A 90335-nucleotide genomic window follows, 5' to 3' on the forward strand; every position below is an offset into this window, starting at 1 on the left:
TCCAACAAGGAAATGTGATTATCACTGGCGAAGAATTTGAAGCAGCCCCTAATGGTATATATGTAAAAACCTATCTTTTAGATACCCTATCTCCTGCCCATTGGTGTTGGGTAAAAGCACAAGCAGTAGAGGACTCAGGGATAATACGATGGATTCATACTTCCTTTTGGTGTCAGAGAAATCCACAAGGAGAGCCTATTTGGCCCTATTATAGTAATGAGGGACGATTTGCTGCCTATGATAGAAGAATTTTCGTTCCTTATGGTTATGAGTATTATATTTATGCTTTTCGTTGGCTACCGGCAGACGAGAGTCATGCTTACTATGTAGAACTTCCGGTTGATGAACCCTGGAAACCTGATTGGGCAGAAGGTTATCAATTTTCGCCTGTTTATAAGACCGATCGATATCACGAGCGTATACAAATACATGTAAATTGCTTTTTAACCCAGACAGTAATGTGGTAGAAATAAGGAGGGGAGCCAAGTTGTTCTGCTTGGCTCCCTTGATAACTTTTAAAATTTATTTATAATTTTAATATGAGTTTAATTATTGTTTTACTTTTGTTTTATGATACTTCTAATGTTTGGAATGTTCGACTTTTAGGGAAATGGGGATTTGGATTACCTTATTTTCCGGGAGAGGTAATTTCTGAAAGTATAACCTATGTAGGTTCAGGCAGTGGTTTTTATATATTTGATATTAGCAATCCCCGTTCCATTCAAAAAATCGGTGAATTTCAAACATTAGGGATATGCCTTAACTCTTTTTCGGTATATGAAACTCTTTTATGTATTCCTGAAAATCGTTGGGGTATTGGTTTATATAACATTTCTAATTTAAGAAATCCGATTTTTATAAGTAGATACACTAATTATAGACTTTTAGGAAGGGCACATTCTGTTCGGTTTAATGGAAGATATGCCTATGTTGCGTGTGAAAGAGGGTTAGTAATAATTGATTTTTCAGATATTCATAATCCAAGAGAAATCGGACATTATTATACTCCCGATGATGTCGCGCATTCTCTTTTTGTTTCAGGGAATTATGCTTATTTAGCAAATGGGTGGGGTGGCTTAAGGATAATAAATATAGAAAATCCTTCCCAACCTTATGAAGTGGGAAGATATATTCTTCCTACTACTTGTGAAGATGTTTATGTAAGAGATACATTAGCCTTTACTTCTTTTCAAGAAGTTTTAGCAGGCGGTGGTTTTTTGGTTCTAAATATTTCTAATCCTTCTAATCCTACTTTGGTAAGTCGTATTGATGTGGGAAGTAATGCTCTTACGATGGCAGTAAATAACAATTACGCCTATCTTTTAACTGTTTATCCCACAGCAGTAAATATTATTGATATCTCAAGACCAGAGAGTTTGAAGTTATTGGGAAGATATCTTCCTCCTTCACAAATCGATCCTGCTTTTTGGGGAATTGGAGCGAAAGGAAATCTTTGTTTTACTTGTATGATCCATGATTTTGGAAGTAAGTTTATTATTTTAGATGTAAGTAATCCAAGTACTCCGGTAGTGTTAGATAGTTTTGGAGATTTCCCTTTGTCTACTTGGGAAATTTCAGGTTGTGGAAATTTTATCTATACATCACACCTTCCTGCAGACGGGATCAGTATCTTTGATATTTCTGAGCCTTCCCAAATTAGATTGACTGGCACTTGGCAAGAAGATACCGTTCATTATTTACAGTTTAAAGTGGATGGTAATTTTTTATATACCGCAGGTCGGAGTTACACTAATAAAAAAAGGATTTTTCAAATTTTTGATATTACTGATCCTGAAAATCCAAGATTAATTGGTTATTTTGAAACCACTGGAATGGGGAAAGGAGTGGATAAAAAAGGAAATTATGTTTATTTTGTTTATAGTAATTATATGAGAAGGAAATATAATTTATGGGTATTTGATATTAGCGAGCCTTCTCGCCCAAGAATAGTTGCTACTTGTTCTCTTCCTTATCCTGGAAAGATTTCAATTTCAGATAAGTATTGTGCTATCGCTGGTTGGAGCGAAGGAGTTATTTTAGTAGATATTTCTAACCCGACAAATCCTGTTTTAGTAAGTAGAATTAGAACCCCTGATATCGCGGTATATAGTTTAAAATTTAGATTTCCCTATGTCTATTTCGTGGAAGTTACTGGATTTGGAGTAGTTGACTTTTCTGAACCAACAAATCCTGTTTTAGTGTTTTATGATACTCTTATTAACCAATTTTACGAGGTTAGGGCGTGGGGAATAGATATATCGGAAGACCTTGCCTTTATAAGTGCTGGACCAAAAGGAGTTTTGGTTTACGATATAACTGACCCCAAAAGACCAAAATTGTGCGGTTTCCATAGAACTTTTGAATGGGCACAAATGGTTTTTTATAATGAAGGAAAAATTTGTATTGCCGATGCTGGTGGTATCGCTATTTTTGAATATACAGGTTCTCATATAAATCAAAAAAAATCTTTTTTATCAAAGAAGATAAAAATAAAAAATAATTTATTAATTTTAGGAGACGAGTTCGAAAAAGTTCAAAATGTAAATATTTCAATATTTAATTCCTTAGGACAGATTTTAAAGATAATTAAAAATAAAAGGGAAATTCCATTATTTAAAATTAAAAAAGGTATATATTTTATTCTTATTGAAACCGATAAGAAAAAGATTAAGGAAAAGGTAGTATTAACCTATTAAACTTACTTCTTTTTCTAACCAATCAATATACTATCGCCTCTTTTAATTTCCCGTTGTAAAAGGCAATTAGTTTCGTAGGAGTGCAAGTCTTTTATTATTTTTATTTTTTTATTCCTTTAAAAATTTGTACTTGGTTACCAACTATAAAGTGACAATAATCAAAAATTAGCAAAATATCCAAACAGCTATGTTAATGTTTTTATTATTTTTGTCAGCAGATTTTCTTCACCACTTACTTTTTTATTTTATTGACTTTTTTTTTGTGATTATAATTATAAGGAGTTATAAGTAATTTATGCTAAAATATGTTAAAAATTATTGAAATCAAAGGAAAAATTTTCAAAATAAAAAGGAGGAGAAATGAAGAGAATGATTAAAAATTTATTTTTTAATTTTGGGTTTATTTTTTCTTTGTCTTTGAGTGCCCAACAGCAAACACTGCCACAAGATACTATTTTTTATTTTATTAAAGAATTTCCTAACGAGGAATACGAAAGTGGTTTGATAACCAACGTTGTGGCAATAATTGAGGTAATTACATCTTCTCAGGATACTTCATTTTTAGAAATTCCTGCGGGTTTTAGATATGTAACATTAGAGGAATTACATAATATGGGTATTTTATCGCCGTCCGAATCACAGGATACAACTTCTTTAGGAGAATTAGATTTTTATGTAGAAGATAGAAGGCAATACCAAGGCGACAAATGGGCTGTCTCTTGGATACGAGGTACATATGTCTCACAAACTCCTTTAAAATGTATATATTGTGGTTCTGAAACCTATGGAGAATGGTGGCCGGGTAGATTATGGTTAAGAGGATATACTTCTAGGAACGGATGGTTGGTTTATGATTCTGGTCCAATTAGAAAATGGGGATGGAGTATTAAATGCGTATATCGTGCTACATATCCACAAAGTACTGTTTTTCATTGGGGCCAAGAAGGTTTTCATAGGTGGAACGGCCCTTATAATTCTCCTCTTAGAACATTAGTAGGTGCAGAGTGGTAATATTTTTATTATTAATTTTTTCTTTCGCTAATGAAAAAATTGAATTTGGAGTAAAATCTACTTATTATATTGGTCTTCATTGGTATGAAGTTCATTGGCCTGGTGATACTAACGCTTATAATTATACTGTGTTTTATGAGGATTATTTTAGTTTAAGCGGAGAATTGCGCTATGAGCTTTTAAAAAATTTATACCTTCGGCTTGAGCTATGGGAATTAAGATTTTATACCTATTCCGAATTAGGAAAAGGTAAAAGTTTTCATCTTTTTTCTCATTTAGATTGCGATTTTATTTACCTCTTACCAATTAGTCGTAAATTATCACCGTTAATTTACTGCGGTTTAAATTATGAAAAATATTGGGGAAAAGATTACCAGGATATAAGAATTTTTCATCCTGCTTTTGAATTTCGTCTCGGTATGGGTTTAATCTATCGTTTCAAAAAAAATAGAAAAATTTTTTTGGAAGTTCAAACATATGAAAAATATCAAATTTATGAAAGGGATATCATTTGGGCAAGTTTACTAAATAGCTGGCTGGTGGAGACAATTGGTGTACAAAGAATTAATTTGGGACTTTGTTTTTCATTATGAAAATTTTTATTTCTATTATTCTCTTTTTCTCTTTTCTTTTTGCTAAATTACAATTACAAGGGGGGTTAAAATTTTCTCGTTTTTCCATTACTGATTGGTATTCATCTGATACCGGTCTCTTTAACTACACCGTTTTTTACGAACCCTATTTAGGAATTAGTGGCGAAGTACTTTTAAGTTTTAAAAATCTCTCTTTTAGAAGCGAAATTTTTGAATTAAGATTTTATACCAAATTTAGCAAAAGAAGAAGTTTTCATTTCTTTTCCAATCTTGATTGTGATTTCCTTTATACTATTGCTATCACAAAAATTCTTTCTTTTTTCCCTTACCTTGGATTTAATTATGAGCAATATTTTAATAAACCAAAAAAAGATATAAGAAGTTGTGGACCTATTTATGAAGCAAGATTCGGTTTAGGAATGAATTATTCATTAAAAAGGCGAATAAAGATTTTTTTAGAAAGTCAAATTATAACAAAATATCAAATTTATGAAAGAAAAATTGGTAATCCTTACGAGATTTATAAAACAACAAAATTGCTCTTGGGTGTTAAAAGGATTAATCTTGGATTTCGTTATCTTTTATAAAACCTTTGTCTGCCAAGCAACTTTTTAATCGTTTATGTTGATTAATAGTTTTTAATATCTCTTTGTCTTCTGAGATCAGCAAAATTTAAATATTTTTCAATTTACTGGTTTCTAATAGTTTTTTTACTAAAAATTAATCTAAATTTCTTATTCTATATTCTTTGTAATTGATTAAGACATCGTTACCAACCATAAGGTGACAATAATCAGGAGAATAATAATCTAAAATAACAACCGGAAAATTAGCAAAATTCTCATCTAAATGAGTTAATCCTAAAGAGGTAAGTTTTCTAAAGAAGTTTAAATTATTCATACTATAATCAAGTTGCTATTTTTGTGCTTCTTTTAGAAAAGGAGACAATTTATGGGAAATTATCTCCGCCTATTCTCTTAACAATCTTTCTAATAAGATACTTCTTTATCTATTTCTCCAGCATCTTAACCACATTATTAATCCCACAATAAAACAACCATTTTTCTGATTTAAATTATAACTAAATGTTCCATTGGTATTTGGGCAGTTTAAGAAGAGAAAATATCCTTACTATTTACTTGGACGTAAGTAGAAGGCTTTTTTAATAACTCCAAGATGTCGGAATAAAACCCTTTTTCTTTTCTTTATTCCACTCTGCCTGAATACATTTCTTACCGTCCATTTGTTTAAATTAAATCCCAAAACAATCCTTTTTCTTACCCAATTAATTTTCTTATATAATTCCAGTATTTTCTCTTTGGATTTCTTTAAAAGTTCTGTAATGTGGAATTATGCGATTTTCTTAGAAGTTCTCTAAGTCTGGTTTCTCTTTTTTAATTTCTTTATTTTCTTATTATTTTAAGAAATTATTAAATAATTCCGATAATTTCCTTAACTTAATATTATTCCCTTGACATTTTAAAATTTTTGACTATATTTGTATTAGTTATGTTTATAGAATGTTATAAATTCTTAATAGAAATATATTAAAAAATGGGAAAAAATTTGCACAGAAGAAGAAAAAACCTAATGGAGGGGGTAATAGGGGGTAGGTGTATCATACGGGAATATTTTTAACTCTATTAGTGTTAATAATGATACTTTTATTAATGGTAATAACAATAACTTTATTAAGGCGAATAACAATAATCTTATTAATGGCCTTATAAATAAGCGGATTTTTAAGAATTTCATAGTGCTTAAATAACCCCTGGATGTTGGACTATGTAGACAGAACTCCCTCATTAGATAGAAAGAAAAGTAAAGTCAAATATAATAAATAAGGCTGTAAGATGAGAATAGTCAAGAGAACGATAACCTAACATAATAAAATGTTACTTTTATTCAGGATATTTTAGGTATTCTTTGAGTATAAGTAAAAGATTTTTTTGTCTTAAGGGAATTCTTTTAAATAACTTCAAGGTATTTTTATCTTAATACTCTTATTAAGTTGGTAATTATCTCTTAGCACATTTACTTTTTTTCCTTGATTTTTAAAATTATTTCTTTAAAATATTTATTTTTGGGAAAATGGTTGAGGATTATATTTATTGGGCTTGTGAAGTCCGCATAAGCGGAGCACCAGATTTTCTGGTGTCAGGGAAGGCGGTGAAAATCCGCCACGGTCCTGCCCACTGTGAGCAACCGAAAAACCTATCCCAAATGCCACTGTCGGTTTTATGCCGATGGGAAGGCGGGATAGGAATGGTTGCAAGTCAGGAGACCTGTCACAAGCCCGAGAAACTATTTCCCTCCTGGCAGGGAAAGGAGGTGAAAGATGAAAAAAAGCCTTTATTTTCTTTTAATTTTTATTAATTTTTCTTTCATTTTCTCCCAGGTTTATCAAACAGAAACCGTTTATGTGTATGCGAAGAGGATAAAAGAAAATCTTTTTACCCTTTCTTTACCGATTACCGTTATTGACGAGCCAACATTAAAAATTTTCCCAACAGTTGAAAAGAAAAATATTCTTAACTACTTTTCCGGAGTTAGTCTTAATTCCTATTCTTTCTTTAAAGGATTAACCGGAATTTCTTTGCAAGGAAATCCTAACTCTTCCCATACTTTAATTCTCTTTGATAATCTACCTTTAAATCAACCTTCTTCCCAAACTGCTGATTTAGGACTTCTGCCTTCTGGTTTGATTAGAAAGATAGAAATCTATAAAGGTCCTATTTCTAATATTTATGGTACAAATGCTTTAAATGGTGCTATTAATTTCCTTCCGATGATTGAAGAAAAACCGCTAACAGCAGAAATTTCTTACGGTAATTTTAAAACCTATCAATTATTAATGAAAACCGGTTGGCGAATAAAAGATTTTCTATTTTCTTTAAACGGAGAGCAATTTAAGACTAACGGGATAAGAACAAATGATGACCAAAAATTTTATAATCTTACTTTTCTTGCAAAGATATCAGAAATATTTAAATTAAGCAGCGGTTTTACCTTAAGAGAAATTGGCGTTCCTGGACCAAAGCCTAATCCCAATTATATTCCTCCTCTTGGTGATTCCTTATCTTACTCAAAAATTGACCGACAACGAGATACTTTTTACTTTTTTAACTTGAATTTTTCACCCAAATTAGAAGATATTATTTCTTTTAACTATCAAATTTATAGCACCTATCAAAAAACAAATTTTGCCTCTTATGAAACCACCTCGCTAAAAAATACTGTTTACGGCACTAATTTAATAATTTCTTATCCTTTTGGTAAGGAGAATAATTTTAATTTTGGTTTAGATATTAAATGGGAAAATGTAAAATACAAAAGCCGCTCTCCTTTTGAAGTTTTCCGAACTCCCTTCTCCTTATTTTCTAATTTAAAACATCAAGTTTTCGAAAAGTTATTTATTGAGTTGGGCATTAGATTAGATGATTACGAATTTGGTAGACCTTTAAGTTATAGTTTTGGAATTCTTTATCCCCATAAGAATCAATTGTTAAAATTATATTTTGGAAACTCCTTTAAAGCACCAGCAATTAATGACCTATATTGGCCGAAAACCGAAATTTTTCCCAATTTTTATCTATCCGGCAACTCAGATTTAAAGAAAGAGATTGCTAATGTTTTAGAAGTGAATTACCAAATCTTACAAGAGAAATATAATATTTCGGTGACTCCTTTTGTTAAAAAAATAAAAGACCTTATCCGCTGGTCTCTCGATCAGACAATGACCAAATATACTCCTTTCAATTTAGATAGAAGTTTTATTTACGGAACGGAAATCACCTTCAAAATAAACATTGCCAATTTAGTAATTGGATCAAACATAACTCTTCTTAATGGCAACGAAGAGATAAAAAAAGATACCCTTTTCCAAAAACGCGAACTTACTTATGTTCCTAAGTTCACCAATTCCTTTTATTTTAATTATTCAGTATTAAAAAATCTTAATCTTTCTCTCTTTACTTATTACCGAACAAAAAAGATAAACTATTATGGAGAAGAAATCAAATCTCTTCCTTCCTATTTTACCTTTGACTTAAAAATAAGTTACCAATTAACAAAGTTTTTAAATTTAGAAGCAGCGATTTTAAATCTATTTAATAAGGAGTATGCTGAGATGTTTGGTTATACTCTTGATGATTTAGACTACCCAATTGGAAAAAGAAAAATCTTTTTATCCCTTATTTTTCAACCTTTTTAAGTTAATTAAATAATAATAATAATCCTCAACCATTTTCCCAATTTTTTCCCAAGAATAATTTTGAGCGGTTAAATAGGCATTTTGTTCAATCTCTTTTTTTAATTCTTTATTTTCTAATATCAATAAAATCTTTTGAGCCAAATCTTCAAAAGAATTCGCTTTAAATAGTAATCCATTTTCTTTATCTTTAATTACTGTTTTATATCCTTCAATATCAGAAGCAATCACTAACTTTTTTGTTGCCATTGCTTCTAATAAAATTATTCCTTGGGCTTCACCACCCAAGGCGGGAGCAACAAAAATATCACAACTGGCATAATATCTTGGTAAATCCTCTCTTTTTACATAGCCTAAAAAATCACAAAGATTTTCAATATTTAACTCTCTAACCAAATCTTTCAACATTTTTTCTTCTGGTCCTTTACCAATAATTAAAAGTTTGGGATTAGTGAAAAAAGAATAGATTTTGCTAAAAGCTCTTATTGCTATTTCTGCTCCCTTTCTTTTATCTAAACGACCAACAAAAAGAATTACTGGAAAATATTTCTTATATTCTAAAAAAGGTCTATTATCCGGATTAAACCTTTTTAAATCTACTCCATTAGGAATAATTCGAAAATTATTAGGCAAAAATTCTTCAATCCATTTTTTTGCTATTTCCGAGACAGCAATTTTGCCATCTATTTTATTATTATATTTTTTATACAAAGGAGTAAAAATCTTTAAAAAATTTAATTTTTTAAAGCCGACAGTATGAAAGGTTACACAATTAACACTTTTTGAAAAATGTAATGCCCAAAAACCAATTTCCGGTGGAAAACAACCATGCATATGAATGATATCAAAATTTTCTTTTCTTAAATAATTTTTAACCAAAGTTGGCATCTTCAGACTGAAAGGAAGAGTAGCAAAAGACTTATTAAGGGGTAAAAAAATTACTTTACCAAACCGAATAACTTCTACATCAAATATCGGTTTATCCTCCCATAATTTAGGATAATTTGTTGTCAAAATTTTTACATTGTGACCCAGGTTTTTCAATTCACAGGCTAAATGATAAACATGCTCCGAAATCCCCGAAGGATAAGGATAAAAAGCCGAAGAAACTAAAAGAACTTCCATTTATTTTCCCGTATGACCAAACCCACCTTTATCTCTTTTACTTTTTTTTAATTCTTTTACTTCTACCCACTCAATTTTCACTACTGGCGAAAAAACTAATTGGGCAATTCTTTCTCCTTTTTTAATTTTAAAATCTCTGTTACTAAAATTAAATAAAATTACCATAACTTCTCCTCGATAATCAGCATCAATTGTTCCGGGACTATTTAAAATTCCAATTCCATAGTTTTTTGCCAAACCACTTCTCGGTCTTACTTGAGCTTCGTAACCATCAGGAATCTCAATGGCTATTCCCGTTCTCACAATATCAAAGGATTTTTTTTTAATTATTTTATCTTCTGCTGAATATAAATCTACACCGGAAGCACCGGGTGTTTGATATTGAGGTAACGGCAAATCTGTGATTCTTTTTATTTTTACTTTAATCTTCTTCATTTATAAAATCACTTTGAAAAACAAACCATTGGGTAGGATATTTTATTATTGCTTTTTCTATTTTTTGAGCGATAATTCTTGTTAATCTTTCGACTTCCTTTTCAAAATCTTCATTCTCGCTATATTCCGTTTTTATTTTTTCATCCATCATTAAATATTTTTTATCTTTTTCTTTTAAAACAAAATAACCAAAATATAAAGGAATTTTATATTTTTGTGCTAAATAAGCAGAACCCTTAGGAAAAATTCTTTTCCCTTTACCTAAAGGCAACAATAAACCTTGCCGATTTAATGAACGATCGGAAAGAATTGCTAAATTATAACCGTTCTTTAAAGAGTTAATTATTTCTTTTGTTGAATTATAGGGAATTGGCTTTAAATAATTTTTTTTTCTTAACCAATTAAAAACATTGCTCATACCAAAAGGCAAAACTTCAATTAAACAAGAAAAATTTAATCCCATTCTTGATAAAGTAATACCGCCCAGTTCCCAGTTACCTAAATGTAAAGTAGCCAAAATTAGTTTTTTTGTTTTGGCGTCCCGAAAAAAATCAGCCGATACTCGATTTTCTATTAAAGAGAAAAAATGGCGGTCTTTATAACTTGGTGATTTTAAAAAATCGGCAATACAGATTGCTAAATTTATAAAAAGTTTCTTAGTAAGTTCTCTTGCTTTTCTCTCTCCAATTTCTTTTCCAAAAATATGAAAATAGTTATTCATCATTCTCCTTCTTTGATTTTTCATTAGCCGAAAACAACTGTAACCAATAATTTTTGCCAAGATCAAACAAAACCAACGAGGCAAAAAAGTTCCCATTAATATTCCTAAATACATTAAATATTTTTTGAAAAGTTGTGTTAAGGGCATTTATTCAATAACTACTAATATCCGACCGCAATAATCGCAGTAATGAATTTTTTCATTCTTTCTTATTTCAATAATTATTTGAGGAGGAATTGGATTAAAACAAATACTACAAGTTTCATTTTCTATTTTAGCAACAGCAATTCCATTCCTTCGCTGTTTAATTTTCTCGTAAATTGAATAATAATTTGTCGGTAAAGCCATTATTAATTCTTTCCTTCTTTCTTCCCTTTTTCTGATTTCTTCTTTTATTTTTTCTTCTTCTCCTTTAAGCTCTTCAATTTTTTTCTGAGTATCTTTTTTTATAATTTCGATCTCTTTTTCTTTTTGTTTAATATCCTCTTCGTTACTTTCAATTTTTTCTAAAAGTTCAATCATTCGATCTTCAATCTCGCTTTTTAACTTTTTCTGGCTCTCAATTTCTTTTAGAAATGCTTTGTATTGCTCATTAGTTTTGGCGCTATACAACTGAATCTGATATTGGGCAATTTTTTCCTCGCAAGTTTTCAGATCAACCTCAGCAAGTTTATATTCCTTTTTATAATTAATAACATCTGCCTTTTTCTGCTCCAAATCTTTTACTTTCTGTTCCAAATAAAGATTTAAACCTTTAATTTTTTCAGGAATCTGATTTGCTTTTTTAGAGAGATAATCTATTTCATTGTCGACTTGTTGAAGCTCCCATAATAATTTAATTATTTCGGAAACCATCTATTTAAAAAATTAAAAGAAAAAATGGGCGATACCCGATTTGAACGGGTGACCTCTTGCATGTCAAGCAAGCGCTCTAACCAACGCTGAGCTAATCGCCCATTTTTTCTCATTATAATATATTAATAAAAACTCTCAAAAAGTCAAATTAAACTTTTTGATTTTCCAAATCTGATTATTTTTAAAGTAAACTCTTGGTACTCTTGGGCTTAAACGAGTGATAACTTCGTAGGGAATAGTATTAGCCCATAAAGCAACATCATTCACAGTAATTTCCTCCTTTCCCTCTTTACCAATCAGAGTAACTACCTCTTCGATTTTCACATCTGAAAAATTATTTAGGTTAATCATTGTTAAATCCATACACACACTACCAACAATATTTACTCTTCTACCTTTTACTAACACTTCTCCACGATTAGAAAGTTGATAAGGATAACCATCGCCATAACCACAGGAAATAACACCAATTAATGTCGGTTTAGAAGTAAAATAAGTGCGGCCGTAACTAATACTCATTTTTTCGTTAAAATATTTGAGACTTACGATCCGTGACTTTAAGGAAATTACCGGCTTGATCAATTTTTTTATTTTCTCATTTTTAACGCCATTAGAAAGAATTCCATACACCACTAAACCAGGTCGTACCATATCTAAATGAGATTGGGGGATATTTAATACACCGCAGGAATTTGCAATATGAAGAATCTTTTTTTGTAGATTTAATTTTTTTATTAATTTTAAAAACTCTTCTAATTGTTTTTCACTAAATAGAATATCGCTATCAGCCACCGGGAAATGGGAAAAAATTCCCTCTATTTCTAAAAAATTTTGTTCTTTAATTAATTCGTATATTTTTTCGAATTCTTTTACAAAAAAACCTGTTCTCCCCATTCCAGTATCAATTTCAATATGGATTTTTAATTTTTTATTATTATTTTGCGCATATTTGATTAATTCTTTTAAAAATCCAGTATCGCTGACGTTAGGAATTAAATCATATTCAAATAAGTAAGGAATTGTTTTATAAGGTATTGGGCTTAAAATCAGAATTGGTGTTTTAATTTTTGCTTTTTCCCTTAAAATTACTCCTTCATCAACACTTGCCACTCCTAACATATCTATTTTATTTTCCAAAAATTGGGCGATCTCACATGCCCCTAATCCATAAGCATCTGCTTTAATTGCTAAAAGAATTTTTTTATTTTTTACTATTTTTTTTATAACTAAAAGATTAGATAAAAGATTATCTAAGTTAACTTCTACCCAGACTCTTTCTTTTTCCATTTTTAGATTATATCAAAAAGAAATATTTCGTCAAATTGCAAATAAGTAAAATTTAACTATCATTTAATTATGTGGGGAAAAAAAGAGATTGAAAAAATATTTAAGAAAATTGAAGAATATAAAGAAGAAATGATCGAATTACAAAAAGGACTGACTGAAATACCAGCAATTGGTCCGGAAAATAGTGGAGAAGGTGAATACGAAAAAGCAAAATTTTTGAAAGAAAAATTATTAAAATGGGGATTTTCAGTAGAAGAGTATAATGCTGTCGATGAACGGGTAAAAAGTAAAATAAGACCCAATCTCCTTACTTTTTATCAGGGCAGAAAATCGGACAAAAAAATTTGGATTATTACCCATTTAGATGTTGTACCAGCGGGTAATGAAAACTTATGGAAAACGCCTCCTTTTAAAGCAATAGTAAAAGATGGAAAGATCTACGGAAGAGGAACGGAGGATAATCAGCAGGAAATGGTCTCCTCCATCTTTGCCCTAAAAGTAATAAAAGATTTAGATTTAATTCCTAGTTATTCAGTCAATTTACTTTTCGTGAGCGACGAAGAAACAGGAAGTAATTTTGGAATAAAATATCTTTTAGAGAATTTTAATTTCTTTAATACTGAAGATATAATTATCATTCCTGACGCGGGCAGTGAAAAGGGAGATGCTATTGAAATTGCTGAAAAGGGAATAATATGGTTAAAATTTGAAATCATTGGTTTACAAACTCATGCTTCTACCCCACATAAAGGAATAAATGCTCATAAAATTGGTGCTCTTTTAATCAGTTATTTAGTAGAAAACTTTGAGAAAAAATTTGGTAAAAAAGACTCTTTATTCGAACCACCAATAACAACTTTTGAACCCACAAAAAAAGAAAAAAATATCTCCAACATTAACACCATTCCCGGAGAAGATGTTTTTTATTTTGATTGTCGTTATCTTCCTGATTATAATTTTTCAGAAATAATTAATTATTTAAAAGAAGTAATAAATTTATGGCAAGAAAAATACAAGGTGAAAATAAATTTAAAAATTATTCACCACGAAGAAGTAGCTCCTAAAACTAACAAAGAAGCACCAACTGTAAAATTTCTTAAAAAAGCGATTAAAGATGTCTTAAACCAAAATCCTCGATTAATTGGTATTGGTGGTGGAACAGTAGCAGCGATCTTTCGGAAAAAAGGATTCCAACCTGTCGTTTGGGGAAAAATTGCTGGTGTCGCCCATCAACCAAACGAATATTCGGTTATCGAAAATATGATTGATTCTACTAAGATATATGCTTATCTTTTTGGTCTTGACTTTAATGATTTTTAAGTTAATAATATATTATGGATTTAAGAAATTATTTTGATTTAAAAAAAACTCGATTAGATGACATTAGAGAGTACGGAGGCGAAGTAATTCTTCTTTTTTTAAAAGAAGGAATATCCCTTAATGAAGCGATAGAGGTATTAAGTTGGGAAATTGCTAAATTTTTGCAGAACGAAACAGGTAAAGGATATTCTCCTTCAAAAGAACCAGGTATGGGAATAGAATGGATTGTACGGGAACCAGGACACGAAACTTATGGATTGAAAATTGTCGGTGAAGGAAACCGAGTAATTATTAAAAGGGTAGCAATTTTAGAAGACGAAACCTTTATGAATCGATATGCTCGGTATCTCAAACAATTAGCAGAAAAAGAAGATTAAATTAAAATAAGAATTGCCTCTATCACAAAGATTAAAAGAGCCAAAAATAAAAAAAGATAGGTTAATTCATATTCTAATTTTACCTCTCCCTTTATTATTTTTAAATTATTATTTTCTTTTAAATTTATTTTTTTTAAATTACCCTCTTCTCCTCGAACATTCACTGAAATTTTTTTATCTTCAAATTGATATATTCCCGGTATTTCTGTTTCAGAAAATTTTATAATCTTCATCCCCTTTTCTACTTCCGTATTTCTTAAAAAATTTCCTAAAGGAGTAATAATTTTTATCTGGGAGGAATTAAAATTTAATATTATTGTTTCACCAACAAAAAAGTTATTTTTCTTTTTAATCTTACAATATTCTATTGTTCGAAATATTAATGGTAAAAATAATATTTTCATTGGCATATCAGTGTAACCGTCCGAAAAATTGCTGGTAAAAATCATCAAGTTATTCAAAGTGTCTTCTAAAAGAAAAGGAAAATTATTATTGAAATACGCTAATATTTTTAAATTTTCTCCTTTTAAAGGAATCATTCGATAAAACTTTGGCTCTTTGATCGTCTTTTCTGGGAGGTTTTGAAAAATAAAATGCTCTTTTTCCCATTTATCAATCACCAAAAATTCTTTTCTTTCCCAAATTTCGGAAGTTTCAAAAATTTCATTTAATCTATTTTCTTTTAAGTTTTGACCTAAAATCAAAATAACTTTTCCATTATTTTTTAAATAATTTAACAGTTGCCATTTTAAAAATTGATCAATTTTAGAAGGGTTAACTAAAAGAATCAAAGAATAAGAAGAAAAGGAAACCTTCTTTATTTCTCCTAAAGATACATAATCTACTTGATAATCTTTACTAGATAAAAATAGTTTTTTTAAATAAAAGAGATCGCCCTCTTTTTCATAAATAACTAAGATAGGAAAATGTTCTGTTTTATCATAAACAAAGTAATAAACATTATCACTTTTTAGATTTTCTTCTTCAATTTCAACTTTGCCAGTGATTATTCCTTGAGCGGATTTTTGAGGAATCTCTAAATTAAATTCTTTTATACCAGGGGGAAGAGTTAAAAAATTTTTGAAATTAAAATCTTCTATCGAAAGGATAAAGGGAACCTCTACAGGAGAAGAAGAATAATTAATTAATTTTATTTGTAGATTAATCTTATCTTCTCTTGAAGGCAAGAAACGAAGCCCAATAATTCCACAATTTTTAAAATTATCTTTTCCCAAATCAATAATTTTTAACTGAAAATTACCTTTAAAATTTTTCAGAAAAGAATAAGAATATTCTTGCAAATCAGTAATTAAAAAAATTTCACCCTCTAAATTTTTTAATTCCTCCAAAATTTCTTGGGCATAAGAAATATCATAAGAAATTTTCAAATCTTCAATTACCCTATCAGAAATATTTGTCACTTTTTCATTTTCTATAATCTTTTTCCTACTGGTTAATAAAATTGTAACTCTTGAATTTTGAGAAAGATTTTTAATAATTTCTTTTAGAATCTTTTTCCCTTTTTCAAAATTATCTTCGTATTCCATACTGTAGGAATCATCTAAAATAAGAATAATCTTTTCTGCCTTTTGAGGCAAAATTTTTAAAATAGAGGACCCTTTTCTAATAAAGTATGGTCGACTTAGATTCAAGATCAAAAAAGTAATAAAGAAAGTCCTTAAAAAGAGCAATAAAATGTCTCTTAACCGATAAAAATTAAATTTTTCCTTTTTAAAATCAATCAAAAAAAACAAAGAAGAGAAATCAATCTTTTTAAGTTGAAAGCGAAAAATGAAATGTAAAAGTAATGGCAAAGAGGCCAATGGTAAAAGATAAAGAAAAAAAGGAATAAAAAAATTCATCTAATTCTTGCTCTTTTTTCTAGATAGTTAAAGAAAACGAAATCAAAAGGCATATTGGTAAGAATAAGATTATAATCGATATAATGAGCAGCGCACTCTTTCTTATAATGAAGAAATAAATTTTTCAAATTTTCTTGATATTCTTTTTTTATTCCCCTTGGGTCTAAAGTGATTTCTCTTTTTGTTTCTAAATCCTTAAAAATTAATGGTTCGTTATAATCTAAATTTATCTCGTTTGGATCAAGAATATGAAAAACTAAAACTTCATTTTTCTTATGACGCAAATTTTTCAATGCTTTTAGTACATTCTCTTGGTTATCAAAGAGGTCAGAAAAAACAATAATTAATCCTCTTTTTTTTATTTTCTTCCCAATTTCAGTTAAACTTTTTAAAATATCTGTTTCTCCTTCTGGTTTTACCTCTTCAATTATCTTCAATATTTTTGATAAATGAAATTTAGAACACTGTGGAGGAAAATATTGATAATCTTTTTTATTAAAAATGGCTATTCCTACGCTGTCATGTTGCTTAAATAATAAGTAGGCAAAACAAGCAGTTAAAAAAGAAGCATATTCAAATTTGCTTATTTCCCAACTTTTATAAGCCATTGAACCTGAATTATCTAAAAGGAGATAGGCTCGTAAATTGGTTTCTTCTTCATACTCTCTAACCCAAAATCTATCAGTTTTCGCAAATATTTTCCAATCAATTTTTTTAAGCTCATCACCAGGTAAATAAGGACGATAATCAGCAAACTCTATTGACTGGCCTTTATAGGGACTCTTATGAAAACCAGAAAGAAAACCTTCCACAACTAATTTTGCTTTTAAATCCAATCTTTTTATCTTATGAATTATTTCCGGTAAAAGATATTTCATTTTATTAAAAAAGTTAATGTTTCAATTAAATTATCTATTTCCTCTTTGGTATTATAAAAATGAGGAGAGATTCTTAAATAATTTTCTCTTAAAGAAATTTTAAAACCTTTTTCTAAAATCTTATGATAAAAAATTTTGCTTTCTTTATCTTTTCTTTTACAAGCAACAATGCCACTTCCTTTATTTCTTTCTAAGATATTAAAATTTAAATCTTTTAATCGCTCGATTAAATAATTAGTTAAAAATAAAAGATAGTTTTGTATATTTTTAATTCCAATTTCATTCAAAAATTTTATATTTTCTTTTAAACCAATAATCCCTAAATAATTTTTTGTTCCCTCTTCTAATTTATCAGCACTTTTTTTCAATCTTTTTTTGGCAAATATTTTATTAAATTCTTTCCATTCGTATCCTAACCAGCCAATAAGCTCTATTTTTAATTTTTTTAAAGTTTCCTTTTTAATATGTAATACGCCAATGCCTTGTGGCAGAAAAATCCATTTACCGCCGCCAAAGACAAGAAAATCAATATCTATCTCTTTTAAATCAATTTCTAATGCTCCAACTCCTTGAATTCCATCAATCAATAAAAAACAATCATAATTTTTACAAAAATTACTTATTTCTTTTAAAGGAATTTGATAACCAGAAAGAAAATGTATCCAATCCAAAGCAATCAATTTTGTTTTCCTATTAAATACTTTTTTAATTTGTTTCAGAATGTCGCCTTGTAAGATTGAAATATATCTCTTTTCTACTTTATCAAAATTTTGATAAGGCAAAAAATTTGCAGGGAAATTATCTTTCGCAATAATTATATTATCATTTTTATTAAACCTAATAAGACTTAGAACCGTTAAAATTCCTTCGCTGGTGTTTCTTTTAAAACAAATCTCTTCTTTATTAGCATTTAAAAACTTAGCAACGATTTCTCTTGTCTCTTCTGATAATCTCTCGCATTCTTCCCATTCAATATTTCCTTCATAAACATACTTATCAAGCCACTTCTCTATTGCCTTTTTGGTTCGTAGAGGCATTGGGCCACAAGCAGCGTTATTCAGATAAATATACTTCTCTAAAATCGGAAATTCCTTTCGATAAAGAGAAAAATTAATCATAATAAATAATTATAATTAATTAATTCTTAAAAATCAAAAATACTTAGAAAAAAACTTGAAAAAAATATTTATTTATTTAAAATTTACTAATTGGGGGATCGTCTAACTGGCAGGACATCTGACTCTGGATCAGATGGTCGGGGTTCGAATCCCTGTCCCCCAGTTAAAATTTTTTAAGTACTTCTTTAAGTTCATTTATCTCTTCTTTTTTTCCTAATTTTTCTAAAAAATAAATATTGGCATTAACCATTTTTTTATAATAATCAATAACCAAATTTTCTCGTTCATCTAAAATCTTCTTTGGTTTTCGGTAATATAAATTTTTAAAATCATAATATTGGCATTCCAAAGTGTCTTTAATTTGGAAAGTTAAAAAATAAGGAATAACTTTTTTATTTGTGAGAAAAGCTTTTAAATCGGGGTCGTTTAAATTTAAATACACAAGGTAAGCATTCTCCTTTTTGGTTTCAATAAAACTTATAAGTAAATTTATGTAAGCATTTTGAATTCCCCAAGGCTCTTTTAATTTGTTATATTCAAACTGATAAAGATATTTTTCATATTCTTCCAATTCCCTTTTTATTTTACTTATAAAATCAGGATAGGTTTTCCTTAAATACTCTAAATAAAAAGTCCTTCTCAAAAGTTCCTTATCAATAATAATTAAATCTTTACGAAAATTTTTAAGATAACGAAAGTATAATGAGGATGAGTAAAAATCCCACCAATCAGTTAATATTAAAGAATTTTTCGGCAAAGAATTTAAAACATTATAAGTAAAATCATAAGCCAAATAAAAATCTCTCTTATTATTTTTGGGATAATTAAAAACCAATAATATCAAAAGGGTGATAAAAAGAATCAAAAATCTTATAATTTTTTGAGAAAAAATTTTAATATGGGAAAATCCATAAGAAGAGAAGATAATCAACGGAATAAAAGCAGGTAAATAATAGGGTTGAATATCAGGGATGCTATAATTTATGGAATTCAAAATACCAATAATTATTGTAATAATTAAAATTATGGCTAATTCCCGATTCTTTTGAAAAAGAAAATAAATTCCAATGATTGCGAAAAGAAAATAAATATAAATCATTTCTTTAATTAGGAAACTTATTTCGTTAACAAAATTTTTTATAACTTCATTAATAGGCAAAGAAAAAGACCAAACCCGATATTGTCTACCACTAATATGCCAGAAAAGTCGTAAAAAATCTTTGGGATTTCCCCAATTAAATATTGGGTCTGAATTTGCTCTGATTAGCAAATAAAAATAAAGAGAAAAACCAATAAGAAAGGAAATAATAAATAAGAAAAGTTTTTTCTTTTCTTTTAAAATAAAATAGAGTATCATTGGCAAAACTATTGAAAGTAACATTAAATGATGGGTTAAAGATATTCCTAAAACATAAGCAATAAAGAGAAAAATATTTTTCTCTTCTTTTTTTAAAAACAGATATATTAATAACACCAGAAAAAAAGCAGTTAGAGAATAGACTTCTATTTCGTTAACTATTGACCAAAAAAGATTATTGAAAGAAAAAAGAGTAACATAAATTAAAGAAACAATATTATCTTGGGTAATTTTTTTAATTAAAAAATATAAAAGTATTATCGTAAAAAAACCAAACAAAAAAGAAAAGAGATTTCCTTTGAAAGCTGGTTCTAAAAAAGGTAAAAAAGAAAATATTCTACCTAATAAAGTAAATAATGGGTAACCAGTAGGATGTAAGATATTTAAATAGTGAATACCAAAAATGATTTCTCCACAATCAATTAAACCAACAGTGGGTGAAAGGGTAGAAAATAAAATAAGAAAAATAATTAGGAAATAAAGATAAACCAATTAATTAGATGAAAAATCTTCTTTTTTGCCCAAATTATATACCACTGCTTTTTCTTCTGTTTTTTTAACAAGACTGGTTAAAACCTTTCCCGGACCAAGTTCGTAAAAAGTCTCGCAACCATAATTAATCGCTGTCTCTACGCTTTTTTTCCACAAAACTGGCGAAATAATTTGGATTTCTAAATTTCTTTTAATTGTATTAACATCATTACAAAGTTCGCCAGTAGCATTCATAATTATTGGTATTTGAGGAGCATTAAAATTAAATTGGAAAAGATATTCTTTGAACTCTAAATAAGCCGGCTCCATTAATGGCGAATGAAAAGCACCTGAAACCGGTAGCATTATAACTTTTGCTTTTTCCTTTGTTAATATCTCATAGGCTTCTTTTACAGCCGAAACATCGCCAGCAATTACTATTTGGGAAGGGCTATTAAAATTTGCCGGTACACAAATACCTGAAACTTTTTTACACACTTCTTTTATTTTATCTTCTGACAAACCAATAACCGCAGCCATTGTTCCTGGTCTTTCCTTTCCTGCCTTTTCCATTAATTCTCCCCTTTTTTTAACCAATTTTAATACTGTGAAAAAATCAAAAACACCACTGGCATATAAAGCAGTGTATTCTCCTAAACTATGTCCCATTACTAAATCAAATTTTTCATTTTTAAAAGTTTTGAATAATTCTAAACAAACAATTGAATGGAGAAGAACCGCTGGTTGGGTAATAGAAGTTCTTTTTAAATCTTCTTCATTTCCTTCGAAGGATATTTTCTTAATATCAAATCCTAAAATTTCACAAGCCTCATCATAGATTTTTTTGGCTATCGGAAAATTATCATATAAGTCTCTTCCCATTCCCACATATTGAGAACCCTGCCCAGGAAAAAGAGCACAAATCTTTTTTTTCATTTTACATTGTTCCAAAGGGTTTTGGTGGAAACGTTAACAACAAAATTATTAAAGCCAAAGTTGCTAATAATATGTCTTTCTTTGTTAACGGCGTAATCTCATCTTGAACCGGTGGATGTTTTAAACTAAGTAAAGAGACAATAATTACCCAAAATAACCAACCAAGCCAATATCTACTAAGATAGATAAGAATTCCCAAAACAACAATTATAAATACTTTAAAACGACCAAAGAGAGCATAGGCAATATGACCACCGTCCAATTGTCCTAAAGGAATAAGGTTTAAAGCCGTTACAAAAAATCCTAACCAACCAGCAAAAGCCATTGGATGTAAAAGAATATCAAATCCTTGGGGAATATCTTTAAAAACAATTTTTGTTAATGCGGAAAAGATAATCGAATTTCCTAAAGATAGACCGTATCTTATCTCTTCTAATTTTATTATTTTAGAAAGTTTTAGACCAAAATAGGTTATTGGTAAAGCAACTAAAAAGCCGGTTAAAGGCCCAGCAATACCCACTCTAATTAAAGATTTCTTGGAAGGTATAATTGAGCGCATTTTAATAAAGGCACCCATTGTGCCAATCAAGGGATGAGGAACAGGTAAAAAATAAGGCAAACTTACCGAAACCTTTTCTCTTTTTGCTATAAAATAATGTCCCAATTCATGGGAACCTAAAATTGCTAAGAGAGAAAAAGAAAAAGGAATTCCCAAAAAAATATCAGTAATTCTTAAAAAGGGATTACCACCTTGATGAAAAGAACCAACCAATAAAGTAGTTAAAAGGGTTAAAAGAAACAAAATTAAATTTATCCAATAATTCTCTTTTTTTTCTTCTTTATAAATTTTTTCTGCCAAAGTTAATATGTGAAAATTTTTCCTTTTGGAAAAGAAAGGAATATAACCATAAGGCTCTAAAGCCATCTTTAAATTTCTTAAATTAATCTCCCAAGGCTCCCGTAATTTACCGACAAAAGTTTTTTCGCTAACTTGATAAATTTCAAAATAATTATTTATTAAAAACAATAAATTTTCTTTAGAATAATCAAAAGCCATTTTTAAAAATTTTTATCAATTCTCTTTTTACTTCCTCCACTGTAATATCTTTTTTTATCTCTTCCTTTATTGAGGTCATTTTTAATCCCTTTATTCCGCAGGGGTTAATTAGTTGGAAATAACCTAAATCGTTATTCACATTTAAAGCAAATCCGTGGAAAGTAACATTTTTATCAATTGCCATTCCAATGGAACAAATTTTTCTATCTTCCACAAAAACTCCAATAAATTTTTCTTTTTTTTCGGCATTAATGTTAAAATACTTTAAAACTTGGATAATCAAACACTCAATTTTATTTATAAATTTCTTCATATCCCAAAAACCATTTTTTAAATAAAAAATCGGATAGCCAACTAATTGACCATAATTATGGAGAGTAATATCTCCTCCCCTTTCAATTTGATAAAATTCTATATTTAACTCTTTTAATTTTTCTTTAGAAATCAGAAGGTTTTCTATCTTACCATTTCGACCAAGTGTGATAACCGGCGGATGTTCAACCAAAATTAATAAATCATCTATCTCATTATTTTTTCTTCTTTCAATATAAAACTTTTGTAACAAATAGGTCTCCCAAAAATTTTTTCTGCCTAAGTCAATAATTTCCATAAATTTAATTATAAAGATTTTTCTTGAAATTTTCAAATTTTTAAATATTATAAAACATAAGTTATAATTTTTAAGATGAGAAAAAAAGAGCCAATAATTGAAATCAACGGTAAAAGATATTTAAGAATACCGATAAAAACTGCATTAATTAAAAAAGGGGATGATTTAATTCAAGTAATTAAAGAAAATAGTAAAGGAGTTTTACAAAAAAATGATATAATTACGATAAGTGAAAGCGCGGTTGCTTGTAGCCAAGGAAGGGCAATACCGATAAAGGAAATAAAAGTTTCTCTATTAGCAAAATTTCTTTGGCGATTTGTTAGAAAAGTTCCTTATGGAACTGGTTTAAGAAATCCTTATAGTATGGAATGCGCAATAAGAGAATGTGGAAAAATAAGAATATTAATAGCCGCGATTATTGGCGGAATTACTAAACTCTTAGGTAGAAGGGGCGATTTCTATCGAATTGCCGGTAAACAGGCAGCAATGATTGACGCTCCTTATACATCAGGAATAAAGGAATATTATGAATGTGTAATAATGGGTCCCAAAAACCCCCAAGAGGTTGTTAAGAAAATAAGTTATTCTTTATCTCTACCAGTAGCTATTGTAGATGTTAACGATATTGGCGGTAGTTGGGTTATTGCTTCTTCTAATAATGTAGATAAAAAATTAATAGAACAAATATTAAAAGATAATCCAGCAGGTCAAGGTAACGAAATGACACCAATTGTTATAATAAGAGAGTTAAAATAAATGGAATCTATACTATATCCTATACAGCTCCCTCTTATAATAAGTATAAAATAAAATTAGACTCCTTTAAGCCTGTTTTGGTTTCTTAAAATTTTAATAAAATTTATAAATAGGTTATAATTTATAAGGAAATAAATTTATTCTTTCTTCCCTTTTACTAACCAGAGATAGACTGACCAGAAAATTATTGAGAATAATAAAAATCCTAAAAGAAGATAGATAAACCCTAAAAACCCAACTCCAAATCTTCTAATAAAGGATTGGGCAAAAATTTGTTGAGAGAGCAAAAAAATCACCAAACCTCCAAGAGAAGTTCACCGCCAACCTTTTCTTTTCTTGCCTCTCGGTCGGTAAGAATACCTTTGGGAGTGGAAAGAATCGCAATTCCTAATCCCCCTTTCACTTTAGGAATATCTTTCACACCAACATATATTCGACGGCTAGGCTTGGAAATTCTTTTCAAACCATAAATCACTGGTTTGCCTTCAGGAGTGTATTTTAAAATAATATTAATCTCTTTTTTTACCCCTTCACCAATAACTTGAAAATTAGTAATATAACCCTCTTCTAAAAGAATCCGAACAATTTCTAATTTCATTTTTGAATAAGGAACCCTTACCTCTTTATGACGAACCATTAAAGCGTTCCTTATTCTTGTCAGCATATCGCTTATGGGATCCGTAATCATCTTACCTCCTACATTACCAACTTGCTTTTCTCACACCCGGTATCTCACCTTTTAGAGCTAATTCGCGAAAACAAATCCGGCATAATCCAAACTTTCTTAAATAGCCCCGAGGACGAAAACATCTTTGACAACGAAATCTTATTCGGGTTTTATACTTTGGTTCTTTTTTACTTTTTTCAATATGACACTTTCTTGCCATTTTACTCCTTTCTAAATACCATTCCCAATTCTTCTAATAATGCTTTCGCCTCATCATCGCTCTTAGCAGTTGTGACAATTGCAATATCCATTCCAAAAATCTTTTTTACTTTACCAGCGTCAACTTCGGGAAAAATAACTTGTTCATCAATTCCTAAATTATAATTTCCACGAGTATCAAAAGAAGAAGGATCAAAGCCTCGAAAATCCCTTATTCTTGGCGCAGCAAAATTAAGAAACCGATCCAAAAATTCATACATTCGATAACCTCTCAATGTTACCTTACACGCAATGGGCATACCTTTTCTTAATTTAAAAGCAGAAACCGATCTCTTCGCACGAACAATCATTGGTCTTTGGCCAGTGATTAAACTCAAATCCTCACTAATAATATCTAAAATTTTAGGATCAGAGATTGCTTCACCGGCAGCAACATTTATCACAATCTTTTCTAACTTAGGAACTTGCATCGGATTTTTGTAACCAAATTTTTTCATTAAAGTTGGTACAATACGTTTTCGATATTCTTCTAATAATCTTGGAATATATTTAGCTTTTTCAGTCGATGATTTCATTGCATTTTTTACAAATTCTAACTCTTCTATTTTCTATTTTTTCTCTTCTCACTTTTGTTTTCTGACCGCATTTTGGACAAATAAGCGCCAACTTACACACTGGTAGAGGCAAGGGAATATCAATAATTCCGCCTGGTTGATCTACTCCTCGAGGTCTTTGGTGCTTCTTATGTAAATTTACTCCTTCTACCACCGCTCTTACTAAATTCTTATCTCTTTCATAAAGCATTTTAATAATCTTTCCTCTTTTTCCTTTTTCTTCTCCAGAAATTACTTCCACAATATCATTCTTTTTAAGATAAGTTTTAAGTCTCATACAACCTCAGCAGCAAGAGAAATTATTTTTGTAAACATTTTGTCTCTTAATTCCCGAGCAACTGGTCCAAATACTCTTGTACCTCTTGGTTCTCCCTTCTCATCAATCAAAACGCAGGCATTATCATCAAACCGAATGTAAGAACCGTCCGGACGACGATACTCTTTTTTTGTCCGCACGATTACCGCCCTAGCTTTATCACCTTTTTTAATTGGCGCCTGAGGCACAGCATCTTTAATTGTTACCACCACAATATCGCCAACATAACCGTATCTTCTTTTTGAACCACCTAAAACTTTTATTACCATTGCCTCTTTGGCACCAGTATTATCAGCAACTACTAATCTTGTAAAATCTTGAATCATAGTTTCTTCACCACCCGCCAACGTTTTAATTTTGATAAAGGTCTTGTTTCCATTAATAAAACCTTATCTCCTACCTGACATTCGTTATTGGGGTCGTGAGCATATAATTTAGTTTTTTTTCTAATATATTTTTTATACTTTGGATGCATTACTAACCTTTCTACTTCACAAACTACGGTCTTATCCATTTTATTACTTTTCACCACTGCGATAACTGTTTTTCTACGTCCGCGCATTTTTTCTGCCCCACATTAAAACTTTTTCTTTAGTATAACCCCTTTCTCGTAAAATAGTTAAAACTCGAGCAATATCTCTTTTTAACATTGTTAATCTCTTAGGATTGGGTAAAGTCTCAGTCACTTTTCTAATTCTTAACTTAAAATACTCATCACTCAGCTCAAAATATTTTCGCAAAAGTTCTTCGTCAGAAAGTTCCCGCAGTTCAAATGGTTTCATAAACAATCTCTTCTCTTTTCAATACTCTCGTTTTACAAGGTAATTTAGCACTGGCTAAACTAAAAGCCCTCTTGGCTTCTTCTTCGGTTACACCTTCTACTTCAAAAATTACTCTTCCTGGTTTCACTACCGCCACCCAGAAAGCCACATCTCCTTTTCCTTTTCCCATTCGAGTTTCGGCTGGTTTTTTAGTCACTGGTTTATCAGGAAATATTCTTACCCATAATTTACCACTCTTTTTGAGCGATTTCATAATCGCCACCCTTGCGGCTTCTAATTGAGCAGCCGTAATCCACGCGGGTTCCAAAACTTGTAAACCATATTCACCAAAATCTAATTTATTAGCACTAGTTGCTTTTCCTCTTCTTCTTCCTCGATGGTGCTTCCGAAATTTTACTCTTTTGGGCATTAACATATTTTCCTCCTTATGGTGTTTCTAAATCTCCTTTATAAATCCAAACTTTTACTCCAATTGTTCCATAAACGGTAAAGGCAGTATCTGTTCCATAATCAATATCAGCTTTAATCGTTTGTAACGGAACCCTTCCTTCTTGTAACCACTCAGAACGAGCAATTTCCGCACCCGCAATTCTTCCGGAAATCCTTATTTTTATTCCCTTAGCACCCAGCCTCATTGCTTGACTAATATGCCTTTTCATTGCTCGCCGATGAGCTACACGTTTTTCTAATTCGCGTGCCAATTGAAATGCGACGATTTTAGCGTCCAACTCTGGAACCCTTATTCCTTCCAAATCAATATCCACATCCACTTTCCGATCTATTAACTTTAAAATTTCTTCACGCAATTTATCTTTACTTTTCCCACTTCGACCACTAATAAAACCAGGCCGAGCGGTATAAATAAAAATATTGATTCTTTCAGGAAATCTTAAAATCTCAATATCGGAAATTAGTGCATCTTCATATTTTTCTTTTATAAAATCTTTTATTTTTAAATCTTCTAAAAGATATTTTCGATAATTTCTTTCATCAAACCATTGAGATTTCCAGGTTTTAGTAATGCCTAATCGAAATCCGTAAGGATGTGTCTTTTGTCCCATTATTCCTCCTTTCCTATCTCTTCTTCTTTAGTTGCTACGGTAATATAAATATGAGAACTTCTTCTTCTTATCATCATCGCTCTTCCCATCGGTCCGGCTTGCCATCTTTTTAACATCGGACCAGGGGTTACTCTCGCTTCTTTTACATATAAATCTTCTTCTTTTATTTTTGCTTTTCCTGCTTTATAAATTGCATTGGCAATTGCTGATTTTAAAGCCTTTAAAATCGGTACTTTATGTCTTGGCTTTGGTAAGAAATAAAGAATATTTAAAGCCTCTTTAGCATTTTTCCCACGAATCAACTCCAATATCCGATTAGCCTTTTTTACTGAAATTCTTTGATAACGACTAATCGCCCTTGCTTCCATAAATTATTATTTCTCCTTTTCTTTACCTTTCTCTTTTCTTTGACCCGCATGGGCTCTAAATGTTCTTGTGGGAGCAAATTCGCCCAAACGATGACCCACCATTCTTTCGGTAATATATACTGGAATAAATTTTATTCCATTATGAACCGCAATCGTATGACCAACAAATTCCGGTACAATCATACAAGCACGAGCATAGGTCTTTACTACTTTTTTTATCCCCTTTTCGTTCATTTCCATTATTCTTTTGTATAATTTCTGGTCAATATAAGGTCCCTTTTTAGAACTTCTCCCCATAACTATTTCCTTCGCTGAACAATAAATTTATCTGATGCCTTTCCTCTTTTTCTTGTTTTCTTTCCTTTTGCTAACAACCCTTTTTCTGAACAAGGATGCCTACCACCGTGGGACCTTCCTTCTCCACCACCCATTGGATGATCTATCGGATTCATAGCCACTGCTCTTGTTCTCGGTCTTCTTCCCATATGTCTTTTTCTACCGGCTTTTCCAATAGTTACGTCTTTATGTTCTGGTTTAGAAACTTTACCAATAGTAGCCATACAGTCTAAATGAAATTTTCTTATTTCTCCTGATGGCAATTTTACTACTGCATATTTTTCTTCTTTTGCTAAAATTTGACAAGATGTTCCGGCTGCCCGAGCGATGTAAGATGGATAATTAGGATAAAGTTGTAGGTTATGAATTTCCACTCCCACAGGAATTAACCTGAGAGGCATAGCATTACCAATCTTTATCGGTATTTCTTTATCTCGCGTCGACATAACAATATCACCAATCTGTAAACCATCGGGAGCAATAATATAACGATATTCGCCATCTTGGTAACAAACCAAAGCAATCCAGGCAGTCCGATTTGGGTCATATTCGATAGAAACAACCTTTGCCGGTATATCGTATTTATCTCTCTTAAAATCAATAATCCGATAATATTTCTTCTCTCCGCCACCCCGATATTTTGCGGTTATCCTACCTAAATTATTTCTTCCAGCTTTGCTCTTTTTAATTACTAAGAGAGGTTTATAAGGCTCTCTTTTAGGAACCCCCTCTAATTTAATAACGCTATAAAATCTTCGTGCTGGAGTAATTGGTCGATACTTTTTTATGTAAGTTCTAACTGCCATAATTACCTCTCTAAACCTTCAATTCTTTCGCCTTCTTTTAAAGTAACTATTGCTTTCTTCCAAGAAGCAGTCCTTCCTTCAAAAAATCCCATTCTCCTTGGCTTTCCACGCACATTCATTGTTCTAACTTTTTCTACCTTTACTTTAAATAACTCTTCAATCGCTCTTTTAATATCAATCTTATTAGCATTTTTAGCAACTTGAAAAACATACTGATTATATTCTCTTAATCTTAAAGCCTTTTCGCTTAAAATTGGTCTAATTATTATTTTTCTTGGGTCAAACATAATTCTTTTAAACCCTCTAATCCACTTTCGGTAAATACAATCTTGTCATTTACCAAAACTTCGTAAGCATTCAAACTATTTGCTGGCATCAAAGTAAGATTGGGAATATTTCTTGAAGCCAATTTTATATTTTGGTCCATCTCTTTTACTACTAATAAAACATTCTCACCGTTCATTTTCAGATTTTTTAAAATATTATATATTAACTTAGTTTTTGGTTGTTCCAAAGTAAAGTTTTCCAAAAATAATACTGCCTTATCTTGATAGCGAGCAGAAAGCGCGGAAAGCAAAGCCAACCTTTTTTTCTTTTTTGGCAAAGAATAATAATAGTCTCTCGGTTTAGGACCAAAGACAATCCCTCCTTTTCGCCAAATCGGCGAACGAATAGAACCATGCCTTGCTCTACCAGTATGTTTTTGTGGCCAAGGTTTTCTTCCTCCTCCTCTTACTTCGCCGCGAGTTTTAGTACAAGCGGTTCCTTGTCTTTGATTATTTAAATAATTGGTAACCGCTTCCCAAATTAAACCCTGATTTACTTCGCAACCAAAAATCTCTTCTGGTATCTCAATCTCTCCCTTTATTTCGCCATTAATTGATAAAAGTTCTGCCTTCATAGTTATTTACTAGTAGTTTTAGCTTTTTTAACTATTACTAAACTATTCCGATATCCAGGAATAGCACCGGAAATATAGGCCAAATGATTCTCTTCATCAATTTTTACAATTCTTAAATTTTTTACTGTTACTCTTTCGCAGCCATAATGACCAGGTAAAGTCCTTCCTTTCCAAGGTCTTCCGGGATCCGTACCACTTCCTAAAGAGCCTATTCGGCGATGAGATTGCGAACCATGAGAAGCCGGACCGCCACTCCATCCCCATCTCTTCATACCGCCTGCAAAACCTCTTCCTTTTGTCCAACCGGTAACATCAACCAAATCCCCTTCTTTAAAAACATCCCTAATTTTTATCTCTTTTCCCAGTTCAAATCCATCAGGATTATCTACCTTAAATTCCTTTAAATATCTCAAAGGTGGCAAATTTGCCTTTTTAAAATGACCACCCATTGGTTTATTGACTTTTTTAACTTCCTCAAATCCTAACTGAATAGCGCAGTAATTATCTTTTTCTTTAGTTTTTTTCTGAACAACATAACAAGGACCAAGTTTCACAATCGTGCACGGAATTACTCGACCTTTCTCATCAAATAACTGGGTCATCCTTATTTTTTTACCTAATAATCCCATCATAATTAGGCTATTTTAATCTCCACATCAACACCGGCCGGTACTTCTAAACGAATTAAGGCATTGATCATCTCCGGAGTAGCATTATCAATTTCAATCAATCTTTTATGCACCCGTAGTTCAAACTGCTCACGCGATTTCTTATCAATAAAGGTTGAACGCAAAACCGTAAAGAGCGACCGCTTTGTCGGCAAAGGTATTGGTCCGGAAACATTTCCACCCAGTTGCTTAATAACATCCACAATTTGCCTTGCTGATTGATCCAATATCCGATGGTCATAACTCTTTAGTTTAATTCTCACCTTTTCACCCTTAAATTCTTCAAATTCTTTCATAATAACGTAAAATTAGTTAATAATTTTAATAAAAATTTTTGAAAAGTCAAGAAGAGTTTTCTTCATATTCGCAAGCATATTTTTCATTTTCCCATAGTCTAATTTTTTTAATCGGATATTTCTCTTTTATCTTATAAAACAAATATTTCGCAACATTTTCACAAGTTGGTAGGAAATCAAATATTTCATTTAGAAACTTATGTTCGGGCAGAATACTTTTTAAATACTTTTCCACCTCACGAAAATCAAATTGATAACCTTTCTTTTCAATATCTTCCTCTTTAATAAAAACTTCTACTAAATAATTATGACCATGTATTTCTTCATCCCCCAAGAAATCAGTCAATCGATGAGCCGCACTAAAATAAGAACGAATAATAATATAATAGAAACCCATAATAATTTTAAAAATCAAATTAAAAACCGGATTGAAAAGTTATATAGGCAATCCGGTTTAAGTGACAACTATTATTATGATGATTTTTAATAATTTCTCTTAAAGCAAAAAGAAAGCGAACCTGCTCACTAAAATTCCAGGCAATTCCTGTATTTAAAAAGCCATAATTTCTAATATCTCTTTTCTCATCATAAAAAGAAGAAGAATATTCTAATATCAAATTAAAATCGCTTGGTAATAATTGGCTTATTGATAAAAAGAAATTAACTTTATCCCGATAATTAACTCCGCCCGAAATATTGGTATTAGTAAAATCAATTGTTTTGCCTAATAATAAATAAAACATCTTTTCTGGAACAGTATAACCATTTTTCGTTGAGTCATAACTACCAAATCCTTGGGTATCAAAACCCAAAATTACATCAGGAAAAACAAAACTTTCTTCGCCAATAATCTTTAAACGGATTTGAAATTCGGGTCCTCTTTTTTGGGGAAAGGTTGGCTTACCACTTCCTAAAATACTATCCCCCGAATAAGAGACACCCATATTTAACCTATCAAAAAGTCCAATCCCAAAGTTTGCCATTATTCCATTATTTCCTTGCAGTCTAAATCCAATTAAATATTCACCATGACTTAAAAAACTTGGTGAAGGGTTATCAATAAGATAGGTTTGATTAAAAATAATAGATGTTAAAATAATAAATATCATAGATAAATATTAACAAAAAAATAGATAATGTCAAATTGATTGACAAAAATATTATCCTTCACTTATTTTGATAAATTAAAGGAGTTAATTAAGTAATCTTCCTTTTTTTATCACATCTTTTATAATCTCTTTTATTCCGTCTAATATCTCTTTTTTTAAACCTTCTTTTATTGCCTTTTCATCTGTCTCCTTTATCTTCTCTAATCTCTTTTTCTTTAATAGTTTGCGATATTTTCTCGCCTTGTTTAGATAATAAAATGTAAAGGTAAGGGCACCCCTTTTTCACATAAATATTTTTTTATTAAATATTCTAATTTTATACATTCCCTCCGATATTTTAAATAGCCTTCAGCCATTCTTTTCCTCTTTTTATCAGTTATTGGTTTCACTTGATTTATTCTTTTTAATGCCATTTTATAAGCCTCGTAAGTAATTTTTGCTATTTTTGCTAAATGAAGTTTGTCTAAATTTCCTTCTTCTGCCTTCTTGTTTATCTCTAAAAAATAATTCTCATCTTTTCCATCTAAAAGACCATAAAATACCTTTTCACTAAACTTGATATATTTTCTAACTATTGAAGGTTCATAACCAAAAGGAAGCAAATAATTTTTTATCTTCCATTCTAATTCCTTCGGATAATTAATAAAAGGCTTTGATGAAAACCTTAATCCAAAACTATAACGAAGTTTTTCTCTTACTAATTTCATTCCATTGCTTGCCTTTGCTTTCTCTTTTATCTTTAATAAGTTTTCTATTTCATATCCCTGGATTTTGCTGAAAAATTCTCCATAATGAATATTTATTGCCTTTAAATAATTTAAAATCAAAAATATGGAAGGATTTTTAATCTCGCCCCTTTCTAATCTTGATAAATCACTTATACTTTTCCTACAATATTTGGCAATCTCTTTTAAACTATATCCCCTTTCTTTCCTCATTTCTCTTAATAACTTTCCTATAAATTTTCTTAACATCACCTTATTATAACCATTAAAGATTTTTTTCAATTTGCATAGTATGCAAAAATTTTAAAAATAGAAATTTCTTATAAGTCTTTATATTTCAAATACTTATTTTAGATTTAATAAAAAGATAGGGAACGTATCTCTCCAGCCTATTCTGTCCGTCTTAATAAGTCTCTTATTGCTAACTTTAATAAGGTTCTTGTTATTCGTTTTCATAATGGTATTATCATTAATTCTAATAAAAGTATTATTATTAATTTTAATAAGCATATTATTATTGGTTTATATAAGCCTATTACCGTTGCTATAATAAAGTTTATTATCCATAAACTTCTTATGATTTTGGCTATTTGTTGATTGTTGAGAAAATTTTTATATACTACCTGGTCTTTCTAAGGGAGATATTTTTTACAAAGGGGACATTCTTCTTTCTCAAAAATTGGCACCTTTTTTTTGTAAAGAGCAATATATTTAAAATCTTTTATCTTCTCAGTACTTCTATCAATTAAAACAGCGATACCAGCAATTTTACAACCAAAAGGCTTTAAGGCATTGATTGTTTCCCTTATTGAGTTACCCGTTGTTAATACATCGTCAATGATTAAAACTCGGTCGGTTTTCTTAATAACAAACCCTCTTTTTATTATCCTTCTTCCATTTTCTTTTTCAGCAATAACTAATCTTTTTTTTAGTTGCCGAGCAAGTTCATAGGCAATAATTGCGCCACCTGTTGTCGGTCCACAAACAACATCAATCTTTTTATCTTTAAATTCTTTTTTAATCAAACTACAAAATTTTGTTAATAAATTTGGGTGTTCAATAATTCGAAATTTTTCAAAATAATATTGGGAATGATAACCAGAAGATAATAAGAAATGTCCTTCTTTTAATACTTGATATTTCAACAAAAGTTTCTCAATCTCCTTTGGTTTCATATACTTTTTTTATCTCTTCTTTAATTTTTAATATTAATTCTATCGGATCTTCGGCTTTTAATATTGGTCGGCCAATCACAATATAATCAGCACCGGCTTCCGCTGCTTCGCCAGGAGTCAATGTCCTTTGTTGATCATCTTTTGGTATCTCAATTTCTGGTATTCTTATCCCTGGTGAAACAACTAAAAAATCTTTGCCACATTCTTCTTTTATTCTTTTTATATCGCGAGGCGAAGCAACCACACCATCTAAATTAGCTTTTTTAGCGATTAAGGCTAATTTTATTACCATATCTTGGAAATTTTCTTCTTTTATATTTAAGGTTTCTAATAAACTATATTCTTTAAAACTTGTTAGCAAAGTCACACCAATAATTTTCGGTCTTTCTTTTATTTTTTTCCTCTCACAATAGTTAAACACAAAATCGACTGTCCTTTTTAGCATTTCATAACCACCAAGAATATGTAAATTAAACATATCCACTTGCCATTTTAGACAACTCTCACAAGCCTTTTCAACAATAGAGGGAATATCAAAGAATTTTAAGTCTAAAAACACCTTTTCATTATATTTTTTTATCATCTTTAACACATTGGGACCAATCCGCGTAAAAAGATATAAACCAACTTTAAACATATCGGGCCAGCCTTTTAAACGGTTAACAATCTTTCTTGCTTTTTGGGCAGAATCAACGTCTAAAGCAATAATTATTTTGGTCATATTTATAATTCAATTTTTATTTTTCTTATTATCTCTTTAATACTTTTAATCTCTTTTTCTTTTCCCCATTTTTTAATATCTTCAATAATTTTAATCACCATAAAAGGATTTGATAAATTTAAACTACCAATCTCTACTAGTACTGCTCCACAAAACAAATATTCCAAAACATCTTGATAACTTCTAACTCCACCGCAACCAATTATTGGTATTTTAACAATGTTTCTAATTTTTGCAATAAGATAAAGAGCATAATATTTTAAAAAAGAACCAGAAATTCCGCCGCTTATTCCTCCCAAAAAGGGTTTCTGTCTTTCAATATCAATCACCAAACCGGGAATAGTATTAGTAATTGTTATAAAATCAGCGCCTCCTCTTTCGGCTGATTGAGCAATCACAAGGGGGTTGCAAAAAAATGTTGGTATCTTAGCAATTATTGACTTTTTGGTTATCTTTTTTACTTCCTGACAAATATTTTCAACTAATTTTGGGTCCTGTCCTAAACTAATCCCTCCTTCTTTTATATTTGGACAAGAAAGATTCAATTCGTAAGCAGAAATTATCTCTTCCTCAACAATTTTTATCACATTAACTATTTCCTCTAAAGAAGTCCCACCAACACTAACAATAAGATTGGTATCTAAATTTTTAAGGGTGGGTAAGATTTTATTTTTAAAATATATCGCTCCGGGATTTTCTAAACCAATAGAGTTAATAATACCGCCTTCAAATTCATAAATTCTTGGTGGCGGATTACCAACAATTGGGTTAAAAGTAATTGTTTTGGTGATAACTCCACCAGTTAAATTTATTATCTCTTTAAATTTTTGACCAAAACCATAAGTACCGCTGGCTAATAATATTGGATTTGGGAAAGTGATATCTTTAATTCTTTGGGCTAAATTCATAATAAAATCTCATTCAACATTAAACACGGACCTTCTTCACATAAATGGAGATAGGTTCCATCTTTTTTAGGAATCGCACATGCGGCACATAATCCAACACCACAGCCCATCCGTTCCTCTAAGAAACCATAAATTTTTATTTCCTCTTTCAAAAGGAATTTTATTTTTCTTAACATTTCAATAGGACCAGCAGAATAGACAATTTTAAACTCTTTTTCTTTTAATATATTAGTAAGACCATCGGAAACCTTTCCTTTCTCTCCATAACTCCCATCTTCTGTATAAAAGATTAGTTTTTTTAAATTTAATTTTTCAAATCTTTCTTTTAAAATTAATTCTTCTTTCTTCTTCGCACCAAGAATAACATATAACTCTTTCTTATTATTAGAAAAAATTTTCGTAAGAAAATAAAGAGGAGCAATCCCTAAACCACCCCCCAAAATTAAAATATCTTTTTCTTCCGGTATTTCAATTGGTTTTCCTAAAGGTCCTAAAATATCTAACTCATCATCTTTCTTTAATTTACTTAACCAAAAAGTCCCTTGACCAACTACTCGAAAAATAAAAAAAATTTTATCTCCTTCTCGATCAGCAATTGAAAAAGGTCTCCGCAAAAAAAATCCGTAATTATCTCCAATTTTTATATGAACAAATTGACCGATTTTACTGTTTTTAGCAATTTTCTCTGTTGTCAACCAAAAACCAATAATCTTATCAGAAAAATCTATTCTTTTTTTTATTTTCACTTTCTCCCAAAAAATTCCATTCATTTTTTTAAAATCTCCTTTGCCTTTTTCGCGTACTCACTTCCCGGAAATTCCTCAATAACTTCTTGAAAAAGCTTTTCGCCTCTTTCTTTATCAATTTTCGTATAATAAAGATAAGCCGAAGCGAATTTTGCTTTTAAAGCATATTTACTATTTGGATAATTTTTATAAATTTTCTCATATTCTTTTAAGGCTAAAGAGTTATTATTTAAAGAAAGAAGATAAATTTCCGCTAATTTAAGATGATAAAAAGCTGGCTCCAAAGTATCTTCGGCTACTGAATTTAATACCTTTTTAAGTAAGTTTCTTTTCCCATTTATTATTAAGCCCAGTTCCGATTGAGGATTTTTTTGATAAGAAGAGTCATAATAGACTAAAGCACTATCAAATATCCCTTTTTCTTCCCAATATTCTCCAATGAGATAATAAGCCATTTGGGCTTCATTACCCTTAACTTTAGTAAGATTTAAAAAAGCCTTTTTCTCATCTTTAAGCAATAGATAAATCTTACCAATGGTTAAATAAAGCAAATTGTTTAAATCTGGATAACGGTCTAAATATCTCTCCAATTTTTTTAGATAAATTTTAAGAGTTTCCTGATCTTCGCTATTTAAACAATCTACCATCTGTGTAAGAATTTTAATTCTCTCCTTTTCATCTTTTTCAATTTCAAATAACTCATTATAAAAATTTTTTGCTTCGACTAATTTACCCAATTCTTTTTTTGCCTCGGCAATTTTTAATAGACCTTCTTTTCTTAAAGGATGTTTTTTAAAATTATTTATAAAACTGGTCATGGAATCTAAAAATATTTGGTAATTTTTTTGAAAATAATAAACCATTGCTATTTGGTATTTAGCGAAGGTTGAATATTTTCCTTTATCATCACTGAGATTTCTTAAAATCTCCATTGCCTTCGGGTATTCTTTAAGTTCCAAATAAGTAAGGGCTTGGTAATAAAGAGCCTCCTCTCTTTTTTTATGATTAGGAAAATAAGATAAAAATATATCAAGTTGTTCAAGAGCCTTTTTATACTCTTTTAAATAATAATTGCTAACCGCGATAATAAAAAGAGCATCGCCCTCCCATTTAGAATTAGGATATTTAACTAAAAGCAAATTACTTTTTTCTTTTGCTTTATTAAATTTTATTTGTGCCTCACTAATATTTTTTGTTTTTAAACCTTCTTGAAAAAATTTATTGGCATTATAAAACAGATTAAAATAAGCACAATTAATCAAAAAAAGAATCAAAATTATAAGCAGTTTTCGCATTACCCTTTTAAATTGCTATTTCTGGAAAGAAAAATTTTATCTCTCTTTCTACATCCTCTTCTGGATTTGCAGCGTGAACCACATTTTCTTGAACTGAACTGCCGAACTCCCGCCGAATAGTGCCTTCGACCGCCTTTTTGGGATCAGTAGCACCTACTACTTTCCGAAGCCTCTCACGAGCATTTTCACCTTCCAAAAGGAGAACAACAATGGGACCACTTGCCATAAATTCACAAAGGGAGAGATAGAAATCTTTTCCTTGATGAATTTTATAAAACTCCTTAGCCTGTTCAACTGTTAACTTCAAAAACTTGATATCCAGAATATCAAAACTTTCCTTTTCTATCCGCAAGATAATCTGACCAATTAATTTTCTTTTTACTCCATCGGGCTTAATAATCAATAAAGTCTTTTCCCTCATTTAACTCCCCCATCTTCTTACTCGCTTACGCCAAAATTCTTCAAAAAGAGTATTAAATTTAAAAGCAAAAAGTATTTCTGATAAATTCCCTTTTCGGTGATAACCTATTGATAATTCCGGATAAAAACTGCCGTAATTCTTAATAATTATTTCCGAAAGCACGTCCAAATAAATTTTTTTTATATCTTTTAAAGAAAAGCCAATGCTTATTCTGTTTATCCGATTTAAGAAAGAGAAATCCAAAGAAAAAGAAAAAGTATTTTTTAAAGGAAAAAGCAAACTATCTTGCTGATAAAAATAACTGGAACTAAATCGAAAATTATCTTTTAGATAAATACTGAAAAAAATTTTAAAATCTGGTTTTAAAAGATATTTTTTGGATCTTCTCTTTTCTTTTATCTCTTTTAAAAAATTATTTTGAAAACCTAAAGAGAATCTATTTAATTTTAAAAGAAAACCCAATTTAAAATTTTTGCCAACATAATCATAAGAAACTGTTTCGCAAGCAAAAATGTTTTTATCTTTTTCTACAGCAAAGATTTCTAAATTATTTCCCAAGTTAAAATTTCCTTCACCGAATAAGAAAAGATTATTAAAAGTTTTAGCAAGAATAAGACCAAAATTATAAATTCCACCTTGTGAAGTGACATGCCAAAAATACCCTTCTTTTTTAAAATTTTCTGGTTGGTAATATATATCATATTCTTGATTTAAATATTCATCTATTTTTAAACCAATATGATAAGTTTTCAAAAAGGGAATAAAAAAATAAAACTCTTCAGGGTGAAAATTAAAAACTAATCTTTTTTCCTTATCTGCCATTCCTAAAAAAAAGCAATTACTAAAAGAAAAAAATACCTTGGTTTTAGGAGTGAAAAATAGATCTTCTTTCTTAAATAAAAATTTATCTTTTTCTTGTCCAAAAAAAAGGGGGTTAAAAAAAGATTGGCTTAAAAGATAAAAAACAAGTAAATTCATGGCCTTTCTTTTGGTTTCAAGAAATAAAAAATTTCAATCTTTGGAATTTTTTCATTTTGATTTTTAAGTAAAAGAAATCGAGGATAAGAACCAAAAGGATAAAGAGAAACAAATAATCCAAAATTAGAATCAGGTTTTTCCCGCCAGAAATTAATTAAATTTTTAATATCAATTTTTATTAATGAATCTTCTTTAAAGAACAGAGTTCTCTTAAAAATTTCGTAAGGGGTATTTTCTCTATTTATCGAATAATCCTTAATAAGTTTTAATATAACAATTTCATTAGTATCCACAGGAAAATAAGTATTATCAATTTTCGGATATAAAAATAAATCAGCATTAATAATAGTGGCTTCTTGAGGAAGATCACCTAAATCAAATTTTAAATAACTAAAAAAGGAATAACCACTGCCAATAACCAAATAATTTTCAGGAATTTCAAAAAGGGTATCAACAATATAAGCATTGGCTATTGGATAAAAGATGGTTTCTCTACTTTCTTTTTTAAAATAAATTTTGGGTGGTTTAATTTCGGTCCGACTGTAAAAAGAAATAAATTTCTCGACTGTCTCCTGAGGAATTAAAATAATTCCACAATTAATTTTAAAGAGAGTATCAAAATAATGAGAGTTTAATTCAATTATTGTTGAGTCTTCGTTTGCTTCTCCTTCTCCCAACAAAACTTCGTGATAATCACCGCCGTAATTAATCCAACGAACATTAGCCCTGGCCAATTTCCAAGTTACCTCATTTTCGTCCCATTCTAAAAATAGAGGATATACTTTAAATTTTACCGGAGAAAAATATCTGGCTTTGGGATAAAGAATAAGTTTAATCTTTTCGCTATTTTTAAACGAAGTATCTAAAGGAAAATTTAATAGAACTCGACATTCATAAAAACTGTTTTTTCCTAAAAATAAACCTTGGACTCCACCACAAGGATAAAATTTACCAATTTTATCAAATTGACAAGGACTAAGAAAAATTAAAGTATCTTTGCCAACTTTTTCCTTTATCCCCTCTTTACCAACTTGGGTAATCTCGCAAGAAAAGAAGATTAGCAAGATAAAAAAAATTGAAAGAGAAAATTTTTCAATTTTCATTTTTGGTATTGAGATAAAAGGGTAAATTTTCTCTTAAAAATTGTACTAAATTAGTTTGAGCAAAAAAAACAGCAGTTTGAATAGCATTTTTAATTGCCTTTTCATTACTCCTTCCGTGAGCCACCACTACTGTACCATTAATCCCTAATAAAATTCCGCCTCCCTGTTCTTCATAGTTAAGTTTTTCAATAAATTCTTCTAAAACCGGTTTAGAAAACCATCTTCTCATCCGATATTTTGTTTCTGAAGAGAAATAATCTTTCAATGCTTGATTAAGAGTTTCCACAATTCCTTCACCAAATTTTAAAAGGATATTACCCACAAAACCATCACACACAATCACATCGGCGATTCCTTTAAATATTTCACAACCTTCAATATTACCAATAAAGTTTAAAGGCGAATTTTTTAATAAATTATAACCTTGTTGATATAATTCACTTCCTTTATTTTCTTCTTTCCCAATATTTAGCAACCCAACACTAGGATTCGCTTTTTTAAATAATAACTCATAGGTTAAAGAACCTAAAATCGCAAACTGTTGAAGATTAATTGGTTTTACTGTTGGATTAGCACCCGCATCAATTAAAAGAGAAAATCCCACTTTAGTAGGCAAAATAATGCCAATCGCCGGTCGCAAAATTCCAGGCAAAGTTCCTAAAATTTTTAAAGCAACTACCAATAGACTCCCGGTATCTCCAGCACTTACTGCCGCAGAAACCTTGTTTTCTTTTAGAAGAGAGATGGTATTGACAATTGAATTATTAACCTTTTTTCTCCATAATTCTACCGGTGATTCCAAAGAAAAGGAAATTGTCTCACACTCCAAAAATTCAATCCGTTCACCAAACTTCTCCTTCAAGGAAGCAAGTGGAAATAACTCTTTTTTACCAATAAGAATAATACCTAAATCCAAATTTTCTTCCAAAGCCTTTTCTACTCCTAAGATTTCCGGTTTAGGTGCTAAATCACTTCCTAAACCATCGACAGCAATTTTTATCATTCTTCTTTTTTACTTACCACTATTACCTCTTTTCCTTTATAATACCCACAATGGGGACATACTGTATGGGGCAATTTAAATTGGTGACAATGAGGACATTCTACCCATTGAGGAGTTTTTAATTTCCAATGGGTTCTTCTTTTTCTGCCTCTTGATTTAGAATGTCTTCTTTTTGGAACTGGCATATCCTCTCCTTTTTAAAAAATTATTATAATTAGAAATTTAAAAATGTCAATTTATAATGTTAACCAAACTCTTTGACATTCAGATAAAATTTTTTATAATTTTAAAAATGCGGATTAAAGAGTTAAGTATTTTCGGATTTAAATCTTTTCCTGAAAAAGTTCGTATTTTATTCCCCAAAGGGATTACTGCGATCCTAGGACCAAATGGTTGTGGAAAAACCAACATTTTTGATGCTTTTCGTTGGGTATTAGGTGAACAATCTCTCACCTTATTACGGTGTAGTAAAACCGAAGAGTTAATTTTTAGTGGCACCAAGGAAATTCCGCCGTTAAATTATTGTGAAGTAAAATTAATCATCGAAAACGAAGGAGAATGGCAAGAATATGGTAACGAGATCGAAATAAAAAGATGTTATTACCGTTCAGGTGAAAGTGAATATTTTATTAATCGGCAACCCTGTCGTTTAAAAGATATCGAAGCTCTCTTTGGTAAGGTTGGCTCTTATGTTTATTCTATATTTGATATTGCCCAAATGCGCAGGATTATCCAAGGAGAAGTGAAAGAATTATTCTTTGAAGTAGCAAATTTAAAAGAATATTTCGAAAATAGAAAAGAAATAGATAAAAAATTAATAAATTTGAATCAGGAATTAGAAAATTTAGAAATAATCATTAAAGAGAAACAACGAATTGTCCGGAACCTCCAAAGGCAAGTAAGAATATTTAACGAATATTTACAATTAAAAGAAAAAGAAAAGGAGTATCAACAAAAATTGCTTATTAAGGAAATCAAAAATCAAGAAGAAAAAAGAGAAAAATTAAAAAAAGAAATTTCGGAATACTTAGAAAAAATTTCTCAAAAAGAAAAAGAGATAGAAATTTTGAGTGAAGAAATTAATAAAAACCAACGCCAAATTACCGAACTTAAAGATCAACAAGAAAATATTCATCATATTTATCAAAATTTATTAAATGAATTAAACTCTTTAGAAAAAGAAAAAATTATTTACGAAGAACGAATTAATTTTTTATCAAAAGAGTTAACCGAAAGGGAAAACCAAAAGGAAAATTTATTATCTTGGCAAAAAAATTTAACCGAAGAGATTAAATTGCTAAAAGAAGATTTAATAAAAATTAATTTTGAAAAAGAAGCCTTAGAAACCAAAATTAAAGAGTTTCAAAAAGAAATCCAAGAAAAAGAAGCAAAAATAACTGAGATAGAAAAAGAAATAAAGATTCTTTGGGAGACTTTAAAAGAAAATTTTGAAAAAAATAAAAAAGAAGAAACTTTCTTATTTCAAATAAATCAAGAAATAAACAAAATTGATGAAGAATTAAGGGAAAGAAAAAAAGAAATCAAAGAATTAGAAACGGAACTAAAAGAGATAGAAGAAAAGATAGTTAAAAAAGAAGAGCTCATTGCTGAATTAAAAGAAAAATATCTTTTTTTTATAGAAAAAGAAAAAAGAGAAAAAAGAGAATTAATAAAAGAGCAATTGGGAGAAAATTTTTTGGGAACTTTAGCAGAATTTTTAGAAATTGAACCCGGTTACGAGATTTTAGTTGATAAATTATTAAAAGGCTATTTAAATTTTTATTTAATAAAAAATCTTTCCTTTTTATTAGAAAACAATTCTCTTGATTTTATCAATCATATTAACAGTGGATTTATCTCATTATCTTCTGAGAAAAATTGCAAAAATTTAACCTCTCTCGGGAAAAAATCACCTATACCTTTAAAAAATTTTGTAAAATTCAAGGAAAATTGTCCTTCTTTCATCAAAGAGAAAATTATCGAATGTTATTTGGTAGACAATTTAACGGAAGCTTGTTATTTTTATTTAAAAAACCCTAATTTTACTTATATTACTAAAAAAGAAGAAATTTTAACAAAAGAAGGTGTTATCGACTTACAGAAAATTAAAAATTGGGAAGTTCCTCCTACAGAATTATTAAAAATTTATTGGGAAATTTATCATTTAAATAACTTATCAGAAATTTATAATCAAAAGAAGAAAGCAATTTTACAATTAGAAGAAGAAATAAAAGAAAAAATTAATAAATTAAATTCTTTTTCCAACCAAAGAGAAGAAATAAAAGAAAAAATTAATAAAATAAAAGAAGAGGAAATTTACTTAAGAGAACAACTTAAAAACAAAGAAGAAAATTTAAATTTTTTAAAGCAAGAATTCAAATCAAAAAATGAAGCACTTCAGATGCTTATTAATGAACTTTTTAAATTAAAAGAAAATTGTTACCAAAAAGAGCAAAAAGTATATGAAAAAGAAATTGAAGAAGAAAAAGTTAAAAAAGAATTAGAGATATTAATAGAAAAAGTAAAAAGAATCAAGGAAGAGTTTTTAGAAGGAGAAAAGAAAAAAAAGGAATTATTAAATAGAATTTCTCAATTACAAAAAGAGATCCTCACTGTTGAAAAACAACTACCTGAAAAAACAATCAATCTTCTTCTAAGTGAAATTCAAGAAAAAAATAAAAAAATCAACGAGTATCAAAAAGAAATCTCTTTGATAAAAGATAATCTTACTAACTGCCAAATTGTTTTAGCAGGTATTGAGAAAGAATTAGAAATAAATATGAATAACCTTAAAGAATTTAATAGTAGTTTTTCATGGGAAGAGATCGCCACTTCTTCTATCGATTATGAGAAGGAATTAGAAAATATCCGCAAGAAAATTTTAGAAATTGGTAATGTTAACCCATTGGCAACGGAAGATTATAATTACGAAAAGAATGAATTATTAAAGCTTTTAGAACAAAAAAAAGACATATTAAAGGGAATAACTAACTTAAAAAAAACTGCGGAAGAACTCGAAAGAAAAGCAAAAGAAATTTTTTATAATGTCTTCCAAAAAGTAAGAGAAGGATTTAAAAAAACTTTTATTGAAATCTTTACCGAAGGAGAAGCTGACATCATCCTTTCCCAACCCGAAAATCCTTTCGACTCTTCCGTTATAATCACTGCTAAACCAAAAGGAAAAAATCCTAAAAGATTGGAACACCTTTCGGACGGTGAGAAGGCTTTGTTAGCCCTTTCTTTACTTTTTTCTTTTTACCGAATTAAAAGAACGCCCTTTTTATTTTTAGATGAAGTAGACGCTCCTTTAGACGACATAAATGTTCGAAGGTTTGTTAAATTTTTAAAAGAGTTGTCTAAAGAAACACAAATAATAATTATCACTCATAATCGATTAACTTTAGAAAATGCCGATGTTCTTTTAGGGGTAACTAATCCTCAACCAGGTGTTTCAAAAGTATATACAATAAAAGTTGATTAAAGAATATCATGAATATATTCGAAAAACTAAAAAATACCTTAAAAAAAACAAAAGAACAATTTAAAAAAATATTTTTATCAGATAACTTAGAAGAATTGGAAGAAGCCTTACTTTCTGCCGATATTGGAACTCAATTAACTCAAAAATTAATTGAAAAATGTAAAAAAATAAAAAACAATAAAAAAGAATTTTTAAAAAAAGAACTCCTTAATATCTTATCTCTACCTTATGAGGAAAGATTTTTTTCTTTTCCCAAAGTTATTTTAATAATCGGTGTAAATGGTAGTGGTAAAACTACCACCGTAGGTAAACTTGCGTATTATTATAAAATTAAAGGACAGAACGTTATCATTGCTTCTGCCGACACTTATCGAGATGCTGCTACTGAACAGTTAAAAATTTGGGCGGAAAAAATTAAAACCGAAATTATCCTTTCCCAAAAAGGTCAAGATGCTGCGGCGATTGTTTTCGACGCCATCCAATCAGCACAGAAGAGAGGAAAAGATATTGTGATAGTTGATACAGCCGGGAGATTACATACTCGCAAAGAATTGATTGAAGAACTTAAAAAAATTATTCGGGTGATAAATAAAATAAAAAAAAGTGAACCGGAGGAAATATTTCTAACAATAGATGCTTCGGTAGGACAAAATGGGATTGAACAAGCAAAAATCTTCAAAGAAGAAATTGGAGTTACTGGTATTATTGTAACGAAATTAGATGGCACGGCTAAAGGAGGAATAATTATTCCTATTGCTTATGAACTTAAATTACCGATTTGTTATATAGGATGTGGTGAAGAATTAAACGATTTAATTCCTTTTTCTGCGGAAGCCTTCATTAAAGCAATCTTAGAAGATTAATATTGAAAGTAAATCATAAGATTTTATAATTTTAAAAAGGGGGTTAATATGATTTCAGCTAGTGAAGTAAAAGAGGGCATGGTATTAAAAATGGAAGATGGATTTTACAAAGTAATAACAAGTGAATACAAAGCAGGAACAGCAAAATTTGGTAGTCTTGTTCATTTAAAATTAAAAAATCTCCAAACCGGTTCCTTCACTGAAAGAAGATTTAGCCCCGATGATAAATTGCAAGCTGTTCACTTAGAGATTGTAGAAATGGAGTATCTATATAACGATGGTGAGAATTTCTATTTTATGCATCCCGAAACTTACGAACAATTTTCTTTATCAAAAAAAATTATTGGTGACTTTGCTATTTTCTTAAAGGAGGGTTTCAAAATTAAAGTAGAATTTTATGAAGGAAAACCCATTGATTTCATAATGCCCAAAACCGTCGACCTGCGAGTAATAGAAACCGGTGCTGGCGTTAAAAGTGAAACAGACGCGGCCTACAAAACTGCTAAATTAGAAAATGGACTCGAAATTATGGTTCCTCAATTTATTAAGATAAATGATATTGTAAGAATAAGTACCGAAACAAAAAAATATATCGAAAGAGTAAAATAATTATTTAGCAGTATATAAAATTGTTAAAATAATTGGGAAAAGAGTAGAAAAGATCTGTAAATAATCTTCCCAGAATTTTATTGGTATCCGAGGCACATAGATAATATCACCGGGATTGAGTTCTAAATTATTAAGTTGAGTAATTTTCTTACCTTTTCTTATTACATAAACTTTTCTTCTGTCGGCATATTGAGTATATCCTCCGGCTATTGCAATGTACTGAGAAATAGTTAAATTTTCTTGAAATTTTATTACCTGAGGATTGGCCACTTCTCCATTTACATAGATATTGTTTTCCTTTTCTGGTATGTAAATAATATCACCATTTTTTAATTCCAAATTATAAGAAAGATCGTTTTCTATTAATAATTTTCTTAAATTAAGAGGAATTTTAATTTTTGAAGCATTTGAAATTTCTCTTTCTAAATAACTATTATCTAAATCTGCCCAAGGAGTAACTCCACCGGCTTTTTTTAATACTTCTAATAATCTTTCATTTTCTCTTATTTCATACCTTCCTTCGCTTACTCGTTCTCTTTCAACAGTAGTTACAGAAGTACGTAAACGATATTCTCCACGTCCAAAAATAGCACCTTTGATTTGAACACTATTGATTATGGGCGGTACATAAATTTTATCTCCTGATTGTACAAAAGGATTAGCCGTAATATCTCCTTCATTTTCAAATTTCTCAATATCTACTTTTAAAGTGTCTTTACCCCTTATTAATCGAATATTTATTTTTGAACCATTAGGAGTAATTCCTCCAGCTTTAGCAATTATTTGAGAAACCCTTTCTACCGGCATTGCATAATAAGTTCCGGGATAATAGACTTCTCCAGTAACCAAAACAACTCCCGAACGAAGTCCCACTAGCGTAAGTTTGACAAATACATCATTATAATATTTTAAAAATACTTTAGTCAAGGAATCTTGGGCTTCCTTTATTGTCAATCCACTAATCCGAATTACATCTACCGTTTCCATTTTTTCTAATCCTCCGGGAAAATTAGATTTTAATATTATTTGAACTTTCCCTTCATAAGTCACCCAAGTAGTGTATGAATAATTTACTTTGCCTTTAATAGTTATCAACAAATTATCGCCGGGCATTAAAATATATTCTTCTGAAATTATTGGTGCTTCGACTCCTACAAGTTCGCTACCACGTACAGGCGCAGAGGAAATATTGGTTGCTGGCGTAATTTGAGAAGGAACAAAAGAAGGGGAAATTTGTTGGTAAATAATCAAAAAAACAAAATACCACATTTATTAAAATTTTATTAATTTCTTATAAAAAATCAAGGTTGACATTAATTAAAAATCTATTTATAATCAATAAGTGAAAAAAAATTTATTAGTAAATATTATCCTTTTCTTATTAGACTTCTTAGTATTATCCTTTTCTTATTTTTTAGGTTATATTACCAGAGCCTTATTTTTGCCAAAAATTTTTCCTCAACTTTCTTTTCCTTTGCCTTTCAAGATATTCTCTGATCGATTTTATTTTTTGTTTATTTATTTTTTAATATTCTTTTTTAATGATTTATATGGTAAAAGATTTGACCTAACTGAAGAACTTCAAAAATTATGGAAAGGACTTTTATTGGGAACAATAATTATTATTTTTATTGCTTATCTTACTCAAATTTATAGCTTTTCGCGGATTGTAATCCTGCTGGCTTTCATTTTTTCTTTAATTCTTCTTCCCATTACCCGGTGGGCAGCTAAATTACTTTTAGCAAAGGTTGGTTTGTTTGTAAAAAAAGTAAAAATTATTGGAGAAAAAGAAATAATAGAAGATTTAAAAAAAGAGATTACCCGCCAACGGTACTTAGGTTATCAATTAATTAAAAAAGAAGAACAACCCGATATTCTAATCGTGGCGGACAAATTTTTTAAAGAAAAATTTCCTTCTTTCTTTTCGGAAATTTTTATTCTTGCTGATTTAAATCTTTTACAAACCCAAAATGTTGAAATTGAAAAAATTGGTAAATATTTATTTTTAAAACCAAAGTATAATCTTTTAAAACCTTTTAATCTCTTTATCAAAACGGTAATAGAATATTCATTATCGCTAATTATCTTTATAATCTCTTTGCCGCTATTTTTCCTAATTTCTTTCTTAATAAAAATTACCTCTCCTGGCCCGGTTTTTTATAAACAAAAAAGAATTGGACTTCAAGGTAAATTTTTTACTCTTTATAAATTCCGTACAATGAAAATGGAGGCTCAAAAATATCAAGAAATTTTTAAAGAAAAACATTTTAATGAATGGCAGAAAAAATTAAAAATTCCTGGAACGGAAAAATTAATAACACCTTTAGGAAAATTTCTAAGAAGATTTAGTTTAGATGAATTACCTCAATTAATAAATATATTAAAAGGAGAGATGGCTTTAGTAGGTCCACGTCCTTATTTACTAGAAGAAAAAGAACTAATAAAAGATTATTTGCCAATTATTTCTAAAGTAAAACCAGGGTTAACCGGTTTATGGCAAATTTCTGGCCGAGGCAATTTAACCTTACAAGAGCGATTGATGCTTGATGAATATTATGTAAAAAATTGGTCACTCTGGTTAGATTTTTCAATTTTACTGTTGACCTTTAAGGCAATACTTATGTACGAAAATCCTTATTAATGAAAATCAATTTTCGGATAATTTCTTTCTTAGTTTTTGTCTTTCTTTTCTTATTGACTTTTCTTTTTACTAAAAAAAGTAAAAAGTCAATTTTTTATTTAGATGAGAAGAATCTAATAGTCGATAGTATCAATAAAACAATAATATTTTCAGGAGAAATAAGTAAAAATAAAGGAGAAGTTCAATTTTTAATAAATTTAAAAGGTTATGAATGGTTAAACGAAAAAGCAAGCATTTTAAGTAATACCCCTCTTATTGCTTTGCAGAATGCCTTAAGTTTTTTAGATTGGTCCTTTTGGGAAAGTTTATACTTTTATAATAAAATAACAAGAAAAATCTCCCTATTGATAGTAACGGATAAAAAAGAAATACCTGCAGAAAGTCTCCTCATAACAAAAGAAAGGCAGATTTCCTTTTCAAATTTAATTTTTCTTGGCAATCCCTATTGGGATAATCTTATTTTAAAAGAAGATCGTATCAACTGTAAAAAATGTCCTTTTTTAGAGGAGGAGGCAAAATGGCTAAATAAATCCTTTCCCCAAAAATATGTTCTTAATACCAAATTTTTTCCCGTTAATAAAAAAGTTAAAATTAAATTAATTCTTTCTGGCGGCGATAAATAAGAAAAATAATCAAAGAAGAGAACATCACAAAAACTCCTATAGAAAACAAAATTGTTGTTCTTGGGAAAAAGTAGGTTAATTGACCAATAATAAAAGCAAAAATGCCAAAAAATAAATGTAAAAACCATTCTTTGAGAGAAAAAATCTTACCTCGTAGTTCTTCAGGAACATTTTCCTGCAAAATAGTATCTTGAATCACAAAAATCGGTGAAAGAAAAAAACCGCACATAAAAAGTAAAAAAATCACCAATGGTAATATTTTCGTAAGAGACAAGATGATTGTTAAAATCCCAAAAAGAAAAAAAGTTATAATTAACACCAAATTTTTCTCAAATTTGTGTCCCCAAATTCCATAAGTTAATGAACTTAAGATTAAACCTATTGAACCGATAGTGCCTAAGAAACCCACTCCGGAGGTTCCCAATTTAAGACCTTCTGACTCCTGAATAATTGGCACATAAAGTACCAATGCCCCAGTGCCCAAAATTACAAATAAAAAAACTGAAAGAATTACTATTTGAACTTTACGATTCTTTAAAATATATTGGGAAGCCTCTTTCAAATCATTAATCATTAATTTTAATTTGGATAAAATCAAAGAAAAAAAATTCCTTGACTGTTGAGAAATTACAGTTGGAGAAGAAATTCTTTTTATTTTTATTTTAGTAGAAAGATAGATTAATGCTAAAACTGAAATCCAATAGGTAAAAGAATCAATATAAAAACCAGCAGCCCAACTATAGGAAATACCGATTTTCTTCCAAATTTGCCAATCCACAATAAACCCACCAACTAGCATACCTAAAAGAGTGGCGATTCTTCCTAATAGATTATTGAAAGAATTAGCCGCTAAAAGTCTTCTCTTAGCTACTAAATAAGGAACAATCGATAACCGAGTAGCGTTAAAAAACAAACCTAACAGAAAAACAAAAAAACAGATAATATAAACCAAGGATAAATTAAATAACCTTAACACCAAAAAAGGAATGAAGGCAACTAATATAGCTCGGAATAAGTCACAAAAAATTAAAATTTTTCTCTTATCCCATCGATCAATAAAAATTCCCGCAAAAGGACCAAACAGTATCGTTGGTAAAGTAACAACAACAGATAGAAAAGAAATCGCCCGAGAGGTATTTAAATTTTTTTTTTGCGCCAGAAAGCTAATCATTGCCAAAATCGCCATATAATCCAATTTATCACCGAAGAGGGAGAAAGCTTGAGAAATTGAAAAAATCATAAATTTTTTTATTTTAAAAAGGTTAAAAAATTCACTTTTTTGGATATTAACCTCTGCCATTATTGTGAATTATCTGATAATAAAATTTTTCTACTTGGAAACTTATTTTTTCCCAAGAATAGTTTAAAGCCTTTTCTCGACCTAATTTCCCCATTTCTTCAGCTCTTCTTGGTTCCCTAGCTAATTCAATTATTTTTTCACCAATTTCCCGAGAATCACAAGGTCTTACTAAAAAACCTTCTCTGCCGTTCTTTAAGATCTCGCGATATCCCGGAATGTTAGAAGCCACAATCGGTTTTCCGCAAGCCATTGCTTCTAAGAGAACAATTCCAAAACTTTCTGCCCCAATCGAAGGAGCCACAAAAATATTGGCGGTAGCATAAAATCTGGGTAACTCTTCAAAAGAAACAGCTCCACAAAAAACAATGTTTTTTTTCACTTCTTCTGAAAGATATTCTTGATAGGAATAACCAAAGACTCCCTTTCCCACAATCAAAAGAAGAAAATTAGGAAATTCTTTTTTTATTATTGATAAAGCACGCAAAAGATATTTCAGACCTTTTCGTGGTTCGAATCTTCCCACAAATAATAGTCGAGGGTAATATTCTAAATATTCCTGTAAGGGTTTAATGTCGGGACGGAAAAAATTAGTATCTACTCCGTTAGGAATTATATGATATTTCCCAGGGAAATATTTCTGGGTAGCTTTTTTAGCTGCGTTAGAGACCGCAATAATTCCATCAAGTTTTTTAAAAAAAGGATATAGAAAGGGACGGAAAATAGTATATCCCAAACTATTTTTAAAATAAGAATGAAGAGTAATAATATTTTTTGTTTTAGAGAACTTCAACACATATAGAGGAAGTAAAGGAGCTAAACAGCCATGAATATGAATAATATCAAAATTGTTCTTCTCCAATATCTCTTTTATTTGGGCTCCCAATTGCCATCCGATAGGAAAAGAAGCAAAAGATTTGTTAGCCCGAAAAATTATTGCTCTACCTACCCGGTAAACATGTTTTTCATCTTCTTCATAGTTATACAAATTATTATCAATCTTTAAAAAATGGTTGGTTGAAAAATTTGTTGTCAAAATTTTTACCGTATGATTCCGTTTTCTTAACTCTTGTGATAAATTATAAATATGAACCGGAATGCCACCGATATAAGGAAAATAAACATCAGAAACCATTAAAATCTTCATTAATTTATTAAGATTAAAAAATAGTGATTCTTTTACCGATTTTCTTTCTTTTTGCTATTTTATAAACTTGGTAAGCACAAACTAAATCTTGAATTCCTAAACCGGTAGAATCAAAAATAGTAATTTCTTCATCCTTTTCTCTACCAGGAATTTTTCCACAAATAACTTCGCCAATTTCGCCTTTAATATCTTCTTTTTTAATAAATCCCTTTTCTAAAGGAACATTTATTTCCCCAGAATGAGATGCTTGCTCCCAATCATCAACATAAACTTTTCCTTTCTTCAGAATCTCCCAATCTAATTCTTCTTTTCCTGGGGCATCGGCACCAATCGCATTGATGTGAACACCCGGTTTGATCCATTCGACTTTAATTATTGGCTCTCTTACGGGTGTTTGGGTAGAAATGATATCAGCATCTCTGACACATTCTTCAATTGAAGAACAAATAACAATTGGTATTTTCACAAGTGATTGAAACTTTCTTTGAAAGTTTTTTGCTACTTTGATGTTTATATCATAAACTTTCACCTGTTTAATTTTTCTCACCCGGATAATTGCTAAAAGCTGCGTTTCAGCCTGTACTCCGGCACCTACTAAAGAAAGTATTGAAGCATCTTTCCTTGCCAGGTATTTAGTAGCTATTCCTCCAGCTGCTCCGGTACGAATATTAGTAATTGCTGTTCCATCTAAAATAGCTAAAGGAGCGCCATTCTTAGGAGAAATCAAAATAATTGTTGCCATTACGCTGGGAATTTTGTATTTTGAAGGGTTGTTCGGATGCACATTAACTACTTTAACACCAGAAATTTCGTAAGTAGGCAAATAGGCTGGCATTACCCGGATATCGCCTTGATATTTTTCGTAAAAAAGATAAACCTTAGGAGGCATAATTACACGACCCATTCCTTTTTCATAAAAGGCTTTTTCTACTGCCTTTAAGGCTAAATCCATTTTTAAAATCTTTGTTACTTCTTTTAGATTTAAAAATAATACTTCCATTTCATCTCCTTTTTTAATATATTTCTTTAGGTAATATTTTTATAACATCTGACTCTTCAACATTGCCAACACTGGCGACACTGAATTCATTTAAAGAAGATAAAACTTTTTCTGTTATTAAATCTAATTGTTCTTTTTTCACTTGATTATAGGCATCCAAAATTTCTTCAACAGTAAAAGAACGACCATAAATAAATTCATTTTTAGCCAAATTAAAACTGCGGTTTAACGGATTTTCCAAATGAATCACGATTGCACTTTTAGTATAATTTAATGCTATCTCGTATTCTCTTTTTGTGAACCCCTCTTTCTTTAATTTTATCAATTCTTCAGTAACAATGTTAAGGGTCTTTTCTAATTTCGCTTTATCACACACAAAATAGATACCAAAAATTGTTACATCTTCATAAAAATCAACGAAGGAAGAAATTTGGTACACTAAACCTTCTTCTTCCCTTAATCTTTGAAAAAGACGCGAAGAAAGAGAACCGCCCAAGGAGGTGTTAAAAATGGATAGAGCATATTTTTCTTTCTCTTCTTGAAAAAAAATTTTTTTCCCTAAAATAAAATATACACTGTCTAAATCCGTCTTATTTTTTACGCTAATTTTTAAAGATCCGCCTTCTTTTATTATTTCTCTTTTATTTTCACTTCCTTCTTTAAGAAGTAAATTCTCGCTCATTTTTTGATAAACCTCTTTCTCTAAATCGCCAACCACTGAAATCACAACTTTACTTTTAGTGTAATTTTCCCAATAAAACTGTTTTATTATTTCGGGAGTAAACTTTTTAATAGTCTCGATTTTACCAGCAATTGGAAGTCCAAGAGAAGCATTAGGAAAAAGGGTATTAAAAAAAAGATTAAAAAGAAGATCTTCGTCATCCTCATTAGACTGTTTTATTTCTTCAATAATTACTTCTCGTTCCTTTTCAAATTCCTGAGAATTAAAAAGAGGATAACAAATAATTTCCTTTAATAAATCACAAACTGGTTCAGCAAATTCTTTTAAGAAACGAGCGTAAATTCCGGTCATCTCTCTTCCAGTAAAAGCATCCAATATACAACCAATCGATTCCGCATAATAAGAAATTTCTTTTGCCGTCTTATTTTTTGTTCCCTTAAATAACATATGTTCAACAAAATGAGAAATACCGTTCATTTCTTTCGGTTCATCTCGAGAACCATGATTAAAAGCCACACACAATGCCACTGAAGGATAAAAAGGACGATGTTCTAAAACTAAAGTAACACCATTAATTTTTTCTTTTTGTATCATTGGTTGTTATTCCTACTGCTTTTCGGGAAAGTTGAATTCTCCCCATCTCATCAATAGCAATCACTCTCACAAAAACTTTGTCCCCAACCTTCACTTCACTTGTTAAATTTTTAACTCGGTAATTAGCCCATTGAGAAATATGACAAAGTCCTTCTTTGCCAGGAGCAATTTCAATAAACACGCCAAAGGGAACTATTCTTTTTACTTCCCCTAAATATACTTTTCCAACTTCAACGTCTTCAACAATTGCTAAAATTCGAGATTTTGCTTTTTCAATCGCTTCCTCATTAGGTCCAGAAATTGTTATTTTTCCATCATCTTCAATAAAAATTTCAGTGTTTGTTTCGTCAATTATTTTTCTTATTACTTTGCCTCCGGTGCCAATTACTGCACCAATTTTATCCTTAGGAATTTGGAAAGCAAATACTCGAGGAGCAAAGGTAGAAAGACATTTTCTTGGTTGGTCAATCGATTTCGCCATCAATTCTAATATTTTTCTGTGAGCCACCCGAGCCTTTTCTATTGCTTCTTTCAAAATTTCTAAAGAAACTCCTTGAATTTTTAAATCTAATTGAATAGCAGTGATACCATCTTTTGTCCCAGCCAATTTAAAATCCATATCTCCGTAATGGTCTTCTGTACCTGTAATATCAGTTAAAATTACATAATCGTTATCTTCCTTTACCAATCCCATGGCGATACCAGCTACCGCTTTCTTCAAAGGTACTCCGGCATCCATTAAAGATAAAGTGGCGCCACAAACTGTCGCCATCGAAGAAGAACCGTTTGATTCTAAAATATCAGAAACCACTCGAATAGTATAGGGAAACTCTTCTTCACTGGGCAAGAGATATTTAAAAGCCCGTTCGGCTAAATAACCATGACCAATTTCTCTTCTGGTAGGGGCTCGTAAGGGTTTTATCTCACCGGTAGAGAAAGGTGGGAAATTATAATGAAGCATAAAACGTTTTGTCCCTTCACCTTCTAAATCATCAACGATCTGTTCGTCGCTTTTTGTTCCTAAAGTGACAACAGCTAAACATTGTGTTTGACCTCGGGTAAAAATAGCTGAACCATGGGTTCGTGGCAGTACCGAAACAGCACAAGAAAGTGGTCGGATTTCATCAGGGGTACGACCGTCTATTCTTCTATGTTCTTTAAGTATTAATTTTCTCACATATTCCCGCGCACATTCTTCGATTACATATTGAATTTGGTTTTCACAATCAGGATATTTATCTTTTAGAAGATTAAAAGCTTCTTCCCGAATTTTTCTTAAACTCTCCTGCCTTTCTTTTTTGTCAACAATCTGATAAGCCTGAATTGTTTTTTCTTCAATTATCTCTTTTACTTCTTTAATAAACTCTTCGGGTAATAACTTCTCGGGTACTTCTAACTTAGAAACATCAATAATTAATCTTTCTTGTGCATCAATGATTTTTCTTATCTCTCCCATTGCTATTTCAATTGCTTCGATAATATCTTCCGGTTGAACCTCTTTACCATCACCTTCTAACATTACTGGCGCATTTTTAGTAGCGCTAACTACTAAATCTAAAGTAGACACCTCCAATTCTTTAAGAGTTGGATTAACTATATATTTATTATCAATCTTACCAATGCGAACAGCAGCAATTGGTTGAGAAAAAGGAATCTCTGATAGAAGAAGACTAGTTGAAGCACCAATAATTCCTAAAATATCGCCTTCATTTTCTTGATCAAAAGAAAGAAGAAAACTAATCACCTGCACATCTTGGTTAAAGGTTTTTGGGAAAAGCGGCCTTATAGAACGGTCAATTAAACGGGAAACAATAATCTCTTTATCCCTTGGTTTCCCTTCTCTTTTAAAAAAACCACCAGGAATTTTACCGGCCGCATAAGCGAGTTCCCGATAATCAACAGTTAAAGGTAAAAAATCTTGAAAAGTATTCTTCTTTTCTTTTTTATAAGTGGCAGTAGTAAGCACAATTGTGTCGCCATAACGAACTAAAGCGCTACCATCAGCTTGGCGGGCGAGGTTACCAGTCTCGATTGATAAAATCCTGCCTCCGATTTCTATCTCTACCTTACTCATTACCCTCTGAGACCAAGTTTTTCAACTATTTTTAAGTATCTTTCTTTATGATATTTCATTAGATAATTAAGATGCCGACGCCGTTGATTTATCAATTTTATTAACCCTCTGCGGGAATGTTTATCTTTTTTATGCTTTTGTAAATGTTCTGTTAAAAGTTTTATCCTTTCAGTCAAAATAGCAATCTGGACTTCAGGTGAACCAGTGTCTTTTTCATGAAGTCTAAATTTTTCAATTATTTCTTTTTTTCTTTCTTTTGTTAAAGCCATACTCTCCTCATTTTTTAAGATTATATTCTTTTAATTCTAAAATTGTAATTTCTCCATCTTCTTCTCTTTGGAATTTTACAATCCCTATCTCTTCTTTTACCCAGATGTGTTTTTGAATATCACCGTCTTCATTTTGATATCTTATCCGCCAACAATTCGAATAATTTTCGATTCCAATTCTTAAGTCTTCAATATCCAGCACTTCTGCAGTAAATTCCTCGTTCACTTGCCACGAATTTCCTGCTTTTAATGGTAAAACAAATTGAGTATCCGGTTCATCATCGGTATAACTTAAATATAAACTATCCTTAACCACTATTTTTACCGTTTCATCCTCTGCCAATTCTTCTAAAGCAAATAAAGAGCCGGTGAGACAAAAAGTATCGTTATTCTCGCCAATCACTTCCATTTTAAAGCTATCTACCAAACTAGTATCGCCATTCTCAATCTGCCAAACACGATAAATCCAATAATTTCCAGGACTTAAAGGTATTAACTCTTTCTTTTCTTCTTTTTTCTTACAACTTATTAGAAAAGCTGATATTCCTAATAGAATTATAACACTCTTCTTCATCTTCTCCTCCATATTTTGTTAATAATTATAATCAGAGAATCAAATAAGTCAACAATATGTTAAGCCACAATTCTCAGAAAAAATAAGACCATTAATGTGAAAAATGATTATAGTTTCTTTAAAATATACAGATTAGCAAAATAAATTATAATTTCTTAATCAATTAATTTCTATGATTATCTCTTATTTTCTTCGCTGAAAAACTTATCCAGCCCGTTTTTAATATTTTCCTAACCTTTATCAATAAATTTAAAACCTTTTTGCTGTCCCTAAATCCCAAATTAGATAACATAGCGCCTCTAAAAATCTATATGAAAAAATTTTATCATACCAATTCAATACGTTCCTTACTTCATTATACCATCCATAAAGTAATAAATATCATAAACATTTAAATTATCTTATCTACCTTAAATACTTAAATAATTTAAATTCATCTGCTATACCTAAATACCTAACATAGCAGAAAAAGATTATCGATGCCTTTCATGGAAAATTTATTAATAAAAACTCTTACAAAGTTATTAACCTCCTTCTTTTTAGAATTAACATCTCTCTCCTTTTAAGGCTCATCTTTTTCATTCCTCTCAAAATCGTTATCGCTAACCCTTGGAAACCCATCTCAGTGTCACTTCTTCTCCCCTGGGTTGTTAATAGTAACCGACCCACCTTTTGCTATTGATTTTAAGACAATAAAGAATAATTATCATGGGAAAGAAGAAAGTTATCAAAAGGTTATTGTGGGATACCAAAAGATAAGTATTATGAATTTTCTGTGAATTGGCTAAAAGAGATATATCGAACATTAAAAGACACTAGTAGTTTTTATTTATCGGGCTATAAGAAATATAAGTTTAATAAAGATGAGAATTACCTTAAAGATTTTTAGTAATTAATGGAGTATTGAGCAAACATAATAACACACTAACAAAATTACTTTAGAGATTATAAAATAAGAGAAAAAAACAATTTTACCAAGAGCGATATTAGGCTGGCAAATATTTTGGGTTCTCGCAAAACGATTTAGGCAGAGGCTAATTACTTTTTATTAGCAGCGCAGGAATTTGTTATGTTGATTACTAAATAGGTTTAAAGACCAGAAAAACAAAAGATGCTTTAACGATTGATATTCAAGAAATCAAAGATTTTACTGAAAAGAATTTTTTTCGGAGGAAAATAAAAAATCTTTTCCAATTAAAAAGGCTTCTTTTTTTCAGTTTTGTAAATTAATATTAGAAGGAATAATCAGCGGAATTTTTAAAAATATATCTAACACTTTAAATTGACAGATTTTTATATTTTATTAAAATAGAATTAACGGGGCGTAGCGCAGTGGTTTAGCGCGCTTGGTTCGGGACCAAGAGGTCGCTGGTTCAAATCCAGTCGCCCCGATTTTTAATATTTTATGATAAATATCAAAGTTTTTAAGTTGATTGGTGAAGAAGATATCAAAGAGAAAGTTAAAGAACTGGCTGATAGAATAAGTAAAGATTATTGCAATAAGGATTTGGTTTTGATCGGTGTGCTAAAAGGTGCCTTTGTCTTTCTAGCTGATTTAATCAGAAACTTAACCATTCCCTGTTGTTGTGATTTTATAAAAGTTAGTAGCTATGGCCAAGGTACCGAAACTTCAGGAGTAGTGAAAATTGTGGCTGATATCTCAACACCAATTGAAAATAAAGATGTCTTATTGGTAGAAGATATTGTTGATACCGGTTTAACTTTGAAGTATTTAATTGACCATTTATCTCTTAAGAAGCCAAAGTCATTAAAAATTTGTGCCTTGCTTGATAAACCTGAAAAACATAGATTAAAAATTTCGATTGATTATCTTGGTTTTACTATTCCAAACAAGTTTGTTGTTGGGTATGGAATCGATTATGATGAAAAATTTCGTTATCTTCCTTATATTGGTTATATTGAATTAAATGAAAAAGAATAATCTCTTCTCGTTAATAAAAGCAGCAAAAGGAGAAAAGAAAGGTTCTTTACTTATTAAAAATTGCCAACTTTTAAATCTTTTTACGGGCGAATTAGAAGAGACAAATATTTTAATTGATGGTGACTATATCTGCGGTATTGGTAAGGAATATCACGATGGAGAAAGAATAATTGATGGCAAAGGCTTATATGCACTGCCAGGATTTATTGAAAGTCATATTCATATCGAGAGTTCCCTCTTATCATTGGCAGAATTTAGTTATTATGCCTTGCTTTCAGGAACCACTACTTGTGTTTGCGATCCCCATGAGATTACTAATGTCTTAGGAATTGACGGCATAAAATATTTCTTAAAGGAAAGTGAAAATTTAATACTCAATTTTTATTTTTATTTTCCTTCTTGTGTGCCAGCAACACCTTTTGAAGACCTGCCTTTTAAAATCTCTCTTGCTTCTTTTCTCAAACTACTCAAAAACAAAAGAATAATTGGTTTAGGCGAAGTGATGAATTTTCCTGGAGTGATAAATTGCGAAAAAGATTTAATTAACAAAATTTATTATACACAAAAATTTAACAAAATTATTGATGGCCATTCTCCTTTACTTTTGGGAACTAATCTAAATGCCTATCTTTCTTCGGGTATCTATTCTGACCACGAAATAACCAACTTAGAAGAAGCAAAAGAAAAATTGAAAAAAGGGATGTGGTTAATGATAAGGGAAGGGAGTGCGGCCAAAAATTTTTTAGATTTAAAAGAGATAATAAAATCTGATAGTATTGACCGCTTGATCTTTATTTCCGATGATATTCATCCCGAAGAACTTATCAATTTAGGTCATTTAAACCGAATATTAAAAAAGGCAATCAATCATAATATTCCTGTTCATTGGGCAGTGAGAATGGTTAGCTTTAATCCAGCAAATTTCTTTGGTTTTAAAAGGTTGGGATTAGTGGCACCAGGTTATCGAGCAGACGTAAATCTTGTGGATAATTTGAAAGATTTTAAAACTATCTATCTTATCAAAGATGGTAAATTGGTGGTTGATAACGGTAAGATTTTAGATATTAGAAAAGCAGGTTATTCATTTTCTCTAATTAAAAAAATTTACCAAACTATAAAAGTAAAAAAGATAAAAAAAGAACTTCTAAAGGTCTTCGGAAACCGGAGGGGGTTATTACGAGTGATTAAAATTATTCCTAACCAAATTATTACCGAAGAACTTTTAACTTATCCAAAAATGGAAAATGATTTGGTAGTAAGTGACCGAGAAAGGGATATATTAAAACTGGTTGTTATTAATCGACATAAAAAAGAACCACAAATGGGTATTGGTTTCGTAACTGGTTTTAATTTAAAAGAAGGAGCAATTGCTTCTTCGGTTGCTCACGATTCTCACCATCTTGTTGCCTGTGGTGTCGATGATGAAAGTATTGTTACCGCAATAAATAAGATTATCGAAGAACAGGGTGGTTTAGCGATTAGCCGAGAAAAAGAAATTCTTTCTTTTTTACCCTTAAAGATTGCTGGTCTAATGGCTAACTTAAAAGCACCAGAAGTTGCTAGTTCTTTAAATTTATTACTTAACCTTACAAAAAAATTGGGTTGCACCTTGGAAAACCCTTTTATTACTTTATCTTTTCTTGCTTTACCGGTAATACCAGAACTTAAATTAACTGATAAAGGATATTTTTCAGCCAAAAATTGGCAGTTTATTAGTTTGTGGAGTTAGAAAAAAAATTTTTTGTCGGAGTTATTGGTCCAAATAATCCAAGCAAAAAGATTTATCAACTTGCTTATCAAATTGGTAAAGAGATTGGTAAAAGAAATTGGGTGTTAATTTGTGGTGGTTTAGGTGGTATAATGGAAGCAGTTTCCAAAGGAGCAAAAGAGGAAGGTGGTTTAACAATTGGCATCTTGCCTAATAGCGAAAAATCTTTTGCCAATCCCTATATTGATATTCCCATCGCTACCGGTTTAAACGAAGCAAGAAATTTAATAATTGTTTTAACCAGTGATGTGATTATTGCCGTTGGTAAAGGTTACGGCACATTATCCGAAATTGCTTTCGCCTTAAAATATAACAAAAAAGTATTTGGTTTAAAAACTTGGCAGAAAGAATTACCAATTATAAAAATAAAAAATATTAAAGAATTAATAAAAAAACTCATCAATCTTGCATATTAAATATTGATTAATTATAATTATTAGTGAAAATGGTGAGGGAAAAGGCAAAAGTGGGGATTGAAATTGGCTTACACGCTCGACCAGCAGCCGAGTTTGTAAAGATTGCTGAAAGATTTAAATCAAAAATAAGGGTTTGTAAAGATGGCATCTGGGTTAACGGAAAAAGTATTTTATCCCTACTAACCTTGGCAGCTGAAAGGGGAAGTGAACTTATCTTAGAAGCTGATGGCCCAGATGAACAAGAAGCAATTGAAGCATTAAAAAAATTCCTTACTAACCAATGAAAGAAAGAATTTTAAGAGGCATTCCCATAAACGGTGATTTCGGTTATGGTGAAATAGAAGTCTATTCACCACAATTGCCAGTTATTGAAAAAAAAGAAATCTCTGCCGAAGAAATTTTTCAAGAAAAAGAAAGGTTAGATAAAGCTATTACTCTAACAAAAGAAGATTTTGAAAAAATTTACCAAAAGGTAAGGGCAGAAATGGGAAAAGATATTGCCGAATTCATTAAAATCCAGATTGCTTTTCTCACTGATGAAACGGTTATAAAAGAGGCTAAAGAACTAATTGAAAAAGGAAGGGTATCTGCCGAATATGCTTATTCCGAAGTTATCAAAAGATATTATCACAATTTAGCAAGTAAAGGAGTAAGCGTTTTTGTTGATAAAAGTTCAGAAATTTTTGATGTCTGTCTTTATGTGTTGAAAAAATTAAAAGATAGTAAAAAGGGATTCTCACTACTTTTTCCCGATAAAAAATGTCTTCTTTTTGCTCACACTTTAACCCCGATGAATATGGCAATTTTAGATAAAGAGTATATTTTAGGTATTGCCTTGGAAATGGGTGGTAAGACTTCCCATATTTCTATAATGGCAAAAGCAAAAGAGATTCCTGCCGTGGTGGGTGTAGAAAATCTTTTACAATTTAGCAGCAAAGTTAAGGAAGCAATAATTGACGGTAATCGAGGTTTAGTAATTCTTTCTCCTACAGAAAAGAGAATAAAATTTTACGAAAAAGAAAAAGAAGAATTAGGTAAGCGACGAAAGGCGCTAATCACCCAAAAAGAACAGGAAGCAAAAACAAAAGATGGAAAGTATGTGGACATCTCAGCTAATATTGAGTTTGTTTATGAAGCAGTAATGGCAAAAGAATATGGTGCGAAAGGAATCGGCCTTTTTCGAACTGAATATCTCTTTTTATCCAAAAGAGAATTACCAAGCGAAGAAGAGCAGTACCAATTTTATAAAGAGGTTGCCGAAAAGATGAAACCCTATTTTGTTATTATCCGGACTTTTGATTTAGGCGGTGATAAAATAATTCCTGGCTATTTTGAAAATAACCCTTTTTTAGGTTGGCGAGGAATAAGATTCTGTCTAAGCAATTTAAATTTCTTTAAAACTCAATTACGAGCAATCTTAAGGGCTTCCCAAACAAGAAATATTAAAGTGATGTTGCCGATGGTAAGTAATATTGATGAAGTTATCAAGACCAAAAATATCTTAGAAGAGATAAAACAAGAATTAAAAGAGAAAAATATCGATTTTGATGAGAATATTGAATTAGGAATTATGATTGAAACACCTTCTTCAGTTTTACTTTCGGATGTGTTAGCAAAATTATGTTCTTTCTTTTCTATCGGCTCCAATGACCTTACCCAATACACTTTGGCCTGTGACCGTGGAAACGAAAAAGTAAGTTATCTCTTCAGCCATTACCATCCGGCAGTTTTAAGACTAATAAAAGAAACGATAAAGAATGGCCACAGAAATGGTATTTGGGTTGGTTTATGTGGCGAATTGGCAAGCGAACCTTTCGGTATAATTATTTTAATTGGTATGGGAATCGATGAACTATCAATGGCGCCACAATTTATTCCCTATGCAAAAGAACTTATCTCCTTCTTAGATACCGATTTTTGTAAAGAGATTGCCGAGAAAGTAATAAACTTTTCTACCCCTTCGGAAGTATTACGTTATCTTAAAAAGAGAATTAAAAAGGAAAAAATTCCCTTAGAAAAATACTCCTATGTTTGATTTAATCTACCACTTTCCCGAACAGTTAGAAGAGTCTTTAGCTCTCACTAATCAAGCACTGAAAGAAAGAAAAGATTTTTTAGATAAAATTAATGATATTGAAAAAATTGTTGTTGTTGGAATGGGTGGCAGCGGCATTGCTGGCGATATTGTCTTTAGCCTCACCTATTCTTTTTTAAAATCTCCCATATTAGTAATAAAAGATTATTATCTACCTTTTTTCTGCAATAAAAAAACTCTTTATTTTGTTATCAGTTATTCGGGAGAGACCGAAGAGACAATTTTCAACTACCAGCAACTTAAAAGAAACAAATTACCGTTAATTGTAATTACCGCTGGTGGTAAATTAAAAGTTTTGGCAGAAAAAAATCAAGACTTGCTTTTTATTTTGCCCCAAAACTATCCACCGCGTCAGGCTTTGGCCTATCTAACCATTCCAATATTACTAACCCTAAGCAGATTAGCAATTATCCCTAATTGTCAACAAGAGATAGAAAAAACAATTTTATATCTAAAGAGAATGAGAAAAAGATTAAACGAAAGGGCCAAAAGAATTACTAAACTAATTGAAAATAAAATTCCCTATATTATTGTGGACTCTTATTCCTATCTGCCGATTGCTTATCGTTGGAAAAATCAATTTAATGAAAACACTAAGATTTTAGCCTTTTATAGTTATTTACCGGAGCAGAATCATAATGAAATTAACGCCCTTCCTTTTTTAGAGCTTTTAAAAGATACTCTTTTTGTTTTCCTTTTAAAAAATCCCTTTTCTCATAAAAGAAATCTTATAAGGATAAATTTTCTTTCCAAACTTTTAAAAGAAAATAAAGTGACTCATAAGATAATTCCACCCATTAGTAAAAACAACTTTTTTAATGTTTTTTCTCTAATTCTCTTTGGTGATTTTATAAGTTATCATTGGGCATTAAAAAGAAATATCGACCCTTTAAAAATTGAATTAATTGAAAATTTAAAGAAATTTTTAGCAAAATTTTAAAAAGGAGTTGATATGGAAAGTAAAGTTAAAGTGGTTATTCCGGCTGCTGGTGAAGGAAGAAGATTGAAACCCCATACTCATACCACTCCCAAACCTTTGCTTTCGGTAGCCGGAAAACCAATTATTGGCCATATAATGGAAAGAGTGAAAGAATTAAATCCCGCAGAAGTAATTGTAATAATCGCACCCAATGGCAACCCAATAGAAAAATATTTAAAAGCAAACTACTCTTTAAATTTTCAATTTGTTATTCAAGAAGAACCAAAAGGATTGGGCCACGCGGTTTATAAAGCCAAACCATATTTTAAAAACGAACCTTGCTTGATAATCCTTGGTGATACGATAATTGATATGCCACTGAATAACTTAGTGGGAAAGGAAAATTGGATTGGTGTCAAAAAAGTTGATGACCCAAGAAGATTTGGAATAGTTGAAATAAAAGATGGAGCCATTACTAAAATTGTTGAAAAACCAGCCGAGCCCAAAAGTAATTTGGCAATTGTTGGCATCTATTATATCTTCAATTCCTCCCCCCTTTTTGATGCCTTAGAAAGAATCATCAAAGAAGACATAAAAACAAAAGGTGAATATCAACTTTCCGATGCCTTGGAGATAATGATCGAAGAAAACATAATCTTTAAAGTCTTTCCCGTGGAATACTGGCTAGATTGCGGAACACCCGAAGCTTTGATTCAAACTAATCGGTATCTTTTACAAAATACCAATTATTTTAAACCTCGAGAAAAATCCTTAATCATCCCTCCGGTCTATATCCATGACAGTGCAGTTATTGAAAATTCGATTATCGGACCTTTTGTTTCTATCTCCGAAGAAGTGGAAATAAGAAATTCAATAATAAGAGATTCAATTATTAACCAAGGCGCCTATATTGAAAACTCCCTATTAGAAGATTCTATTTTGGGAGAAAATTCCGTAGTAAAAGAAAAACCCTTGAAACTAAATTTAGGTAGTTTTTCCATATTTGAAACAAGTTGAAATTTATAATAGAAAAAGAAAGTAAAAATTCTCGAGCCCGCGTTGGCAAACTTATTCTTCCGAATGGTGAAGTGACAACACCGGCTTTTATGCCCGTTGGCACCCAAGGCACGGTAAAAACGATGACTCCTAGAGAATTATCAGAAATCGATGTAGAAATTATTATCTGCAATCTTTATCATCTTTATCTTCGTCCTGGGATTGATGTAATCGAAGAAGCCGGTGGTTTAACCAAATTCGCATCTTTCTATAAACCCGTCTTAACAGATTCTGGTGGATTTCAAATCGCTTCTATTTCACCATTAGTGAACATAAAAGATGATGGAGTCCAGTTTAAATCCCATATTGATGGTTCAACCCATTTTTTTACACCGGAAAATGTTGTATTATACCAAGAAAGAATCAAGAGTGATATTGGAATGTGTTTAGATATCTGTCTCCCCTATCCGGTGGAATATAATGAGGCCAAAAAGGCTGTAGAAAAAACTAATGAATGGGCAAAGAAATCAAAAGAGGTAAAAAGCCAAGAATTTAATCTTTTTGGTGTTATCCAAGGCGCTACTTATTTAGACTTAAGAGAAAAAGCCACAAAAGAATTGCTAGACATCGGTTTTGATGGTTATGCGATTGGTGGCTTATTTTTAGGCGAAACACCAAAATTATCCTACGAAATAGTAGCTTTTTGCACTGATTTGATTCCCAAAAAAGAAGTAAGATACGTAATGGGTTGTGGTTATCCGGAAGATATCTTAGAATGTGTGAAATTGGGAGTGGATCTATTTGACTGTGTTTTGCCAACTAGAAATGGTCGAACCGGTACTGCCTTTACTTCTGAGGGAAGAATAATAATTAAAAATGCTAAATTTGAAAAAGATTTTTCACCCTTGGATCCCAATTGTGAATGTTATACCTGTAAAAATTTTACTCGCGCTTATCTTCGCCATCTTTTTATTAGTGAAGAAATTCTTGGTCCCCGTTTATTAACTTACCATAATATTTATTTTTTTATCAATTTGATGAAAAAAATAAGAGAAGCTATCTTAAAAGACCAATTTGAAGAGTTTTATAATAATTTCCAACAGAAATATAACCGAAATCTTATTTAATTTCAATTAAATCTTCTATTCTCGATAGTCTCTTCTTTCCGATACCTTTTATCTTTAAAAGTTCTGATTTACTTTTAAATTTACCTTCTTTTTGGCGGTATTCAATTATTCTTTGTGCAATTTTTTCACCAATTCCTGGTAAACTTATCAATTCCTTTTGAGAAGCCTCATTAATATTTATCTTCTTTTTTGTTACCTTCCTATCTTCTTTAATTTCCTGCTTAACAATTTCTTCTTTTAATATTGTATTTTTTCTTTTTCCATTAAAATAAGAAATAAGACTACCTAATATAAAAAATGCACTTAGGAATATTAAAACAATTTTTTCTTTTTCATTCATTTTAATCTTTCTTTTATCAATTCGGCAACCTTCTTTCCAGAAATAAGCATACTGCTGAAAATTGGTCCCATCCTTGGTCCACCAAATACCGCGTTCACCGCCATTCCACAAACAAAAAGATTATGATAAACCTCTTTGGTATTTTCGATAGTAAATTTTTCTCCCTCTTCAGCATTCATTAATTTTTCACCAATAATTTTACCGGTAGAAGTAAAAAGAACATTACCTATCTTTTTCTCTAAAATTCTTACCAGTTCACAATTATGACCGGTAGCATCAACAACAAAGTGCGAACGCATTGTCATTGGGTCGACATGTAAATTGGCTAGATTTACTGCTGTCCAGTTAATTACCACTCCGGAGATTTTACCATTGCGAAAAAGTAGGTCTTCTACCATTATCAAATTAAAAATTCTTGCTCCCTTTTTAATGGTGTGATAAACAAGTGCTCCTAAGGTTTCCAAAGCACAGGCGACATAATAATTTTCTTCATATTTTTCGTAGTTAATTCCCAACTCTTTTAAGATTTCTTTTCCTTCTTCATCAACAACGATTTTATTAAACATCATTCCGCCACCCGTTAAACCGCCGCCAGGTCGAAGATGTTTTTCTAAAATCACTACTTTGGCACCGGATTTTGCTAAGTAATAACCTGCTGCTAATCCCGAAGGACCCGCACCACAAATAATCACATCCGATTCTAAATATCTATTAAATTCTTTTAAATAACTTTCAACGATTGCTTTAGTTATTTTTATTTCATCAAGCATATTTCAATTATAGAATAAATATCTTAAAAAATCAATTTGTTGAAAAACAAATGGCTAAAAATTGAATAGACATTTGAATTAAAAATAGCAACCTCTTAGGTTTTTTATATATAAACTAAAAAAAGCAAAATAGTGGATACAAAGTTGATAAGAGAAAGATGATGGTAGTGAATGAAGGTTTAATAAAGAAGCTCTTATTAAAAGATAAACTATAAGAAGGAGATACTTAACATAACTTAACATAAGACAAGTTTTTTACTTAATAGTTAAATAAGTTTCAATCTCAAATATTTTTCTAAATTTTATGCTAATAAAACAGCCGGATTTTACTCTCTTTCAAATAGGGAACTGTATGGTGGAGACAGTATAGAAGCTATTTTTAAGGAATATAAAAATAGTTAAAGAAAAAAAGATGTTTTTTATATTTTTACTCCGAAATCAATTATTCCTTTGGAGAATTTATTATTCATAAATAGCTTTTTGACCATCTTGATAAATAATTATTTAAAGATGTGAATACTTTATTTTTCGTTATAAAAATTAATTTCGTTAATCCTTCGTTAATAATTAAAAAGGTATTTAATAAGTTCTCAAAACGGACTGACAAATAATCGCTTGGTCGAGCAGATTGATTTAAAAAAATAATCTTCTATAATAAAGTATGAATATAAAAATGTTCTTTTTAATTTTTTTAACAATCTTTATGATGGAATTAGGCGATAAAACTCAACTCTCCATTCTCAATTTTGCTGCTTCTCTAAAATCGCCTTTTCTGGTATTTTTAAGCGCTATTTTAGCTTTAGGAATAAGTACTCTTCTGGCGGTAATAATTGGTGATAATCTTTTTCGTCTAATTCCTTTAAAATGGCTAAGATTTATCAGCGGCGGAATTTTCATACTTTTAGGGGTTTTGATAATTATTAGAGAAATTAGCCGTTAGTCCTTAAGAAATCTTCATAAATTTTTCTCAGTTTTACAGCAATTATATCCCAAGTATAGTTATTTTTTATATGCTCTCTGAGAAGATTATTCTTTTCTTTTTTAAAAGCAAGAACCAATTTCTTTTCAATATCCCTTTGAGAATAAGGGTTAAGATAAAAGGCATAATCTTTAAAATATTCTTTTGTGCCACCATTTTTGGTTATAAGAATTTTAGCACCCGCTAATCCAGCTTCTAAGGCAGCAATACCAGGTGTTTCATAATAGGAGGGAAGTAAAAATACTTCACAAGCCGCATAGATAGATTTTAATAATTCGGAATTATGAGGCAATTCATCTATCACATAAATATTTTTAGCCTCTTTTATTAACGATAAACATTTATCACTGTAATTATTTTTAATAATTTTACCTACTAATAAAGTTGGAAAATTAAGCTTTTTTAATACTTCTAAACACCTTAATAAATTTTTTCTTTTATAGCCAATATGACCGACATATAAAATAAAACCTCTTAACCCTAACTTTTCATAACACAGATAAGGAGAGGCATAATAAAAGTCTATATCCACACCATTTGGTAAAATTGCCAATCTCGTTTCTTCTAAACCAAACATCTTTTTTATCAGATCTTTTTCGGCACAAGTATTACAAACTATTAAATGAGAATTCTTTACCATTTCCTTTAAAATTAAATGTTCATTATAGAAACCAAAATATTTGTAAAAAAAAGTAAATAAACCAATTCCTATTTTATTAATCATTGCAGAATGTTGGGAATAGAAAACCGGTGTTAAAATAATCTTTTTATTAAAACTAGTTATTATTTGAAAAAGATGAAAAGTTTTTATCCCTGAGCCAAAAAAATGGATAATCTCATAACTTTTTAACTCTTCTTTTTTAACTGGTTCTTCACAAAAAATTTTCACTTCGCAACCAATTTTTTCGAGCTCCTCTTTTAAAGAAATTACTTGGGTTTTAATTCCACCTTCAAAAAGTTGAAAACCGGGAAAAGTAACAAAAAGAACTCTCATCTCAATTTTCGTCTCCGATGAAAAGAAAGAATTAAACTTTTTATTTTTAAATAAAATTCTTTGTTTCTAATATATTTTATTTTTGGCTCCCTCTTCGGTAATTTCAGTTTTTTCTCTTGATAATTTTCCACTTCTTCTCTCTTTTGCCACCATTCAAAAAATTCCGTAAAAGTCATTATTTTTATATTAGAAAAATCTTTGATAAAATCAAAAATTTCTTTAAAAACATCCCAAAATTTCAAAATACTTAAAGGATGGTCATACAAAACAATCGGATAACCTTTTTCGTAAGTTTTTAATATGTATTCCTGGTAATATTTTATCATCTCTGTTAAAGATAAATTTAAAACTTTCAGGCGACCGACCGAAATTGGATGGATGGGAATTTGATAAACCTTAGAAAAGTTATCGTGAATAATTGGAAGTATAGGAAAATCATCATAATTAAAACCAAATTCTGATGAATAGAGAAAATTAAGTTCTTCCAAGGCTTCATTTAGTGATAAGTTCCACATTCCGAAAGGAGCAGCAAAACCTTTAATTTCTATTCCCATTTCTTCTAATTTCTTTTTGCCAAGAGCTAAATTATTCAAATTTCTCCCTTTTTCCTTATAAACATAATGATAATAGGAATGAAGTTGAATATCAAATTTTTCCCTGCTCTTCTCCTTAAAAAAGTCTAAAAATCTTTCACTTGATTTTACATCAACAAAAAAAGTGAATTTGATATTCTTCTTGGTTAAAAGTTCAAATACCTTTGTTATTTCTTTTAGTGTAGCAAAATCACCATCTACTCTAAAAAGAAAAACCGTTTGATTATTATTAGGAAAATAAGATACAGAATAATAGGGAATCTTATTTTTATGAAAAATACTAATTAATAAATTAATTACTAATCTTCGTAAAGCACCTTTATTTATTTTGCTCACGAATTCGTAAGGAAACTTCAAAAGAGAGAAGTAAAAATATTTTGGTTTTGTTTCATTGTTTTTTAATAAATCCTTTAAAGAAAAAGGAAGATAGATTTTATTACTTTCTAAAAAATAAACAATTTCCTCTTTATTAAAAAAGAAAAGATTATCAAAGATATCAATAATTTCAATTCCCCAATAGATTGGTTCTTGTTTGGGGAGAAAATATTTTGAATATCTTTTTTTTATTTTAACTTCTTTTATATGATTTTTCAATTTGGTAATATCAAAAATTTCACCCAGTTTTCTTTTCTGATAATAAATTTCAATATTACTCTTCATTTCTTCTTTCACAATTCGGAAACCAAAAGGTTTCTCCATTTTCAAAACTTCTAAAAAACCTAAATCTTTTTCATTTACCAAAATTTCTATTTCCCTATTGTTCATTTTAATAAGGAATAATCTTTCTTTATTTCTTTTTTAAATATGAGGAGTAAACCAAAATAAAATATCAAAAACAGAAAACTTAAAATAAGGAAAGAAAAATTTCTAAATAATAGTAGCGGCAAACTGACTAAAAAGGTTAAAAGTAAAGGAAAAAGTAGACAGGTTAAGAACTTAAATTTGTAAAAACTTTGCAATGTCCAAAAATTCAACCAAAAGATTAAAAATTCGGTTAACAAAAGAGAAAAGGCGGCTCCTAAATGGAGGAAAATTTTAGTGAGAATAATTACCATTAAAAGATTAAAAAGAGTACCAATAAAAATGTTTTTAAAATATTGTCTATCTTTTTTTAAAGCAATCAAACTTAAGGAAAAAATTGAGTTAAGAAGAGTAAAGATAAAAAATCCCAAAAGAAATTGGAAAACCACTTTTCCGGGTAGATATTCTATTGGAAAAAGGAAGAGGAATAACTTTTTGCTAACAATAAAAAGAAAAAAGATAATTGGTAATAAAAAAGACAAAGCCAATCTTGTGATATTTTCTAATAAAGTAAATTCTCTATTTTGGAATTTTTTTGCTAAAAAAGGTAAAACAACTTGATTAAATATCCGGTCAAAAATCATCAATATTAAAAGCACCCGAAAACCACTACTGTAATACCCCAATTCTTTTTTCATTTTAAAAATTCCTAAAAAAATTATACCGGAAAGAGTATAGACTTGAATTAAAATCTGTGCTCCTCCCAATGGAAGTGTTTCTTTTAATAAAGAGAGTTTTTCCTTGATATTTAATTGGAAATCAATTTTATAAAACCTTTTATGATAGAAATAGATAAGCATTAAAGAACCTACCAAATTTCCCAAAATAAAAGAAAGGGGAATAATTAGAATCTCTTTATCACTCCTTAAAAAAATTAATAGTAATAGAAAATAAAGGAAATTAACAAAAAAACGATTAAGGGTACAGAATCTTATTTCTTCTTTACCCAAGAAAAACCATTCTAAATTTATGGCATCAAAAAGAATAAATAATGAATAAATCAAAATCAATTTTTTAAAGATAATATCCCCTTTTATAAGATTGACGAGCGAGATTGATAAAAAGGTAGCCAAAATTCCTAATAATAATCGGGTGGAAAAAATTTTATCAACAGTTTTTTTTATCTCAAAACTTTGGGCGATCTTTCTAATTCCGTAAGTTAATAATCCTAAATTTGTTAAAAGAGAAAAATAATTAATATAACTAAGAGCAAAATTTATCCCTCCAAAATTTATTAAACTGATCTTTCGAGTTAGATAAAGAATAGCTAGAAAAGAAAATATTCTTCCTGTTATTTCTCCTAAACCTAAGAAAAGAAAATTTCTAACAATCATCAATAATTTTCCTCAAGGTTTTTGTATTTTCCTCCCATTGTTTTATTTTGATTTTTTTTAATTCTTTAACTTCTAATTTCAAAATTTCATATCTTTTCAAAATTTCATTTATTCCTCTTTTAATATCTTCTTTGTGATTTTTAACAAAAACTGTCCCTTTAGAAAAATATTCTCGCAAAACCTCTTTATCAGAAGTTAAAAAGGGCTTTTCCGCACCTAAAGCATCGTAACCACTCTGTAAAACAGTGTAATCGCGAGTGGTAAGACCAATAACAAAATCAACGGAAGATAATAATTTTTCATATTCTTCTTTTTTTAGATATCCGGTAAAAATAATATTTCTAATTTCTTTAAATTTCCAATAGTTAGAAAATTTTAAATAATCCCCAGTTAAATAGAAGTTAATATTTGTCAATTCCTTACAGCAATCTATTAATTCATTGATCGGCTCATCTTCACTGAAAGATAAGCTTACCAAAACTTTTGGAAAGTCTCTGTTTTCCTTTTTAAAAAAATTGCTTTTCTCTAATTTTCGCGGCGGTGGTTCAATTACCAATTTTTTTGTGGGATAATTTTTTATCAATTCCAATAATTTATCGTTATGAATAATCAACCCTTTGGTTTTTCTTAAAAGATATTTTAAAATATTTCGTTGTAAATGATGCCACCAATGATTTAAAAGAAAAATATTAGAATGAGAAACCACCATGGTAGGCCTTTTATAAAAGAAAATCAAATAACTTAAGTAAATTGGCGGAATTTCTAAAATTAAAAAGTTATATTTTTTTTTGCTTATAATTATTAAGGTTTTTACAAAATTTAAGAGGTAATCAATTCTCTTTTTTACCGGTATTTTTATTAAATCTCCTGTTAAAGTAGAAGCTAAAGAAAAGGCATATTGACTATCTTTTTGCCACGAGATTATACCAATTTTTTTCATTCATCAACTTTTTCTTCTTTAAGAAACTCTAAACAAACTTTGGCAGTGTTAAAATGAATTTCTACCGTATCCATTATGTCTAAAGCATAACCTCCTCCTAAAACAATTCCTATTGGGATATTATTATCTAAAGCATTTTTTATGACAATCCGATCCCTTTCTATTAACCCTTCTTTTGTCAATCTCAACAATCCTAATTGATCTTCTTTATAAGGATCAGCACCAGCAACATAAACAATCAATTCAGGTTGATGTTTTTTAATAATCTTCGGAATCGCTTCTTTTAAATGGTTTAAATAAACTTCGTCTCCAGTAAAATCTAGTAACCCAATATCCCAATCGCTCTCTTCCTTGATTGGATACAGATTTTCCTGATGGATAGAAAAAGTAAATACTGATTCATCGTTTTGAAAAATCTTTGCTGTACCATTTCCTTGATGCAAATCACAATCGATTACCGCTGCTCTTTTGATTAACCCTTCTTTTTGAAGTTTTCTTATTCCGACAGCAATATCATTGATATAACAAAAACCTTCAGCATGTTCCGGAAAAGCATGATGAAAACCGCCACCAATATGAAATCCAATTTTCTCTTGTAAAGCAATTTTTAAAGTCAAAATTGTTCCAGAAGCAGCTAAAAGATAAGCCTCAACAATCTCCCAAGTTAAAGGCAATTCACTTCTTACTGTCCTGCTTGTCCATCTTAAATTTAAAAGATCATCGAGATAATCTTGCGTATGAACTAAACGAATATCATCCAGATTAGGCGGCGGCGGCTCAATAAAATCTTCTTCTTTTGCTAAATTTTCGTTAAGCAATTTTTCTCTTATTAGCCGATATTTAACTGTCGGAAAAACATGGATACCAATATCTACTTCGTATTTATCAGAATAGACAAATTTCATAATTCTGCTCCTTCTTTTAATTTCCTTAAAATTAATGGATCGCTTTCAAAAGGTATTTTTTTTCTTAAAATTTCTTTGATCTCTTTCTCTTTAAATAAAGAAAGGCCTTCGATTGCCAAAGTTTTTAAAGATAAATTATCTACATCCAAATAAGAAATCAAAAGATTTTTTATTTTTACCCTTTCTTTCAAGTTTTTTAAGGTATCTAATTTGGGAATAATTCGATTTATTACCCTTAAAACACTTTTTTCAAAATCTTCATTTTTATTTTTTGATAAACTGTCTAAAAGAACAGGCACAATTGATACACCAATTTCACCCAAAGCAATCTCTGCGCTTTGACGAACAGTAAAGATTCTGTCCTTTAATTTCTTTATTAAATAACCGATTCCCCTTTGGTCTTTTAACTTTCCTAAAGCATAACAGGCATAAATCCGTGTTGGTTCATCCGAAGAATTTAAATGGTGGCATATTTCATAAAATACTGAAGTATCGCCAATTTCAGCGAAAGTATTCAAAATCCATCTTGGTCGATTTCTTTTATCTCTTAAAGCCTTCACCAAAAGAGGAATAGCCTCTTTGGCTTTTATTTTTCCTAAAAGGTAGATCACATTTGCTCGGGTTTGGGTGTTTTCGCTATTAATACTATCCATTAAATGGGGTTTAATAAGAGAAGGAAGAGAACAAGCAATCTCTTCGATTGCCCGCAATTCTAAACTATTTTTAGTTGACAATTTTTTCTCTATGATGTACTCCACTGCCTTTTCTTTTCTTTTAATCAATTCACTCCTGGCTTCTCTCACAATCTTTTTGGCATTTCCTACTTCCCACTTAGAAGCATATTTAAATAATTCTTCAATTTCCATTTTTTCCAAATCCTTAATTGCCGTATCTGCTATCTCTTCTATTTTTTCTTTTTCTTTTAACTCATCAATTCCGTAAGCGTAAGTTCCTGCTACCCAGCTGCTGTTATTCTCTCCCATTCCTTTCTTCCCATATAAGTCATTACCCCTTATGTCAATAAATAAACCGATTCCACCAAATCCTCTTGCTTCATTAGCAAAACCTTGACCAAATCTTTCCTCTTTATTGAAATATAAATCGTCACCATTTTTATCTAAAAAAAGACCGAAGGAATTTGTTAAACCGATTCCTTGACCACCCGAGGCATAATAGAAATCATCGCCATCATTATCAATTAATATTCCCAAGGCTAAATCATGACCTTCACCTTGAGAAGGGCCTAAACGAGAATAATAAAAGTCGTCACCACAAGAATCCACCAAAATTCCAATTGCTAAATGAATTCCTGCTCCTTGAGCATATTCGGTGGCATAATATTTATCATTTCCTTTTCTATCATATAGCATTCCTAGAGAATACCAATAACCACATCCTTGGGTGAAGACATCGCCATTATAAAAATCATTTCCAGCCATATCACACAGAAACCCAATTCCACCGCTTGCTTCTGGTCGAAAACCCAGGGCAAAACCCTGAGAAAAGGAACGGTAATCATTCGGTAAAAGAGGAATATGCAAATATTTGCCACCAGCATAATACCCATCATTTCCTTCTAAATCGAATAAAAGCCCGTAACCAAAAGTAGAACCAAATCCTTGACCAAAATTATAAATCCGGTAATTATCATTTCCAGAAAAATCGATAAGCAATCCTATTCCATAAAAACCTGAACCGCAAGAAAAAGTTTTTCCTTGATAGATATCATCTCCCGCTTGGTCCCATAAAATCCCAACTCCCAAAATTCCCGAACCTAACGAAAAATCTTCTGCGCAATAAATATCATTTCCTGCTAAATCAAAAAGAAACCCACTTCCAATAATTCCGCTTGCCAAAGTAGCTATATTTTTGCCATAATAAAAATCATCACCTTCTAAATCAATAATTAAAGAAGAAAAATTTTCTATTGCTATTCCGCGATTTTTAACCGTGTAGTAATCATTGCCTCCGATATCAACAATTATTCGATAATCTTTATTATAATAATTATTCCTTTTACCGCCCAAAGCAATAGTAATACCGTTGAGATTTATTTCTTCAAAATCTTTCTCCCAAGAAAAGTCTTTCAGCTCCCTCAAAAACTTCTCCACACCCAAAAGATAGGCTAAATTAGCCCGATATAAATCTATCATTTCAACTTTCCTTAAAATTCCAAATAAAGTTTCTAATTCAATTTCTTTAGTAGTATCGTAAAAGATCTCATATTCTTTTAAAATCACTCCTCTTAAATAATCGTCTTCGCTAGCTTCTTCATCAGAAAATAGATAAGGAATTTCAGCAAGTAATGTATGAATTTCCTTTTCTTTTAATTTACTTAAAGCCTTCTTGTAATAACTATCACCCACAAGAAAGGCAGCAATTAAATAAAAAAGGTACTCCTTTTCTATTGTTCTTTTTTTAAGATTTGCTACTTGGTTTTCAATTTCTCTTTTTATTTTCGCTATTTCTTTTTTTTCAGAAATCCCTATAAAATCTTTTCTTTTTAATTGATTTAACAGAAATAGATAAGTCTTAACAAGAGAATCCTTGTTGTTATTTAAAAAAAGAACATTTTCATCTAAGTATTTAGGAGTTTCTAAAGGTTTTTTAAAAAGAGAATCAATAATAAAAAGACGATAAATAGTATCAATTGCCCAGCGCTTTTCGTATCCCAATTCGTTCTCTTTTATTCCTAAAACTTCTAATCCCTTTTTTATATATTTTAAAGATAGTGAATCCAAACTCTGAGAAAAAAGAGAAAAAATAAATAAAAAAATCATAAAAAAAGAATAATAAAAAAATATTTTAAGTCAATTTAGTTAAATATGAAATTCAATTATGTCCCCATCTTTTAGGATATGGTTTTTTTCCACTCTTTGACCAAATAAATTTTTATTATCCCATAAACGAGCGTATTTAAGATTTCGAGCAAAATCTTTATGAAGGGCTTCAGCGGCATCAAGAACATTAGAATTTTTCTTTAAAATAATCGGTTCTTCTAATTCCGGCGGCTTGCCGGGTGGCTTAGTATATACTCTAATAATCTCTAAACTTTCAAATAATAGTCTTTTCAAATCTTCGATATTTTTTTGTTCTTTTACCGAAATTGCCAGTATTCTCAATTGATCTAAAGGAGCATAATTTTTTAAAAATTCTAAAAAGAGGTTATATCTAAATTCACTATTTTCTTCATCTAATTTATTACCACAGAAAATTGTTTTTTTATAATTAGGTTCGCTTTCTCTAAAAATGTTAATTCTCCCTTCCTCAATAATTTTAAAATTCTTTTCTGCCTCTTCTAATAATGAATCTTGACTTAAATCAAAGAGATATAAAAGGGCATCAGCCGTTCTTAAAACATGAAAATACCACGGAGCTAAATTCTCTTTTAATGGTGGACAATCAATTAATTGAATTTGAATATTTTCATATCTCATCATCCCAGCAATAGGAATTGTAGTAGTAAAAGGATAATCGGCAACTTCCGTATTGGCATTAGTTAAAAGTCTTACCAAAGAGGATTTTCCCGAGTTAGGGCTACCGAAAACAGCAATCTGACCGGCTCCTTGTTTTTCAAAATGATACCAAACCGTGCGACTTACTTTCGGTTTTTTGGTCAGTTCTTTTCGCAATTTAGAAATTTTTGTTTTGATTTCTTTTTGTAATTTTTCCGTTCCTTTATGCTTAGGAACGATTGCTAACATCTCTTTTAAATAATAAAGTTTCTCTTCTATCGTTTTAGCTTGTCGATATTTCTCCTCTACTTCAAAATACTGAGGCGGCAGATTCGCTGGCATATTTCATTTTATCAAAAATTTTAAAAAGAGTCAAGATATATTTCGAAAAAAATACTTAAAAACTAATTATTCCTAAAGAAACTTATTTTAGTAAATCATTTTCTAATTTTAAAAATTTCCATTTCCGGGGGCGATGTTTTATAAACTAACTGAAAGTATTGGGAATAAATTTTTAATACTGGTAGTAAATATCTTTGAGAAGTTAAAGTCCAATAAAAATTATCGTACAAAAGGTAGTCCGCTTTATTTTCTAATATTTCTTTCAACACTTCTTGAGGATTAGAAGAAAATTTATAGAGAAGGGATTTTCTTCTTGAGATAAAATAAGTAAATTCGGGTTTACGAGAAATTATAATCGCTTTTTCTTCAGTATTCTCTTTTAACCACTCCAAGGCTTTAAAATAATTCTGCCAATCCAGTGAATAACCGGCATATTTATCGCCAGAAAAATTTTTTATTAGGTTAGGTAAATTTTCTTTTATCCTTTGAAAATCTCTTATCAAATAAAAAAGAAAGATAAGAAAAAATAAGGGATAAATAAGAAAAGAGAGCTTATATTTCATAAAAATCTTTTCGCTACCTATAAAAATAAGGTAAAGAAAAAAGATGAAAAAGGGAAAAAGGAATCGCTCGCTGGACCAGACTTCGGGCCAAGAAAATATAACCAATGAAGAGAAAAGGAAATAATAAAAAATCAATTTATTTAAAGGTTTTTTATCTTTCATAAAAGTAAAAAGAGCAACCAATATTAAAAAAATTGTTAAAGAACCTATTATAACTTGCCAACTTATTGGCGGAAATTCATTAAGATAAAAGAGTTGAGGAATGATAACAAAATTATAAAAATAAAAATTTTTAAATACTCGACTAAGATATCCTGAAAAATTAATATTCCCTAATTCTGGTTGATAAGGATCTTTTTGCAAAAATTGTTGTAAATAACTACTCTTTGGTGTTACTTTTCTATTTCTTATTTCCCAAGGAAAAAAAGTAATCAAAAATAGTGTTAAAGCGATTATTAATAATTTATATTTTCTTTTTTCAAAGAAATAAAGAAAAATTGCCAAAAGAAGGGCAATTCCAGCAGTCCGAATAAAAAAAGTGAAAATAGCAGAAAGAAGAAAGAGAATGAAGAATTTAAAATCTTTTCTTTTTTCGTATAAAATAAAAAGATAATAGGTTAAAAGAGAAAAAAAGATAAAGGGCGGCTCAGAAAGAAGAACGTGGGAGTTTTCAATTACCCAAGGAGAAAAGAAAAAAAGAACAATCAAAGGAATTTGCCATTTTGTTTCTTGAAAAATTTTCTTTACTAAGAAAAAAGAACCGATAAAAAAAAGTAAAGGTAAAAAATTTAAAAATAATGAATACTCACCAAAGATCAACAAAAAAGGGATAATCAGTAAAGGAAAACCAAAAGGATATTGGGTATGGGGCTTTTCCTCAGGATGCCATAAATCCCTATAACCTTTAAAACTTATTAAAGAACGAGCTAATAAAAGATAATGAATATTATCCCCACCCAAAGCAGGCTTTGGGTCATAAGCAAGAATTGCCAATAAAAGAAAAATTAGGAGTAAAATAAAAAAAGTTTTCTTTTTATCAATATTGATAAAGATTTTACTTGTTTTCTTGTTTTGCTTATTTTTTCTCATTTTTCTAAAGGAACTTCTGAGATATAAACTTTATCTAAATCTCCTCTGGCGTTAAAAATAAAAATTACCTGCCAACCAGCAATGTCTATTGGATTAGGCTTAAAGGCAAAGTAGCGCATTAAATATTTTTTATTTAAGGAATCATAAGCAAAAAATTTAAATTCAAAATTACTTTCTTCAGGAATAGAAAAAAATTTTTCACAGAGTTGTTTTAGATAGTTAAGATTTTTTATAAAATAACAATGCCATTTTTTTATTTTCTCATTCTTTATTTCATTAATCACGATAAAATTATCTTCATAACCATTTAAAACTACTTTCCTTTCTGCTTCTTTGAGATAATTCACACTACAGGTAAAAAAGAAAAGAAGAATTAGAAAAATTCTCATTTTCGATATAAATTATGATGATTATTGTTTAAATTTCAAGAATAATTGATTTTAGAAAGATTTTTCTTATAATAAAAAATAAAAATATGATTTTCATCATCGCATTTCTTTTTAATCAAGTCAACGAAGTTTGGCGATATTGTTATAATGGCAATAGAAACGATTTCGGTTATTTTATCTTGTTTGATAAAAATTATAACATTGTTGCCTGTGGCTTAACAGAAAGGGAAAGCGGTAATTATAATATTATTTTATTTAAAATTAATTCTCATGGACAATTGCAATGGATAAGAGAATTGGAAACACAGGAAAATGAAGGAGTTTCCGGAATAGCAATCGATGATGAAAATTCTATATATATTGTTGGTGCTACTTTTACTGATAGCAATAATTGGGATTATCTTATTATAAAATACGATTCCCTGGGTAATTTTTGTTGGCAGAAAACTTTTGGCGGAACAGGTTATGATTATGCTAGAAGTATCACAATAGATGAGTTTAATAATGTTTATATTACGGGAGTAATGGAATTTTCTTATTTTACTAATGTTGGAACTTATAAATTAAATAAAAATGGTGAAGTAGTTTGGTTTAGAAATCATTATGAGAATAATAGTTTAGCAAACCAAGGGGAAAAGATTATTTATGACAAAAGAGGAAATATTTTTATCACCGGTTCGGTAGATTTTTCTATCAGTGGAAGCGATATTTTAACCATCAAGTATGATACTTCTGGTAATTTTTATTGGTCAAAAATCTATTCAACAATTGATTATAATGAATGGGGTAAGATTATCGGTATTGATAGTAGTGGAAATGTGTTAGTAAGCGGTTATAATTACAATCCGGCAACCGGTGAAGATTGGGTATTATTAAAATACGACCAAAATGGTCGAACACTTTTCCAAAGAAGATATGGAAGACCTAATACCGATGATGAAACAAAAAGTATCGCCATTGATGAAAATAACAATTTTTATGTTACTGGTTTTATTAATTCCTATTTCGTCATTAATAAATTCAATACTACTGGTCAAACCATTTGGGAAAGAATGATTAATGGGGGTTATGGTAATAAAATTGTTTATTATCATAATTATCTTTATGCTACCGGTAGTAATAACGATATTTTAACAATAAAATGTGATAAAAATGGCAATGAAATCTGGCGGATAAGTGGCAATGTGGGATTTTTCAGCGAGGGGAATGATATTATTATCAGAGAGAATGAAATTTATGTTATTGGTACGGGGAACCAAGATATTTTAATTATCAAATATCAAGAAACCTCCGGTCTTCAAGAGAAGAAAAAAATCAAAGAAAAATTAAAATTTTTCGATATTTTGGGAAGAAAAATAAAGTTAAAGGAAAAATTTAAAACTCTTTTATCCCTTCTTTACCGGAGTTAATAACCTCTTGTATAAGTTCTTCAATCGGTTTTTTATCTTTATAAGTGAAAAATTTTATTAGCGAAGGTAGATTAAAACCGCAAACCAATTTTATATTCTCATTCTCCTTTTTCAATTCGGCGGCTGCTTGGGCACAACTACCATAAATTATATCAATAAAAATTATTATCTTTTTTTTGTTTAGTTTCTTAATCTCTTCAGCCAATTTATTTTTCAGTTCCTCAAAAGATAATCCCTCGTTGCTCAAAAAAACTGTATCGGTTAATGTTCCAAACATCTTTTCTAATAATTTCTGGTAGCCAAAGGCTAGTTGACTATGGGTTAAAACGACCGTGCCAATTTCACTCATCATTCAATATCGTCGGTTATAAATTGATCTACTTGTGGTTTTCCTAGTAATATTCTGTTCAACTCTTCGTAAAAGGTTTTTGCTGGATGATAACCCAAAATTTTAGAAAGGTGATTTTTAGCAATCACTTCACAAACTAAAGCAAGGTTTTTACCGGGGATAACGGGAATTCTAACAAGAGGAATTTTTACATTTAAAATCTCGGTATACTGATCTTCTAAACCTAATCTTTCGTAATCGGTATCTTTTTTGTATTTTACCAGTTCCACTACCACTTCAATCCTTTTCTGCACCCTTAAGGCGCGTACACCAAAGAGGCTATAAATATCAACAATTCCTACTCCGCGGATTTCAATATGATGTTGTAACTTAGGACTTTTGGCTGCACTATAACCCATTAAAATTCCTTCTCCTCTTCGTAAAATTCTAACCAAATCATCCGCTACTAAACGATGTCCTCGGGCTACTAAATCTAAAGCACATTCACTTTTACCAATTCCTGATTCACCAACAATTAACAATCCAATTCCATAAACATCAACTAAATCACCATGAACATAAGTCTCTGGTGCCAATTTGTAATCCAGATAAGAGGTGAGTCGATGAATAAAATAGGTCGTGGGTAGATTGGTTCTCAGAATCGGAACCTGGTATTTTTTACTATACTCAATAAAATCTTTTATTGCTTCATTTTCGTGAGTAAAAATAAAAACCGGTGGTTGAAATTTCATTACTCTTTCAACTGCCTCTTTTCGTTTCTTATCATCGAGGGTAGCTAAATAACCCACTTCGGTTTTACCCATTATCTGAATTCTTTCAAATAAAAAAATTTCCGTATATCCGGCTAATGCCAAACCTGGACGATTAGTATCAGGAGTAACTATCTCTCTTTCCTGCAAACCAGCATCACTAAGAAGTTCTAAATTTAGGTCTTCTCTTTTTTCGGAGTATAATTCAGCAACCTTTATCTTTTTGGTTATTACTTCTGTCATTTTCGTCTAACATTCTTCTCTACTAATTTCTCATGATGTTTTTTTAACTGAATAAGTAACTTATCAAATGTCTCATTTACTGCTACTCCCAGTTCCGGATTCTGTACCTTGGCATTAAGAATTCCGGTTTTTAATTTAACTTTTCCTTCACTAATAAAATAAAGGGAATCTTTGGAAAGAGCCAAGGTAAAATCCAATATTAAATTTTCAAACCTTTCAAACTTCTTTTTTTTCTTTTCAATTAAAGAAAATAAACTTTCGGGCACTTCAAAATGCCGAGCAGTAATATTTATTTTCATTTTTCCTCCTACTTTATAAAGGATAACCTATTTTTTAAAAAATGTCAATAATTTCTAAATTTTCTATTTGATTTTGGAATTTCCTTTATTATAATAATTGTATGTATTCCGAAAAGGTGATGGAACATTTTTTAAATCCTCGGAATGTTGGCGAAATTCCAGATGCCGATGGTATTGGAGAAGTAGGGAATCCGATTTGTGGTGATATGATGACTTTTTATATTAAGGTAAAAGATAATATTTTAATAGATGTAAAATATAAAACCTTTGGTTGTGGTGCAGCAATTGCTGTCGCCAGTATGGTTTCAGAAATGGCAAAAGGGAAAACAATTGAAGAAGCCTTAAAGATAACTAATGAAATGGTGGCTAAAGAACTTGGTGGTCTGCCGCCTCATAAAATGCATTGCTCTAATTTAGGAGCCGATGCTTTACATAAAGCAATTGAAGATTATTTAAAAAAGAAGGGAAAAAATGAAAGAAAAGAATAATTGCCATTGCCCTTTTTGTAATCAGGAATTAGCCAAGGGAAAAATATTTTGTAAATCTTGTAAGATTGAGTTCAAAAAATGTCCCCATTGTGAAAAACTTATCCCCCATTTAGCAAAGGAATGTCCTTATTGTCATTACCAATTTTAAATCAATTTGGGAATCAATAAGAAAACCTTCGGTGTTGGGTAATATTTCATTATTATTTTATTCTCATATTTTGCTTGAAAGATAATTATTAAAACCCCAAGCGGTAAAAGAAAAAAACCTAAAGCCGAAGAAAAAGTAAAAGGAATGCTTATTAATTGAATTAAAGTTGCTAAATATCGTGGCTGAGTGATTTTTTTATAAATTATTTTTTTAGACAAATCGGGCAAAGAACTTGTTAAAGCAATCAAAAGGGTAATTATCCGTAATAAGGTGCCAATAAAAAAGATAATTAAACCAAAGATATTTATCCCTGGTTTCAAAAATTCTAATTGAGAAAAATGGCGATAGCAATAATCCACACCATTAAGAATTAAAAAAGGGTAAAAATATAGAGAGTAGATAATCCTTAAACCTTGATGGTAAGACACGATCCCTGATTGAAAAAAGGGAGAAGAAAAATAGTACTCAATAATCATCCAATAGGTAAGGGTAATAAAAAAGATTGTGGGGATTAAAACACCTTGATTAAGGGAAGAAGCAAAAAGATTTTTAAAAAAATGGAAGAAATAAATAAAAAGAAAAAGACACCACAAGAATCTTCCCCACTTTAATTTTTTGTTAAATTTCATTTAAAATTTACCTCCTCTTAACCTCTCAGTAATTTTGAAATACTCGCCTCTTAGGAAATCTTCGTCTTCTAAAATTTTCAGAAGAAAATCTTTATTAGTTTTTACTCCGCTAATTTCCGTTTCCTTTAAAGCGTTAATCAATCTAATTCTTGCTTCTTCTCGATCTTTACCCCAAGCAATATATTTTGCTAATAAAGAATCATAATAAGGAGGAATAATATACTTTTCATAGATATGGGTATCAATTCTCAAAAAGGGATAAAAGGGCAAATAAAGTTTCTCGATTTTACCAGGAGAGGGAATAAAATTATTATCTGGATCACTGGCGCTTATTCGTGCCTCAATAGCAAAACCATTTCCATCAATAATTTTGGAAGTTAGATTTCGACCATCAGCAATTTTTATTTGTTCTTTTACTAAATCTATACCGGTAATCATTTCGGTTACGGGATGTTCTACTTGAATTCGGGTATTTACTTCCATAAAATAGAAATCATCATAATAAAGAAATTCCAAAGTTCCGGCACTCCGGTATTTTATTTCGGAACAGAAATTTAATATCTTCTCTTGTACTTCCCTAATTTTTTCCAGAGGAATATTCAAAACCGGACTTTTTTCAATTATCTTTTGATGACGAAATTGAATTGTACAATCTCGTGGCGGAAATACCCAAACACCACCTTTACCATCGCCTAAAATTTGGAATTCAATATGCCTTACCGGATTTAAATATTTTTCGATATAAATTCGATCATCTAAAAAGGCATTTTTTGCCTCTAATTTTACCGTATCAAAATTATTTAAAAGTTCTTCTTCATTATGAATCAACTTCATACCTTTACCACCGCCTCCAGCCGCGGCTTTTAAAAGTATTGGATAACCAATTTCCTTAGCAATTTTTTTGGCTTCCTTTTCATCTTTTAATGCCTCTTCGGAACCAGGAATTATTTTTAAATCATATTTTTTTGCCATTTTCTTAGCAAACAACTTGTCACCAAATAGTCTGATAGTTTCCGAAGTAGGACCAATAAAAATTATTTTCATTTCTTCACAAGCATCGGCAAAATCCGGTGATTCTGCTAAAAAACCGTAACCCGGATGAACAGCATCCGAATTGGTAATCTCGCAGGTTGAAAGAATTCGAGAAGCAATAAGATAACTCTCTTGTGGCGGCCCTTTACCGATACAAACTTTTTCATCCGCCAATCTTACTCCTAAACTCTCTTTGTCAGCCTCGGAATAAACAATTACCGTTTTTAGTCCCAATTCCTTACAAGCCCGAATAATCCTTACCGCAATCTCTCCTCGATTAGCAATCAATACTTTTTTTATCATAAAACCCTTTCCACATAACTATTTGTCCTTGTATCAACTCTCACATAATCGCCAACCTCCACAAAGAAAGGAACATCGATCACTAAACCGGTAGAAAGTTTTGCTGGTTTAGAAGAACCCGACATAGTATCCCCTTTAAAGGATGCCTGAGTTTCGACTACTTGTAAAACTACAAAAGTGGGCACTTCAATATTTACCGGTTTTCCTTGAAGATAGAGAATAGTTATTTCCAAATTCTCGGTAAGGTAGTAAATCCGATCACCGAGCACTTCTTTGGGAAAAGAGATTGTCTCATAGGATTCTAAATCCATAAAGTAATAATTCTCTCCTTCGGAGTAAAGAAACTGACCTTTTTTTCTATCTACTTCAATCTCTTCAAAGGTCTCGTCCGAATCAAAATTCTTCTCAATAACTTGACCGGTTGATAGATTTTTCAATTTAGTCCTAACAAAAGCCCTTCTTTGGGCAATTTTTACCCGCTGATATTCTATTACTTGGTAATAACCATCTTCTAATTTAATAATTGTTCCAAAACGGAAATCATTTGGTGTAATCATCTTCACCTCCTTTTTATAAAACTATAAGATTTTTCTCGCTTTGAGAAAGATAAACAAGTTCGTCTTCCTTAAAGAGAATTAAATCCTCAATCCGTACACCTCCAATATTAGGAAGATAAATACCCGGTTCAATAGTAAAAATCATATTTGGCTTTATTCTATCTTTAGAAAGAAAAGAAAGCCAAGGCTTTTCGTGAACTTCTAAACCAACCCCATGTCCTAAACCATGACCAAAATATTCGCCATAGCCTTTATCTTTTATATAACTCCTTGCTTGAAAATCAACCTCTTTGGTTTTGAATTTTTTATTTGTTTTTAGAAAATCAATCGCTCTTTTCTGAGCATCCCAAACAATCTGATAAACCTTTTTAAGTTCGCTATCAACATTTCCTAAAAATATTGTTCGGGTCATATCTGAACAATAACCCTGATATTTTGCGCCAATATCAATCACAATTGCTTCACCAAAGGCTATTTTCTTATCACTCGCCCTTGCGTGTGGCAATGCCGAATTCGCTCCACTGGCAACAATCACCGGAAAAGCAACTTCGCCTTCTTTTCTAAACTCATTCTCAATAAATAAGGCTAAATCCCTTTCCGTAATTCCTTCTTTTATCTCTTTTAATAATTTATTAAAAACTTCATCAGTGATCCTTGCTGCCTTACTTATCAATCTTATCTCTTCTTCGTCTTTAATTGCTCGCAATTCTTCTTTGATAAAATTAGCTAAAGGTAAAAGTTTTATTTTCTTTCTTTTTTTTCTAAAATAATCTAAAAGTTTAGTGTAATTATCAATATTAACGCTCTCCCTTTCTATTCCTAATTTTTTAATTTTTAAAACTTCTCGCGGTGGAGAGGTAAAAAAATTTTTTTTAATAATAATTATCTGGTCAGCCTTCACTTCCCTTTTGCTTTGGAGTTCATATCTAAAATCGGTATAAAAATATACTTTATCATCAAAAAATAAGAGATAACCATTGCTTCCTGTAAATCCGGAAAGATAACGAATGTTAACCAAATCGGTGACTAAAAAACCATCCAAATTCTTTTTAAAAATATATTCAAAGATTTTCTTTTGTCTTTTTTGATAAATTTCTTCCATTGGAATATTTTAAAGAAGAAACTTAATTAAGTCAATCAAATTGACATTGAGAGAAAATTGGCCTATATTTATTTTTGGTGGTGGGATGAGGCGGTCGCGGTGGGCTTTAGGCTCACTGAGGAAACTCCGGACTCGCGCCAACCCGGATACCTCGGGCAACCGAGGGCTATCTTGCCGAAAGGCAAGATAGACGGAAAGTGCCACAGAAACGCAAACCGCCAGCGGTCCCACTTTAGTGGGATGCGGGCAAGGGTGAAACAGTGCGGTAAGAGCGCACTACCTTGTCTCGCAAGGGACAAGGTGGGCAAACCCTATCCGGAGCAAGGTCAAATAAGGGGCGAGAGGTTGGTTGGCCCTCGTTTGAGCCCCGGGTAGACCGCGTCAGATAAATGACCGCCTAAAACAGAATCCGGGTTATCATCCCACCACCCCTATTGGAAATTTTTATAATTCTTTTATATCTTTTGGTTATATTTTGATCGCTCCAATCTCAAAAAATTTTTTTTCTCTTTGTTAAAAATTATCCGAATTTATACATTTTGATAACTTCTTTCACTCTCGGAATACCGCCATCCGCCACTGCTTTTAACTTACCATCAATTCATACCGCGCACTTGCTAAAAATACTATTTTAATAACCCATTTTTGTCATTCTTATGTTTCTCTACCTTATTGTTATCTTTTTAATAATAAATTTAAAACCTTTTTCGCTGTCCATAAACTCTAATCAAAACCAATACTTTAATAATTTTTAAACTAACAAAATAATGCTTCTAAGAAATCTATATGAAAAATTTTGTCATTCAATTCAATCTGCTTTGTCGCCTTCATTATGACATCCATAAATTTAAAAAGTACGCTAACCTTTTTATATACACTCAAATCAACTTTAATTAATTTAAATTCATCTACTCTATCCAAAATACCTAATAGCAGAGAGATTATTTATACCTTTCGTCGGAAATTTAATAATAGAAATTCTTATAAGATTATTAACCGCTTTCTTTTAGATCGCCATCTCTTTCCTTTTAAAATCATTGTTTCTAACTCTTGAAACTCTATCCCTGTAGCGCTTTCTGCTTTTCCTGCTTTGGTGTTTAAAAATGTGTTAATTAATTTATTGGCATTAAATTAAAAAATTGGGGTTATTTTTTATCATGCTTATTCTCCATCTACATACAATACAAAAAAGAGACTAAAAGGTTATCGCCTTTTTTCTTTTCTTTAGCAACAGAATTTATATATTTTTTACAAAAACAGCAAGTTAAGAGATTTGTAGTTGAAAAGGTATTAATTTATTGTTATCTATCATTTTCGGTTGGCAATAATTTCTGTCAGGATACTAATAATTTGACTTAATAAGTTTTTTAATTTTAATTAAAACTATGATAATTATTGATGGTTCTTATGGTGAAGGAGGCGGACAGATTTTGAGAACTTCTTTAAGCCTTTCGGCCTGTTTAAAAAAACCTTTTTTGATTAATAATATTCGAAAGGGAAGGTCAAAACCAGGTATTTTAGCCCAACATTTAACCGGAATAAATGCCGCGGCAAAAATCACTAATGCTATTGTTGAAGGTAATCAACTTTTCTCTCTCAATTTAAAATTTGTTCCCCAAACAATCATTGGGGGTGAGTATTATTTTAATGTCGCTGAAAAGAAAAAAAGTGCCGGCTCGGTTACTTTGGTTGTCCAAGCAATTTTGCCTATTCTCTTTTTTGCCTCTCAACCTTCCAAAGTAATTTTAGAGGGCGGTACCCATGTGCCTTTTAGTCCTCCTTATGATTATTTAGAAAATGTCCTTATTCCGACAATAAAGGAATTTTCCCTTTTCTGTAAAGTTAAAATTAAGAAATACGGCTTTTATCCGGTTGGCGGAGGTAGGATAATTTTAGAAGTAGAACCTTTTAAAAAAACTGATAAAAAGAGTGTGGAATTTTTGGAAAGAGGAAAATTGGTAAAAATGAAAATCATTTCTAAAGTAGGAAAGTTGGATAAAAGTATTGCCCAAAGACAGGTAGATCGGGCTTACCATTACTTAAAAGACTTTAATCCCGAGATTGTTGTCGAAGAAGTTGAAAGCATTTCTCCAGGAACTTATACTTTTATTTTAGCCCAATTTGAAAAGATTGCTGCCGGGTTTTCTTCCTTAGGAGAGCTCGGCAAACCTGCCGAAAAAGTAGCCGAAGAAGCAGTAAATCAATTCTTCGAATATTATCACCATAATGGCGTGATAGATTACCATCTTGCTGACCAATTACCAGTTTTTATTGTTTTAACTAATATCTCCTGTCGCTATAAAACCAACAAAATAACTAACCATCTCAAAACTAATCTGTGGGTAATAAAAAATTTCCTACCACAAAAAAATATTTTTCTTAATGAAAAAGAGGGACTAATAGAAATTTATTAAATAACTACGGAGAGAAGAAAGTGGGGTGGCAAGGTTCAGGCAAATTAAAGGAGGGTCTATTTGTCTGGATGAAAATAAGGAGGTTATTTTTGAATAGGATACCTGAACCTTTTTCTTTCTTCTCTCCGTAGCTAAATTATTTATACTTAATACTATCGATCTCATTTGAAAAAATTATAATAAATTTTTTTAAAAAGTCAAATATTTTAAAAGTAAATGTGTTAAGACATGGTTACCAAATTAATAAGGGTGTTATGTTGAAGTTACTCAATAAGTTTTTTTGAAATAATAGGCATCCCAAAAAGAATTAAAAGAGTAAGAAAATCAAAAGGGGACGCCTATGTTTCTACACAAAAATTATGTAACAAAATGAATAAAAAGCAAGATTTAATTTAATAGTAAAAATGATATAAGAAATAAACAAAGATAGAAATATAAGCCAAATCAGTAGACAATATGGAGTTTCCCGAAAAATACCTTAAGAAAATGGATAAAAAGATATAAAGAAAAAGGAGAAAATGGACTTAAAGAACTCTCAAGAAAACCACCTAACTCACCTGACAGAACTCCTAAAGATATATAAAAACATAAACCTAATTTTGTTAAAACTAATTCTTTCCGATAAACAATATTTTGCCTTTAATACCTTTTTCAAGTAATTTGTTTTCAATAAAGAAATTTACATATTTCGGAAATTGTGTTTATTAAACACATACTCGAATCTGAAGAGTACTTACCTTAAATGCTTTATAACAGGTGCTCAAAGTCATACTTTATGCCCAAGGTTATACCTTTCTTTAACCACCCTTCTGGTATCTAAATGAATGAAAATTATTATAGATTATTACTTTCTCATCAAAAATATTGAAATAGAACTTTTCTTTTAAATCCTATTTTGTTATCCTTTTATTAGATGGTCCAATCAGGATAGTGCTACCTTCATAGATTTAATAACTCCTACCCAATTGTAAAAGATAAAATTATTATTATCCCCATTAATAAATCGATGTTTATTCCCGTTAATAAAATTATGATTATTATCCTTAATAAATTTATTGTTAATCCTTTTAACAATAGTTTTAACATTCCCAAAGAGTAGAGATACCCCC

At 30.3% G+C, this 90335-nt stretch carries 96 protein-coding genes, 3 tRNA genes, 1 other RNA gene and 1 riboswitch; of the genes, 30 read left to right on the top strand and 70 right to left on the bottom strand.

Annotated features, from left to right (window positions below; translation table 11 throughout):
• From ABIK75_00070 to ABIK75_00090, 5 genes are all read left to right on the top strand, one after another.
• The coding region (locus ABIK75_00070; GenBank protein ID MEO0089495.1) for a hypothetical protein at nt 1-467 on the top strand (467 nt) is incomplete at its 5' end.
• A gap of 72 nt (nt 468-539) precedes the next feature.
• Nucleotides 540-2696 (top strand): T9SS type A sorting domain-containing protein, encoded by a 2157-nt coding sequence (locus ABIK75_00075; GenBank protein ID MEO0089496.1) that lies wholly within the window; start codon nt 540-542, stop codon nt 2694-2696.
• Between the two features lie 360 nt (nt 2697-3056).
• The gene (locus tag ABIK75_00080; GenBank protein MEO0089497.1) at nt 3057-3707 is read left to right on the top strand and encodes a hypothetical protein; all 651 of its coding nucleotides are present in this window, start codon (nt 3057-3059) and stop codon (nt 3705-3707) included.
• Nucleotides 3701-4300 (top strand): hypothetical protein, encoded by a 600-nt coding sequence (locus ABIK75_00085; GenBank protein MEO0089498.1) that lies wholly within the window; start codon nt 3701-3703, stop codon nt 4298-4300. The genes ABIK75_00080 and ABIK75_00085 overlap by 7 nt, the downstream gene beginning before the upstream one ends.
• The gene (locus ABIK75_00090; GenBank protein MEO0089499.1) at nt 4297-4887 is read left to right on the top strand and encodes a hypothetical protein; all 591 of its coding nucleotides are present in this window, start codon (nt 4297-4299) and stop codon (nt 4885-4887) included. Before ABIK75_00085 ends, ABIK75_00090 begins: the two co-directional genes overlap by 4 nt.
• Before the next feature lie 133 nt (nt 4888-5020).
• Here ABIK75_00090 and ABIK75_00095 read toward each other — a convergent pair whose 3' ends face one another.
• Entirely contained in the window at nt 5021-5200 is a 180-nt protein-coding gene (locus ABIK75_00095) for a hypothetical protein (protein ID MEO0089500.1), read from the bottom strand.
• A 1203-nt stretch (nt 5201-6403) separates the two neighbouring features.
• A riboswitch (cobalamin riboswitch) is annotated at nt 6404-6608 on the top strand.
• 30 nt (nt 6609-6638) lie between these two features.
• Between ABIK75_00095 and ABIK75_00100 the strand changes: the two genes are divergently transcribed.
• Nucleotides 6639-8513 carry a TonB-dependent receptor gene (locus ABIK75_00100; GenBank protein ID MEO0089501.1) on the top strand — a complete coding sequence of 625 codons (1875 nt, stop codon included), beginning with the start codon at nt 6639-6641 and terminating at the stop codon, nt 8511-8513.
• On the opposite strand, the gene ABIK75_00105 is transcribed toward ABIK75_00100, so the two are convergent.
• The 6 genes from ABIK75_00105 to alr form a co-directional block, all read right to left on the bottom strand.
• Nucleotides 8487-9635, bottom strand: a complete 1149-nt coding sequence (locus ABIK75_00105) for a glycosyltransferase family 4 protein (GenBank protein ID MEO0089502.1) — start codon at nt 9633-9635, stop codon at nt 8487-8489. The two genes, ABIK75_00100 and ABIK75_00105, sit on opposite strands and share 27 nt — an antisense overlap.
• Nucleotides 9636-10070 (bottom strand): dUTP diphosphatase, encoded by a 435-nt coding sequence (gene dut, locus ABIK75_00110; GenBank protein MEO0089503.1) that lies wholly within the window; start codon nt 10068-10070, stop codon nt 9636-9638.
• Nucleotides 10057-10938, bottom strand: coding sequence for a lysophospholipid acyltransferase family protein (locus ABIK75_00115; protein MEO0089504.1), 882 nt, complete (start codon nt 10936-10938; stop codon nt 10057-10059). The genes dut and ABIK75_00115 overlap by 14 nt, the downstream gene beginning before the upstream one ends.
• Complete coding sequence (locus tag ABIK75_00120) at nt 10939-11646, bottom strand: C4-type zinc ribbon domain-containing protein (GenBank protein ID MEO0089505.1); 708 nt, start codon at nt 11644-11646, stop codon at nt 10939-10941. It abuts the gene before it with no gap.
• A gap of 25 nt (nt 11647-11671) precedes the next feature.
• Nucleotides 11672-11747: transfer RNA gene (locus tag ABIK75_00125), tRNA-Val, on the bottom strand.
• 34 nt (nt 11748-11781) lie between these two features.
• The gene (gene alr / locus ABIK75_00130; GenBank protein ID MEO0089506.1) at nt 11782-12933 is read right to left on the bottom strand and encodes an alanine racemase; all 1152 of its coding nucleotides are present in this window, start codon (nt 12931-12933) and stop codon (nt 11782-11784) included.
• A 69-nt stretch (nt 12934-13002) separates the two neighbouring features.
• Here alr and ABIK75_00135 point away from each other — a divergent pair, with 69 nt between their 5' ends.
• Nucleotides 13003-14253: a M20 family metallo-hydrolase gene (locus tag ABIK75_00135; GenBank protein ID MEO0089507.1), complete on the top strand. Its 1251-nt coding sequence runs from the start codon at nt 13003-13005 to the stop codon at nt 14251-14253.
• Nucleotides 14254-14267: 14 nt separating this feature from the next.
• Complete coding sequence (locus ABIK75_00140; protein MEO0089508.1) at nt 14268-14630, top strand: hypothetical protein; 363 nt, start codon at nt 14268-14270, stop codon at nt 14628-14630.
• Here the strand turns inward: ABIK75_00140 and ABIK75_00145 are convergent.
• The 3 genes from ABIK75_00145 to ABIK75_00155 are packed head-to-tail and all read right to left on the bottom strand — an operon-like array spanning nt 14627 to nt 18488.
• Entirely contained in the window at nt 14627-16492 is a 1866-nt protein-coding gene (locus ABIK75_00145) for a BatA domain-containing protein (GenBank protein ID MEO0089509.1), read from the bottom strand. The two genes, ABIK75_00140 and ABIK75_00145, sit on opposite strands and share 4 nt — an antisense overlap.
• On the bottom strand, nt 16489-17370 hold the full coding sequence (locus ABIK75_00150) for a DUF58 domain-containing protein (GenBank protein MEO0089510.1): 882 nt from the start codon (nt 17368-17370) through the stop codon (nt 16489-16491). The genes ABIK75_00145 and ABIK75_00150 overlap by 4 nt, the downstream gene beginning before the upstream one ends.
• Nucleotides 17367-18488 carry an aminotransferase class V-fold PLP-dependent enzyme gene (locus ABIK75_00155; protein MEO0089511.1) on the bottom strand — a complete coding sequence of 374 codons (1122 nt, stop codon included), beginning with the start codon at nt 18486-18488 and terminating at the stop codon, nt 17367-17369. The genes ABIK75_00150 and ABIK75_00155 overlap by 4 nt, the downstream gene beginning before the upstream one ends.
• Before the next feature lie 91 nt (nt 18489-18579).
• Between ABIK75_00155 and ABIK75_00160 the strand changes: the two genes are divergently transcribed.
• A tRNA-Gln gene (locus tag ABIK75_00160) sits at nt 18580-18651 on the top strand.
• On the opposite strand, the gene ABIK75_00165 is transcribed toward ABIK75_00160, so the two are convergent.
• From ABIK75_00165 to lipB, 4 genes are read right to left on the bottom strand one after another with little or no spacing between them, the layout of a single operon-like run.
• A complete protein-coding gene (locus tag ABIK75_00165) occupies nt 18652-20337 on the bottom strand; it encodes a DUF2723 domain-containing protein (protein MEO0089512.1) in 1686 nt (561 codons plus the stop codon).
• On the bottom strand, nt 20338-21252 hold the full coding sequence (gene fabD / locus ABIK75_00170; protein ID MEO0089513.1) for an ACP S-malonyltransferase: 915 nt from the start codon (nt 21250-21252) through the stop codon (nt 20338-20340). It lies immediately after the preceding gene.
• Between the two features lies 1 nt (nt 21253).
• Nucleotides 21254-22309 (bottom strand): site-2 protease family protein, encoded by a 1056-nt coding sequence (locus ABIK75_00175; GenBank protein MEO0089514.1) that lies wholly within the window; start codon nt 22307-22309, stop codon nt 21254-21256.
• Entirely contained in the window at nt 22299-22919 is a 621-nt protein-coding gene (lipB, locus tag ABIK75_00180; GenBank protein MEO0089515.1) for a lipoyl(octanoyl) transferase LipB, read from the bottom strand. The genes ABIK75_00175 and lipB overlap by 11 nt, the downstream gene beginning before the upstream one ends.
• A gap of 75 nt (nt 22920-22994) precedes the next feature.
• On the opposite strand from lipB, the gene ABIK75_00185 reads away from it, so the two are divergent.
• On the top strand, nt 22995-23675 hold the full coding sequence (locus tag ABIK75_00185) for a coenzyme F420-0:L-glutamate ligase (GenBank protein ID MEO0089516.1): 681 nt from the start codon (nt 22995-22997) through the stop codon (nt 23673-23675).
• 137 nt (nt 23676-23812) lie between these two features.
• Here the strand turns inward: ABIK75_00185 and ABIK75_00190 are convergent, their stop codons facing one another.
• The 30 genes from ABIK75_00190 to rpmF all read right to left on the bottom strand — a co-directional run bounded on the left by ABIK75_00190 (nt 23813) and on the right by rpmF (nt 41078).
• On the bottom strand, nt 23813-23971 hold the full coding sequence (locus ABIK75_00190) for a hypothetical protein (protein MEO0089517.1): 159 nt from the start codon (nt 23969-23971) through the stop codon (nt 23813-23815).
• Nucleotides 23968-24363 carry a 30S ribosomal protein S8 gene (gene rpsH / locus ABIK75_00195; protein MEO0089518.1) on the bottom strand — a complete coding sequence of 132 codons (396 nt, stop codon included), beginning with the start codon at nt 24361-24363 and terminating at the stop codon, nt 23968-23970. The genes ABIK75_00190 and rpsH overlap by 4 nt, the downstream gene beginning before the upstream one ends.
• Nucleotides 24364-24376: 13 nt before the next feature.
• Entirely contained in the window at nt 24377-24562 is a 186-nt protein-coding gene (locus tag ABIK75_00200; GenBank protein ID MEO0089519.1) for a type Z 30S ribosomal protein S14, read from the bottom strand.
• Between the two features lies 1 nt (nt 24563).
• The gene (gene rplE / locus ABIK75_00205) at nt 24564-25106 is read right to left on the bottom strand and encodes a 50S ribosomal protein L5 (GenBank protein ID MEO0089520.1); all 543 of its coding nucleotides are present in this window, start codon (nt 25104-25106) and stop codon (nt 24564-24566) included.
• Nucleotides 25107-25119: 13 nt separating this feature from the next.
• Nucleotides 25120-25452: a 50S ribosomal protein L24 gene (gene rplX, locus ABIK75_00210; protein ID MEO0089521.1), complete on the bottom strand. Its 333-nt coding sequence runs from the start codon at nt 25450-25452 to the stop codon at nt 25120-25122.
• A complete protein-coding gene (gene rplN, locus ABIK75_00215) occupies nt 25449-25817 on the bottom strand; it encodes a 50S ribosomal protein L14 (protein ID MEO0089522.1) in 369 nt (122 codons plus the stop codon). The genes rplX and rplN overlap by 4 nt, the downstream gene beginning before the upstream one ends.
• A complete protein-coding gene (rpsQ, locus tag ABIK75_00220; protein MEO0089523.1) occupies nt 25814-26053 on the bottom strand; it encodes a 30S ribosomal protein S17 in 240 nt (79 codons plus the stop codon). Before rpsQ ends, rplN begins: the two co-directional genes overlap by 4 nt.
• A complete protein-coding gene (gene rpmC / locus ABIK75_00225; GenBank protein MEO0089524.1) occupies nt 26040-26273 on the bottom strand; it encodes a 50S ribosomal protein L29 in 234 nt (77 codons plus the stop codon). The genes rpsQ and rpmC overlap by 14 nt, the downstream gene beginning before the upstream one ends.
• On the bottom strand, nt 26260-26688 hold the full coding sequence (rplP, locus tag ABIK75_00230; GenBank protein MEO0089525.1) for a 50S ribosomal protein L16: 429 nt from the start codon (nt 26686-26688) through the stop codon (nt 26260-26262). Before rplP ends, rpmC begins: the two co-directional genes overlap by 14 nt.
• Before the next feature lie 10 nt (nt 26689-26698).
• Nucleotides 26699-27334 (bottom strand): 30S ribosomal protein S3, encoded by a 636-nt coding sequence (rpsC, locus tag ABIK75_00235; protein MEO0089526.1) that lies wholly within the window; start codon nt 27332-27334, stop codon nt 26699-26701.
• A complete protein-coding gene (rplV, locus tag ABIK75_00240) occupies nt 27334-27702 on the bottom strand; it encodes a 50S ribosomal protein L22 (GenBank protein MEO0089527.1) in 369 nt (122 codons plus the stop codon). The genes rpsC and rplV overlap by 1 nt, the downstream gene beginning before the upstream one ends.
• A 6-nt stretch (nt 27703-27708) precedes the next feature.
• Nucleotides 27709-27999, bottom strand: a complete 291-nt coding sequence (rpsS, locus tag ABIK75_00245) for a 30S ribosomal protein S19 (protein MEO0089528.1) — start codon at nt 27997-27999, stop codon at nt 27709-27711.
• 2 nt (nt 28000-28001) lie between these two features.
• Nucleotides 28002-28844 (bottom strand): 50S ribosomal protein L2, encoded by an 843-nt coding sequence (gene rplB / locus ABIK75_00250; protein MEO0089529.1) that lies wholly within the window; start codon nt 28842-28844, stop codon nt 28002-28004.
• A 2-nt stretch (nt 28845-28846) separates the two neighbouring features.
• A complete protein-coding gene (gene rplW, locus ABIK75_00255; protein ID MEO0089530.1) occupies nt 28847-29131 on the bottom strand; it encodes a 50S ribosomal protein L23 in 285 nt (94 codons plus the stop codon).
• Complete coding sequence (gene rplD, locus ABIK75_00260) at nt 29110-29745, bottom strand: 50S ribosomal protein L4 (GenBank protein ID MEO0089531.1); 636 nt, start codon at nt 29743-29745, stop codon at nt 29110-29112. Before rplD ends, rplW begins: the two co-directional genes overlap by 22 nt.
• A gap of 2 nt (nt 29746-29747) precedes the next feature.
• Nucleotides 29748-30377 (bottom strand): 50S ribosomal protein L3, encoded by a 630-nt coding sequence (gene rplC, locus ABIK75_00265; GenBank protein ID MEO0089532.1) that lies wholly within the window; start codon nt 30375-30377, stop codon nt 29748-29750.
• A gap of 2 nt (nt 30378-30379) precedes the next feature.
• Complete coding sequence (rpsJ, locus tag ABIK75_00270; GenBank protein ID MEO0089533.1) at nt 30380-30709, bottom strand: 30S ribosomal protein S10; 330 nt, start codon at nt 30707-30709, stop codon at nt 30380-30382.
• A gap of 46 nt (nt 30710-30755) precedes the next feature.
• Nucleotides 30756-31106 carry a 6-carboxytetrahydropterin synthase gene (locus tag ABIK75_00275; protein ID MEO0089534.1) on the bottom strand — a complete coding sequence of 117 codons (351 nt, stop codon included), beginning with the start codon at nt 31104-31106 and terminating at the stop codon, nt 30756-30758.
• 19 nt (nt 31107-31125) lie between these two features.
• Nucleotides 31126-31818 carry a hypothetical protein gene (locus ABIK75_00280; GenBank protein MEO0089535.1) on the bottom strand — a complete coding sequence of 231 codons (693 nt, stop codon included), beginning with the start codon at nt 31816-31818 and terminating at the stop codon, nt 31126-31128.
• A gap of 245 nt (nt 31819-32063) precedes the next feature.
• On the bottom strand, nt 32064-32792 hold the full coding sequence (locus tag ABIK75_00285) for a helix-turn-helix transcriptional regulator (GenBank protein ID MEO0089536.1): 729 nt from the start codon (nt 32790-32792) through the stop codon (nt 32064-32066).
• Between the two features lie 383 nt (nt 32793-33175).
• The gene (pyrE, locus tag ABIK75_00290; GenBank protein MEO0089537.1) at nt 33176-33718 is read right to left on the bottom strand and encodes an orotate phosphoribosyltransferase; all 543 of its coding nucleotides are present in this window, start codon (nt 33716-33718) and stop codon (nt 33176-33178) included.
• The gene (gene pyrF, locus ABIK75_00295) at nt 33699-34439 is read right to left on the bottom strand and encodes an orotidine-5'-phosphate decarboxylase (GenBank protein ID MEO0089538.1); all 741 of its coding nucleotides are present in this window, start codon (nt 34437-34439) and stop codon (nt 33699-33701) included. The genes pyrE and pyrF overlap by 20 nt, the downstream gene beginning before the upstream one ends.
• Nucleotides 34440-34441: 2 nt before the next feature.
• A complete protein-coding gene (locus tag ABIK75_00300; GenBank protein MEO0089539.1) occupies nt 34442-35347 on the bottom strand; it encodes a dihydroorotate dehydrogenase in 906 nt (301 codons plus the stop codon).
• Nucleotides 35344-36117 (bottom strand): dihydroorotate dehydrogenase electron transfer subunit, encoded by a 774-nt coding sequence (locus ABIK75_00305; protein ID MEO0089540.1) that lies wholly within the window; start codon nt 36115-36117, stop codon nt 35344-35346. Before ABIK75_00305 ends, ABIK75_00300 begins: the two co-directional genes overlap by 4 nt.
• Entirely contained in the window at nt 36114-37388 is a 1275-nt protein-coding gene (locus tag ABIK75_00310; GenBank protein MEO0089541.1) for a tetratricopeptide repeat protein, read from the bottom strand. Before ABIK75_00310 ends, ABIK75_00305 begins: the two co-directional genes overlap by 4 nt.
• A gap of 7 nt (nt 37389-37395) precedes the next feature.
• The gene (gene ndk / locus ABIK75_00315; GenBank protein ID MEO0089542.1) at nt 37396-37809 is read right to left on the bottom strand and encodes a nucleoside-diphosphate kinase; all 414 of its coding nucleotides are present in this window, start codon (nt 37807-37809) and stop codon (nt 37396-37398) included.
• The gene (locus ABIK75_00320) at nt 37810-38787 is read right to left on the bottom strand and encodes a hypothetical protein (GenBank protein MEO0089543.1); all 978 of its coding nucleotides are present in this window, start codon (nt 38785-38787) and stop codon (nt 37810-37812) included.
• Nucleotides 38784-39890: a hypothetical protein gene (locus tag ABIK75_00325; GenBank protein ID MEO0089544.1), complete on the bottom strand. Its 1107-nt coding sequence runs from the start codon at nt 39888-39890 to the stop codon at nt 38784-38786. Before ABIK75_00325 ends, ABIK75_00320 begins: the two co-directional genes overlap by 4 nt.
• A complete protein-coding gene (gene plsX, locus ABIK75_00330) occupies nt 39880-40893 on the bottom strand; it encodes a phosphate acyltransferase PlsX (GenBank protein ID MEO0089545.1) in 1014 nt (337 codons plus the stop codon). The genes ABIK75_00325 and plsX overlap by 11 nt, the downstream gene beginning before the upstream one ends.
• Entirely contained in the window at nt 40890-41078 is a 189-nt protein-coding gene (rpmF, locus tag ABIK75_00335) for a 50S ribosomal protein L32 (protein MEO0089546.1), read from the bottom strand. The genes plsX and rpmF overlap by 4 nt, the downstream gene beginning before the upstream one ends.
• Before the next feature lie 107 nt (nt 41079-41185).
• Here rpmF and ABIK75_00340 point away from each other — a divergent pair, with 107 nt between their 5' ends.
• The 3 genes from ABIK75_00340 to efp (ABIK75_00350) are packed head-to-tail and all read left to right on the top strand — an operon-like array spanning nt 41186 to nt 45846.
• Entirely contained in the window at nt 41186-44374 is a 3189-nt protein-coding gene (locus ABIK75_00340) for an AAA family ATPase (protein MEO0089547.1), read from the top strand.
• An 8-nt stretch (nt 44375-44382) separates the two neighbouring features.
• Nucleotides 44383-45237: a signal recognition particle-docking protein FtsY gene (ftsY, locus tag ABIK75_00345; GenBank protein MEO0089548.1), complete on the top strand. Its 855-nt coding sequence runs from the start codon at nt 44383-44385 to the stop codon at nt 45235-45237.
• A gap of 48 nt (nt 45238-45285) precedes the next feature.
• Nucleotides 45286-45846 carry an elongation factor P gene (gene efp, locus ABIK75_00350; GenBank protein MEO0089549.1) on the top strand — a complete coding sequence of 187 codons (561 nt, stop codon included), beginning with the start codon at nt 45286-45288 and terminating at the stop codon, nt 45844-45846.
• On the opposite strand, the gene ABIK75_00355 is transcribed toward efp (ABIK75_00350), so the two are convergent.
• The gene (locus ABIK75_00355; protein MEO0089550.1) at nt 45847-47115 is read right to left on the bottom strand and encodes an SLBB domain-containing protein; all 1269 of its coding nucleotides are present in this window, start codon (nt 47113-47115) and stop codon (nt 45847-45849) included.
• A 73-nt stretch (nt 47116-47188) separates the two neighbouring features.
• Here ABIK75_00355 and ABIK75_00360 point away from each other — a divergent pair, with 73 nt between their 5' ends.
• Nucleotides 47189-48487, top strand: coding sequence for a sugar transferase (locus ABIK75_00360; GenBank protein ID MEO0089551.1), 1299 nt, complete (start codon nt 47189-47191; stop codon nt 48485-48487).
• A complete protein-coding gene (locus tag ABIK75_00365) occupies nt 48487-49110 on the top strand; it encodes a hypothetical protein (protein ID MEO0089552.1) in 624 nt (207 codons plus the stop codon). Before ABIK75_00360 ends, ABIK75_00365 begins: the two co-directional genes overlap by 1 nt.
• On the opposite strand, the gene ABIK75_00370 is transcribed toward ABIK75_00365, so the two are convergent.
• The 7 genes from ABIK75_00370 to ABIK75_00400 are packed head-to-tail and all read right to left on the bottom strand — an operon-like array spanning nt 49079 to nt 56747.
• Nucleotides 49079-50350, bottom strand: a complete 1272-nt coding sequence (locus ABIK75_00370) for an MFS transporter (GenBank protein MEO0089553.1) — start codon at nt 50348-50350, stop codon at nt 49079-49081. The two genes, ABIK75_00365 and ABIK75_00370, sit on opposite strands and share 32 nt — an antisense overlap.
• Before the next feature lie 46 nt (nt 50351-50396).
• Nucleotides 50397-51554: a glycosyltransferase family 4 protein gene (locus ABIK75_00375; GenBank protein ID MEO0089554.1), complete on the bottom strand. Its 1158-nt coding sequence runs from the start codon at nt 51552-51554 to the stop codon at nt 50397-50399.
• A 13-nt stretch (nt 51555-51567) separates the two neighbouring features.
• A complete protein-coding gene (gene ala, locus ABIK75_00380; GenBank protein MEO0089555.1) occupies nt 51568-52554 on the bottom strand; it encodes an alanine dehydrogenase in 987 nt (328 codons plus the stop codon).
• 13 nt (nt 52555-52567) lie between these two features.
• Nucleotides 52568-53830 (bottom strand): pitrilysin family protein, encoded by a 1263-nt coding sequence (locus tag ABIK75_00385; GenBank protein MEO0089556.1) that lies wholly within the window; start codon nt 53828-53830, stop codon nt 52568-52570.
• Nucleotides 53808-55904 carry a polyribonucleotide nucleotidyltransferase gene (locus tag ABIK75_00390; protein ID MEO0089557.1) on the bottom strand — a complete coding sequence of 699 codons (2097 nt, stop codon included), beginning with the start codon at nt 55902-55904 and terminating at the stop codon, nt 53808-53810. Before ABIK75_00390 ends, ABIK75_00385 begins: the two co-directional genes overlap by 23 nt.
• Entirely contained in the window at nt 55904-56173 is a 270-nt protein-coding gene (gene rpsO / locus ABIK75_00395; GenBank protein MEO0089558.1) for a 30S ribosomal protein S15, read from the bottom strand. Before rpsO ends, ABIK75_00390 begins: the two co-directional genes overlap by 1 nt.
• A gap of 7 nt (nt 56174-56180) precedes the next feature.
• Nucleotides 56181-56747 (bottom strand): hypothetical protein, encoded by a 567-nt coding sequence (locus ABIK75_00400; GenBank protein MEO0089559.1) that lies wholly within the window; start codon nt 56745-56747, stop codon nt 56181-56183.
• Nucleotides 56748-58065: 1318 nt separating this feature from the next.
• On the opposite strand from ABIK75_00400, the gene ABIK75_00405 reads away from it, so the two are divergent.
• From ABIK75_00405 to tgt, 9 genes are all read left to right on the top strand, one after another.
• Nucleotides 58066-58139, top strand: a tRNA-Pro gene (locus ABIK75_00405).
• A gap of 13 nt (nt 58140-58152) precedes the next feature.
• Nucleotides 58153-58689 carry a hypoxanthine phosphoribosyltransferase gene (hpt, locus tag ABIK75_00410; protein ID MEO0089560.1) on the top strand — a complete coding sequence of 179 codons (537 nt, stop codon included), beginning with the start codon at nt 58153-58155 and terminating at the stop codon, nt 58687-58689.
• The gene (gene ade, locus ABIK75_00415; protein ID MEO0089561.1) at nt 58676-60418 is read left to right on the top strand and encodes an adenine deaminase; all 1743 of its coding nucleotides are present in this window, start codon (nt 58676-58678) and stop codon (nt 60416-60418) included. Before hpt ends, ade begins: the two co-directional genes overlap by 14 nt.
• Nucleotides 60409-60873 carry a TIGR00725 family protein gene (locus tag ABIK75_00420; protein ID MEO0089562.1) on the top strand — a complete coding sequence of 155 codons (465 nt, stop codon included), beginning with the start codon at nt 60409-60411 and terminating at the stop codon, nt 60871-60873. The genes ade and ABIK75_00420 overlap by 10 nt, the downstream gene beginning before the upstream one ends.
• A gap of 29 nt (nt 60874-60902) precedes the next feature.
• Nucleotides 60903-61157 (top strand): HPr family phosphocarrier protein, encoded by a 255-nt coding sequence (locus ABIK75_00425; GenBank protein MEO0089563.1) that lies wholly within the window; start codon nt 60903-60905, stop codon nt 61155-61157.
• The gene (gene ptsP, locus ABIK75_00430) at nt 61154-62908 is read left to right on the top strand and encodes a phosphoenolpyruvate--protein phosphotransferase (GenBank protein ID MEO0089564.1); all 1755 of its coding nucleotides are present in this window, start codon (nt 61154-61156) and stop codon (nt 62906-62908) included. Before ABIK75_00425 ends, ptsP begins: the two co-directional genes overlap by 4 nt.
• Nucleotides 62901-63908: a bifunctional phosphoglucose/phosphomannose isomerase gene (locus ABIK75_00435; protein MEO0089565.1), complete on the top strand. Its 1008-nt coding sequence runs from the start codon at nt 62901-62903 to the stop codon at nt 63906-63908. The genes ptsP and ABIK75_00435 overlap by 8 nt, the downstream gene beginning before the upstream one ends.
• Before the next feature lie 12 nt (nt 63909-63920).
• A complete protein-coding gene (locus ABIK75_00440) occupies nt 63921-64904 on the top strand; it encodes a sugar phosphate nucleotidyltransferase (protein MEO0089566.1) in 984 nt (327 codons plus the stop codon).
• Nucleotides 64901-66010: a tRNA guanosine(34) transglycosylase Tgt gene (tgt, locus tag ABIK75_00445; protein MEO0089567.1), complete on the top strand. Its 1110-nt coding sequence runs from the start codon at nt 64901-64903 to the stop codon at nt 66008-66010. Before ABIK75_00440 ends, tgt begins: the two co-directional genes overlap by 4 nt.
• On the opposite strand, the gene ABIK75_00450 is transcribed toward tgt, so the two are convergent.
• Both ABIK75_00450 and ABIK75_00455 read right to left on the bottom strand, forming a co-directional pair.
• Nucleotides 66003-66350 (bottom strand): helix-hairpin-helix domain-containing protein, encoded by a 348-nt coding sequence (locus ABIK75_00450; protein MEO0089568.1) that lies wholly within the window; start codon nt 66348-66350, stop codon nt 66003-66005. The two genes, tgt and ABIK75_00450, sit on opposite strands and share 8 nt — an antisense overlap.
• Nucleotides 66347-67120 carry a sulfide-dependent adenosine diphosphate thiazole synthase gene (locus ABIK75_00455; GenBank protein ID MEO0089569.1) on the bottom strand — a complete coding sequence of 258 codons (774 nt, stop codon included), beginning with the start codon at nt 67118-67120 and terminating at the stop codon, nt 66347-66349. Before ABIK75_00455 ends, ABIK75_00450 begins: the two co-directional genes overlap by 4 nt.
• Before the next feature lie 673 nt (nt 67121-67793).
• Here ABIK75_00455 and ABIK75_00460 point away from each other — a divergent pair.
• Entirely contained in the window at nt 67794-68060 is a 267-nt protein-coding gene (locus ABIK75_00460) for a TMEM165/GDT1 family protein (protein ID MEO0089570.1), read from the top strand.
• Here ABIK75_00460 and ABIK75_00465 read toward each other — a convergent pair.
• The 9 genes from ABIK75_00465 to ABIK75_00505 all read right to left on the bottom strand — a co-directional run bounded on the left by ABIK75_00465 (nt 68050) and on the right by ABIK75_00505 (nt 79504).
• The gene (locus ABIK75_00465; GenBank protein MEO0089571.1) at nt 68050-69093 is read right to left on the bottom strand and encodes a glycosyltransferase family 4 protein; all 1044 of its coding nucleotides are present in this window, start codon (nt 69091-69093) and stop codon (nt 68050-68052) included. The genes ABIK75_00460 and ABIK75_00465 overlap by 11 nt on opposite strands.
• Nucleotides 69090-70451 (bottom strand): polysaccharide deacetylase family protein, encoded by a 1362-nt coding sequence (locus ABIK75_00470; protein MEO0089572.1) that lies wholly within the window; start codon nt 70449-70451, stop codon nt 69090-69092. Before ABIK75_00470 ends, ABIK75_00465 begins: the two co-directional genes overlap by 4 nt.
• Nucleotides 70448-71821, bottom strand: coding sequence for an oligosaccharide flippase family protein (locus ABIK75_00475; protein ID MEO0089573.1), 1374 nt, complete (start codon nt 71819-71821; stop codon nt 70448-70450). The genes ABIK75_00470 and ABIK75_00475 overlap by 4 nt, the downstream gene beginning before the upstream one ends.
• Nucleotides 71811-72761, bottom strand: coding sequence for a hypothetical protein (locus tag ABIK75_00480; GenBank protein ID MEO0089574.1), 951 nt, complete (start codon nt 72759-72761; stop codon nt 71811-71813). Before ABIK75_00480 ends, ABIK75_00475 begins: the two co-directional genes overlap by 11 nt.
• Nucleotides 72758-73666, bottom strand: coding sequence for a histone deacetylase (locus tag ABIK75_00485; protein MEO0089575.1), 909 nt, complete (start codon nt 73664-73666; stop codon nt 72758-72760). Before ABIK75_00485 ends, ABIK75_00480 begins: the two co-directional genes overlap by 4 nt.
• Nucleotides 73663-76446 (bottom strand): HEAT repeat domain-containing protein, encoded by a 2784-nt coding sequence (locus tag ABIK75_00490; protein ID MEO0089576.1) that lies wholly within the window; start codon nt 76444-76446, stop codon nt 73663-73665. Before ABIK75_00490 ends, ABIK75_00485 begins: the two co-directional genes overlap by 4 nt.
• A 39-nt stretch (nt 76447-76485) precedes the next feature.
• Nucleotides 76486-77463, bottom strand: a complete 978-nt coding sequence (locus ABIK75_00495) for a GTPase (GenBank protein ID MEO0089577.1) — start codon at nt 77461-77463, stop codon at nt 76486-76488.
• A 95-nt stretch (nt 77464-77558) separates the two neighbouring features.
• A complete protein-coding gene (locus ABIK75_00500) occupies nt 77559-79115 on the bottom strand; it encodes a hypothetical protein (GenBank protein ID MEO0089578.1) in 1557 nt (518 codons plus the stop codon).
• Nucleotides 79112-79504 carry a hypothetical protein gene (locus ABIK75_00505; protein ID MEO0089579.1) on the bottom strand — a complete coding sequence of 131 codons (393 nt, stop codon included), beginning with the start codon at nt 79502-79504 and terminating at the stop codon, nt 79112-79114. Before ABIK75_00505 ends, ABIK75_00500 begins: the two co-directional genes overlap by 4 nt.
• Nucleotides 79505-79590: 86 nt before the next feature.
• On the opposite strand from ABIK75_00505, the gene ABIK75_00510 reads away from it, so the two are divergent.
• Entirely contained in the window at nt 79591-80913 is a 1323-nt protein-coding gene (locus ABIK75_00510) for an SBBP repeat-containing protein (protein ID MEO0089580.1), read from the top strand.
• Here ABIK75_00510 and ABIK75_00515 read toward each other — a convergent pair.
• From ABIK75_00515 to raiA, 3 genes are read right to left on the bottom strand one after another with little or no spacing between them, the layout of a single operon-like run.
• Nucleotides 80879-81265, bottom strand: a complete 387-nt coding sequence (locus ABIK75_00515; GenBank protein ID MEO0089581.1) for a hypothetical protein — start codon at nt 81263-81265, stop codon at nt 80879-80881. The two genes, ABIK75_00510 and ABIK75_00515, sit on opposite strands and share 35 nt — an antisense overlap.
• Nucleotides 81262-82254, bottom strand: coding sequence for an HPr(Ser) kinase/phosphatase (gene hprK, locus ABIK75_00520; protein MEO0089582.1), 993 nt, complete (start codon nt 82252-82254; stop codon nt 81262-81264). The genes ABIK75_00515 and hprK overlap by 4 nt, the downstream gene beginning before the upstream one ends.
• Entirely contained in the window at nt 82251-82553 is a 303-nt protein-coding gene (raiA, locus tag ABIK75_00525; protein ID MEO0089583.1) for a ribosome-associated translation inhibitor RaiA, read from the bottom strand. Before raiA ends, hprK begins: the two co-directional genes overlap by 4 nt.
• Before the next feature lie 101 nt (nt 82554-82654).
• Here raiA and nifU point away from each other — a divergent pair, with 101 nt between their 5' ends.
• On the top strand, nt 82655-83041 hold the full coding sequence (gene nifU, locus ABIK75_00530) for a Fe-S cluster assembly scaffold protein NifU (GenBank protein ID MEO0089584.1): 387 nt from the start codon (nt 82655-82657) through the stop codon (nt 83039-83041).
• The gene (locus ABIK75_00535) at nt 83025-83189 is read left to right on the top strand and encodes a zinc ribbon domain-containing protein (GenBank protein MEO0089585.1); all 165 of its coding nucleotides are present in this window, start codon (nt 83025-83027) and stop codon (nt 83187-83189) included. The genes nifU and ABIK75_00535 overlap by 17 nt, the downstream gene beginning before the upstream one ends.
• Here ABIK75_00535 and ABIK75_00540 read toward each other — a convergent pair.
• Genes ABIK75_00540 through ABIK75_00555 form a run of 4 tightly spaced genes read right to left on the bottom strand, consistent with a single transcriptional unit; the run spans nt 83186 to nt 86812 of the window.
• Nucleotides 83186-83818, bottom strand: a complete 633-nt coding sequence (locus ABIK75_00540) for a hypothetical protein (GenBank protein MEO0089586.1) — start codon at nt 83816-83818, stop codon at nt 83186-83188. The genes ABIK75_00535 and ABIK75_00540 overlap by 4 nt on opposite strands.
• Nucleotides 83819-85153, bottom strand: a complete 1335-nt coding sequence (locus tag ABIK75_00545; GenBank protein ID MEO0089587.1) for a biotin carboxylase N-terminal domain-containing protein — start codon at nt 85151-85153, stop codon at nt 83819-83821.
• Complete coding sequence (gene efp / locus ABIK75_00550) at nt 85150-85710, bottom strand: elongation factor P (protein MEO0089588.1); 561 nt, start codon at nt 85708-85710, stop codon at nt 85150-85152. The genes ABIK75_00545 and efp (ABIK75_00550) overlap by 4 nt, the downstream gene beginning before the upstream one ends.
• Before the next feature lie 13 nt (nt 85711-85723).
• Nucleotides 85724-86812, bottom strand: a complete 1089-nt coding sequence (locus ABIK75_00555) for an aminopeptidase P family protein (GenBank protein ID MEO0089589.1) — start codon at nt 86810-86812, stop codon at nt 85724-85726.
• Between the two features lie 77 nt (nt 86813-86889).
• Between ABIK75_00555 and rnpB the strand changes: the two genes are divergently transcribed.
• Nucleotides 86890-87245, top strand: an RNA gene (gene rnpB / locus ABIK75_00560) — RNase P RNA component class A.
• Nucleotides 87246-88197: 952 nt separating this feature from the next.
• On the top strand, nt 88198-89226 hold the full coding sequence (rtcA, locus tag ABIK75_00565; GenBank protein ID MEO0089590.1) for an RNA 3'-terminal phosphate cyclase: 1029 nt from the start codon (nt 88198-88200) through the stop codon (nt 89224-89226).
• Nucleotides 89227-90335 lie beyond the last annotated feature (1109 nt).

This window comes from candidate division WOR-3 bacterium (genome assembly GCA_039801725.1).
Taxonomy (GTDB): Bacteria; Hydrothermota; Tepidihabitantia; order Tepidihabitantales; family DTDR01; genus DTDR01.

Coding starts and splice junctions, on each gene's coding strand:
- ABIK75_00540 (MEO0089586.1), bottom strand. CDS start 83,818: ATGAAATTTAACAAAAAATTAAAGTGGGGAAGATTCTTGTGGTGTCTT.
- ABIK75_00545 (MEO0089587.1), bottom strand. CDS start 85,153: ATGATAAAAAAAGTATTGATTGCTAATCGAGGAGAGATTGCGGTAAGG.
- ABIK75_00140 (MEO0089508.1), top strand. CDS start 14,268: ATGGATTTAAGAAATTATTTTGATTTAAAAAAAACTCGATTAGATGAC.
- ABIK75_00375 (MEO0089554.1), bottom strand. CDS start 51,554: ATGAAGATTTTAATGGTTTCTGATGTTTATTTTCCTTATATCGGTGGC.
- hpt (MEO0089560.1), top strand. CDS start 58,153: ATGATAAATATCAAAGTTTTTAAGTTGATTGGTGAAGAAGATATCAAA.
- ABIK75_00555 (MEO0089589.1), bottom strand. CDS start 86,812: ATGGAAGAAATTTATCAAAAAAGACAAAAGAAAATCTTTGAATATATT.
- ABIK75_00150 (MEO0089510.1), bottom strand. CDS start 17,370: ATGAAATATCTTTTACCGGAAATAATTCATAAGATAAAAAGATTGGAT.
- pyrE (MEO0089537.1), bottom strand. CDS start 33,718: ATGAAACCAAAGGAGATTGAGAAACTTTTGTTGAAATATCAAGTATTA.
- plsX (MEO0089545.1), bottom strand. CDS start 40,893: ATGATAAAAATTGCTGTCGATGGTTTAGGAAGTGATTTAGCACCTAAA.
- ndk (MEO0089542.1), bottom strand. CDS start 37,809: ATGAGGGAAAAGACTTTATTGATTATTAAGCCCGATGGAGTAAAAAGA.
- ABIK75_00500 (MEO0089578.1), bottom strand. CDS start 79,115: ATGAGAAAAAATAAGCAAAACAAGAAAACAAGTAAAATCTTTATCAAT.
- ABIK75_00105 (MEO0089502.1), bottom strand. CDS start 9,635: ATGGAAGTTCTTTTAGTTTCTTCGGCTTTTTATCCTTATCCTTCGGGG.
- ABIK75_00340 (MEO0089547.1), top strand. CDS start 41,186: ATGCGGATTAAAGAGTTAAGTATTTTCGGATTTAAATCTTTTCCTGAA.
- ABIK75_00535 (MEO0089585.1), top strand. CDS start 83,025: ATGAAAGAAAAGAATAATTGCCATTGCCCTTTTTGTAATCAGGAATTA.
- ABIK75_00075 (MEO0089496.1), top strand. CDS start 540: ATGAGTTTAATTATTGTTTTACTTTTGTTTTATGATACTTCTAATGTT.
- ABIK75_00135 (MEO0089507.1), top strand. CDS start 13,003: ATGTGGGGAAAAAAAGAGATTGAAAAAATATTTAAGAAAATTGAAGAA.
- ABIK75_00355 (MEO0089550.1), bottom strand. CDS start 47,115: ATGTGGTATTTTGTTTTTTTGATTATTTACCAACAAATTTCCCCTTCT.
- rplV (MEO0089527.1), bottom strand. CDS start 27,702: ATGGAAGCAAGGGCGATTAGTCGTTATCAAAGAATTTCAGTAAAAAAG.
- ABIK75_00385 (MEO0089556.1), bottom strand. CDS start 53,830: ATGATACAAAAAGAAAAAATTAATGGTGTTACTTTAGTTTTAGAACAT.
- nifU (MEO0089584.1), top strand. CDS start 82,655: ATGTATTCCGAAAAGGTGATGGAACATTTTTTAAATCCTCGGAATGTT.
- ABIK75_00455 (MEO0089569.1), bottom strand. CDS start 67,120: ATGCTTGATGAAATAAAAATAACTAAAGCAATCGTTGAAAGTTATTTA.
- ala (MEO0089555.1), bottom strand. CDS start 52,554: ATGGAAGTATTATTTTTAAATCTAAAAGAAGTAACAAAGATTTTAAAA.
- rpsH (MEO0089518.1), bottom strand. CDS start 24,363: ATGATTACGGATCCCATAAGCGATATGCTGACAAGAATAAGGAACGCT.
- ABIK75_00505 (MEO0089579.1), bottom strand. CDS start 79,504: ATGAGAATTTTTCTAATTCTTCTTTTCTTTTTTACCTGTAGTGTGAAT.
- alr (MEO0089506.1), bottom strand. CDS start 12,933: ATGGAAAAAGAAAGAGTCTGGGTAGAAGTTAACTTAGATAATCTTTTA.
- ABIK75_00285 (MEO0089536.1), bottom strand. CDS start 32,792: ATGTTAAGAAAATTTATAGGAAAGTTATTAAGAGAAATGAGGAAAGAA.
- efp (MEO0089588.1), bottom strand. CDS start 85,710: ATGATTACACCAAATGATTTCCGTTTTGGAACAATTATTAAATTAGAA.
- rpsO (MEO0089558.1), bottom strand. CDS start 56,173: ATGGCTTTAACAAAAGAAAGAAAAAAAGAAATAATTGAAAAATTTAGA.
- rplB (MEO0089529.1), bottom strand. CDS start 28,844: ATGGCAGTTAGAACTTACATAAAAAAGTATCGACCAATTACTCCAGCA.
- ABIK75_00390 (MEO0089557.1), bottom strand. CDS start 55,904: ATGAGTAAGGTAGAGATAGAAATCGGAGGCAGGATTTTATCAATCGAG.
- ABIK75_00305 (MEO0089540.1), bottom strand. CDS start 36,117: ATGAATGGAATTTTTTGGGAGAAAGTGAAAATAAAAAAAAGAATAGAT.
- ABIK75_00480 (MEO0089574.1), bottom strand. CDS start 72,761: ATGAAAAAAATTGGTATAATCTCGTGGCAAAAAGATAGTCAATATGCC.
- ABIK75_00115 (MEO0089504.1), bottom strand. CDS start 10,938: ATGCCCTTAACACAACTTTTCAAAAAATATTTAATGTATTTAGGAATA.
- ABIK75_00300 (MEO0089539.1), bottom strand. CDS start 35,347: ATGAATTTAGCCCAAAGAATTAAAGATATCACTTTCCCAAATCCAATA.
- rplW (MEO0089530.1), bottom strand. CDS start 29,131: ATGTTTGACCCAAGAAAAATAATAATTAGACCAATTTTAAGCGAAAAG.
- rpmF (MEO0089546.1), bottom strand. CDS start 41,078: ATGCCAGTTCCAAAAAGAAGACATTCTAAATCAAGAGGCAGAAAAAGA.
- ABIK75_00465 (MEO0089571.1), bottom strand. CDS start 69,093: ATGAGAGTTCTTTTTGTTACTTTTCCCGGTTTTCAACTTTTTGAAGGT.
- rpmC (MEO0089524.1), bottom strand. CDS start 26,273: ATGAAACCATTTGAACTGCGGGAACTTTCTGACGAAGAACTTTTGCGA.
- ABIK75_00400 (MEO0089559.1), bottom strand. CDS start 56,747: ATGAAGAAGAGTGTTATAATTCTATTAGGAATATCAGCTTTTCTAATA.
- pyrF (MEO0089538.1), bottom strand. CDS start 34,439: ATGACCAAAATAATTATTGCTTTAGACGTTGATTCTGCCCAAAAAGCA.
- rpsS (MEO0089528.1), bottom strand. CDS start 27,999: ATGGGGAGAAGTTCTAAAAAGGGACCTTATATTGACCAGAAATTATAC.
- ABIK75_00100 (MEO0089501.1), top strand. CDS start 6,639: ATGAAAAAAAGCCTTTATTTTCTTTTAATTTTTATTAATTTTTCTTTC.
- ABIK75_00370 (MEO0089553.1), bottom strand. CDS start 50,350: ATGATTTTTTCAATTTCTCAAGCTTTCTCCCTCTTCGGTGATAAATTG.
- rplX (MEO0089521.1), bottom strand. CDS start 25,452: ATGAGACTTAAAACTTATCTTAAAAAGAATGATATTGTGGAAGTAATT.
- rpsQ (MEO0089523.1), bottom strand. CDS start 26,053: ATGCGCGGACGTAGAAAAACAGTTATCGCAGTGGTGAAAAGTAATAAA.
- ade (MEO0089561.1), top strand. CDS start 58,676: ATGAAAAAGAATAATCTCTTCTCGTTAATAAAAGCAGCAAAAGGAGAA.
- ABIK75_00090 (MEO0089499.1), top strand. CDS start 4,297: ATGAAAATTTTTATTTCTATTATTCTCTTTTTCTCTTTTCTTTTTGCT.
- ABIK75_00485 (MEO0089575.1), bottom strand. CDS start 73,666: ATGAAATTTGTCTATTCTGATAAATACGAAGTAGATATTGGTATCCAT.
- ABIK75_00320 (MEO0089543.1), bottom strand. CDS start 38,787: ATGAATTTACTTGTTTTTTATCTTTTAAGCCAATCTTTTTTTAACCCC.
- ABIK75_00510 (MEO0089580.1), top strand. CDS start 79,591: ATGATTTTCATCATCGCATTTCTTTTTAATCAAGTCAACGAAGTTTGG.
- raiA (MEO0089583.1), bottom strand. CDS start 82,553: ATGAAAATAAATATTACTGCTCGGCATTTTGAAGTGCCCGAAAGTTTA.
- ABIK75_00490 (MEO0089576.1), bottom strand. CDS start 76,446: ATGATTTTTTTATTTATTTTTTCTCTTTTTTCTCAGAGTTTGGATTCA.
- ABIK75_00440 (MEO0089566.1), top strand. CDS start 63,921: ATGGAAAGTAAAGTTAAAGTGGTTATTCCGGCTGCTGGTGAAGGAAGA.
- ABIK75_00145 (MEO0089509.1), bottom strand. CDS start 16,492: ATGAATTTTTTTATTCCTTTTTTTCTTTATCTTTTACCATTGGCCTCT.
- rplD (MEO0089531.1), bottom strand. CDS start 29,745: ATGAAGGCAGAACTTTTATCAATTAATGGCGAAATAAAGGGAGAGATT.
- ABIK75_00175 (MEO0089514.1), bottom strand. CDS start 22,309: ATGGCTTTTGATTATTCTAAAGAAAATTTATTGTTTTTAATAAATAAT.
- ABIK75_00080 (MEO0089497.1), top strand. CDS start 3,057: ATGAAGAGAATGATTAAAAATTTATTTTTTAATTTTGGGTTTATTTTT.
- ABIK75_00120 (MEO0089505.1), bottom strand. CDS start 11,646: ATGGTTTCCGAAATAATTAAATTATTATGGGAGCTTCAACAAGTCGAC.
- ABIK75_00200 (MEO0089519.1), bottom strand. CDS start 24,562: ATGGCAAGAAAGTGTCATATTGAAAAAAGTAAAAAAGAACCAAAGTAT.
- rtcA (MEO0089590.1), top strand. CDS start 88,198: ATGATAATTATTGATGGTTCTTATGGTGAAGGAGGCGGACAGATTTTG.
- lipB (MEO0089515.1), bottom strand. CDS start 22,919: ATGGAAATTATTGACTTAGGCAGAAAAAATTTTTGGGAGACCTATTTG.
- ABIK75_00450 (MEO0089568.1), bottom strand. CDS start 66,350: ATGAATGAAAAAGAAAAAATTGTTTTAATATTCCTAAGTGCATTTTTT.
- ABIK75_00310 (MEO0089541.1), bottom strand. CDS start 37,388: ATGCGAAAACTGCTTATAATTTTGATTCTTTTTTTGATTAATTGTGCT.
- ABIK75_00495 (MEO0089577.1), bottom strand. CDS start 77,463: ATGCCAGCGAATCTGCCGCCTCAGTATTTTGAAGTAGAGGAGAAATAT.
- ftsY (MEO0089548.1), top strand. CDS start 44,383: ATGAATATATTCGAAAAACTAAAAAATACCTTAAAAAAAACAAAAGAA.
- ABIK75_00155 (MEO0089511.1), bottom strand. CDS start 18,488: ATGATTAATTTTTCTCTTTATCGAAAGGAATTTCCGATTTTAGAGAAG.
- ABIK75_00425 (MEO0089563.1), top strand. CDS start 60,903: ATGGTGAGGGAAAAGGCAAAAGTGGGGATTGAAATTGGCTTACACGCT.
- ABIK75_00470 (MEO0089572.1), bottom strand. CDS start 70,451: ATGAACAATAGGGAAATAGAAATTTTGGTAAATGAAAAAGATTTAGGT.
- ptsP (MEO0089564.1), top strand. CDS start 61,154: ATGAAAGAAAGAATTTTAAGAGGCATTCCCATAAACGGTGATTTCGGT.
- fabD (MEO0089513.1), bottom strand. CDS start 21,252: ATGAAAAAAAAGATTTGTGCTCTTTTTCCTGGGCAGGGTTCTCAATAT.
- rplC (MEO0089532.1), bottom strand. CDS start 30,377: ATGATGGGATTATTAGGTAAAAAAATAAGGATGACCCAGTTATTTGAT.
- rplP (MEO0089525.1), bottom strand. CDS start 26,688: ATGTTAATGCCCAAAAGAGTAAAATTTCGGAAGCACCATCGAGGAAGA.
- ABIK75_00475 (MEO0089573.1), bottom strand. CDS start 71,821: ATGATTGTTAGAAATTTTCTTTTCTTAGGTTTAGGAGAAATAACAGGA.
- ABIK75_00365 (MEO0089552.1), top strand. CDS start 48,487: ATGAAAATCAATTTTCGGATAATTTCTTTCTTAGTTTTTGTCTTTCTT.
- ABIK75_00280 (MEO0089535.1), bottom strand. CDS start 31,818: ATGATATTTATTATTTTAACATCTATTATTTTTAATCAAACCTATCTT.
- rpsC (MEO0089526.1), bottom strand. CDS start 27,334: ATGGGACAAAAGACACATCCTTACGGATTTCGATTAGGCATTACTAAA.
- efp (MEO0089549.1), top strand. CDS start 45,286: ATGATTTCAGCTAGTGAAGTAAAAGAGGGCATGGTATTAAAAATGGAA.
- ABIK75_00325 (MEO0089544.1), bottom strand. CDS start 39,890: ATGAAAATTGAAAAATTTTCTCTTTCAATTTTTTTTATCTTGCTAATC.
- ABIK75_00515 (MEO0089581.1), bottom strand. CDS start 81,265: ATGATGAGTGAAATTGGCACGGTCGTTTTAACCCATAGTCAACTAGCC.
- ABIK75_00460 (MEO0089570.1), top strand. CDS start 67,794: ATGTTCTTTTTAATTTTTTTAACAATCTTTATGATGGAATTAGGCGAT.
- rpsJ (MEO0089533.1), bottom strand. CDS start 30,709: ATGAAAGAATTTGAAGAATTTAAGGGTGAAAAGGTGAGAATTAAACTA.
- dut (MEO0089503.1), bottom strand. CDS start 10,070: ATGAAGAAGATTAAAGTAAAAATAAAAAGAATCACAGATTTGCCGTTA.
- hprK (MEO0089582.1), bottom strand. CDS start 82,254: ATGACAGAAGTAATAACCAAAAAGATAAAGGTTGCTGAATTATACTCC.
- rplN (MEO0089522.1), bottom strand. CDS start 25,817: ATGATTCAAGATTTTACAAGATTAGTAGTTGCTGATAATACTGGTGCC.
- ABIK75_00275 (MEO0089534.1), bottom strand. CDS start 31,106: ATGGGTTTCTATTATATTATTATTCGTTCTTATTTTAGTGCGGCTCAT.
- ABIK75_00435 (MEO0089565.1), top strand. CDS start 62,901: ATGTTTGATTTAATCTACCACTTTCCCGAACAGTTAGAAGAGTCTTTA.
- ABIK75_00095 (MEO0089500.1), bottom strand. CDS start 5,200: ATGAATAATTTAAACTTCTTTAGAAAACTTACCTCTTTAGGATTAACT.
- ABIK75_00185 (MEO0089516.1), top strand. CDS start 22,995: ATGAGAAAAAAAGAGCCAATAATTGAAATCAACGGTAAAAGATATTTA.